The organism is Spirillospora sp. NPDC000708 (assembly GCF_040299565.1).
Taxonomy (GTDB): Bacteria; Actinomycetota; Actinomycetes; order Streptosporangiales; family Streptosporangiaceae; genus Spirillospora.
Map to the genome: position 1 here is coordinate 56,034 of NZ_JBEPCJ010000007.1, position 112,558 is coordinate 168,591.

110 protein-coding genes and 1 riboswitch (1 of these 111 running past the window's edge) are annotated in these 112,558 nt (G+C 73.6%); of the genes, 68 read left to right on the top strand and 42 right to left on the bottom strand.

Annotated features, from left to right (window positions below; translation table 11 throughout):
• Window positions 1–21: 21 nt before the first annotated feature.
• The gene (locus tag ABT299_RS07845; RefSeq protein ID WP_500250147.1) at window positions 22–984 is read left to right on the top strand and encodes an ArsR/SmtB family transcription factor; all 963 of its coding nucleotides are present in this window, start codon (window positions 22–24) and stop codon (window positions 982–984) included.
• A gap of 91 nt (window positions 985–1,075) precedes the next feature.
• Here ABT299_RS07845 and ABT299_RS07850 read toward each other — a convergent pair whose 3' ends face one another.
• Window positions 1,076–1,879, bottom strand: a complete 804-nt coding sequence (locus tag ABT299_RS07850; RefSeq protein ID WP_190861703.1) for a DUF8129 domain-containing protein — start codon at window positions 1,877–1,879, stop codon at window positions 1,076–1,078.
• 245 nt (window positions 1,880–2,124) lie between these two features.
• Between ABT299_RS07850 and ABT299_RS07855 the strand changes: the two genes are divergently transcribed.
• The gene (locus ABT299_RS07855) at window positions 2,125–3,090 is read left to right on the top strand and encodes a 4-hydroxy-3-methylbut-2-enyl diphosphate reductase (protein ID WP_500250148.1); all 966 of its coding nucleotides are present in this window, start codon (window positions 2,125–2,127) and stop codon (window positions 3,088–3,090) included.
• Between the two features lie 12 nt (window positions 3,091–3,102).
• Here ABT299_RS07855 and ABT299_RS07860 read toward each other — a convergent pair whose 3' ends face one another.
• Complete coding sequence (locus tag ABT299_RS07860) at window positions 3,103–3,648, bottom strand: DUF6542 domain-containing protein (protein ID WP_500250149.1); 546 nt, start codon at window positions 3,646–3,648, stop codon at window positions 3,103–3,105.
• A gap of 56 nt (window positions 3,649–3,704) precedes the next feature.
• Complete coding sequence (locus ABT299_RS07865) at window positions 3,705–5,054, bottom strand: DNA recombination protein RmuC (protein ID WP_190861710.1); 1,350 nt, start codon at window positions 5,052–5,054, stop codon at window positions 3,705–3,707.
• A 176-nt stretch (window positions 5,055–5,230) separates the two neighbouring features.
• On the opposite strand from ABT299_RS07865, the gene ychF reads away from it, so the two are divergent.
• The 8 genes from ychF (at window position 5,231) to ABT299_RS07905 (ending at window position 18,392) form a co-directional block, all read left to right on the top strand.
• On the top strand, window positions 5,231–6,322 hold the full coding sequence (gene ychF / locus ABT299_RS07870) for a redox-regulated ATPase YchF (RefSeq protein ID WP_190861712.1): 1,092 nt from the start codon (window positions 5,231–5,233) through the stop codon (window positions 6,320–6,322).
• A gap of 538 nt (window positions 6,323–6,860) precedes the next feature.
• Window positions 6,861–7,904, top strand: coding sequence for a conjugal transfer protein (locus ABT299_RS07875; protein ID WP_190861714.1), 1,044 nt, complete (start codon window positions 6,861–6,863; stop codon window positions 7,902–7,904).
• A 45-nt stretch (window positions 7,905–7,949) separates the two neighbouring features.
• Window positions 7,950–8,240 carry a hypothetical protein gene (locus ABT299_RS07880; protein WP_151547330.1) on the top strand — a complete coding sequence of 97 codons (291 nt, stop codon included), beginning with the start codon at window positions 7,950–7,952 and terminating at the stop codon, window positions 8,238–8,240.
• A 71-nt stretch (window positions 8,241–8,311) separates the two neighbouring features.
• Window positions 8,312–11,548, top strand: a complete 3,237-nt coding sequence (locus ABT299_RS07885; protein ID WP_500250150.1) for a TcpE family conjugal transfer membrane protein — start codon at window positions 8,312–8,314, stop codon at window positions 11,546–11,548.
• A gap of 160 nt (window positions 11,549–11,708) precedes the next feature.
• Entirely contained in the window at window positions 11,709–14,198 is a 2,490-nt protein-coding gene (locus ABT299_RS07890; RefSeq protein WP_190868940.1) for an ATP-binding protein, read from the top strand.
• A complete protein-coding gene (locus tag ABT299_RS07895; protein WP_500250151.1) occupies window positions 14,195–16,696 on the top strand; it encodes a type IV secretion system protein in 2,502 nt (833 codons plus the stop codon). The genes ABT299_RS07890 and ABT299_RS07895 overlap by 4 nt, the downstream gene beginning before the upstream one ends.
• Window positions 16,696–17,334, top strand: a complete 639-nt coding sequence (locus ABT299_RS07900; RefSeq protein WP_190865603.1) for a hypothetical protein — start codon at window positions 16,696–16,698, stop codon at window positions 17,332–17,334. The genes ABT299_RS07895 and ABT299_RS07900 overlap by 1 nt, the downstream gene beginning before the upstream one ends.
• Window positions 17,331–18,392, top strand: coding sequence for a C40 family peptidase (locus ABT299_RS07905; protein ID WP_500199599.1), 1,062 nt, complete (start codon window positions 17,331–17,333; stop codon window positions 18,390–18,392). Before ABT299_RS07900 ends, ABT299_RS07905 begins: the two co-directional genes overlap by 4 nt.
• Window positions 18,393–18,434: 42 nt before the next feature.
• Here ABT299_RS07905 and ABT299_RS07910 read toward each other — a convergent pair whose 3' ends face one another.
• Both ABT299_RS07910 and ABT299_RS07915 read right to left on the bottom strand, forming a co-directional pair.
• Window positions 18,435–18,863 carry a guanyl-specific ribonuclease gene (locus tag ABT299_RS07910; RefSeq protein WP_500250152.1) on the bottom strand — a complete coding sequence of 143 codons (429 nt, stop codon included), beginning with the start codon at window positions 18,861–18,863 and terminating at the stop codon, window positions 18,435–18,437.
• A gap of 106 nt (window positions 18,864–18,969) precedes the next feature.
• Window positions 18,970–19,494, bottom strand: a complete 525-nt coding sequence (locus tag ABT299_RS07915; RefSeq protein WP_387022948.1) for a MarR family winged helix-turn-helix transcriptional regulator — start codon at window positions 19,492–19,494, stop codon at window positions 18,970–18,972.
• Between the two features lie 60 nt (window positions 19,495–19,554).
• On the opposite strand from ABT299_RS07915, the gene ABT299_RS07920 reads away from it, so the two are divergent.
• The 3 genes from ABT299_RS07920 to ABT299_RS07930 are packed head-to-tail and all read left to right on the top strand — an operon-like array spanning window position 19,555 to window position 22,066.
• Window positions 19,555–20,841, top strand: a complete 1,287-nt coding sequence (locus ABT299_RS07920; protein ID WP_500250153.1) for an amidohydrolase family protein — start codon at window positions 19,555–19,557, stop codon at window positions 20,839–20,841.
• 40 nt (window positions 20,842–20,881) lie between these two features.
• Entirely contained in the window at window positions 20,882–21,658 is a 777-nt protein-coding gene (locus ABT299_RS07925; protein WP_347257027.1) for a Mut7-C RNAse domain-containing protein, read from the top strand.
• A gap of 39 nt (window positions 21,659–21,697) precedes the next feature.
• The gene (locus ABT299_RS07930) at window positions 21,698–22,066 is read left to right on the top strand and encodes a (deoxy)nucleoside triphosphate pyrophosphohydrolase (RefSeq protein WP_387022944.1); all 369 of its coding nucleotides are present in this window, start codon (window positions 21,698–21,700) and stop codon (window positions 22,064–22,066) included.
• Window positions 22,067–22,077: 11 nt separating this feature from the next.
• On the opposite strand, the gene ABT299_RS07935 is transcribed toward ABT299_RS07930, so the two are convergent.
• The gene (locus ABT299_RS07935) at window positions 22,078–23,106 is read right to left on the bottom strand and encodes a C40 family peptidase (RefSeq protein ID WP_190865592.1); all 1,029 of its coding nucleotides are present in this window, start codon (window positions 23,104–23,106) and stop codon (window positions 22,078–22,080) included.
• Window positions 23,107–23,112: 6 nt separating this feature from the next.
• Window positions 23,113–23,256, bottom strand: a riboswitch (cyclic di-AMP (ydaO/yuaA leader).
• 190 nt (window positions 23,257–23,446) lie between these two features.
• On the opposite strand from ABT299_RS07935, the gene typA reads away from it, so the two are divergent.
• Window positions 23,447–25,300 carry a translational GTPase TypA gene (gene typA, locus ABT299_RS07940; RefSeq protein ID WP_190865590.1) on the top strand — a complete coding sequence of 618 codons (1,854 nt, stop codon included), beginning with the start codon at window positions 23,447–23,449 and terminating at the stop codon, window positions 25,298–25,300.
• A 96-nt stretch (window positions 25,301–25,396) separates the two neighbouring features.
• On the opposite strand, the gene ABT299_RS07945 is transcribed toward typA, so the two are convergent.
• The 6 genes from ABT299_RS07945 to ABT299_RS07970 all read right to left on the bottom strand — a co-directional run bounded on the left by ABT299_RS07945 (window position 25,397) and on the right by ABT299_RS07970 (window position 33,424).
• Window positions 25,397–26,635, bottom strand: a complete 1,239-nt coding sequence (locus tag ABT299_RS07945; protein ID WP_500250154.1) for an FHA domain-containing protein — start codon at window positions 26,633–26,635, stop codon at window positions 25,397–25,399.
• Entirely contained in the window at window positions 26,623–27,399 is a 777-nt protein-coding gene (locus tag ABT299_RS07950) for a 4Fe-4S single cluster domain-containing protein (RefSeq protein ID WP_500197198.1), read from the bottom strand. The genes ABT299_RS07945 and ABT299_RS07950 overlap by 13 nt, the downstream gene beginning before the upstream one ends.
• Window positions 27,396–29,309 (bottom strand): AAA family ATPase, encoded by a 1,914-nt coding sequence (locus ABT299_RS07955; protein WP_190865583.1) that lies wholly within the window; start codon window positions 29,307–29,309, stop codon window positions 27,396–27,398. The genes ABT299_RS07950 and ABT299_RS07955 overlap by 4 nt, the downstream gene beginning before the upstream one ends.
• 97 nt (window positions 29,310–29,406) lie before the next feature.
• Window positions 29,407–30,534, bottom strand: a complete 1,128-nt coding sequence (locus ABT299_RS07960) for a response regulator receiver protein (protein ID WP_387022935.1) — start codon at window positions 30,532–30,534, stop codon at window positions 29,407–29,409.
• Complete coding sequence (locus ABT299_RS07965; RefSeq protein ID WP_500250155.1) at window positions 30,531–32,921, bottom strand: serine/threonine-protein kinase; 2,391 nt, start codon at window positions 32,919–32,921, stop codon at window positions 30,531–30,533. The genes ABT299_RS07960 and ABT299_RS07965 overlap by 4 nt, the downstream gene beginning before the upstream one ends.
• An 11-nt stretch (window positions 32,922–32,932) precedes the next feature.
• Window positions 32,933–33,424 carry a DUF4282 domain-containing protein gene (locus ABT299_RS07970; protein ID WP_500250156.1) on the bottom strand — a complete coding sequence of 164 codons (492 nt, stop codon included), beginning with the start codon at window positions 33,422–33,424 and terminating at the stop codon, window positions 32,933–32,935.
• 543 nt (window positions 33,425–33,967) lie between these two features.
• Here ABT299_RS07970 and ABT299_RS07975 point away from each other — a divergent pair.
• The 19 genes from ABT299_RS07975 to ABT299_RS08065 all read left to right on the top strand — a co-directional run bounded on the left by ABT299_RS07975 (window position 33,968) and on the right by ABT299_RS08065 (window position 52,773).
• On the top strand, window positions 33,968–34,966 hold the full coding sequence (locus ABT299_RS07975) for a hypothetical protein (protein WP_500250157.1): 999 nt from the start codon (window positions 33,968–33,970) through the stop codon (window positions 34,964–34,966).
• The gene (gene cpaB / locus ABT299_RS07980) at window positions 34,963–35,679 is read left to right on the top strand and encodes a Flp pilus assembly protein CpaB (protein WP_500250158.1); all 717 of its coding nucleotides are present in this window, start codon (window positions 34,963–34,965) and stop codon (window positions 35,677–35,679) included. Before ABT299_RS07975 ends, cpaB begins: the two co-directional genes overlap by 4 nt.
• Before the next feature lie 8 nt (window positions 35,680–35,687).
• Complete coding sequence (locus tag ABT299_RS07985; RefSeq protein ID WP_500250159.1) at window positions 35,688–37,241, top strand: CpaE/TadZ family protein; 1,554 nt, start codon at window positions 35,688–35,690, stop codon at window positions 37,239–37,241.
• A 4-nt stretch (window positions 37,242–37,245) separates the two neighbouring features.
• Complete coding sequence (locus tag ABT299_RS07990) at window positions 37,246–37,629, top strand: TadE/TadG family type IV pilus assembly protein (RefSeq protein ID WP_500250160.1); 384 nt, start codon at window positions 37,246–37,248, stop codon at window positions 37,627–37,629.
• Window positions 37,630–37,633: 4 nt separating this feature from the next.
• Window positions 37,634–38,953: a TadA family conjugal transfer-associated ATPase gene (locus ABT299_RS07995; protein WP_500250161.1), complete on the top strand. Its 1,320-nt coding sequence runs from the start codon at window positions 37,634–37,636 to the stop codon at window positions 38,951–38,953.
• The gene (locus ABT299_RS08000; RefSeq protein WP_190865567.1) at window positions 38,950–39,873 is read left to right on the top strand and encodes a type II secretion system F family protein; all 924 of its coding nucleotides are present in this window, start codon (window positions 38,950–38,952) and stop codon (window positions 39,871–39,873) included. Before ABT299_RS07995 ends, ABT299_RS08000 begins: the two co-directional genes overlap by 4 nt.
• A 9-nt stretch (window positions 39,874–39,882) precedes the next feature.
• Window positions 39,883–40,782, top strand: a complete 900-nt coding sequence (locus tag ABT299_RS08005) for a type II secretion system F family protein (protein WP_190865565.1) — start codon at window positions 39,883–39,885, stop codon at window positions 40,780–40,782.
• Between the two features lie 49 nt (window positions 40,783–40,831).
• Window positions 40,832–42,067, top strand: a complete 1,236-nt coding sequence (locus ABT299_RS08010; protein WP_500250162.1) for a sensor histidine kinase — start codon at window positions 40,832–40,834, stop codon at window positions 42,065–42,067.
• Window positions 42,068–42,757: a response regulator gene (locus tag ABT299_RS08015; protein WP_500250163.1), complete on the top strand. Its 690-nt coding sequence runs from the start codon at window positions 42,068–42,070 to the stop codon at window positions 42,755–42,757.
• A 179-nt stretch (window positions 42,758–42,936) separates the two neighbouring features.
• Window positions 42,937–43,173, top strand: coding sequence for a hypothetical protein (locus ABT299_RS08020; RefSeq protein ID WP_500250164.1), 237 nt, complete (start codon window positions 42,937–42,939; stop codon window positions 43,171–43,173).
• 12 nt (window positions 43,174–43,185) lie between these two features.
• The gene (locus tag ABT299_RS08025) at window positions 43,186–43,464 is read left to right on the top strand and encodes a hypothetical protein (protein WP_500250165.1); all 279 of its coding nucleotides are present in this window, start codon (window positions 43,186–43,188) and stop codon (window positions 43,462–43,464) included.
• Window positions 43,464–44,105, top strand: a complete 642-nt coding sequence (locus ABT299_RS08030; protein ID WP_190865555.1) for a prepilin peptidase — start codon at window positions 43,464–43,466, stop codon at window positions 44,103–44,105. The genes ABT299_RS08025 and ABT299_RS08030 overlap by 1 nt, the downstream gene beginning before the upstream one ends.
• Complete coding sequence (locus tag ABT299_RS08035; protein WP_500250166.1) at window positions 44,102–45,259, top strand: C40 family peptidase; 1,158 nt, start codon at window positions 44,102–44,104, stop codon at window positions 45,257–45,259. Before ABT299_RS08030 ends, ABT299_RS08035 begins: the two co-directional genes overlap by 4 nt.
• A 114-nt stretch (window positions 45,260–45,373) precedes the next feature.
• Window positions 45,374–46,921 (top strand): hypothetical protein, encoded by a 1,548-nt coding sequence (locus ABT299_RS08040; RefSeq protein WP_500250167.1) that lies wholly within the window; start codon window positions 45,374–45,376, stop codon window positions 46,919–46,921.
• Complete coding sequence (locus tag ABT299_RS08045) at window positions 46,900–47,454, top strand: hypothetical protein (protein WP_500250168.1); 555 nt, start codon at window positions 46,900–46,902, stop codon at window positions 47,452–47,454. The genes ABT299_RS08040 and ABT299_RS08045 overlap by 22 nt, the downstream gene beginning before the upstream one ends.
• Complete coding sequence (locus ABT299_RS08050; protein WP_500250169.1) at window positions 47,451–47,906, top strand: DUF3592 domain-containing protein; 456 nt, start codon at window positions 47,451–47,453, stop codon at window positions 47,904–47,906. The genes ABT299_RS08045 and ABT299_RS08050 overlap by 4 nt, the downstream gene beginning before the upstream one ends.
• A 9-nt stretch (window positions 47,907–47,915) precedes the next feature.
• A complete protein-coding gene (locus tag ABT299_RS08055; protein WP_500250170.1) occupies window positions 47,916–48,332 on the top strand; it encodes a hypothetical protein in 417 nt (138 codons plus the stop codon).
• A gap of 2,099 nt (window positions 48,333–50,431) precedes the next feature.
• Entirely contained in the window at window positions 50,432–52,063 is a 1,632-nt protein-coding gene (locus ABT299_RS08060) for a substrate-binding domain-containing protein (RefSeq protein ID WP_500250171.1), read from the top strand.
• A 74-nt stretch (window positions 52,064–52,137) separates the two neighbouring features.
• Entirely contained in the window at window positions 52,138–52,773 is a 636-nt protein-coding gene (locus ABT299_RS08065; protein ID WP_241756308.1) for a prepilin peptidase, read from the top strand.
• 6 nt (window positions 52,774–52,779) lie between these two features.
• On the opposite strand, the gene ABT299_RS08070 is transcribed toward ABT299_RS08065, so the two are convergent.
• Window positions 52,780–54,258 carry an LCP family protein gene (locus ABT299_RS08070; RefSeq protein ID WP_500250172.1) on the bottom strand — a complete coding sequence of 493 codons (1,479 nt, stop codon included), beginning with the start codon at window positions 54,256–54,258 and terminating at the stop codon, window positions 52,780–52,782.
• 181 nt (window positions 54,259–54,439) lie between these two features.
• On the opposite strand from ABT299_RS08070, the gene ABT299_RS08075 reads away from it, so the two are divergent.
• A complete protein-coding gene (locus ABT299_RS08075) occupies window positions 54,440–55,297 on the top strand; it encodes a serine/threonine-protein kinase (RefSeq protein WP_500250173.1) in 858 nt (285 codons plus the stop codon).
• A 120-nt stretch (window positions 55,298–55,417) separates the two neighbouring features.
• On the opposite strand, the gene ABT299_RS08080 is transcribed toward ABT299_RS08075, so the two are convergent.
• Both ABT299_RS08080 and ABT299_RS08085 read right to left on the bottom strand, forming a co-directional pair.
• The gene (locus tag ABT299_RS08080; protein WP_500250174.1) at window positions 55,418–55,993 is read right to left on the bottom strand and encodes an OmpA family protein; all 576 of its coding nucleotides are present in this window, start codon (window positions 55,991–55,993) and stop codon (window positions 55,418–55,420) included.
• Between the two features lie 5 nt (window positions 55,994–55,998).
• A complete protein-coding gene (locus ABT299_RS08085; RefSeq protein ID WP_500250175.1) occupies window positions 55,999–56,574 on the bottom strand; it encodes a hypothetical protein in 576 nt (191 codons plus the stop codon).
• A gap of 132 nt (window positions 56,575–56,706) precedes the next feature.
• On the opposite strand from ABT299_RS08085, the gene ABT299_RS08090 reads away from it, so the two are divergent.
• From ABT299_RS08090 to ABT299_RS08120, 7 genes are all read left to right on the top strand, one after another.
• Window positions 56,707–57,324: a hypothetical protein gene (locus ABT299_RS08090; protein WP_500250176.1), complete on the top strand. Its 618-nt coding sequence runs from the start codon at window positions 56,707–56,709 to the stop codon at window positions 57,322–57,324.
• A gap of 345 nt (window positions 57,325–57,669) precedes the next feature.
• Window positions 57,670–58,500, top strand: a complete 831-nt coding sequence (gene sdhC / locus ABT299_RS08095; RefSeq protein WP_190865531.1) for a succinate dehydrogenase subunit SdhC — start codon at window positions 57,670–57,672, stop codon at window positions 58,498–58,500.
• Between the two features lie 12 nt (window positions 58,501–58,512).
• Window positions 58,513–60,582: a fumarate reductase/succinate dehydrogenase flavoprotein subunit gene (locus tag ABT299_RS08100; protein WP_190865528.1), complete on the top strand. Its 2,070-nt coding sequence runs from the start codon at window positions 58,513–58,515 to the stop codon at window positions 60,580–60,582.
• The gene (locus tag ABT299_RS08105; protein WP_190865526.1) at window positions 60,579–61,349 is read left to right on the top strand and encodes a succinate dehydrogenase/fumarate reductase iron-sulfur subunit; all 771 of its coding nucleotides are present in this window, start codon (window positions 60,579–60,581) and stop codon (window positions 61,347–61,349) included. The genes ABT299_RS08100 and ABT299_RS08105 overlap by 4 nt, the downstream gene beginning before the upstream one ends.
• Window positions 61,350–61,500: 151 nt before the next feature.
• On the top strand, window positions 61,501–61,626 hold the full coding sequence (locus tag ABT299_RS08110; RefSeq protein ID WP_277820181.1) for a hypothetical protein: 126 nt from the start codon (window positions 61,501–61,503) through the stop codon (window positions 61,624–61,626).
• A gap of 85 nt (window positions 61,627–61,711) precedes the next feature.
• Complete coding sequence (locus ABT299_RS08115; protein ID WP_500250177.1) at window positions 61,712–62,443, top strand: Crp/Fnr family transcriptional regulator; 732 nt, start codon at window positions 61,712–61,714, stop codon at window positions 62,441–62,443.
• A gap of 51 nt (window positions 62,444–62,494) precedes the next feature.
• Window positions 62,495–63,484, top strand: a complete 990-nt coding sequence (locus ABT299_RS08120; protein WP_387022890.1) for a LysR family transcriptional regulator — start codon at window positions 62,495–62,497, stop codon at window positions 63,482–63,484.
• A 54-nt stretch (window positions 63,485–63,538) separates the two neighbouring features.
• Here the strand turns inward: ABT299_RS08120 and ABT299_RS08125 are convergent, their stop codons facing one another.
• Window positions 63,539–63,976, bottom strand: coding sequence for a MarR family winged helix-turn-helix transcriptional regulator (locus tag ABT299_RS08125; RefSeq protein ID WP_500250178.1), 438 nt, complete (start codon window positions 63,974–63,976; stop codon window positions 63,539–63,541).
• 91 nt (window positions 63,977–64,067) lie between these two features.
• Between ABT299_RS08125 and ABT299_RS08130 the strand changes: the two genes are divergently transcribed.
• The 3 genes from ABT299_RS08130 to secY all read left to right on the top strand — a co-directional run bounded on the left by ABT299_RS08130 (window position 64,068) and on the right by secY (window position 66,489).
• The gene (locus ABT299_RS08130; RefSeq protein WP_500250179.1) at window positions 64,068–64,508 is read left to right on the top strand and encodes an SgcJ/EcaC family oxidoreductase; all 441 of its coding nucleotides are present in this window, start codon (window positions 64,068–64,070) and stop codon (window positions 64,506–64,508) included.
• A 129-nt stretch (window positions 64,509–64,637) separates the two neighbouring features.
• Window positions 64,638–65,060, top strand: coding sequence for a hypothetical protein (locus tag ABT299_RS08135; RefSeq protein ID WP_500250180.1), 423 nt, complete (start codon window positions 64,638–64,640; stop codon window positions 65,058–65,060).
• Window positions 65,061–65,202: 142 nt separating this feature from the next.
• Window positions 65,203–66,489, top strand: a complete 1,287-nt coding sequence (gene secY, locus ABT299_RS08140; RefSeq protein ID WP_500250181.1) for a preprotein translocase subunit SecY — start codon at window positions 65,203–65,205, stop codon at window positions 66,487–66,489.
• A gap of 99 nt (window positions 66,490–66,588) precedes the next feature.
• Here the strand turns inward: secY and trxA are convergent, their stop codons facing one another.
• Genes trxA through ABT299_RS08155 form a run of 3 tightly spaced genes read right to left on the bottom strand, consistent with a single transcriptional unit; the run spans window position 66,589 to window position 67,734 of the window.
• Complete coding sequence (gene trxA / locus ABT299_RS08145; RefSeq protein WP_433148460.1) at window positions 66,589–66,903, bottom strand: thioredoxin; 315 nt, start codon at window positions 66,901–66,903, stop codon at window positions 66,589–66,591.
• Window positions 66,785–67,279 carry a MerR family transcriptional regulator gene (locus ABT299_RS08150; protein ID WP_387022883.1) on the bottom strand — a complete coding sequence of 165 codons (495 nt, stop codon included), beginning with the start codon at window positions 67,277–67,279 and terminating at the stop codon, window positions 66,785–66,787. Before ABT299_RS08150 ends, trxA begins: the two co-directional genes overlap by 119 nt.
• A gap of 23 nt (window positions 67,280–67,302) precedes the next feature.
• Complete coding sequence (locus ABT299_RS08155; protein WP_387022881.1) at window positions 67,303–67,734, bottom strand: winged helix-turn-helix transcriptional regulator; 432 nt, start codon at window positions 67,732–67,734, stop codon at window positions 67,303–67,305.
• Window positions 67,735–67,835: 101 nt separating this feature from the next.
• Here ABT299_RS08155 and ABT299_RS08160 point away from each other — a divergent pair, with 101 nt between their 5' ends.
• Window positions 67,836–68,756, top strand: a complete 921-nt coding sequence (locus ABT299_RS08160) for an NADP-dependent oxidoreductase (RefSeq protein WP_500250182.1) — start codon at window positions 67,836–67,838, stop codon at window positions 68,754–68,756.
• Here the strand turns inward: ABT299_RS08160 and ABT299_RS08165 are convergent.
• Window positions 68,710–70,539, bottom strand: coding sequence for a bifunctional copper resistance protein CopD/cytochrome c oxidase assembly protein (locus ABT299_RS08165; protein ID WP_500250183.1), 1,830 nt, complete (start codon window positions 70,537–70,539; stop codon window positions 68,710–68,712). The two genes, ABT299_RS08160 and ABT299_RS08165, sit on opposite strands and share 47 nt — an antisense overlap.
• A gap of 57 nt (window positions 70,540–70,596) precedes the next feature.
• Between ABT299_RS08165 and ABT299_RS08170 the strand changes: the two genes are divergently transcribed.
• Both ABT299_RS08170 and ABT299_RS08175 read left to right on the top strand, forming a co-directional pair.
• On the top strand, window positions 70,597–71,799 hold the full coding sequence (locus tag ABT299_RS08170) for an ADP-ribosylglycohydrolase family protein (protein WP_500250184.1): 1,203 nt from the start codon (window positions 70,597–70,599) through the stop codon (window positions 71,797–71,799).
• Window positions 71,796–73,256, top strand: a complete 1,461-nt coding sequence (locus tag ABT299_RS08175) for an SPFH domain-containing protein (RefSeq protein WP_500250185.1) — start codon at window positions 71,796–71,798, stop codon at window positions 73,254–73,256. The genes ABT299_RS08170 and ABT299_RS08175 overlap by 4 nt, the downstream gene beginning before the upstream one ends.
• On the opposite strand, the gene ABT299_RS08180 is transcribed toward ABT299_RS08175, so the two are convergent.
• The 6 genes from ABT299_RS08180 to ABT299_RS08205 are packed head-to-tail and all read right to left on the bottom strand — an operon-like array spanning window position 73,210 to window position 78,306.
• A complete protein-coding gene (locus ABT299_RS08180) occupies window positions 73,210–74,406 on the bottom strand; it encodes a cytochrome P450 (RefSeq protein WP_500200903.1) in 1,197 nt (398 codons plus the stop codon). The two genes, ABT299_RS08175 and ABT299_RS08180, sit on opposite strands and share 47 nt — an antisense overlap.
• Entirely contained in the window at window positions 74,403–75,614 is a 1,212-nt protein-coding gene (locus ABT299_RS08185; protein ID WP_500200904.1) for a cytochrome P450, read from the bottom strand. The genes ABT299_RS08180 and ABT299_RS08185 overlap by 4 nt, the downstream gene beginning before the upstream one ends.
• Window positions 75,611–76,225: a GTP-binding protein gene (locus ABT299_RS08190; protein ID WP_190865493.1), complete on the bottom strand. Its 615-nt coding sequence runs from the start codon at window positions 76,223–76,225 to the stop codon at window positions 75,611–75,613. The genes ABT299_RS08185 and ABT299_RS08190 overlap by 4 nt, the downstream gene beginning before the upstream one ends.
• Window positions 76,203–76,559, bottom strand: coding sequence for a DUF742 domain-containing protein (locus tag ABT299_RS08195; RefSeq protein ID WP_433148485.1), 357 nt, complete (start codon window positions 76,557–76,559; stop codon window positions 76,203–76,205). The genes ABT299_RS08190 and ABT299_RS08195 overlap by 23 nt, the downstream gene beginning before the upstream one ends.
• A complete protein-coding gene (locus tag ABT299_RS08200; RefSeq protein ID WP_241756307.1) occupies window positions 76,556–76,990 on the bottom strand; it encodes a roadblock/LC7 domain-containing protein in 435 nt (144 codons plus the stop codon). Before ABT299_RS08200 ends, ABT299_RS08195 begins: the two co-directional genes overlap by 4 nt.
• Window positions 76,987–78,306: an ATP-binding protein gene (locus ABT299_RS08205; RefSeq protein WP_500250186.1), complete on the bottom strand. Its 1,320-nt coding sequence runs from the start codon at window positions 78,304–78,306 to the stop codon at window positions 76,987–76,989. Before ABT299_RS08205 ends, ABT299_RS08200 begins: the two co-directional genes overlap by 4 nt.
• A 344-nt stretch (window positions 78,307–78,650) precedes the next feature.
• On the opposite strand from ABT299_RS08205, the gene ABT299_RS08210 reads away from it, so the two are divergent.
• Together ABT299_RS08210 and ABT299_RS08215 are read left to right on the top strand one after the other, a co-directional pair.
• Complete coding sequence (locus tag ABT299_RS08210; RefSeq protein WP_500250187.1) at window positions 78,651–79,502, top strand: helix-turn-helix domain-containing protein; 852 nt, start codon at window positions 78,651–78,653, stop codon at window positions 79,500–79,502.
• Between the two features lie 115 nt (window positions 79,503–79,617).
• Entirely contained in the window at window positions 79,618–80,583 is a 966-nt protein-coding gene (locus ABT299_RS08215) for a LysR family transcriptional regulator (RefSeq protein WP_387022864.1), read from the top strand.
• A 99-nt stretch (window positions 80,584–80,682) separates the two neighbouring features.
• Here the strand turns inward: ABT299_RS08215 and ABT299_RS08220 are convergent, their stop codons facing one another.
• The 4 genes from ABT299_RS08220 to ABT299_RS08235 form a co-directional block, all read right to left on the bottom strand.
• Window positions 80,683–81,486: a hypothetical protein gene (locus tag ABT299_RS08220; RefSeq protein WP_500250188.1), complete on the bottom strand. Its 804-nt coding sequence runs from the start codon at window positions 81,484–81,486 to the stop codon at window positions 80,683–80,685.
• A 1-nt stretch (window position 81,487) separates the two neighbouring features.
• Window positions 81,488–82,069, bottom strand: a complete 582-nt coding sequence (locus tag ABT299_RS08225; RefSeq protein WP_500250189.1) for a papain-like cysteine protease family protein — start codon at window positions 82,067–82,069, stop codon at window positions 81,488–81,490.
• A 219-nt stretch (window positions 82,070–82,288) separates the two neighbouring features.
• Complete coding sequence (locus ABT299_RS08230) at window positions 82,289–83,530, bottom strand: sensor histidine kinase (protein ID WP_500250190.1); 1,242 nt, start codon at window positions 83,528–83,530, stop codon at window positions 82,289–82,291.
• On the bottom strand, window positions 83,527–84,183 hold the full coding sequence (locus tag ABT299_RS08235) for a response regulator transcription factor (RefSeq protein WP_190856924.1): 657 nt from the start codon (window positions 84,181–84,183) through the stop codon (window positions 83,527–83,529). Before ABT299_RS08235 ends, ABT299_RS08230 begins: the two co-directional genes overlap by 4 nt.
• Window positions 84,184–84,350: 167 nt before the next feature.
• Here ABT299_RS08235 and ABT299_RS08240 point away from each other — a divergent pair, with 167 nt between their 5' ends.
• From ABT299_RS08240 to ABT299_RS08270, 7 genes are all read left to right on the top strand, one after another.
• A complete protein-coding gene (locus ABT299_RS08240) occupies window positions 84,351–84,863 on the top strand; it encodes a hypothetical protein (protein WP_190856925.1) in 513 nt (170 codons plus the stop codon).
• Entirely contained in the window at window positions 84,860–85,996 is a 1,137-nt protein-coding gene (locus ABT299_RS08245; RefSeq protein WP_500250191.1) for a peptidoglycan-binding protein, read from the top strand. Before ABT299_RS08240 ends, ABT299_RS08245 begins: the two co-directional genes overlap by 4 nt.
• Entirely contained in the window at window positions 85,993–86,691 is a 699-nt protein-coding gene (locus ABT299_RS08250) for an ABC transporter ATP-binding protein (protein WP_190856927.1), read from the top strand. Before ABT299_RS08245 ends, ABT299_RS08250 begins: the two co-directional genes overlap by 4 nt.
• The gene (locus ABT299_RS08255) at window positions 86,688–87,923 is read left to right on the top strand and encodes an ABC transporter permease (protein ID WP_500250192.1); all 1,236 of its coding nucleotides are present in this window, start codon (window positions 86,688–86,690) and stop codon (window positions 87,921–87,923) included. The genes ABT299_RS08250 and ABT299_RS08255 overlap by 4 nt, the downstream gene beginning before the upstream one ends.
• 41 nt (window positions 87,924–87,964) lie before the next feature.
• The gene (locus ABT299_RS08260) at window positions 87,965–88,624 is read left to right on the top strand and encodes a TetR/AcrR family transcriptional regulator (RefSeq protein WP_387022854.1); all 660 of its coding nucleotides are present in this window, start codon (window positions 87,965–87,967) and stop codon (window positions 88,622–88,624) included.
• Complete coding sequence (locus tag ABT299_RS08265; protein ID WP_387022852.1) at window positions 88,621–89,028, top strand: hypothetical protein; 408 nt, start codon at window positions 88,621–88,623, stop codon at window positions 89,026–89,028. The genes ABT299_RS08260 and ABT299_RS08265 overlap by 4 nt, the downstream gene beginning before the upstream one ends.
• 97 nt (window positions 89,029–89,125) lie before the next feature.
• Window positions 89,126–89,494, top strand: coding sequence for a group I truncated hemoglobin (locus ABT299_RS08270; protein ID WP_190856931.1), 369 nt, complete (start codon window positions 89,126–89,128; stop codon window positions 89,492–89,494).
• A 50-nt stretch (window positions 89,495–89,544) separates the two neighbouring features.
• On the opposite strand, the gene ABT299_RS08275 is transcribed toward ABT299_RS08270, so the two are convergent.
• From ABT299_RS08275 to ABT299_RS08285, 3 genes are read right to left on the bottom strand one after another with little or no spacing between them, the layout of a single operon-like run.
• Window positions 89,545–91,347, bottom strand: a complete 1,803-nt coding sequence (locus ABT299_RS08275) for a choline/carnitine O-acyltransferase (protein ID WP_500250193.1) — start codon at window positions 91,345–91,347, stop codon at window positions 89,545–89,547.
• Between the two features lie 54 nt (window positions 91,348–91,401).
• The gene (locus tag ABT299_RS08280; protein ID WP_500250194.1) at window positions 91,402–92,214 is read right to left on the bottom strand and encodes a class I SAM-dependent methyltransferase; all 813 of its coding nucleotides are present in this window, start codon (window positions 92,212–92,214) and stop codon (window positions 91,402–91,404) included.
• A 47-nt stretch (window positions 92,215–92,261) separates the two neighbouring features.
• Window positions 92,262–93,146: a HalD/BesD family halogenase gene (locus tag ABT299_RS08285; RefSeq protein WP_500250195.1), complete on the bottom strand. Its 885-nt coding sequence runs from the start codon at window positions 93,144–93,146 to the stop codon at window positions 92,262–92,264.
• A gap of 264 nt (window positions 93,147–93,410) precedes the next feature.
• Between ABT299_RS08285 and ABT299_RS08290 the strand changes: the two genes are divergently transcribed.
• The 3 genes from ABT299_RS08290 to ABT299_RS08300 are packed head-to-tail and all read left to right on the top strand — an operon-like array spanning window position 93,411 to window position 97,073.
• Entirely contained in the window at window positions 93,411–95,228 is a 1,818-nt protein-coding gene (locus ABT299_RS08290) for a serine/threonine-protein kinase (RefSeq protein ID WP_500250196.1), read from the top strand.
• 28 nt (window positions 95,229–95,256) lie between these two features.
• Window positions 95,257–95,763, top strand: coding sequence for an MSMEG_6728 family protein (locus tag ABT299_RS08295; RefSeq protein ID WP_500250197.1), 507 nt, complete (start codon window positions 95,257–95,259; stop codon window positions 95,761–95,763).
• Window positions 95,764–95,813: 50 nt separating this feature from the next.
• Window positions 95,814–97,073 carry a PP2C family protein-serine/threonine phosphatase gene (locus ABT299_RS08300; RefSeq protein WP_500250198.1) on the top strand — a complete coding sequence of 420 codons (1,260 nt, stop codon included), beginning with the start codon at window positions 95,814–95,816 and terminating at the stop codon, window positions 97,071–97,073.
• Between the two features lie 25 nt (window positions 97,074–97,098).
• Here the strand turns inward: ABT299_RS08300 and ABT299_RS08305 are convergent, their stop codons facing one another.
• Window positions 97,099–98,133: an alpha/beta hydrolase gene (locus ABT299_RS08305; RefSeq protein ID WP_500250199.1), complete on the bottom strand. Its 1,035-nt coding sequence runs from the start codon at window positions 98,131–98,133 to the stop codon at window positions 97,099–97,101.
• Between the two features lie 489 nt (window positions 98,134–98,622).
• Between ABT299_RS08305 and ABT299_RS08310 the strand changes: the two genes are divergently transcribed.
• Window positions 98,623–99,471 (top strand): AfsR/SARP family transcriptional regulator, encoded by an 849-nt coding sequence (locus ABT299_RS08310; protein WP_190856938.1) that lies wholly within the window; start codon window positions 98,623–98,625, stop codon window positions 99,469–99,471.
• A 35-nt stretch (window positions 99,472–99,506) separates the two neighbouring features.
• Here the strand turns inward: ABT299_RS08310 and ABT299_RS08315 are convergent, their stop codons facing one another.
• The 8 genes from ABT299_RS08315 to ABT299_RS08350 form a co-directional block, all read right to left on the bottom strand.
• A complete protein-coding gene (locus tag ABT299_RS08315; protein WP_500250200.1) occupies window positions 99,507–99,965 on the bottom strand; it encodes a S26 family signal peptidase in 459 nt (152 codons plus the stop codon).
• On the bottom strand, window positions 99,962–100,489 hold the full coding sequence (locus tag ABT299_RS08320; protein ID WP_500250201.1) for a MauE/DoxX family redox-associated membrane protein: 528 nt from the start codon (window positions 100,487–100,489) through the stop codon (window positions 99,962–99,964). The genes ABT299_RS08315 and ABT299_RS08320 overlap by 4 nt, the downstream gene beginning before the upstream one ends.
• Window positions 100,474–102,351, bottom strand: a complete 1,878-nt coding sequence (locus tag ABT299_RS08325) for an ABC transporter ATP-binding protein (RefSeq protein WP_500250202.1) — start codon at window positions 102,349–102,351, stop codon at window positions 100,474–100,476. The genes ABT299_RS08320 and ABT299_RS08325 overlap by 16 nt, the downstream gene beginning before the upstream one ends.
• Complete coding sequence (locus ABT299_RS08330; RefSeq protein WP_190856942.1) at window positions 102,348–102,893, bottom strand: TlpA family protein disulfide reductase; 546 nt, start codon at window positions 102,891–102,893, stop codon at window positions 102,348–102,350. The genes ABT299_RS08325 and ABT299_RS08330 overlap by 4 nt, the downstream gene beginning before the upstream one ends.
• 91 nt (window positions 102,894–102,984) lie before the next feature.
• Entirely contained in the window at window positions 102,985–103,170 is a 186-nt protein-coding gene (locus ABT299_RS08335) for a hypothetical protein (protein ID WP_387022828.1), read from the bottom strand.
• Between the two features lie 207 nt (window positions 103,171–103,377).
• Complete coding sequence (locus ABT299_RS08340) at window positions 103,378–104,877, bottom strand: zinc metalloprotease (protein ID WP_500250203.1); 1,500 nt, start codon at window positions 104,875–104,877, stop codon at window positions 103,378–103,380.
• Window positions 104,874–105,170, bottom strand: coding sequence for a hypothetical protein (locus ABT299_RS08345; protein WP_190856945.1), 297 nt, complete (start codon window positions 105,168–105,170; stop codon window positions 104,874–104,876). Before ABT299_RS08345 ends, ABT299_RS08340 begins: the two co-directional genes overlap by 4 nt.
• Window positions 105,171–105,280: 110 nt before the next feature.
• Complete coding sequence (locus ABT299_RS08350) at window positions 105,281–105,568, bottom strand: hypothetical protein (protein WP_190856946.1); 288 nt, start codon at window positions 105,566–105,568, stop codon at window positions 105,281–105,283.
• A 258-nt stretch (window positions 105,569–105,826) separates the two neighbouring features.
• On the opposite strand from ABT299_RS08350, the gene ABT299_RS08355 reads away from it, so the two are divergent.
• The 8 genes from ABT299_RS08355 to ABT299_RS08390 form a co-directional block, all read left to right on the top strand.
• Entirely contained in the window at window positions 105,827–106,363 is a 537-nt protein-coding gene (locus ABT299_RS08355) for a ferritin-like domain-containing protein (protein WP_190856947.1), read from the top strand.
• Between the two features lie 50 nt (window positions 106,364–106,413).
• Window positions 106,414–107,382, top strand: a complete 969-nt coding sequence (locus ABT299_RS08360) for a TIGR03557 family F420-dependent LLM class oxidoreductase (protein ID WP_387022823.1) — start codon at window positions 106,414–106,416, stop codon at window positions 107,380–107,382.
• Between the two features lie 417 nt (window positions 107,383–107,799).
• Window positions 107,800–108,282 carry a PraA/PraB family alkane oxidation protein activator gene (locus ABT299_RS08365; protein ID WP_190856949.1) on the top strand — a complete coding sequence of 161 codons (483 nt, stop codon included), beginning with the start codon at window positions 107,800–107,802 and terminating at the stop codon, window positions 108,280–108,282.
• Window positions 108,283–108,575: 293 nt separating this feature from the next.
• The gene (locus tag ABT299_RS08370; RefSeq protein ID WP_387022821.1) at window positions 108,576–109,841 is read left to right on the top strand and encodes an alpha/beta hydrolase; all 1,266 of its coding nucleotides are present in this window, start codon (window positions 108,576–108,578) and stop codon (window positions 109,839–109,841) included.
• A 64-nt stretch (window positions 109,842–109,905) separates the two neighbouring features.
• On the top strand, window positions 109,906–110,463 hold the full coding sequence (locus tag ABT299_RS08375; RefSeq protein WP_500250204.1) for a hypothetical protein: 558 nt from the start codon (window positions 109,906–109,908) through the stop codon (window positions 110,461–110,463).
• Window positions 110,464–110,588: 125 nt separating this feature from the next.
• A complete protein-coding gene (locus ABT299_RS08380) occupies window positions 110,589–111,383 on the top strand; it encodes a VOC family protein (protein WP_500250205.1) in 795 nt (264 codons plus the stop codon).
• Window positions 111,380–112,180 carry a VOC family protein gene (locus ABT299_RS08385; protein WP_500250206.1) on the top strand — a complete coding sequence of 267 codons (801 nt, stop codon included), beginning with the start codon at window positions 111,380–111,382 and terminating at the stop codon, window positions 112,178–112,180. Before ABT299_RS08380 ends, ABT299_RS08385 begins: the two co-directional genes overlap by 4 nt.
• A gap of 54 nt (window positions 112,181–112,234) precedes the next feature.
• Window positions 112,235–112,558: the 5' portion of an FUSC family protein gene (locus ABT299_RS08390; protein ID WP_500250207.1), read on the top strand. It continues 771 nt past the right edge of the window; the window shows 324 of its 1,095 coding nt (coding positions 1–324); it begins with the start codon at window positions 112,235–112,237; its stop codon lies beyond the right edge, outside the window.

The following is a 112,558-nucleotide window of genomic DNA, read 5'->3' on the forward strand; positions in this document are numbered from 1 at the left end:
ATGGATTTAGGATTCTGCTCAATGTACGAGTTCAGGCTCGGCATCCAGGACCTCGCCGAGACGTCGTTCGGGATGTCACCGCTGTTCGAGCTGGTGTTCAGCCTGCGTCCGCGGGTGTTCCCGGCCAAACACCCCGAGCACCTGCCCTGGGTGCGGGAGACCGCCGCCGCGTACGCCCGGCTCGACACCGCGCTCCTGGACGTCCTGTTCGCACCGCACGGCTGGATCCCCGACTTCCTCACGCCCCGCCCGGCCGGGATCGGCAACGAGATCGCCGACGACCTCGCCGTGCTGCGGGAGACGCCGCCGGACGCCGTCCGGCACGACATCGCCGCCGCGTACCGGCACGTGCCCGTCCCGCCGTTGCTGAGCGGCGATCCGGCGGCCGTCCTCGACCGGATCTGCGCGGCGTTCGAGGCGTACTGGGACGCCTGCGTCGAGCCGTACTGGGCCCGGATGCGGGCCGTCCTGGAGGCCGACCTGGCGCACCGGGCCCGGCGGCTGGCCTTCGGCGGGGCCGCCGCGCTGTTCGCCGAGCTGGACGACCGGATCAGCTGGACGCCGGGCCTCGTCCGGCTCGTCGTCCCCTCCGGGCTCGCGCCCGAACGCGCCGTGGACGTCGCCGGACGCGGGCTCGTCCTCGTCCCGGGCCTGTTCCTGCGCGGCGCGATCACCATGATCGACGAGCAGGGCCCGCCGCTGATCTGCTATCCGGCGCGCGGCCGCGGCGCGATCTGGGACCACACCGCCCCCGAGGGCCCCGCGGCCCTCGCCGCGCTCATCGGCGCGCGCCGCGCGGAACTGCTGGTCATGCTGGCCGCGCCCGCCTCCACCACGGACCTCGCCGCGCGCCTCGGCGTCACGCCGGGCGCCGTCAGCCACCATCTGACCGCCCTGCACGCGGGCGGCCTCCTGAACTGCACGCGCGCCGGACGCTCCGTCCTTTACATGCGCAGCCCACTGGGCGACCAGCTCGTCCGCTGACCCCGCCGGAGGACCGCGGTCACGGGTCCGTACACGCGCCGAGGCCCGTCCGGAACACGGCCGGACGGGCCTCCACGCATGCGCTCCCGGGTCAGTTGAGCCCGTTGAGCTTGGCGATCCGGTTCTCGTACATCTTGATCACTTCGGGGCGGGCGGCGTGCTTGCGCTCGTACTCGCGCAGCAGCTTCACCTGGTCCGCCGACAGCCCCCGCAGCCGCGCGCGCAGCTGCGGCAGCGTGGCGTCGTCGTAGTTCGGCACCGGCAGGCCCTCGGCCGCCCGCTCGGCCTCCGCCGGCGCGGCCGGCCTCAGCTCGGGCTTCGGGTCGAACGGGCCCTCCTCCGCGGCCTTCCCCGCCGGCGGCGCGGGCGTCGGGTCCGCCTCCGGGACGGGGTTCGGAGCCGGCTCGGCCTGCGCCTCCGGCTCCGGACGCGGCTCGGCGGGCTTCGGCTCCGGCGCCGGCTTCGCGACCGGAGCGTCCTGGGCGGGCTTCGGAGCGGGCTTCGCGGCCGGCTTGCCGACGGAGATCTCCCCGTCGGCCGCCCGGCGCTGCGCCGTCCGGACCGTCCCGCGCTCCGCCGCCGGCCTGGCCGGCCGGGTGCGGGTCCGCGGCCGCGGCTCCGGCTCGGGCTCCTCCCCGCCGCGGACCGTCTCCACGACCTTCCCGACGACCTTCTCCGCGGTGTGCCGGACGTCGTCGCGCAGCCGGCCGATCACCGGGCCGACGCCGTCGCCCTCGGTGATCTCCTTGTAGTCGCGGCTCACCCGGTCGCCGAGCAGCAGCGCCCGGCCCACACCGAACATGGCCAGCCGGACGGCGTGCAGCGGGAGATCGCGGACCTGCTCGCCCACCGCGTCCTGGACCTGCTGCTTGAGGCGGCGCGGCGATCTCGTCATGGTCATTCCTCTTCCTGCCGTCCTGTTCACGCACATGCGGCAATCGTCTTCTCGTGTCTCACTCTGCCCCATGGGTGCGAGGAGGGTCACCCCGGGTTAATGGAATTCTGTCCAAAAGCCGCGTGGAGTGGGTCACACAGCGGGCTTCACCAGAGCTTTACCCGTTTCCACGGCGGTCTCCCGCCGCCCGGCGCGCCGGGTCCCGCCGTGCACGGCGCGGGCGGGGCGGCTCGTACGATGGGGGCATGACCGCCAACAGCCAGCGCCGTGTCCTGCTCGCCAAGCCGCGTGGTTACTGCGCGGGCGTCGACCGCGCCGTCCAGACGGTCGAGATCGCCCTGGAGAAGTACGGGGCGCCGATCTACGTCCGCAAGCAGATCGTGCACAACGTCCACGTCGTCAAGACGCTGGAGGAGCGCGGCGCGATCTTCGTGGACGAGACCGAGGAGGTCCCCGAGGGCGCCATCGTGGTGTTCTCCGCGCACGGCGTCGCCCCCGTCGTCCACGACGAGGCCCGCGGCCTGAACCTGCGCACCATCGACGCCACCTGCCCGCTGGTGACCAAGGTCCACAAGGAGGCCGTCCGGTTCGCCGCGCAGGACTACGACATCCTGCTGATCGGCCACGAGGGGCACGAGGAGGTCATCGGCACCACCGGCGAGGCGCCCGACCACATCCACCTCGTCGACGGCCCCGACGACGTCGCCAACATCACCGTCCGCGACCCGGAGAAGGTCGCCTGGCTGTCGCAGACCACCCTGTCGGTGGACGAGACGATCGCCACGGTCGAGAAGCTCCGCGAGCGGTTCCCCAAGCTGACGGACCCGCCGTCCGACGACATCTGCTACGCCACCCAGAACCGGCAGACCGCCGTCAAGGAGATGGCCGCGCGGTCGCAGCTGGTCATCGTGGTCGGCTCCACGAACTCCTCCAACTCCGTCCGGCTGGTCGAGGTCGCCAAGGAGCACGGCGCCGACGACGCCCACTTGGTCGACTACGCCGAGCAGATCGACCCGGCCTGGCTGGAGGGCGTCGACGTCGTCGGCGTCACCAGCGGCGCCTCCGTCCCGGACGAGCTCGTCCAGGGCGTCCTGGCGTGGCTGGCCGAGCGCGGCTTCGACGAGGCGGAGGAGATCGAGTCCGTCGAGGAGCGGATGCGCTTCTCCCTGCCGAAGGAACTCCGCAAGGACCTCCGCGCCACGCCCGTCTAGCCGGCGCCCGGGTCAGTCGACGTCGCCGTGGTGGAGGCGGCGCTCGGCGGTCGTGGTGGGGGAGTCGTCCCACCGGACGGGGTTCTCGTTGTCCTCCTTCTCGAACAACCGGACCCCGACGAGCTTGCCGCGCAGCTCCCGCACGTTCGCCGGCAGCCCCCGGAACATCGTGATCACCAGGACCAGCAGCGTGCCGAAGAACAGCCACGGCGCCGTCGACGCCAGCGACGTCAGCAGCCCGACCGTGAGGGCGCGCAGCAGCGAGCCGTGCCCCAGCGCGTCCACGACCTCCGCGAGGACGGTCGCGAAGAAGAACACCAGCGGCGGGCTCACCGCGATCGTCAGCAGGTCCGCCGGGCGGGTGGCGAACGCGGCGAGCGCGCACGCGATCGCGAAGCCCGCCCCGGCCAGCAGCCCGACGCCGAGCCACCGCGACAGCAGCGCGCACACCAGCGCCGCGCCGAACATGAGCACGACGCCGCCGCGCCCCGTCAGGGTGACGGCGCCCGGCCCGGCGGCGTGCGAGCGGCGCGAGGAGGCGGCGCGCTGACGTCCCACTGGACCCCCTGAGGCCGGCGAGGCGCCGCCGGGCGCGTCGCGTGCCGTCGATGAGCTCATGGCCACCTCTCTCGCCGATCATCCTGATCAGGGATGGCCCGTCCGCCGAAACCTACCGGTTCCGACGCGCCGTCAGGCCGAGGCCGCTCCTCGTCGCCGGGGGCACCGCGACCGGAGAGCCCCCGGTCGTTTGGACGGTCGTCGTGCGCCGTGAGTTCGGCCGCGGACAGAGCGCGTGGGCTCTCCTCCACCGGCTGAGGGCCGTCCAGGGACTCGTCCACGACGCCCAGCTCGTTCAGCTTCCGGGCGCTGACCAGCACGCGCGTCTCCAGCGAGCCCACCGTCCGGTTGTAGGACTTGATCGCGCCGGTGAGCGCCCGGCCCAGCTCGTCCACGTGCTGGCCCATGGTGCCGAGGCGCTCGTACAGCTCCTTGCCGAGCTCGAACACGGCGCGGGCGTTGCGCGACAGCGCGGCCTGCTGCCACGCGTACGACGCCGTCCGCAGCATGGTGATCAGCGTGGTGGGCGTCGCGATGTGGACGCGCCGCCGCATCGCGTACTCCAGCAGGCCGGGATCGCGGTCCAGCGCCGGCGCGAGGAACGCCTCGCCGGGGATGAACAGCACGACGAACTCCGGCGCCGGGCTGAACGCCTGCCAGTACGACTTCGCGGCCAGCCGGTCGACGTGGTCGCGCAGGTGCCGGGCGTGCGCGTCCAGCCGGACGGGGTCGCCGGTCTCGGCGGCCTGCAGGTACGCGGCGAGCGACACCTTGGAGTCGACCACGATGCTCTTGCCGCCGGCCAGCCGCACCACCAGGTCGGGCCGGACCGTCCCGTTCGCCGTGGCCGCGCTCGCCTGCTCGTCGAAGTCGCAGTGATGGGCCATCCCGGCGAGCTCCACGACCCGCCGCAGCTGCAGCTCGCCCCACCGGCCGCGCGCCTCCGGCCGCTGCAGCGCCCGCACGAGCCCCTGCGTCTCCCGCCGCAGCTGGTCGGAGCTCTGCCGGACGAAGTCGACCTGCTTGGCGAGCATCGCGTGCGACTCGCGGCGGCCCGTCTCGACCTCGCGGAGCTGCTCCTCCACCTTCGCGAGCGTGTCCTTCAGCGGCGCCACCAGGTGCTCGACGGCCTGCTGGCGGCGCTGCAGCTCGCCCGCCGCCTCGACCCCCGCCGCCTTCAGCCGCGCGTCCGCCAGCTCCAGGAACCGCTGGTTGCTGGCGTCCAGCGCCTTCGCCGACAGGTTCTCGAAGTGCTCGGCCATCCGCTCCTCGGCGTAGGCGAGCTTCTCCTCCGCCGCCCTGGCCCGCGCGATCAGCGCGCCCTGCCGGCTCGTCGCCAGCGCGTACCCGGCGACGACGCCGAAGACGGCGCCGACGAGAAGTCCGGCGAAGAGCGCGAGGTCCATTACTTCATCGTGACAGCGGACTCGCGAAGCGCGACCGCGACGCGCCGGATCGCCTGCCGGAGCGGACAATCCGTTCACTGTTCGCCAACCGTCCGGCCCGCCGGCCGCCGATGGCTCCGGCCCCGTCCGCCGTCCGGCAGCCCAGGGGGTCGGCGGGGTCCGTAAACTTGACCGCCGTGAGCCTCTCCATCGGAATCGTCGGGCTGCCCAACGTCGGCAAGTCCACCCTCTTCAACGCGCTGACCAAGAACGACGCGCTCGCCGCCAACTACCCGTTCGCGACCATCGAGCCCAACGTCGGCGTCGTCGGGGTGCCCGACCCGCGGCTCGGGGTGCTGGCCGAGCTGTTCGGCTCCCAGAAGATCATCCCGGCGACGATGGAGTTCCTCGACATCGCGGGCATCGTCAAGGGCGCGTCCGAGGGGCAGGGCCTCGGCAACAAGTTCCTCGCCAACATCCGCGAGACCAACGCGATCTGCCAGGTCATCCGCGCGTTCGAGGACCCCGACGTCACCCACGTGGACGGCGACGTCGCGCCGTCCCGGGACATCGAGACGATCAACACCGAGCTGATCCTCGCCGACCTGCAGACGATCGAGAAGGCGCTGCCGCGGCTCGACAAGGAGGCGCGGACCAAGAAGGACAAGGACAAGCTCGCCGTCGTCGACGCCGTCAACGCCGCGCAGAAGCTCCTCGACGACGGCATCACGCTGTTCGCGGGCGCCGAGAAGGCCGGCATCGACCTCGCCCTGCTGCGCGAGCTGCACCTGCTCACCGCCAAGCCGTTCCTCTACGTCTTCAACCTCGACGAGGGCGAGCTGACCGACGAGGCGCTGCGCGGCCGGCTCCGCGACCTGGTCGCGCCCGCCGAGGCGATCTTCCTGGACGCCAAGATCGAGGCGGAGCTGATCGAGCTGCCCGACGACGAGGCGCTCGAACTGCTCCAGGGCATGGGCCAGGAGGAGTCCGGCCTGTCGCAGCTCGTCCGGATCGGGTTCGCCACGCTCGGCCTCCAGACGTACCTGACCGCCGGCCCCAAGGAATCGCGGGCCTGGACGATCCGCAAGGGCGCCACCGCCCCCGAGGCCGCAGGCGTCATCCACACCGACTTCCAGCGCGGCTTCATCAAGGCCGAGATCGTCTCCTTCGACGACCTCACCGAGGCCGGCTCGATGGCCGCCGCCCGCACCGCCGGCAAGGTGCGCATGGAGGGCAAGGAGTACGTGATGCAGGACGGCGACGTCGTCGAGTTCCGCTTCAACGTCTGAGCCGTCCGCGCGCCCCGGCCCGGCGCGTCGCACGCGGGCGTTCGCCGGCGTTCGCGGCTCGCCGCGCCGTCCCGTCAGGCCCCACCCGTCCGGTGGGGCCTGACGCGCGTCCGGGGGCTTGTGTGATTTGCGATACAGGTGTTGCATGTGGGGTCGCGCCCCAGGTCACCGCGTGTTCTGTGACGATATGTCCCGAAGTCGACACTTTGCCGGAATCTCTCGGAAAGAGATTGCGGGCGGAACGGACACCCGGTAACCAAGCAACTGCCGAGTCGCGCCGCTTGCCGGAAACCTGGTCAGGCGCACCGTTCGGAGCCTTGGATAGGGGATCGTCACCGTTTGGCAATCTTCCCCGTTCCTGTTGAGCTGGATTGCATTATCCGCAACCGCGTGCCGGGGGTGTGCTTCGCCGCGATGCGCTGGAACAATTGGCGCTCGTGGTTACTCTGGGCCCGGGGTGGGGTTCGGAAAGGACCACCCGCACAGGACCCAGGCAACAGACCGCGCCGACCGGGGGCGAGGCGCGAGCGGAGGCAGGATGGCTCGCAGGTCGGCCGTAGGACGCGGCCGTGACACGGCCGTGGTCGAGGAGACGGCGGCGCCCGCGGCGCTCGCCGCGTCCGCCGACCCGTGGGACGCGCCCGCGCCCGAACGGCGCCGCGGGCGCTCCGGCGGATCCGGCGACGGCCGGCGCGGCGGCGGCCGCTGGGGCGGCTCCGGCGGCCGATGGTGGGTGTGGGTCGGGCGCGCCGTGCTCTGGGCCCTCATCCTCGTCATCCTCGTCAACGGCATCCGCGCCCCCTTCGAGCGCTTCACCGCCAAGGACGGCGACTCCACCGGAACCGGCGCCACCGCCAAGCCCGGAAAGGGCACCGGATTCCCGAGCAGCGCCGCCGGCGCGTTCGCGCTCCAGTTCGCCAACGTCTACCTGAACTACGACCAGAAGAGCGCGCCCGCCCGCGAAGCCCAATTGCGCACCTTCCTGCCCGACGGCGCCGACGCCCAATTCGGCTGGAACGGCGTCGGCACATTGCAGGTCCAGTCCGTCCAGGTCGCCGGAGTCGACGCCCGCGACGCGCACAACGGCACCGTCACGGTCCTCGCCCGCACCGCCGACAAGTGGCTCCGCCTTTCCGTGCCCGTCTACGCGGCCGACGGCGGCGCGCTCGTCGTCTCCGGACGGCCGGCGCTGCTGCCCCCGCCCACCAAGGCCGCGCTCCCGCAGGGCGGCGTCCAGGACCGCGACACCGCCCTGGAGAACGAACTCCAGCCGTTCCTCGGTACGTTCTTCCAGGCGTACGCGTCCGGCAACCAGGCCGCCCTGTCGCGGTTCTCCGACGGGACGCCGATCGCGGGCCTCGCCGGCTCCGTCAGCTACGTCCAGGTCAAGGAGGTCGTCGCGCCCAAGGGAGCCGCCGACGAGCGGACCGTCACCGCGACCGTGGGCTGGCAGCTGCCCGGCGGCGCGGGCGCCGGCGGCGGCGGCGAACTCGACCAGGCCTACGAGCTCACCGTGGTGAAGAAGGGGACGACCTGGTACGTCAGAGACATCCGCGGCACCACGGAGCCGAACGCATCATGACCGCAACCCCCACGACATCCGCCGTCCCAGAGAGGTGATCAGTCGATGCTGCACCACATCATGGCGTCGATTCCGCACGAGGTCTGGGCGGAACCGCAGAAGAACGACGAACTCAACACCGGCAATCTCGCCGACTGGCTGCGCAACATCTTCGGCCCGCTCTTCCTCGTCATCGTCTCCATTGTGGCGATCTTCTTTCTGTTCACCCGGGAGATCACGCGTTTCGTCCAATTCATCGTGCTCGCGATAGGAATCGGAGTGGTCTTCTACGTGCCGAACATCATCGAGACGACCGCCCGCGCGATCGCCAAGGCGCTCGGGGTGGACGCCACCTGACCACGCGGAGGTCGGCACCACGCGGAGGCCGGCAGGCGGCACCGTGCTCGCGCAGTTAGGGGAGTAGGGGCGTGGATCTACCCACGTACACGAACATATGGCGCATCGAGAAGCGGCTGTACAAGCTGTACGACCTGCGGCTTCCGATGCCGCTGCCGCTGGTCCAGATCGGTGTGTTCCTCGGCGTGTTCGTGCCGTGGATCCTGCTGCTGAGATTCGTCGGGATCCCCTTCAAGTCCCCCTGGCACGTGCTGTACATCGTCCCGCCCGGCGTGCTGACCTGGCTCGCGACCCGGCCCGTCATCGAGGGCAAGCGGCTCACCGAACTGCTGCTCTCCCAGACCCGCTACCTCGCCGAACCGCGCACCTGGTGCCGCCTCACCCCGATCCGCGAGCCCCGCGAGGTCGTCGTCGTCGCCCGCGTCTGGCGCCGCGCCGAGGCGCCCGCCCCGGTCGCCGCCCCCGAGCGCGCCGCGGTCAAGTCCCGCCGCCGGGCCCGCAAGGCCGCCGCCGAACCGGCACCGGCCGCGGCCGCCGCGGCGGCCGTCGTCGCCCCGCCGCCCGCGCCCGTCCCCGCCGCGGCGCCCATGCTCCCGGGCCCGGCCATCGCCGACGGGCCCGTCCCGCTCGCCGACTACGCCGCCCGGTTCGACGTCCCCGCCCCCGCGGCCCCCGTCGCCCCTGCGGCCCCTGCCGCTCCCGCGCCGCCTGCCGCGCCTGCGGCTCCCGCGCCCAAGCCGTGGCGCCGCACCGAACGCGACATCTCCCACGAGGACGATGTCCAGCTCGAACCGCACCTCGGCGAGTTCGAGCGGCCCCCGGCGACGCCCCGGCTGGAGGTCCCCCCGTCCTCGGCCGGTTCCGGGAAGCGCGGCCTCGCGTCCGGCATCCGCCGCCCCGGGGCGTCCGCCGAGATCTGGCCCGCCGTCCCCCCGAGCACCCGCCCGGACACCCCCCAGCAGGCTCCCGCCGCCCCCGCCTCGTTCGGCAGGCCCGTCCCCTTCGCCAAGGCCGAGACCCCCGCCCCGCCCCCGCCCCCTGGTCAAGCGCCCGGCGTCCATCCGGTGCCCCTGCCGTTCGGCGCGGGCGGAGCCGACGGCCCGACCGCCCAGCAGGGCCGTCCCGAGGAGCCGCAGGCCCCCGGCGAAGAGACCCCCGCAACGACGTCGGCCGCCTCAGGCCCCGCAGAAGCGGGTCCGTCGCCCTCCGCGCAGGAGCCGGTGGCCGAGGCAGGCGATCGCCTGGACGACGGCGCCGCCGAGAACGCGCCCGCCGGAAAGGAGACCGGACGCGGCGGCGCGGCCCCTGCGACGGAGCCGCCGGCGCCTGCCGAACCCGCCGAGGCCGAAACCGCCGGCGCCGACGAGCCCGCGCCGCCCGCGCCGGAGACCCGTCACGAGGCCGAGCCTGAGACGCCGGATGCCAAGGCCGACCGCCCCGCGCCCGTCGCCCCTGCCGAGAGTCCGGCCGACGCCGCCGCGAAGCCCGCAGAGGCGGAAGCTGCGGGTGCCGCGCCGGAGCCGGCGGCTCCGGCCGCAGGCGACGCCGAGCGTCCGGCCGCCGCGCAGGAGGCAGAGCGCGGGGACGAAGCCGGTTCGCCGGTCGAGCGTCCTGCGCCCGTTGCCTCCTCCGAGTCTTCTCCGACCCCGGCGGGACGCGACGACGCTGCCGAGCGCCCGGCGGCTGTGGTCGAGCCGATGCGGGGCCGTCGGCGGGGACGCAAGGGCGCCGAGCTGTTCGGCGGCGAGCCCGGTGACAAGAAGGTCGCCGGGTGGAAGGCCGCGTCGCCAAGGAGGGCGCCCGCCCCGCCGCAGCGGCCAGCGCCCCAGCAGCCGGTGCAGCAGCCCGTCCAGCAGCAGCCGCCTGCGGCGCAGGGGCCCACGCGCCCGGATCTGCCCCGGCAGGTTCCACAGCGCGGCGGGCCGGGCGCCCCCGCGCAGCCGCCGGTGGTGCGGCCGCCCGCGCCGACGCGGCCGGACATCCCGATGCAGGGCCGCCCCGCCGCGCCCGCCGCATTCGGCGGTACGCAGGGCGGGCCGTCGGAGGAGAACGAGTGGCGCCCCGCCAAGCAGGAGCGGGACGCCGGTACGCCGCGCCTGGAGGCGCCGCGACCGTGGTCGAAGGGGCTGTCGAAGCCGCTGCGCCCGGCGACCACCGACAACATGCAGTGGCCGCCCGTCCCCGAGCCGGGGAAGGCACCGGAGGCGTACACGGAACTGCCGCCGCAGGGCGTGCCGATCCAGCCGCCGCCCCAGCCGCCCCAGCAGCTTCAACCGCCGCAGCCGCACGTGCCGCAGCCCGCGGAGGAGCAGGCACCGCCGAGGGAGGTGCGGTCGCAGCCGCAGTCGCCGGTCCGGCCGAGGCCGCTGCCGCCGCCCCCGGCGCCGCCCGCGTCCGGGCCCGCGATCACGCCGCCGGGGCCGGAGCACGAGGTCACGACCGGCGGGCTGCGCCGCCTCATCCAGGCCGTCGGCGGCGGGCACGGCGAGGTCGACGCCGAGTACCAGCAGCGGCTCCAGCAGCCGTTCCACGGGACGCGGCACGTCGTGGTGCTCGGGTGCACGGGCGGCGCGGGGCAGACCGTCACCGCGCTGATGCTCGGGCACACGTTCGCGCAGCACAACGGGGAGCCGGTCGTCGCGATCGACGTGAACCCGGGGCCGGGCGCGCTGGCGCGGCGGACGCGGAGCGAGACCAACGAGACGCTGACCTCGCTGATCACGCGCGCCGACCAGGTCGGCAGCCTCACCGCGATGCGCCGCTACACCTCGCAGGCCAAGTCCGGCCTCGACGTCATCGCGGCCGGAAAGAACCCGCTGCAGGCGCTCGACGACCGCGACTACGCGCTGGCGATCCGCACGATCGACAAGTTCTACTCGGTGACGCTGCTCGACACCGCGGCGGCGATCGTCGCGCGGGTCCTGCCGTACGCCGACCAGATCGTGCTGGTCGCGCCGGCCAGCGCCGACGCGCCGCGCGCGGTGGCGATGACGTTCGAGTGGCTGGACGGGCACGGGTACGAGGAGCTCCGGTCCCGCGCCGTCACGGTCATCAACGGGGTGAGCCGCCGCAGCATGGACGACGTCGAGCAGGCGGAGGCGGTCGCCCGGGGGCGTTGCCGTGCCCTCGTGCGCATCCCGTGGGACGATCACCTCAGCATGGACCGCGCGCCCCGCAACGAGCTGAAGTCGTTGCGCGCGCCGACGCGCCGTGCCTATCTTGCCCTCGCCGGTGTGGTCGCCGGCGGGTTCACCGTCGTGCCCGAGCGTTACCAGGAGCTTCAGCAGGAGCAGGAGGCCACCCGATGAGCGCCCCTCGCGGGCACCGAGCCGGCCGGACGGGCGCCAGCGTGGCGGGCGCGCCTGTCGTTGATGTCCGCCCGGATTGTGAACACTCTCCCCGCCAGCCCTTCGCAGCCGCACGCCGATCGGGAGAATCATTGGTCAGGACCAGGGTCGGGAGGACGGCATGAGCAAGGCCAGCCGGCTGGCCGTGCGGTACTTCGACGACCGCGTACTGCTCACCGACAACGCGGCCTGGGCGTACTTCCGGCTGCCCACGGTGTCCTACGAGTTCACCACCGGCGAGGAGCGGGAGGCGCTCGCCACCAACATCACGATCGCGCTCGCCGGGATCCGGATGCAGGACGCCGAGGTGCACCTGCGGATCGCGCACCGCACGTACCCGGCGGCGGAGTGGGCGCTCGCGCTGGACAACACGTCCGACGGCGGCCCCGGGTGGCGGGAGTACCTGGAGGAGACCTACGCCCACGTGTGGGCGAAGGACTTCTGGACGAAGGAGGTCTACCTCGGGGTGCGGCTCGGCCCCCGGGGGATGGGCGCGCACCTGTCCGGCGGGGTGGTGTCGCAGCTCCTCGGGTTCTACAAGCGCAGCGAGAAGGTCCTCGGCGTCAACGACGACGCGATCGACAAGCGGGAGATCGGGCGCTGGACCGACCAGGCCGAGCGGATCGGCCGGGCCCTCGGCGGGTCCGCCCTGTACGCCCGGCACGCGACGTCCACCGAGGTGGCGTGGCTGTTCCAGCACGCGGTGACGGGATCGCTCGCCGACCCGCCGCCGTCGGCGGTGCCGCGCCGGACGTGGGGCAAGGGCGAGATCGAGTCGCTGGTGGAGGGCGCCATCCACAACGGCCGCTCGTACCTGCGGATCGAGCAGCCGAACTTCACCGGCGCGGGCGGCGGCGCGACGGCCGCGTCCTACGTCGCGTACCTGTCGTTCGCCCGCTTCCCCGACATGATGCCGTTCCCCGACGGCGAGCCGTGGTTCCACTACGCCGACGCGCTCCCGTTCCCCGTCGAGATCAGCGCGCGGATGAAGCTGATCCCGCCCGCCAAGGCGTCCAAGGACGTGTCGCGGAAGCTCGCGCACGCCCGCGACATGGACCAGCACATCCGGGAGGCGGGCGCGGAGGCGCCGATCGCGCTCGCTGAGCAGATCGACGCCGCGCGGATGCTGGAGCACGGCATCACCAAGGAGCGGCTGCCGTTCGTGTACGGGTGGCACCGGCTGATCGTGTCCGCGGCCACCGAGGACCTCCTCGCCCAGCGGGTCGACGCGGTCGTCGAGCACTACCGCGACATCGGCATCGACGTCGTCAACTCCACCGGCGACCAGTTCTCGCTGTTCCTGGAGTCGCTGCCCGGCGACCAGATCCGGCTGAACGCCTACGCGCAGCGGCAGCCGCTGCGCACCATCGCGGGCGGGATGCCCGTCGCGACCGTCGACCTCGGCGACCGCACCGACGAGAACGACGAGGGCTGGATCGGCCCCTACATCGGCGAGACGCTCGGCCGGGCCCGGTCGATCGTCCACTTCGACCCGCTCGTCGCCGCGGCCCGCAACCGCCCGACCGCCGTCGCGATCACCGGCGAGCCCGGCGGCGGCAAGACCACCCTCGCGCTGCTGCTCATCTACCAGATGGCGCTGCGCGGCGTCACGATCGCGGCCATCGACCCGAAGGGCGATGCCGAGTCGCTGGTGGAACTGCTGAAGGCGCGCGGCCGCAAGGCGCGGATCCTGCCCCTCGGGTCCGCGGCGCCCGGCCTCCTCGACCCGTTCTCGTTCGGCGACGACCTCGCCACCAAGAAGACCATGGCGACCGAGACGCTCCGGCTGCTGCTGCCGCGCATGTCGGAGGAGCGCGAGTCCGCGATGATCCAGGCGGTCGGCGCCGTCGCCAACGCCGGCCAGCCGTCCCTCGGCCGCGTCGTCGACCACCTGGAGCAGGCCGCCGACCCCGCGTCCAAGAACCTCGGCGCGGTGCTGCGGTCGATGTCGGAGATGCATCTCGCCCGGCTGTGCTTCGACCCGTCCGGCGGCGAGCGCATCGACACCGCCGGCTGGACGACCGTGTTCACCCTCGGCGGCCTCACCCTCCCCGACGTCACGATCTCCCGCGAGGACTACTCCTATGAGCAGCGCCTGTCCGTCGCGCTGATGTACCTGGTGTCGCAGTTCGCGCGGCGGCTGATGCACGGCATCGACCGGAGGCTGCCGAAGGCGATCTTCCTGGACGAGGCGTGGGCGATCACGTCGACGCCCGAGGGCGCCAAGCTGGTGCCCGAGGTGTCGAGGATGGGGCGGTCCCGCAACACCGCGCTGATCCTCGTCTCCCAGAACGCGGGGGACCTGCTGAACGAGCAGGTGACCAACTGCCTGTCGTCGGTGTTCTCCTTCCGCTCAACCGAACGGGTCGAGGTGGGCAACGTGATGTCGCTGCTCGGGGTCGAGTCGTCCGACGAGCACAAGGCCGTGCTGCGCAACCTCGGCAACGGCGAGTGCATCTTCCGCGACCTCGACGGGCGGGCCGGCCGGATCGGCGTCGACCTCATCTCCGAGGAGCTGCGGCGCTGGCTGGACACCAACCCGACCCGGTCCCATCCCGGGCGTTCCGAACTCACCGCGGCGGGGGCCGAGGTCGAGGAGGTCAGCCGATGAGGGGTCCCCGCATCCGGACGGAGCGCCTGCAGCGCTCGCCCGGCGAACGCCTCGACCTGCGCCGAAGCCGCCGCCGCCGGCACCGCCCGCGCAGCCGCCGCTCCGCGGTGCTGCTGCTCATGCTGGCGCTGTTCATGATCAGCCCGGTGTCCCCGGCCTCGGCGTCGATCCCGCTGCCGAGTCCCAACGACTCGTGCCGTCCGGCGGACAACCCGGCGCCGGAGGCGTACGGGTCCGGGACGGACGGGATGATCAAGCCGCCCGGCTACCCCGACGCGAAGCTGCAGAAGACGCCGGGCGACCAGCTCACCTACTACGACCGGTACGGCACGGCCGGGCAGACCTGGTACGCGGTCGACATGGGCTGCTCGGACGCGATGGCGATGATGGGCAACGCGATCGCCAACACGACGTTCACGCTGGTCCGGGCGGTCGACCGGACGACGATCAGCATCTACCAGGCGGCGGCGTCGGAGTCGCTGCTCGGCTGGCTGAAGAGCACCGTCGACGGCGTGATCAGCGGCATGGGCAAGACGTTCAACGCCCGCTACTGGTCGTGGGTGGTCATCCTCGGCGCGATGTGGCTGGCCTGGTGGGGGCTGGTCCGGCGGCGCGCGAGCAAGGTGACCGAGGGCGTCGTCTGGATGGTCGCCGCGATGGTCGCGCTGATCTGGCTGGTCGCGCGGCCCGCGGACTTCACCACCCTCGGCACGAAGGTGTCGTCGGCGACGAGCGCGGCGTTCAACGCGGCGCTGCCGCAGAGCGACACCAAGGGCGGCAGATGCATCCCGCCGCCGGACGGCAAGCCGGACCCGATGGCGTCGGCGAACCTGGACGCCACGACCCGCAACGCGAACGGGCTGTGGGTGGCGTTGGTCTGCAAGCCGTGGCTGCAGGGCGAGTTCGGCACCACCGACCCGAACGCGAAGATCGTCAAGCAGAACGCGGACAAGCTGCTGTCGTCGCAGGCGGTGGACCTGCCGGAGTCGTACGGCACGGAGAAACCCGATCTCGGGCAGAAGGCGGACGACTACAAGAGCGTCGCCAAGACCATCAAGGACGACTATCCCGGGACGTACTCGCTGTTCCAGGGCAAGAGCTGGCAGAACCGGCTGGCGGTGGCGTTCGGCGGGCTGTTCGCGGCGCTGGTCGCCGGCCTGCTGATCATGGTGATCGCGATCGCGCTGATCGTGGTGAAGATCGCGTTCCTGCTGCTGCTGGTGGCGGGGCCGATCTTCCTCGGGATCGGGATCCATCCCGGGATCGGCCGGGTGATCGCGGTCCGCTGGCTGGAGCTGCTGCTGTCGATGCTGCTGAAACAGGCGGCGCTGATCGGCGTGCTGGCGCTGCTGCTGTGGGCGTACGGGCTGATCCTCGGCGAGACGCTGCCGTGGGGGCTGCAGATCCTGCTGATCGCGCTGGTGACGTTCGCGGCGTTCATCTACCGCAAGCCGTTCCAGCACCTGTTCTCGGCGGTCGGCTACTCGGCGGTGGGGTCGCGGGAGAAGAGCGAGGCCCATCTGGACAAGTCGGTCGCGGAGGCGCGCAAGAACACGGCGGCCGTGGCGGGCGCCGTGGTGCCGGGCGCGGCCGGGTACCGGCTGGGCCGCTGGGCGGGCAAGCGGGACGCCGCGGCGGACGCGGCCGGGGCGGGCGCCCTGGCGGACGCGGCCGGTGCGGGCGCCGCGGCGGCCGACCGGCGGACGGGCGTCACCACGGCCGGAGCCGGGGAGGGGCCGTCGCCGGAGGAGGCGCCGGTGCTCGCCGCGAAGCCGCGGACGGGCGGCGTCACCGCGGGGCCGGGACGGTCCCGGCGCGGCGCGCCCCCGCTGAACCTGCCGTCGCGGACGGCGAAGGTCGTCGACGCGCAGGCCGCCAAGGGCGGTTCGGCCGGCGGCGCAGCAGGCGGCGGCGGTGCTGGCGTGGGCGCGATCGTCGCGCGGCCGGGCGGGGTCTCGGGCGGGCGCGGGAGCGGCGGCTCGGCGTCGGGCGGCGGCAAGCCGTCCGGCGGTGCGGGGTCCGGTACCGGTGCGCCGCGTCCGACGTCCTGGTCGGGACGCGGCGGAGGCGGCGGTGTCACCGGCGGCGGTAGCGGCGGCTCGGGCGGCTCCGGCGGTTCGTCCGGCGGCGGCTCGGGTGGCTCCAACGGCGGCTCGGGTGGCGGTTCGGGCAACGGGCGCGGCGGCTGGTTCTCCGGCGGCGGGCGCTCGTCCGGCTCCACCGAGCGCGGCCGCGGCCGCGCGGGCGGCGGGTCCGGAGGCTCGGGCGGCGGCGCGCCAGCGCGCGGGTCCGGCGGGTCGGGCGAGCCGGCGTCGAACGTCCCCCGGCCCCGTGCCGGTGCGGGCGGCGGCGGTGCGGCGCCGTCGAACGGCGGTCCCGGCGGGCGGCAGTCGCCGCCGCCGCTGTGGGGCCGGCGCGGCTCCGAGGAGGGGCCGCCGATCCCGTTCTGGCTGCGTCCGGTCGAGCCCGGTCCGGGCGAGTCCGACCGGGACGAGTGATGAACCTGAACGACCGCCAGCGCAAGCTCCTGTTCGCCGGGCTCGTGGTGGTGCTCGCCGCCATCGGCGTCTACCTGACGGTGGCGGCGCCGGAGCACGACCACGACAAGGCGGACGCGCGCCCGAGCGCGACGGCGACGGCCGGCCCGAGCGGGCCGGCGTCGCCGCCGCCGGGGATCCACAGCACCGTCGACCCGAAGAACTTCGACATCTACCGGCTGCTGCCGTTCTCGCAGCAGGACTTCGCGACGGCCGCCGACCTCGCGCAGCGGTTCGTCGCGGCGTACGGGACGTACCGCTACGACGAGGACCCGACCGCCTACATCGGCCGGATGTCCGGCATGGTCACCGATGACCTGCGCGGCCAGCTGGAGGCGGGCGCGTCCGCGCCGGGGATCCAGGACGAGCGCCGCAAGGAGCAGCTCGTCGCGCAGGGCGGCGCCTCGCTCGACCAGGTCCGCACCATCGAGAACAACTCGATCATCTTCCTGGTGACCGGGAAGCAGCAGCTCACCAAGAACGGGACGGCGAGCAGCGACAGCAAGCAGTACGCGGTGACCGTGTCGCGCGACGGCGGCTCGCTGAAGGTGTACGCGTTCGCGCCCGCCGACGCGGGCCAGGCGGGGGACACCGGATGACCCCGAAACGTGTGCTGGCGGCGTGCGCGCTCGCCGCCGCGGCGGCGCTGTTCGTCGCGCTGATCTTCGTGCCGATCCTGTTCGGCGCGAGCCAGTTCATGTTCGGCGGCAGCGTGAACGGCGGCTGCGTCGACACCTCGGGGGCGGGCGCGCAGCCCGCGGAGGCGGGCGACGCGAAGTCGATCCCGGCGAACTACCTCGACCTCTACAAGAAGGCCGGCAAGGACTACGGCATCCCGTGGAACGTGCTGGCGGGCATCGGCGAGGTCGAGACCGGGCACGGCACGTCCAACGCGCAGGGCGTGCACAGCGGCGAGAACTACGCGGGCGCGGGCGGGCCGATGCAGTTCCTGGACCCGACGTTCAAGTCCTTCGCCGTGGACGGGAACAAGGACGGCAAGAAGGACCGCTACGACCCTGCCGACGCGATCCCGACCGCCGCCGCCTACCTGAAGCACAACGGCGCCCCGCAGCGGATGAAGACCGCGATCTTCCAGTACAACCACTCGTGGGACTACGTGAACATGGTCCTGGCGTGGGCGAAGCGGTACGGCGGCGGCGACTTCAAGGTCGTGCAGTCCAACGGCGTCGACTGCCAGGACAACGAGCTGCCGGCGAACGCGAGCCAGCTCGTCCAGAAGATCATCGCGTTCGCGCTGGCGCAGCGCGGGAAGCCGTACGTGTTCGGCGCGACCGGCCCGGACGCGTGGGACTGCTCCAGCCTGGTGCAGGCGGCCTACCGGGCGGCGGGGCTCGGCATCCCGCGGACCACGTTCGAGCAGTGGCCTTTCGGGCTGAAGGTCGCCAAGGGCAAGGAGCAGCCGGGCGACCTGGTGTTCTTCAACTCGGGTCCGGGGACGTCGGCGGACAATCCCGGCCATGTCGGGATGGTCATCGGCAACGGCAAGATGATCGTCGCGAGCTGCTCGGCGTGCGTGCCCGCGATCGGCGTGAAGCCCTACAAGCGGCCGGACTGGGTGGGCGTGACGCGTCCGCTGGCCAGCCCGCAGCTCAAGGCCAAGGTCGGGCAGCTGGCCGCGCAGCAGCCGGGCGGCTGACCGGGGGCGCCCCGGCCGGCGGCCGGGGCGTCCGGTACGGGATCAGCAGCCGAAGTCGATGTCGTAGAACGTGCTGTAGTGGTCGGGCGTCCAGTACATGCCGTCGTGGCCGAGGTCGTCGGACGTGATGATGCGGCGGGCGCCGCGCGTGGAGCTGCCCGGGGTCTTCACCGTGTACTCGTGGTAGTAGCCCTGCGGTTCCTGCGGCAGCAGCCCTTCGCGGTTCTGGAAGACGGTGCCGTCCTGCGGGTACGGGAACGGGCCGCCCTTGTCGATCAGGGCGATCGTGTCGTCGGCCTGCGACGGCAGCGACGACTCGCAGACGGTGGAGACGGCGGCGGCGGACGGGGCGGGAGCGGCGGCGTAGGTCGCGGGAGCGGTGGCTGCGTGCGCCGCGGGGCCGGTGAGCCCTGCGATGAGCAGGGCGGCCGGGAGGAGCGCGCGGCGGAACCGGTGGCGGGGGGTCGTCATGGGGCGAGTGTCGCCCGGGCCGTCCGCCTCGTCACCGGCGATGCCGTCAATTCAGGAGAAGTTGCCGACCGTGTCATCGGTGATTCGGCACGGATCGGGCGGTTGGTCACCGGAACCGCCGCTTGCCGATCACCAGCAGGATGTCGCGCAGCGCGTCGGCGGCGTCGCGGACCGCCTCGGCGGGCACCCCCGCCATGGCCTCCCTGTGCGCGCGCGCCGAAGCGTCCAATGCCAGCGCCGTGACCCGCAGGCCCTCCGGCGTGAGCTGGACGAACCTGCTGCGGGCATCGCCGGTGTTGGCCTCCCGCTCGACATAGCCGGCCTTCTGTAGCCGCTGCAGCACGTTGCTCGTGCCACCGGAGGTGAGGAACGCCGACCGGGTCAGCTCGCTCGGCCTCAGCCGGTACGGCTTCCCGGCCCTGTTCAGCACCGTCAGCACCTCGAACTCGGCGTAGGTGAGCCCGAGCTCGGCCAGTTCCCCGCGCAGCGCCTGCTGGACGAGCGCCCCGATCCGCGAGGCGCGCTTGCTGACCTCCAGCATCGCGATGACGTCCTCGCCGAGGCCGTCCCGCCGCCAGGCCCCGGCCAGCTCGTCCACCTCGTCACGGCGGCCGCCGTCGTCATCGCGCACAAGCCGAGGATACCTGTCGCCGTATTGCTTTCTTAAAAGCTTCTTTCTAAGCTTTACGTCATGACATCGCTTCTCCTCCGCAACGGCACGGTCATCGACACGGCTCCCGCGCCCACCGTCCTCGGACGCGCGGACGTCCTCGTCGAGGACGGCCGGATCGCCGCCGTCGGCCCCGGCCTGGCAGCGCCCGCCGGCGCCGAGATCCTGGACGCGGCAGGCCGCATCGTGATGCCCGGCTTCGTCGACACCCACCGGCACACCTGGCAGACCGCGATCCGCGCCACCCTCCCCGACAGCACGCTGCCCGCCTACCTGCAGCGCGTCCTCGGCGAGCTGGCGCCGCGCCACCGCCCCGACGACGTCTACACCGCGACCCTCGCCGGCGCCCTGGAGTGCCTCGACTCCGGCATCACGACCGTCGTCGACTGGTCGCACATCATGTTCAGCCCCGACCACACCGACGCCGACATCGCCGCGCTCCGCGCGTCCGGGATCCGCGCCGTGTTCGGCTACTGCTACGGCGGCGGCGACGACCTCGCCGCCCTCGCCGCCGAGACGGCCCGCGTCCGCCGCGAGTACTTCGACGGGCCGCCCGGAGCCGTCTCGATGTGGATGGCCGCGCTCGGCCCCGAGATCGCCGGCGAAGAGCGCGCGCTCGCCGAATGGCGGCTGGCCCGCGACCTCGGCCTGCCCGTCACCGTCCACATGGGCGGCCACGGCGCCGACGGCGCGGCCCGCGGCCTGGCGTTCCTCGAGGACAACGGCCTGATCGACCATCCCGCCATGTACGTGCACGCCAACTTCTACACCGGCGAGGAGTTCAAGAGGATCGCCGCCAACGGCGGCACCGTCTCGGCCACCCCCGGAGTGGAGGCGGCGCTCGGCATCGGCGACCCGGCCACCGGCCGCTCGCACGCCGCGGGCGTCCCGACCGGCCTCGGCTGCGACACCGTCGCCAGCGGGCCGGGCGACATGTTCGGCGTCATGCGCGCGGCGTACTTCCTCGAACGCGCCCGCCCGGACGGCGCCGGCACCTGGTTCACCACCGCCGAGGCCCTCCGCGCCGCGACCCTCGGCGGCGCCGAGACGGCCGGCCTCGCCGACGTCACCGGCTCCCTCACCCCCGGCAAGCAGGCCGACCTGATCGTCCTGCGCACCGACACCCTCGGCATGGCGGCGGCGCACGACCCGATCGCGGCCGTCGTCCTGTCCGCCGAGACGCGGCACGTCGACACGGTCCTCGTCGGCGGCCGCGTGCTGAAGAGCGGGGGAGTCCTCAAGGGCCACGACGTCCCGTCCCTGCTGGACACGCTGCGGGCGGCGGCGGCCCGCATCACCGCCGGATAATCGGGAGGGGATCGTCGGCGCCGCGTGGCATGCTGGCGGCGTGGAGTCCGAGATACGCGTCCGCATCGCCGACGACCTGTTGATGTTCCTGCCCGCCGCACGGCGCGAACCGGTGAGCCGGGTGGCGTGGGACGGGACGTCCACGCTCGGCCACGTCGTGGAGTCGCTCGGGGTGCCGCTCCCCGAGGTCGGCCGGATGACCGTCCGCGGCGAGCCCGTCGAGCCGTCCGCGCGCCCCGCGGCCGGCGACGAGGTGGGCGTGGAGCCCGTGCCGCGGCCCCAGCCCGTCCCGCTGGACCCCGGCCAGGACGCGCCGCGCTTCCTCCTCGACGTCCACCTGGGCACGCTCGCGCGCCGGATGCGGCTGCTCGGCCTCGACACCGCCTACCACAACGACATGGACGACCCGGCCCTGGTCGTCCAGGCGAACGCCGAGCGCCGCGTCCTGCTCACCCAGGACCGGGGCCTGCTGCGGCGCCGGGCGCTCTGGTTCGGCGCCTACGTCCGCGGGTCCCGGCCCGACGACCAGCTCCGCGACCTCCTGGACCGCTTCGCGCCCGTCCTCAGCCCCTGGACGCGCTGCACCGCCTGCAACGGCGTCCTCGTCGCCGTCGACAAGGAGGAGATCGAGCGCGACCTGGAGGCCGGCACCCGCCGCAGCTACGACGTCTACGGTCGGTGCGCCGGCTGCGGCCAGGTGTACTGGCGCGGCGCGCACGGCGACCGCCTTGAGAGGATCGTCGAGGAGGCGACCCGTCAGGTCGGGACCGCCCGCGCCGGAACCGACCGGCCCCGGGCGGCCGTCTCAGACGGGTAGGGACGGAAGGGGCTGGTCACCATCACCGATCTGGTCGTCGTGGGCGCCGCGATCATCCGCGACGGGCGGCTGCTCGCCGCCCAGCGCGCCGAGCCGCCGCACATGGCCGGCGGCTGGGAGCTGCCGGGCGGCAAGGTGGACCCGGGCGAGTCCGACGAGGACGCCGTGGTCCGCGAGTGCCACGAGGAGCTCGCCGTCAAGATCCGCCCGCTCCGCCGCGTCGGCGGCGACTGGCGGCTCAGCGAGCGCGCGCTCCTGCGCGTCTGGACCGCCGAGATCGTCGAAGGCGAGCCGCGGGCCCTCGAACACCTGGCCCTGCGCTGGCTCACCCGCGACGACCTGTACGACGTCGCCTGGCTCCCCGGCGACCGCCCCGTCATCACGGAGCTGGAGCCCGACCTCCGCTGAGGCGGGGTCCGCTAGGAGATGCGGTTCGCGCCGGCGAAGTCGGAGCGGGTGGAGAGCTTGGAGATCTTCACCACGTCGCCGGTCTGCGGCGCCTGGAGGAACTTGCCGTCGCCGACGTAGATGCCCATGTGGTGGAGGTTGCTGCCGAAGTACACCAGGTCGCCGGCGCGCAGCGAGGAGCGGGACACCTTGGTGCCGAGCTGGAAGAGGTCGCCGGTGTAGTGCGGCAGGCCCGGCTTGCCGACCTGGGCGTAGGCCCAGACGACGAGGCCGGAGCAGTCGAAGGAGCTCGGGCCGGCGGCGCCCCAGACGTACGGGCTGCCGAGCTTGGTGAGGGCCTTGCGGGCCATCTTGGCGGGCAGGTCCGAACCCTTGATCGTGGCGGTGAGGCCGGACTTCGGGTCGGTGGTGTGGGTGGTGGTCAGCTTGTCGAGGCGCTTCATGACCTCGTCCACCTTGGCCTTGGCGGCCTTGCGGGCGGCCTGGACCTTCGCCTGGGCCTGCTTGACCTGCTCGGTCCGCTGCTGCGCGGCGCGCTGGGCGGCCTCGGCCTGGTCGACCTGCTTCTGCAGGGCGAGGACGGTGGTGGCCTGGTTCTGCTGGAGGTAGGCCGAGTCGGACAGGCTGTCGGCGCTGCCGCCGGAGCTGAAGATCGCGTCGGGTCCGCCGCTCATGTAGTTGGCGGCGGCCAGCTGGGCGAGCCGCTGGCGGGCGGGCTCGGTCTGCTGCAGCAGCTTCTGCGCGTACGCGGTGGCGGACTTCTCCGCCTTGACCGCGCGGCCGAGGTCGACGCGGGTCTTGTTGAACTGCTCGGTGAGCGTCTCGGCCTCGTCGTTCAGTTCCTTGAGGCTCTGCTTCAGCCCCTTCTCCGTGGTGGGGAGGGGGCTGGGCGTCCCGGTGGCCTGCGGTGCGGCGGCGGGGCCGAAGGGGGTCGCGGCGTGCGCGGCGACGGGGGCGGTGGTGCCGAGGCCGATGACCAGCACTGCGGCGGCGGTGGCGGTCGGCGCGACGCGCCGCCGGGGACGGGGGTCCGGTGCCAAGCCGGTGTCTCCTCTCCTCGCTCGCCTACCGGGTTAGCTGACGGGTTCGGGCCAGGAGTCGCCCTACGACGTGCGTCGATTCACCCCAGGGGGATGGGTCCCCGGTTCGTCCGCGGGTGGGTGCCGCGGGGGATTCGGCGGTCCGGTCGCAGCCCCGGGGGGTGGGGCTCCGGACGACCGGATCTCGGGAAGATTACAAAGGATGGGCAAAGATGGCCAATCGAGGCCCGTGTGAGGCAGGGGACGAGCGGCTCTGAACAGGCGGCGCCGTGCGCCAAGTAGAATGGTGGCAGCCGCGCGTCTGCGGCGACTCCCGAACTCTCACGCAAGGCGAGCCCGCATGCCCATCTCCACGCGCGACGACCTCCGGAACGTCGCGATCGTCGCCCATGTCGACCACGGCAAGACGACGCTGGTCGACGCCATGCTCTGGCAGTCCGGCGCCTTCCGCGAGAACCAGGACGTCGACGACCGCGTCATGGACTCCAACGATCTTGAGCGCGAGAAGGGCATCACCATTCTCGCCAAGAACACGGCCGTCCGGCACAACGGCCTGACCATCAACATCATCGACACGCCCGGCCACGCCGACTTCGGCGGCGAGGTCGAGCGCGGCCTGTCCATGGTGGACGGCGTCGTCCTGCTGGTGGACGCCAGCGAGGGGCCGCTGCCGCAGACCCGGTTCGTGCTGCGCAAGGCGCTCGAGGCGCGGCTGCCGGTGATCCTGGTCGTGAACAAGACCGACCGGCCCGACGCCCGCATCGACGAGGTCGTGGACGAGACGTACGAGCTGTTCATGGACCTCGACGCCGAAGAGGACCAGATCGACTTCCCGATCGTGTACGCCTCGGGGCGCGCCGGGCGGGCGTCGCTGAACAAGCCCGCCGACGGCGGCATGCCCGACAGCGAGGACCTGGAGCCGCTCTTCACGGTCATCACCGAGACGATCCCGGCGCCGTCGTTCGACCCGGACGCGCCGCTGCAGGCGCACGTGACGAACCTGGACGCCTCCAGCTACCTGGGCCGGATCGCGCTGTGCCGCGTGCACGCGGGGACGATCAAGAAGGGCCAGCAGGTCGCGTGGTGCCGGCACGACGGCAGCATCGAGAAGGTGAAGATCACCGAGCTGCTGATGACCGAGGCGCTGACCCGCAAGCCCGCCGACGAGGCGGGGCCGGGCGACATCATCGCGATCGCCGGCATCCCGGAGATCATGATCGGCGACACCATCGCCGACCCGGACGACCCGCGCCCGCTGCCGCTGATCACGGTGGACGAGCCCGCGATCTCCATGACGATCGGCACCAACACCGGTCCGATGGCGGGCCGCGAGAAGGGCACGAAGGTCACCGCCCGGATGGTCAAGGACCGGCTCGACCGCGAACTGGTCGGCAACGTGTCGATCAAGGTGCTGCCGACCGAGCGCCCCGACGCCTGGGAGGTGCAGGGCCGCGGCGAGCTGGCCCTCGCGATCCTGGTGGAGAACATGCGCCGGGAGGGCTACGAGCTGACCGTCGGCAAGCCGCAGGTCGTCACGCGGGAGATCGACGGCAAGAAGCACGAGCCGGTCGAGCGGCTCACCGTCGACATCCCCGAGGAGCACCTCGGCGCGGTCACGCAGCTGATGGCGGTCCGCAAGGGCCGCATGGAGCACATGACCAACCACGGCACCGGCTGGATCCGGATGGAGTTCCTGGTCCCGGCGCGCGGCCTGATCGGGTTCCGCACCGAGTTCATGACCGAGACCCGCGGCACCGGCATGGCGCACCACGTGTTCGAGGGCTACGAGCCCTGGTTCGGCGAGCTGCGCACCCGGCCGTCCGGCTCGCTGGTCGCGGACCGCTCCGGCGCCGCCACCGCGTACGCGATCACGAACCTGCAGGAGCGCGGCACGTTCTTCGTGGGGCCGACCACCGAGGTGTACGAGGGCATGATCGTCGGGGAGAACTCCCGCTCCGACGACATGGACGTCAACATCACCAAGGAGAAGAAGCTCACGAACATGCGCTCCTCCACCGGTGACGAGCTGGAGCGGCTCACCCCGCCGCGGGTCCTGTCGCTGGAGGAGGCCCTCGAGTTCTGCCGCGAGGACGAGTGCGTCGAGGTGACCCCCGCGAACGTCCGCATCCGCAAGGTGGTGCTGGACGCCAAGGAGCGCGAGCGGATGCGCGCCCGCACCAAGCGCGCCGGCTGACGCCGGGACGAGGCGCACAGGACGCGAAAGGAAACGGCCCCGCGGTTCCGAGGAACCGCGGGGCCGTTTCGTTGTCGGTCGTGCCGGCCGGTCGTGCTAGGCGAGCTGGACCGTGCCGGTCACGTCGGCGGCCAGGCGGAGCTGGTCGCCGTCGCGCAGCGGGGCCTCCACGCCGCGGGGGAGCCGCTCGCCGTTGACGAACGTCCCGTTGGTGGAGCCCTCGTCGCGGACCCAGGCCGTCCCGGACGGGTCGAGCCAGACCGTCGAGTGCCGCCGCGACACGTTGTCGTACTGGGTGAACGTGGCGGCCACCGGCGACTGGCCGGCGTCCCGGCCGAGCACCAGGTGCTGGCCGACGGAGACCTTCAGCTCGCCGGTCGGGAACTGGACCCGCAGGACGGGCGTGCCCTTCTGGGGCAGCGGCCGGCCGCACGAGTTGCACTGCGCGGCGCCCGGGTTGGTCAGCACGGCCTCGCAGTACGGGCACATGAACGCCGTGCTGTCGGGCTGCTGCGGGTGCTGGTGCCCCCGCTGCTGGTCGGGCGGCAGCAGGGTCGCCTCGCGGCCGTGCGGCGGCGGGATCGGCGGCTGCTGCTGCGGCGGCGGGCCGTACTGGTGGTCCGCCGGGCCGGGCTGCGGCATGTACTGGTCCGGCTGCTGCTGGTACGGCTGCTCGGGCTGGTACTGCGGTTCCGGCTGCCGGTACTGGTCGGGCGGCGGCTGGTGCTGCTGCGGCGGCGCACCCCACTGGTCCGGCTGCTGCTGTTGCTGCTGCGGCGGCATGGCCCACGGGTCCGCCGGCTGCTGCCCCTGCTGCGGAGCCCCATGCTGCGGCTGGCCGTGCTGCGGCTGCTGCGGCGGCGGGCCCCACTGGTCAGGCTGCTGCTGCGGCGGTGGCCCCCACTGGTCCGGCTGCTGCTGCGGGGGCGGCCCCCACTGGTCCTGCGACGGCTGGCCGTGCTGGGGCGGGAGCCCGCCCTGCTGAGGGGCGCCGTGCTGCGGAGCACCGTGTTGGGGGGCGCCGTGCTGCGGAGGCTGCTGGTAGTCGTGCTGGGGCGGCTGCTGGTACGGCTGGCCTTGCTGCGGCGGGAAGCCGCCGTGCTGGGGAGCGCCGTGCTGCGGAGCACCGTGCTGGGGCGGGCCGCCGTGCTGTGGGGCACCGTGCTGGGGGGCGCCGTGCTGTGGAGCGCCGTGCTGCGGCGGGCCCTGGTCGTACCCGCCCGGACCGGCCCGGTGGCCGCCCCCCGGGCGCGCCAGGTTGGCCCCGCAGCTCAGGCAGAGCAGATCGCCCTGCTGGTACGGCTCGTCACAGACAGGACAGTTCAAGGTCGCCATGACACATCCCCCGAGCGCACGCCGGCGCGTTCGAGCCTCGACGTGAGGTGCTCCATGTCACCCCTTCGCGGGATCCCGATGTAGTACACCCGCCTTCCCTCCGGCCCTTCGTCCACGGACACCTGCACTCGGGGCCCTGCGTGTTCCCTAGTCTTACCGATGCCGGCCGATGCCCCGTACCGCTCCTCCCCCAGCGGGGTGAGCGGGACGGCGCGCTGGTTCGCCGACCCCCTCCAGAGTAGAGAGCCACCTTCCGGGTGTCGCCCCCTCGGGTTGAGCCGATCGACGTACGGCCCCGCCATCACGGCATCGCACAGGTCGAGGATCTCGCGCGACCCCCTGACCCGCGAAAGCCGAGAGTAGACATATCCGCTGTACACCAATATGTCCAATGGCATCGTCTCACGCCGCGCGGCACGCCACGCGCGGATCCCGCGCAGCAGGGCGGCGAGCGCCTCGGGCTGCTGGAACGGCTCCCCGCCGGAGATCGTGATCCCGTCCAGCGGGCCCGGAAGGGACTCCAGCCAGCCGAGAACGGCCTCGACCGGCACGGCCTTGGCCGGGTCCGCCTCCCAGGTGTCGCGGGACAGGCAGCCGTGGCAGTGCAGCGTGCAGCCCTGCGTCCAGATGCCCGCGCGCGTGCCGGGGCCGAGTGTGGTCACCGGATAGTGCGCCTTGGCGAGCAGCAGCGCGGGAGCCTCGTCCGGGGGCTCGCCGGGGGACACGGGCTCGCCGGGGGAGGGGACGGGGGGTCCGGCGGTCACTGGATGTCCAGGTGGACGATGCCGCCCTCGCGCCGGATCCCGTATACGGTGATTCGCTCGTCGGAGCCCAGCTCGCGGTCGAACAGCGCGCGCGCCAGCGGGTTGACGAAGTGCGACTCCAGCGCCATGCCGATGCCCCGGCCGCCCTTGTCGAGCTCGTCGGTGCACCAGTCGCGGAGCGTCTGCAGCGCGTCGTCCCGCACCGTCAGCATGAGCCGGTGCTCGTCGGCGACCCGCTTGCAGATGTTCGCGAACTGCAGGTCGAAGATCTTGTGCGCGGCGTCGCCGGAGATGAAGTCGAACACCACGATGTTGTCGCCGAACCGGTTGAGCAGCTCCGGGCGGTTCAGCACCTCGGTGAAGTGCGCGGCGACCGCGTCCTTGATCCGCTGCTCCACCTCGAAGTAGGACATCCCGGGTGTGATGTTGCGCACCCGGTCGCCCGCGAGCGCCGGGACGGCCTCCAGCATGCCCGGCTCGCGGCCCGGCACGAACATCCCGAGGTTCGAGGTGAAGATCAGGATCGACTCGGAGAAGTGCACGGTGTTGCCGCGCCCGTCGGTGAGCCGCCCGTCCTCCAGGATCTGCAGGAACTTGTCCAGGATCCGCGGATGCGCCTTCTCGATCTCGTCGAACAGGATCACCCGGAACGGGTCCTCCCGGACGGCGTTGGTCAGCTCGCCGCCCGCCTCGTGCCCGACGTACCCGGGCGGCGCCCCGATCAGCCGGTCCCCGGAGCCCTCGGCGGAGAACTCGCTCATGTCGAAGCGCAGGTAGGCCGACTCGTCGCCGAACACCAGCTCGGTGATCGCCTTGGCCAGCTCGGTCTTGCCGGTGCCGGTCGGCCCGGCGAAGAACAGCACGCCGCGCGGCCGGCTGCCGGACCGGGTCGCCTGCGCGCCCGACAGGCCCAGCACCGCCCGCTTGAGGATGTCGAGGGTCTTGGTGACGGCCTGCGGCTGCCCGATCACCCGCTCCGGGACGCGCTTCTCGCCCTCCAGCACCCGGCGCCGCAGGTGCCCGCGGCTCCACGGGTTGTCGAGGACGCCGAGCTTGTACGTGCGGACCGCGTCGGGCAGGTCCGCCAGGTCGACGTTGCGCTCCTTCGCCAGCCGCGTCACCTCGATCATCGACTGGAGGGTGAGCCCGTCGGCCTGCTCGGCGAACGAGTCGCACGCCGCCGCGGCGGCCTCGTCCGCGCCGACGTCGCTCACCCCGAACGCGCGGGCCAGCAGCCGCGCCGTCTCCTGCCGGTCACCGAGGTGCGGGCGCGGGATCGTGATCTCGCGGATCGTGTCGTTGTCGGCGGTCAGCCAGGACGGCAGGTCGCCCGGCCGCTCCACCAGCCACACCACCGGGTTGTACAGCGGCTTCGGCCGCGCCCCGTTCCCCCGGACGGGCCGGGCCGTCCGCGACAGCTTCGCGCAGAACCGGAAGAAGTCCCGCTCGGCCGGCTCCATCTCGGTCGGGGTGCGGGCGATCCGGGACGCCGAGTCGATGACGAACGCGGCGCGCACGTTCTCCTGCGGCCGCGCCACCGCCGCCAGGTGCCGGGTCAGCGCCTCCAGCGACGGCCGCTCGTCCTTGATCTTGCCGAGCACCCGCTCTGCGGCGCGCTCCGCCTCGTCACCGGCCTCGTCGCCCGGCGGCGGGACGATCTCCAGGCCGTCCACCGGGTCGTACACCACCATGAACGACGCGCCGCTGGCGCGCAGCGTCTCCCACAGCAGGGACCGCAGCGGCAGCAGCCGCGCGGGGCCGCCGCCCTCGGCCGGCGGCGCCAGGAAGCTGTCGTACAGGTTGCCCGACAGGACGTACTGGGAGTGCACCGACAGCGTCGCGTCGAGTTCGCGGATGAACGGCGGCCAGCCCTGCAGCCGGCCGCCCAGGGTCGGCGAATCAATGCTCATCTGGCTCGCTCCACTCCGCATGTCCCGAGGGGCGCCGGCCTCCCGCGCCCCGCGGCCCCCATTCTCCGATCACGCGCCGCCGACGGGAGACGGCACGTCACGTGGGACGCTCCCGGCGGCGTTCGCGTTGCCCCGAACGCCCACCAGTCTGCCGTGACGCGCCGCCGACCGGCAGTTCCCGCACCCCGGGATCCACCCGCCAGGACACCTCGGAGCGGATCCCGCCGTCCGCCAGCCGCGCCCGCGCCGCCTCGAACGCCGCGCACCACTCGCGCTCCCGCTCGACGTCGACGCGCCGGTCGTCCTCGCTCTCGGCGGGCCGCTCCCGGACCATCGCCGCCTCGACGCGCGCGGCGCCGTCGACCCGCATCCGCACGCTGTGGTCGGGCCAGGCGCCCTTGGTCAGCACCACCGAGCCGTCCCCGGCGGTCAGCGTCTCGAAACCCGGCTGGACCTCGTAGCCCATGTCCTCGAACGCGGCGGTGATCGAGTCGAGCACGTACCGGCGCTCCGCCTCGGCCTGCTCGGCGGCCTCCCGCTCGGCGGCGCGGCGCCGCGCCAGCTCGCGCGCGTCCTCGGTGCGCCGGTTGGCCTCGCGGATCCGCAGCCGGACCTCGTGCAGGACGCTCTCGGCCTCCTCGGCGGTGCCGACGGCGGCGAGGAGGCGGGCCGCCTCGGCGACCGCGCGGCGCTCGTCCTCGGCGGCGTCGGGCAGCAGCCGCGCCATGATCCTTTCGAGGGTCCGCTGGGTGTCGTCGCCGCCGCGACGGGGCGGCGGGGTCCGGCCGGTGTCGGCGCGGAGGCCCTCGGCCGGTGCGGTGAAGACCTGCGCGGTGACCTGCGCGGCGAGATGCTCCGACAGGCGGCGCTCGGCCTCGTCCAGGAGCCGGTCCGTCGCGGCGCACCAGGCGGTCAGCTCCTGCGCGGACTCCTCGCCGGGCCGCAGCGGCGGCGGCAGCGCCACATCCGCGCCGAGCTTGGCGCGGGTCTCGGCGAGCGCCGCGATGCGCGCGTTGCGCTCGACGACCTCCCGCAGCGCCCGCTCGTGCGTCCGGACCTCGGCGAGCGCGGCCTCCCGCGCCTCCGCCCGTCCCGCGGCGAGCGCGGCCAGCGCCTGCGCGCCGCGACCCGCCGCGTCGCCGCCGCGGCCGAGCACCCGGTTCATGCCCAGGGTCAGCACGACCGCCGCGTCCAGCACGATGTCGGCCTCGACGCCGCTGCTCATGTGGGGGTCCCTCCGGGGTGGCTCGTGCGGGCCTGCTGCCAGCGGTGCATCCGGACACCGGCCGCCACCGCGTGCGCGACGGCTCCGGCGACCATCACCAGCACCCACAGCACGCTCGCGATGGACGTCAGCGCCGCCGCCAGCAGCAGCAGGATCAGCAGCGGCACCGTACCGGCGAGGAGCAGGAACCCGCAGCCCCGCCGGTCATTGCGGCGCGCGGCGCCCGACATCGTGCGCGACGCCCGCGACAGTCCCCGGCCGCCCGCGCCGAGCACCTTCGATATCAGCGACCACGGCCCGTACGGGAGATAGTCGCCGCCCTGCGCGCGCGCCAGAAGCACCTCGGCGCCGCACTGCACGCCCCACGCGATGACCGCCAGGACGGCGAGCGCCGCGAACGGCACGCCGCCGCCCGACGACGCGTGCAGCCCCACCGAGGTCGTCCCGTCGTCGTGCTTCCCGGCGCCGAACAGGCTGCCGACGACCCAGCTGCCCGCCAGCCAGATCGCCAGGATCGGCAGCGACCACACGACCGCCCGCGTCACCGCCGCGCCGCGCCCGGTGAGGCGCTGCCGCTCCCGGTCCGCCCACTGCGCCCGCAGTTCCTCCGAACGACGCGCCGCCGCGTGCCGCTCGCGCGCCCGCGCCTCCGCCTCCACGACGGCCTCCGGCAGCGCGCGCGCGACCGCGAGCAGCCGCAGCGGATCGTCGCCCGCCCCGTCCGCCATCCACGCGAACCACGGCACCGGCTCCGGGACGGCCGCCCGGGCCCGCGCCGCGCCCTCGGCCAGCGACCGGTGCGCCTCCGCGGGCCGGGCCGCCAGCGCGAGCAGCGCCAGCAGCACGGCCGGCGGGTTCCCCGCCTCCGCGTCCGGCAGCCGCGCCGCCAGCCCGGCAGGCGTCGCGTCCTGAGCGCGCAGCCAGCGCGCGAGGTCGTTCCATGCCGCGACGTGCGCGCGCCACTGGCCGTCGATCCCGGCCAGCTCCCCGGCGCCCGCGAAACCCGCCAGGACGCGCAGCAGGCCGTGCTCCCACAGGTCCCGCCCCATCCGGCACGCGAGGCGATGGTCGGGGTGCCGGGGATCGTCCGCGAGGGCGGCGAGCGCGGGCAGGTCCTCGGCGGACGTCCTGCGGCCGAGGTAGTGGGGCGGCAGCGCCGGATCCAGCCACAGGACCAGATGCAGCAGCTTCACGTCCGGCGGCAGAGCCGACGTGAGCGGGCCGTCCACCAGCGCGATGCGGCTGTCGTCCGGCACGCCCGCGAGCCACTCCCGCAGGCTCCGCCACGCCTCGCCGGACTCCCCGCGCCCGAAGAAGTACTGCGCGGCGTCGTCCCAGTTCTCCACCAGCGCGCGCGCCAGGTCCTCGCGCCTCGCGTAGCGGGCGCCGAGGAACGGCAGGCGGACGCCCGGCTGTGCGGCCTCCTCCACGACGTGCGGGGACGCGCCGTCCAGCCACTCGGCGACCTGCTCGCCGGTCCACCTGTGCCGCGGATCGCGCGTCAGCAGTCCCTGGCAGAGCAGCCGCAGCCGCGCGTCCGGCACGTCGTCCGCGCTCACCGGACGCGTCGCCAGATGGTCGACCACCACGGTCTCGCTCATCCCGCGGAACGGCGCCCGGCCCGTCGCGCACTCCCGCACGATCATCCCGAGCGACCACCAGTCCCGGGCCGGGGACACCTGCCCCGACAGCGACTCCGGCGCCGCGTACGCCAGCGTCCGCGACGACGACGCGAACACCACGCTCTCGTCGAGCACCTTGCTCAGCCCGAAGTCGGCGATCGCCAGCCGCAGCGGCTCCGCCTCCAGGACCAGCACGTTCTCCGGCTTCAGGTCGCGGTGGACGATGCCCGCGCGGTGCAGCGCCGCCAGGCCGTCCGCCAGCTGCGCCGCGATCTCCCTGACGGTCCCCTCCGGCAGGGGGCCGTCGATCAGGTTGCGCAGGTTGCCGTCCGGCGCGTACGCGGTGACCTCGTAGTCACGGCCGTCCGCGTGGCCCGTCTCGACGATGCGCAGCACGTGCGGCGAGTCCAGCGACGGCAGCTTCGCCCACACGTCCCGGTCGGCGTGGTACCCGCGGCGGAACACCTTCGCCACGAACCGGTCGCCCCGCTCGTCCCGCACCAGCAGCAGGTCCGACTCCGCGCCCTGCACCGGCAGCTCGGCGACCGCCTCGTATCGCTCCGCCAGCGCCGCGGGAAGGCGCATCAGCGGATCGCCGGCCGCCTGCCCGTCCCGCCGCGTCGCCCCGGGTCCGGACGCCGGCGGCGTGCGCGGCGCGGGCACCCGCTCGTCCCGCCGGGTCGCCCCGGCGTCCCGCCGCGTGTCCCGCGGCCCGCTCCCGCCGGATCCGGCCTCGCCGGACCCGGTCCCGTCGAACTCGCCCACCGCAGCCCCGTCTAGTCCTTGTCCTTGATGATCCGGAGGTACTCGACCTCCTTGAACCTGACGACCATCGCCTCCATGAAGATCCGAGCCAGGATCGCCTCGAAGAACCAGATCACGGGCGAGGCGCAGATGATGACGAGGCCGAGCAGCCAGCCATTGCGCAGGCCCATGACCCAGATCCCGATCACCACGACGAGCAGGGCGGACAGGCTGATCAGCAGCAGCGACAGGACGTAGAAGAGCTTGATGAGCTTCGGCGTGACGAGATGGTTGAAGTTCGCGTCGAACAGCGCGCTGATCAGGCCCTTCTCCTGCGGGCCGCGAGAAGGGGGCTGCCAGCCCTGCGGCTGCTGGTAGGGGCCGGTGCCGTAGGTGCCGGGCGGGCGGGGGCCGGGGACGGGCCCGGGCTGCTGCTGCGGCGGCGGGCCGTACGGTCCCCCGCCGGGGCCGGACGGGGGTCCCGGGGGGCGCGGTGATTGGCCGGGGTCCGATGGGTGCGTCATCGCCGTCGTCTCCAGTCTGGGGCCGCCTATGGGAAGACTCTAGAGCCTGATCCGGGCGTGCGGACGGAACGGGACGCGCGGCTCACCGGGCGTGCCGCGGTTCTTCCGGAGGCGGCCGCTGGGCACGCTGCGGGATTCCGCTGGCACGGGTGGTGACGGGAATGTCGCGAAACGGGGCGGCGGGCGGGCTGGACATGGTATTCGAGTCCATTCTCTGAGACATGGGTCCGAGGGCCCCCTTTCGGCGGCCGCCCCGTGGGGCCAGGGGCTTAGGATCCTTCGCTCACCTGCGGATTTTTCGTTCATTCGATAATTGGTCAAGAAAAGTTCACCTTGCTGGTGCACCGTTCTTGGGATCGGTCCAACCGGATATCGGGTAACTTCTCACGAGTTCGTCAGATTGGCCGTTTCAATTCTTGATCGTGGCGTATTTCGATGGTTATCGTGGCCCGCGGCTCCGGAAATCCGGCGCGGCGCCGTACCGGGCCGTCCGGACGGCCCGGTGGAGGGTGTGGTGAGGCACGTGACCTTTCGGGGCCCCGCGTGACGCTGGTGATGGTCCCCGACGACGTTCCCGGCCTGGGCGTCTTCCGCGGCGTGGCGGCCGAGCGGTTCCGGGCGGGGTTCTCGCCGCTGTCGGAAGAGGGGCTGGAGTTCACCGCCCGGATCGGGAGCACGCTGGCCGAGCGTCCGGCGGTGCTCGCCCTCTACCCGTCGTGGCGGCCGGACGCGGCGGGCCGGCTGCTGCGGTTCGCGCGCGCGTCGCTGGGGACGCGCCGCCTGGCGATCGTTCCGCTCGACCTCCCGCCGCTCGCGCTGTCGCTGGTGGCCGACCAGTTGGCCTTCCTCGCCCCGTACGTCGAGCCAGGGACGCTCGCGACCGTCGCGCCGAGGCTTGCCGGGCTGCTGGTCGCCGGGGCGCGGGTGAACAGCGTCACCCGGCTGGAGCACGTGCCGACGGGCTTCGGCGATCACCTCGCCTCGTACCTGCCCGGCAGCGAGTTCCTGGTCACGGCGGCCCCGTATCCGTCGGTCCTGCGGGCCGGGCCGGACACGGCGCCGGTGACCGGTGACGCGCCGCGGCCCCCGGTGGTCGTGCTGGCCGCCGAGCACGGCGGCAGCGCCGCCTGGATCCGCGACCGGCTGGGGCCGGCGCTCGGCGCGGTGTCGGTGTCGGTGGTCGCCGACCAGCCGCTCGGCGCCGAGTACTGGCGCGCGAAGAGGTACGTCGAGTTCGTCGCGTTCAGCGGGGACAGCAGCGTGCTCCAAGCGCTGCTGCGGGACGCGGTCTGCGAGCCCTGCCCCTGGTGCGGTGCGGCGGTCGGCTCGCCGGTCTGCCCGTTCTGCGAAATGGTCCAGCCCGTCCGGACGCCGCCGCCCGCTGCGGCGCCGGCGCAGGCCGGGCACGCCGCCGCCCCAGGACCGTCCCCCGCGTGGCCGCTTCCGGCGGAGCAGCCACCGCCGGCGCGGCTCGTCAGCGCGCCTCCCTGGGCCGGCGTCCCCGAGTCCCCGTCCCCGTCGTATGCGAACGGAGTCACATGAACCCCCGACAGCGCCGCGGCGTGCTGCTCATGATCCTCGCGGCGGTGGGCGCCGTGACGGTGTTCGTGTCGGTGCTCGGCTATGTCGGCTCGGTGCGCGCCGAGGTCGGCGAGAAGCGGCAGGTGCTGCGGTTGAAGGTCGCCGTCCCCGCGTACGGGCGGCTCGAACCGGGCATGGTCGAGCGCGTCGAGATGCCGGCCAAGTGGTCGCCGGACACGATGCTCACCGACCCGGCGTCCGTCGCGGGCAAGGTCGCGCCGACCGCGCTGGTCGCGGGCGCCTACCTGCAGCAGGGCATGCTGATCGACGCGCCGCTGCTGCAGCCCGGCCAGCGCGAGATCGCCATCATGATCGACGCGGAGACGGGCGTGGCGGGCAAGGTCAAGCCCGGCATGGTCGTCGACATCTACGCGACGTTCCAGCAGCAGTCGCAGCGCGACCAGCGGTCCTGCGCGTCCCGGATCATCCGGCGCGCGCAGGTGATCCAGGTCGGCCGGACGACCCGGCAGCATTCGGGGTCCAACGCGCAGGACGTGAACACGGTCGTGCCGATCACGTTCGCGCTGGCGGCCGACGACAGCGTGAAGCTGACGTACGCGGAGGCGTTCGCGAGCCATGTCCGGCTCGCGCTGATCGGCGGCGACCAGGCCGACGCGGCGAGCGACCCGGTGCGCAAGCTCGGCGCGATCTGCGACATGCCGGCGGCCCGGTGAACGGCCCCGTGACCGGACGGCCCGTCCGGGTGCTGCTGGCCACCGCCGACCGCGCCCTGGCGTCGCTGCTGAACGCGCAGTTCCGCGAGCTCGGCGCGGTCGAGGTCGCCGGGGTGGAGACGAGCACCGGCGACGTGGTGGACGCGGCGGCGGGTGCCCCCGGCCTGGACGTGGTGCTGCTGCACCAGGCGCTCGGGCCGCTGCCGGCGCTCGACCTGATCCGCGAGCTGGGCGTCCGGCATCCGCACCTGCCGGTGGTGCTGATCGCGGAGGAGGCGACGGCGGAGACGTTCGGCGCGGCGATGGCGGCGGGCGCGCGCGGGGTGATCTCGACGGAGCCGACGCTGTCGGAGCTGCAGGGCCGGGTGGAGGCGGCGGCGGAGTGGGCCCGGACGATGCGCCGGCACTTCGACTCGTCCGAGGACGGCCCGCTGCCCGGCCGCGTCGGGACGGTGCTGGCGGTGTGCGGCGCCAAGGGCGGGACGGGCGCGACGACGATCGCGGTGCATCTCGCCGTGGCGGGGGCGACGGCGGGCCGCGGCGTGTGCCTGGTGGACCTGGACCTGCAGAAGGGCGACGCCGCCGGCTACCTGGACGTCGTGCACCGGCGCAGCATCGCCGACCTCGTCGGGGCGGCCGACGACCTGGACGGCCCGACGCTCGCCGAGGCGCTGTTCGTGCACCGCCTCGGCCTGCACCTGCTGCCGGCCCCGGCGGAGGGGGAGCGGGCCGAGGACGTCCCGGCCCGCGCGGCGCGGCAGATCCTCGCCGCGCTGCGGGCCCGCTACCAGGTGGTGATCGTCGACTGCGGTGCCCAGCTGTCGGAGGCGAGCGCGATGGCGGTGGAGCTGGCGGACCGGGTGGTGATCGCGGCGACCCCGGACCTGCCCGCCCTGCGCGGCGCGAAGCGGCTGGTGAAGATGTGGGGGCGGCTGCGCGTCCGCAAGGAGGAGGACGCCGCGGTCCTGCTGAACCGGCACGACCGCCGCAACGAGATCCAGCCGGACCTGGCCGCGAAGATCGTCGGGGTGGGGCTGCTCGGGACGACGGTCCCGGCGGTGTACCGGGCGCTGGAGGATGCGTCGAACACCGGCTCGCCGGAGGCGGTGAAGAGCTCCGACTTCCGCAAGGCGATCAGCGGGCTGGTCCGCGAGACGGGCCTGCTGGACGACCCGGGGGCGCGGGAGGGGACGCACGACCGGGGCGCGGCGTCGGTGGACTTCGCGGCGATCGTCCCGCTGGTCGGGCTGGTGCTGCTGCTCTGCTGGCAGGCGCTGCTGACCGGGCTGACCTCGATGTACGCGAGCCACGCGGCGGACGAGGCGGCGCGGGCGGTGGCGGTGGTCGGCTACGACACGCCGGAGGCGAGGCAGGAGGTGCGGCGGCGCGCCGTGGCGCGGGTGGCGGGCCCGTGGGGCGGTGAGGACGTGCTGCACCTCGGGGTCGAGGACGGGTACGCGAAGGTGACGGTGGACGTCCCGGCGGTCCTGCCGGGCTGGTCGTCGACGTTCGGGCTGACCACCCGCGCCAGGATCGTCGACGAGGGCGCGGGGGACGGGTGACGCCGTGGCCGCCCCCGACACCGTCCGGGCCGCGCGTCCCGCCGCCGACCGCGGGACCGCGTCCGTCGAGTTCGCCGCGCTGCTCCCGATCGTGCTGGCGGTCGTGCTGGTCTGCTTCGAGGCGCTGATGGCGTCCGTGACGGTCGAGCGGGTGGAGAACGCGGCGCGGACCGGCGCCCGCGTGGCGGCCATGCGGCAGGACGCGTCGGCCTGCGTCCCGGCGGCGGCCGCGGCTTTGCCGGGCTGGCTGAACGAGCGGACGCTGCGCGGCGGCGAGGCCGGCGGCGACGGCGTGTCCTGCACCGTGCGGGCGAAGGTGCCGCTGCTGTGGCGCGGCGTCCCGCTCGACTACACCGTGACCCGCACCGTCACGATGCCGGAGGGGTGAGCCGATGGGACTGAGGGACCGCCTGGAGGACGAGCGGCTCCACGGCACCGCCGCGAGCCGCGCCGGGGTGTCGCACTGGCGCCGCCGGCTGCTGGAGGAGGTGAACCTCGACGAGCTGGCGCTGCTCGGGCTGGCGCAGCGGCGGGCCCGGCTGGAGAAGGTCACCGGGCACATCGTCGGCCGCGAGGGGCCGGTGCTGTCGCCGGGGGAGCGCGCCGCGCTGGTCCGCCGGGTCGTGGACGAGGCGCTCGGCCTCGGCGTGCTCGAACCGCTGCTCGCCGACGAGACCGTCACCGAGATCATGGTGAACGGCCCCGACCATGTGTTCGTGGAGCGGGACGGCCGGGTGGAGCGGGTCGACACCGCGTTCGCCAGCGAGGACCAGCTCTACCAGACGATCGACCGGATCGTCGCGCAGGTGAACCGCCGGGTGGACGAGTCGAGCCCGATGGTGGACGCGCGGCTGCCCGGCGGCGAGCGGGTCAACGTGATCATCCCGCCGCTGTCGCTGGTGGGGCCGGTGCTGACGATCCGCCGGTTCCCCCGCTCGTACACGATCGAGGAGCTGGCCGCGCGGGCCAGCCTGGACGCGCCGACGGGGCTGCTGCTGGCCGCGTTCGTCCGGGCCCGGCTGAACCTGGTCATCTCGGGCGGCACCGGGACGGGCAAGACGACGATGCTGAGCGCGCTGTCGGCGTTCATCCCCGGCCACGAGCGGATCGTCACGATCGAGGACTCGGCGGAGCTGCGGCTGCGGCAGGAGCACGTGGTGCCGCTGGAGTCGCGCCCGCCGAACATCGAGGACAAGGGCCGGATCACGATCCGCGACCTGGTCCGCAACGCGCTGCGGATGCGCCCGGACCGGATCATCGTCGGCGAGGTCCGCGGCGGCGAGACCCTCGACATGCTCCAGGCGATGAACACCGGCCACGAGGGCTCGATGGTGACGGTGCACGCCAACTCCACCGAGGACGCGGTGTACCGGCTGCAGACGCTGGCCAGCATGAGCGACGTCAAGCTGCCGTTCGACACGATCCGCGACCAGATCGACAGCGCCGTCGACGTGATCGTGCACCTCGGCCGGGGCCCGGACGGCTCGCGCCGGATCGTGGAGATCGCGGCGGTGGCGACGCGGCGCGGGGAGCGGCTCCGGCTGGAACCGATCATGAACTTCGAGTCGCTGCCGATCGGGCCGGACCGGGTGGTGCGGGGCGAGTTCCGGCACCGCCCGCTGCCCGCGCCGCTGGCGACCCGGCTGTTCCACGCCGGCGAGGGCGTCCCGGCGGTGTTCGGCGTCCGGGCCGACGAGGGGGAGGGGCGATGAGCCTGCCGGTCATCATGCTGCTGATGGCGGTCACGGGGGTCCTGGCCGTCTGGGGGGCGGGGGAGCTCGCCGCGGGCCGGGAGCTGCGCCGCGGCATCACCGTCCGGTCCCGGCTGGACGGGGAGGCGCCGCCGGACGGCCCGCTCGTCCGGCTCGACCGGCGGCTGCGCGGCACCGAGCTCGGCCGGCTGCTGGCCCGCCGGATCGCCGCGGCGGGACTGGCGATGCGCGTCTCCACGTTCCTGCTGGGGATCGTCGCGGGCGGCCTCGCCGCCATCGCGCTGATCGGCCGGCTGCTCGGACCGGTGTTCGGCGTCGCCGCCGCCGTCGCGGTCGGGTTCGTGTTCTTCGGCTACCTGCGGCGGAGGGAGGAGCGGCGCAAGGAGGAGTTCGTCGCGCAGCTCCCGGAGCTGGCGCGGGTGCTGTCCAACGCCGCGCAGGCCGGGCTGTCGCTGCGCACCGCGATCGCGCTGGCCGCCGACGAGCTGGACGACCCGGCCCGCACCGAGCTGCGCCGCGCCGCCGACGGGCTGCGGCTCGGCGAGTCGCTGGAGGCGGTGCTCGGCGACCTCGCGGGCCGGCTGCCGTCCCGGGAGCTCGGCGTGCTGGTCAGCACGCTGCTGGTGTCGGCGCGGTCGGGCGGGTCGCTGGTCACCGCGCTGCGCAGCATCGCCGCGACGCTGGAGGACCGCAAGGAGATCCGCCGCGAGGTGCGCACGATCCTCGGCCAGGCGGTGGTGTCGAACTGGGCGGTCGGGATCCTCGGCGTCGCCGGCATCGCCATGATCAACCAGATCGAGCCGGGGGCGCTGCGCGAGATGAGCACCCATCTCATCGGGCAGCTGATGCTCGCGGCCGGCGCGGGGCTGTTCGTGACCAGCCTGGTGGTCATCCGCCGGATCACCCGGATCGACGTGTGAGGTGACCAGATGATCTTCGTGCTGGCGGGCGGCGCCGGGCTCAGCGTGCTGCTGGGCGCCTGGGGCTTCGTCCTGCTCACCGGCGGGGAGCGGGTGGCGGGGTCGGCGCTCGCCGCGTCCGCCCCGCCGCCCGCCGCGCGGCCGGGAAGGGGCGAGGTGTTCGGGCTGAACCGGCTGGCCGGGCGGATCGGCCGGCCCTTCGGCCGCCCCCTGATGACCGCGCTCGCCCCCTGGCACCGCCGGATCCGCGAGCGGATCGACGCGGCGGGCCGTCCGGGCGGCATGACGGTCGAGTCGTACGCGCGGATCACCGCCGGGTACGCGGTCCTGTTCGGGTCGCTGGGGGTGCTGCTGCTCAGCGCGGGGCAGGTGCCGATGGGGCTGATCTGCCTCGCCGGGATCTTCCAGAACGAGCTGTTCCTGCTCGGCCGCGCCCGCAGCCGCCGCGACGAGATGCAGCGCGGCATGCCCGACTTCCTCGACGTCCTCGCCGTGACGGTGTCGGCGGGCATGGGGTTCCGGCACTCGCTGGCCCGGGTCGTGGAGAGCATGCCGGGGCCGCTGGCGGACGAGTTCACGATCGCGCTGCGGCAGATGGAGCTCGGCACGTCCCGCCGCGAGGCGTTCGAGGACCTGCGGCGCCGCAACCGGTCGGAGATGCTGAGCCAGTTCGTCACGGCCGTGCTGCAGGCCGAGGAGCTGGGCGCGCCGCTCGCCACCGCGCTGATCGACATCGCCACCGACATGCGCCGCGAGTCGGCGCAGTGGGCGCGGCGCAAGGCGCAGCGGACGACACCGCAGGTCACCGCCGTCACCACCGCCCTCACCCTGCCGGCGCTCATCCTCGTCGTGCTGGGCGCGCTCTTCTACAGCTCGGGAGCTGATCTCGGTGCCGTCCTCGGCCACTGACCCCGCCCCCGGCCTGGGCCCCGGCCCGGGTCCCGACCCGGCTCCCGGCTTGGGCCCCGTCTTCGGCCCCGTCCCGGAGGGCGCGGGCGGGTGCGAGGCCACGCGGGCCCGGTCGCGGATCGACGCCGCGTTCCGGCTGCTCATGCAGGTGCGGACGCTGATGGCCGCGATCACGCTGCTCGTCCTCGCGGTGCGCGGGCTGACGGTCGCGACGTTCGTCATGGTGGCGTGCGTCGGGCTGCTGTCCTGGCTGGTCTCCCGGCATGTGGACCGGATCGTCCCGCGGCTGCTCGACCACCCGCTGCTCGTCGCGCTCGACCTGTGCGTGGGGTTCGCGGTGCTGGCGGTGTGCGGGCCGTCCGGGCCGTTCTTCCTGTCGACGGTGGCGACCGCGGCGGCGGCGGGGCTGCTGTACCGGTGGCCGGGCATGCTGATCGTGTCCGTCGTGCAGATCGCCGGGTACTTCGTCACGTTCGCCGTCCCGCACGCCGACGTCGGCACGTTCCAGGCGCTGGCCAGCCAGCCCGCCTACTACCCGCTCGTCGGGTTCGCGGGAGTGGCGCTGCGGCGGCTGTTCGAGGAGCACGCGGCGGCGGAGGACGCGCGGGTCGCCGCCGAGGGCATGGCCGCCGCCGCCGAGGAGCGCGCCCGCCTGGCCAGGGAGATGCACGACTCGCTCGCCAAGACGCTGCGGGGCGTCGCGCTCGCCGCGTCCGCGCTGCCCGCGTGGGTCCGCACCGCGCCCGAGCGCGCCGAGCGGGAGGCGGCCCGGCTGGCGGACGCGGCCGAGACCGCGTCCCGCGAGGCGCGCGGCCTGCTGACCGACCTGCGCGACGCCACCGCCGCCGCGCCGCTGCCCGAAGCGGTGCGCGCCGCCTGCGCCGCCTGGTCGGCCCGGACGGGCGTCACCGTCCACGCCGACGTCGCCGGCGACGCGCGGCTCCCGCAGCGCTCGCGCCACGAGGTGCTCGCCATCCTCGGCGAGGCCCTCGCCAACGTGGAGCGGCACGCGGCCGCCGCGAACGTGACCGTCCGGCTCGCGCGGACGGCGGGCGACGTCGTCCTGACGGTCCGCGACGACGGGCGCGGGTTCCGCACGGCGCCGCTGGACGACCACGCCCGCCGCGGCCGCTACGGCCTGGTCGGCGTCTACGAGCGCGCGGAACGGGCCGGTGGGACGGCGCTCGTCCGCTCGGAGCCGGGCGAGGGCACGACCCTGCTCGTCCGCGTCGCGACGGAGCCGGCCGATTCCGCCGGTGCGGACCGGCCCGCGGAGGTGAGCTGAATGGGCGCGACGCGGGTCCTCGTCGCCGACGACAACGTGGTGGTCCGCTCCGGCCTGGTGTCGCTGCTGGAGGCGCACGGGATCGAGGTCGCGGGCGAGGCGGGCGACGGGCGGCGCGCCGTGGAGCTCACCGCCCGGCTCCGCCCCGACCTGGTGCTGCTGGACGTGCGGATGCCGCTGATGGACGGCGTCGCCGCCGTGGCGGAGATCAGCCCGCTGGCCCCGGTCCTCATGCTGACCTACACCGACGACCCCGGCACCGTGCGGGCGGCGCTCGGCAAGGGCGCGACCGGCTACCTCGTGCACGGCGCGTTCACCGCGGACGAGCTGATCACGGCCGTGCACGACGCGGTCGGCGGCGCGCACCCGCTGTCGCCCGCGGCGGTGTCCGCGCTGGTCGGCGCCGTCCGGGAGGCGTCCGGGACCGCCGAGACCGCCGCGCCCGCCGAGGCCCGCACGCCGCCGGACGCCCCGCACGGCGGGTTCGGCCTGTCGGCGCGGGAGGCGGAGGTCATGCGGCTCATCGTCCAGGGCGCGTCCAACGGCGAGATCGCGGCGCGGCTGTTCCTCGCGGAGAAGACGGTGAAGAACCACGTCAACCGCATCTACGCCAAGCTCGGCGTCACCTCGCGCGGCGCCGCGATCGCCCGCTGGATCGGCACGTCCGGTGATCTGGGGCGGAGCCGGTGACCGGCGCCGGGGACCGGTCCCCGGCCCCTGGGCCCACGCGGCCGGGCCGCCGATTGGGACGGCGGGCCCTGGGAATGGCGCCGCCCGCTCCATATTTTGGTGGTCGTAAAACGGTCGGACGCACGTTCCCGGCCGAAAATACGGCCGACCAGGAAAGGACGCCGATGAACCTTGAATCGGTGCGTGAAAGGGTTCTGGGCGACGATCGCGGAGCCGACGTCTTCGAGTGGGCGGGGATGCTGATCCTGGTGGCCGCCGTCATTGCCGGCCTCTACGGCCTCGGCATCGTCGACACCACGACGAACGGCGTCAAGGGCGCCCTCACCAGCATCTTCTCCGGTGACCCGGGCGGCGGTGGCGGCGGTGGCGGCGACAAGGGCGGCGACAAGACCTGTGTTCTCGGCATCTGCTGGTAAAGGGAATCGATGATGAACGTTCTGCTTCCGGTCGTGGTGCGCGCCCGGTTGTCGATGCGGGCGGGCGCGGAACAGGCCGCGCTCTTCTTCCGGGACCGCGCCGAACGGCTCAAGAACCCCGACGACCGCGGGGCCGACATTTTCGAGTGGGCCGGGATGCTGATCCTGGTGGCCGCGATCATCGCGGGGCTCTACAGCCTCGGGATCGTCGACACGGTCACCAAGGCGGTCCAGGACGCGCTCAAGAAGATCTTCGAGGGCGACCCGGGCGGCGCCAAGGGCGACACCTGATGGGCGAGGCCGCGGCCACCGGAGCGGCGGTCGCGGGAGCGGCCGCCGGGTGGCTGTGCGCCCCGGTCACCGCCGCCTACCGCGGGCCGCTCACGTCCCGCGCCCGAGCCGGGGTCGCGGTGCTGACGGGCGCGGTGCTCGCGGCGCTCGCGGTCCGGCTCGGCGGACGGGCGGACTCCGTGGCGTTCGCCTACCTCGGTGTGGTCGGCGTCCTGCTCGCGGTGATCGACGTCGCGGTGCGGCGGCTGCCGGACCCGCTCACGCTGCCGTCCTACCTCGCGGGGGCGGTCCTGCTGGCGGCCGCCGTCCCGTTCACCGCGCACGGCGCGCTCCGGTTCGCGCACGCCGCGATCGGGATGGCGGTGCTGTGGGCCTTCTACTTCGTCCAGCACCTCCTGCTGCCGCACGCAATGGGCGGCGGCGACGTGAAACTGGCCGGTGTCCTCGGCCTGTACCTCGGTTGGCTCGGCGAGGCGGCATGGGTGACGGGCGTGGTCGCCGGTTTCCTGTACGGCGGCGTGTACGGCGTGACGTGGCTGCTCCTCGGCCGCGCCGGACGCAAGGACGAGTTCCCGTACGGCCCGTTCATGCTGGCCGGCGCGTTGACGGGCATCCTGTTCGGCGGCTGGTTCGCGCGATGAACCGGGCGGGCCGGCGCGGCGACGAGGGCGCGGCCACCTCGGTCCTCGTCGTCGGGATGGCGCTGTGCCTGGTCGCGGCGGTGCTGCTGTTCGGCCGCGTCGCGCAGGCCGGCGACATGCGCAGCCGGGCGCAGCGCGGCGCGGACGCCGCGGCCCTCGGCGCGCTCGAACCGCTCCGGCTGCGGCTGGCGGAGATGGCGCTGTCCGGGACGCCGCCCGCGGGCCTCGGCGCGTGGCTGCTCGCCGACGACGCCCCGCAGAACGCGGCCGAGCGCTACGCCCGCGACAACGGCACGCGCGTCGACGGCAAGGTGCACCTCACCGGGCTGGACGGGACGTACGCGAAGGTCAAGGCCGTTACCGCCGACTGCCAGCTCAAGAAGGACGGCGAGCTCTCCGAGCAGGAGAAGGATGACCTGCGCCACGGCCGCCATCTCTGCACCGACTCCAAGGGGGACAGGGGCATCGGCCGCGTCGGCAACGCCGTCGCGATCGCCCGTCTCGTCGTGCCGGACTGCACCTACGAGTTCTCCCCGGTCCCGCCGGGCGAGTCCGCGCCCGAGGAGCAGCCGACGGCCCCCGCCCGGCTGGTCTGCGACGGCACCGTGGCATGGCCGGGCGGCGACGCGGCGGCCGTCGAGAAGACGTTCAAGCTCCGGCTCGTCGACAAGGAGAGCGACGTCGCCTACAACGGGTTCCCGTACCAGAACATCGGATACGGCGGCGCGATGCCGCCGCCGGGCCCGCTGCCCGCAGGGACCCCGGAGATGATCCGGCGCGCCATCGCCTTCGCCGAGGCGCAACTCGGCACCCCGTATCAATGGGGCGGGACCTGCACGGCGCCGAACCCGAACGTGGTGACCATGGGGAACTGCGACTGCTCGTCCCTCGTGCAAATGGCGTACCGTGCGGCGGGAATCTCGATTCCCCGTGTCACCTATGACCAGTGGAGGTTCGGGCAGGGCATTCCTGCCGGGCAGGAGAAGGCGGGCGACCTGGTGTTCTTCAATATGGGCCCGCGCGGCCCCGAACACGTCGGCATGGTCGTCGATCCCGCCACCCACACGATGATCGAGGCGCCGCACACGGGCGACGTCGTGAAGTTCGCCACCTACGACGGGAACATCGGTTTCCGCCGTCCCTACGCGGGCTGATGAGAAGCCCCGGTAACGGGCAGGGGAACGGCCGGAGAACGGCCCCGTGAATAGGCCCGTATTTGGGTCCTCGGACTCATTCGCGACGGAATCGCGCGTGCGAGCCTGCGAGGCGTGTCCCCCCAGCAGCGCAGCCCGGACCGGCTCGCCGACCGCGGCGCGTCCGTCCCGGAGTACGCCGGGATCCTGGCCCTCGTCGCGGCGGTCTGCGCGTCGCTCTTCGTCCTCGGCGTCCCAGGTCAGACCAGTGACGCGGTGTGCCGGGCGCTGCACCGGATGCACCTCGGCGACGCCTGTGCGGGAGGCGGCGGGAACGGCGGCCGGACCGATCCCGACGAGCCCACCACCGCCTGCACGACGGGCATCGAGACGAAATACCTTGAAGAGACCGTGACGATCCCGACCCGCATCAACGTGCGGACCAACAGCCGCGGCACCGTCCAGCTCACCCGCAAGGTCGGCCCGGACGGGAAGACCAGCTGGGAGGTCACCGATTTCACCTGGGGCGAAGGGGCGGCCGCCAGCCCGGACTTCGACTTCGGATTCGGCAAGTTCGGCATCTGGGGCGGCGGGCAGTTCACCAATGGAACGGTCTACTCGTTCGATGGCGAGAAGGAGGCGAAGACGTTCTTCGACGACCTCGTCGACCACCGCATCGGGAACACCGCGAAATTCGTCGTCCGCACCAATCCCATCACCGGCGGATTCTCCTGGCTCATCGGCAAGACCCCATGGGTCGGCAAGTACTACGACCGCTGGATCGGCGGCAGCGAGCCCGACAGGAAACCGTCCGCCGACTACCAGGAGGGCGGCCCCACCGGCGGATTCAAAGGCGAGCTGAACCTGTGGAAGGTGAAACTGCCGTTCAAGGCGCGCGGCTGGCTGATCGACGGCACCCGCACCGACCACAAGACCGGGCAGCGCACCACCTACTACACCGAGAAGGGCGAAGGGGAGATCGGGGTCCTCGTCGACCTCGGCGACGTCTGGAAGGTGCTGCCCAAGGGCACCCGCGAACGCGCCGCCGCCGGCGCCGCCGACGCGCTCGCCCTCGCGGTCGACGAGATCGGCAAGCGGCTCGGCGGCAAGGGCGTCGAGCTGTCGCCCGCCGAGGTCGAGAAGATCAAGGGGCAGATCCGGCTCAACCCCAACCTCGGCCTGAACGTCAAGCACCGGGGCCAGACCACCTGGGCGTACACCGAGGACAAGGACGGCGACCCGATCAGCCTGACCAAGACCGGCAACTCCCAGAACGTCATCTACTTCCGCGCCGACGGAAAGGCCAAGGGCTCTTTCGAAGGCGACAAGGGCGAGCAGACCGCCGGCAAGCAGTGGATCCTCAGCTCCCAGCGCACCGTCACCGACAAGACCCTCGACTACGCCGACCCGCAGGACCGGCAGGCGTTCGAGGACTACACACGGACCGGCGACGACGGCGCCCTCGACCGCTACTTCGACGGCGGCGGCGGGCGGATGTCCCGGCTGACCTACGACGTCGGCGGCGACACCGGCAAGCTCGACGTCAAGGGCGAGACCGGCGGCAAGAGCAAGTTCGGCGGACTGTTCGAGAGCTCCACCGAGCACCAGATCAACACCCTCACCGGGGCCCAGTACTACAAGCCGGGGGAGGGGTGGGTGCCGTGGAAGCGCTGCCTCGGCTGACCGCCTGCGCCGCCCTCGCCCTCGCCGCGGGCTGCTCCGCGCACCACGACCCGCCGCCCGTCCCGGCGGGCTTCCGCGAGTACCGCACCGACGCCTACACGTTCGCTTATCCGGCCGGCTGGGCCCCGCACGGCGGCACCGACGAGAGCGGCGCGCCGATCCTCGACGTCGACGGCCCGGAACTGCCGTCCGGCGTCGACGACGGCCAGATCCACCTCGGCCGCCGCGACCGTTTCCCCGGCGAACTCGACGGTCAATTGGCCCAGTTCCGCGGCCTCGCCCTGCTGAACGGCTACCGCCTCACCGCCGACCGCCGTACCGCGCTGGACGGCGCCGACGCGCGCCGCGTCGAGGCCCGCTACGCGATCACCTCGGCCGACGGCACCCGCACCCCCATGCGCCTGACCGGCCTCTACGTCCTCACCGAGCGGCGGACCCTGCTCGAATTCATGATCCGTTCTCCCGACGGCGGTACCGCCGCCGCCCGCGTCCCCGCCATCCTCGGGTCGTTCCGGCCGAAGGAAGGACGATGAGACGCCGCGCCGTGGTCCTCGCCATCGCGGCCGCCGCCGCGTGGGCCGCGCTGTACCTCCTTGACCTCGCCCCGGCGGGCCGGGCCGTGCTGCTGGTCGCCGGACCGGTCCTGCTCGTCGCCGCGCCGCTCATCGTCGCCGCGGACGCCGCCGCCCGCCGCCGCACCCCCGCCCGCGCCACCGGCACCGTCCTGGCCTGCGAAGGCGAGGGCGTCGAGCCGTCCGGCTGGGAGTACACGCTGACCGTCCGCTTCACCTCCGCGGACGGCCGCGACCACGTCATCACCGAGTCCGGCCGCCCCCGCCGCCGTCCGTCCGACCGGATGACCGTCCGCTACGACCCCCGCGACCCCGCCCGCGCCCGCCTCGACCTCGGCGCCGCGCCCGCCTGGACGGCCGCCGCCGTGGTCCTGCTCACCGGCGCCGTCGTCACCTGGTTCGCCGCCCGCTGAAGGAGCCCCATGCCCGACCGCCGCCGCGCCGCCACAACGGTACTGCTCACCGCGGCCGCCGCCCTGGCCGTCCTCGCCGCGCTCGCGATCGTCGTGGCGGCCGCCGCCTTCGCCACACCAACCTTCGCGTCCTCGGACGCCTTCTACTGGACGTCCGCCGCCGCAGCGGCCCTCGTCCAGCTCCCCATCGGCTTCCTCGCCGCCCGCCTCACCGCGCCCCGCCTGCGCCGCGCCGGCGTCTCCGGCCCCGTCGCCCTCCCGCTCCTGACGGCCCTCGGCCCGGCCGTCCCCGCCGTCCTCGCCAACCTCCACCCCGTCGAGCACATCACCCCGCCACTGAACGTCCTCGCCCCCCTCTGCCCCCTTGCCGCCGGCACCCTCCTCGGCCTGCGCCGGACCGCCCGCGAAAGCACGTCCCTCTACTGAATTGGGTCCCCGATTGGGCCTCGAGACCCATGTGCCCCGCCCCCACCTCTCGTTTCAATGACGGCACCATGCCTCCTGAAGACGGTGTCGACCTCCCGCCTCTCCCGCTGGACCTCCCGGGCTTCCCACCCCAGCCCCCCGTCGACCCCGCCCCCCAACCAGCCCCGCCCCCAAGCAAGACCGCGCCCGTTGACTCGTCCGCGCCGCCCCCACCGGCGCCCTCCAGCGCCCCGAGCCAGGCCGCGCCCATTGGGCCGCCCACCACGATGCCGTCACCGGACGCGCCCGCACCTTCCCCAACCGCGCCGCCGCCCAGGCCTGGGGCGAGCCCGGCCGCGCCCGCCACCGACCCCGCACCTTCGGTGCCCGAGCCTGCGGTCGAGTCGCCCCCAGCGCCGCCTAGTGGGCCGCCCGCCACCGCGCCGTCGTCGTCCGCCCCCGCGCCGTCGTCGTCCAAGCCTGTCACCGAGGAAAGTCCGCCCGCGCGTGAGTCCAGCCTGGCACCGCCCGTTGAGCCGTCCCCTGCCGTTCCGTCGCCAGACGCGCCCGCGCCGCCACCCGAGCCCGCGCCCGAGTCGAGCCCTGCGGCTCCCGTGCCCACCACTGGCCCCGTGCTTGCCGCGTCCGCCGTCGAGTCGAGCCCGACCCCGCCTGTCGAGCCGTCCGCCATGCCGTCGCCGGACGCGCCCGCGCCTTCCGCGCCCGCGCCTGAAGCGAGCCCGGCGGCTCCCGCGCCACAGGCGCCATCCACTGACCCGAGCTCGGCACCGCCCGTTGGGCCACCCGCCACGGTGCCGTCGTCGGACGCCCCCGAGCCTTCCGGGCCCGAGTTGAGCCAGGCGGCGCCCCTTGGGCCGTCCGCTGAGATGCTCTCGTCGGACGTCCCCTCGCCGCCGCCTGAGCCCGCGCCCGAGCCGAGCCCTGCGGCTCCCATGTCGTTCGCGCCCACCATCAGCCCCGTGCCTTCCGCGTCCGAGTCCGGCGTTGAGTCGAGCCCGGGGCCGCTCGTTGATCCGCCTGCCGTGCCGTCGCCGGACGCGCCCGCGCCTGAAGCGAGGTCGGAGGCTCCCGCGCTACAGGCGCCCACCGGCGACCCCAGTTCGGCCGGGCCCGTTGGGGCGCCCGCCACGGTGCGGTCGCCGGATGCATCTGCGCCTTCCGCGCCCGTTGATCCGTCAGCCAACGTGCCCTTGTCGGACGCGCCCGCGCCGCTGCCTGAGCCCGTGCCCGAGTCGGGCTCGGCGGCTCCCTCGCCGTTCGTGCCCGAGACCGCCGTTGCGTCGAGCCCGGTGCCGTTTGGTGGGCAGTCCGCCGTGTCGGCGTCGGACGCCTCTGCGTCGCCGTCGTCCGAGCACGTCACGGAGTCGAGCCAAGCAGCGCCGGTTGAACCGACGCCCGCCACGTTCGTGCCCGCGCCATGGTCGGCCGCTCCCGCGTCCTCGGCGCCGCCTACGCCTGCTGGCGAACATCCCTCTGCTGTGCCCACCAGCCCGTCTGCCGCAGCCTCTGTCGTTGAGCCGAACCCGGCGGCGCCAAGTGGGTCGCCTGCCGCAGTGCCGTCGTCGGACGCGCCCGCGCCGTCACCCGAGGGCTTCACCGAGTCGAGCCCGGCAGTGCCTAGCGGGCCGTTTGCCACGGGGTCATCGTCGCCCGCGCCGGGATCGGATACTTCTGCGTCCTCGGCGGCGCCTATGTCCGCTGCTGGGCGACCCGCAGCAGTGCCGCCTGGGCCTTCGGCCGCTGCTTCGCCGGACGGCTCGGGGGCGTCCGAAGGTTCGTTTGGTGCCGTGCAGGGTGGGTCGGTGGGCGGCGTGGGTGCGGTGCCGGGGGCAGGCCGCCAGGCGGATGTGCCGTTTTTGGCCGCGCCGACTCCTGGGCCGCAGGTCGCTGCGCCGTTCGGAGGGACGGTTCGGTCCGTGCCGGAGGACGGGCCGTTCGGGCGGGGAAACGGGGGCGTCCCGGTGCAGGGGGCGGTGCCGCCGGCCGGTGTCGTTGTTGGCGGGGGCCCGGCGCCGAATGGGGGGTTCGTGGCGCCGGTGGGCCGCGGGCCGCGGGCGCTTGTTCCGGCGCGCCGGAGGGGTCCGCGCCGTCCTCCGCTGGTGCTGATCGCGGGCGTCGCCGCGTTGCTGGTGGTCGCTGTGCTGTTCGGCGTGAAGTCGTTCGGCGGCGGGGGGTGCGGTGGACGGCTGGCGCTGAGCGTGGCGGCCGATCCGGCGGTGGCGCCCGCGGTGACCGCGCTGGCCGAGAGGTTCAACGACGCGGACCACGAGGTCGGCGGACGGTGCGTGGAGGTGTCCACGAACACGCTGCCGTCGTCGGCGATGGCGCTGGCGCTGGGCGGGGACAGGTCCGCCGCGCAAGCGCGGGCGGACGCCTATGTCCTCGACTCGTCGCTCTGGCTGGAGATCGCGGGACGGACCGCCGAGCGGACGGGAACCGCGCTGCCGCGGCCGATCGGCTCGGTCGCGAGTTCGCCGGTGGTGTTCGCGGTGGCGAGGGACGCGGCGCCGGGCGCGCTGGCGTGGCGGGCGATGGCGCCGGGCGGGAACGCGTCCCTGCGGCTGCTCGCGCCGGAGCAGAGCGCGGCCGGCATGATCTCGCTGCTCATGGCGAGGCAGGCGGCCGGGACGGGGGACAAGGCGATCGCCGGGTTCACCGGGATCCTGCAGTCCGCGCAGAGCGTGGACGGGTCCGCGCAGGGCGAGGCGGCGGCGTTCGACGGGCTGGTGCGGTTCGGCGGCGGGAGCACGCCCGTGCTGGCGGTGCCGGAGCAGACGGTCTGGCGGCACGCGGTGGCGGGCGGCGCGCCCGTCCGGGCGGTGCCGCCGGCGGACGGCACGATGAGCCTGGACTTCCCGTTGGTCGCCGCGCCGGGGAAGAAGGCGGAGGCGGCGCGGCGGTTCCTGGCGGAGGTCCGGTCCCGGACGGGGGCGGGCGCGCTGGCGAAGGCGGGCCTGCGTCCGGCGGGCGGCGGCGCGGCGCCGGCCGTGTCGGCGGTGACGGGGCTGTCGGCGGTGCCCGCGACGGCCGCGGCGGCGCCGGGCGCGGTCAGCGAGGCGCTGGAGATGTGGCGGCGGATGCATCTCGGCACGCGCATGCTCACGGTGATCGACGTGTCCGGGTCGATGCTGGAGCAGGTGCAGGGGACGGCCCGGTCGCGGATGGCGGTGACGACGGGCGAGGTGGAGAAGGGGATGTCCCTGCTGCCCGACTCCGCCGACATGGGGCTGTGGGCGTTCTCGACCGGGATGGACGGACGGCTTCCGTACAAGGAGCTGGTTCCGGTGGGACGGCTCGGCGCGGCGGACGGCGGGCTCACGCATCGCGCCGCGATGCAGCAGGCGCTCGGCCGGATGCGGGCGAAGCCGGACGGGGACACCGGCCTGTTCGACTCGGTGCTCGCTGCCTACCGCAGCGTCAAGGCCGGCTACCGCGGCGACGCGATCAACATCGTGCTGGTGCTGACGGACGGGAGGAACGATTTCGCGGGCGGTCTGTCGGAGCAGGCGCTGCTGGCGCAGTTGAAGGCGGAGTACGACGCGAGCCGGCCGGTGCAGGTCGTCGGGCTGGGTTTCGGGCCGGGCGTCGATCTCGGCGCGCTGCAGCGCATCGCGCAGGCCACGGGGGGCGCCGCGTACCAGATCCGCGACCCGAGGCAGATCCATGAGCTGTTCCAGCGGTCGGCCGCGTTGAAGATCTGCGACGACCCGCGGCAGTGCCCGGTGGGGTGACGGGTCCCGCGCCTTCGCGCGCACCGGCGTGCGGGGGCGGGTTATCGTGCCGGAAGCTCCCTCAGAGTGCCGGAATGGGTCGAGGTGCGATGGTCGCGTTGCTGCTGGTCCCTGCCGGGTTCGTCGTCGGCCTCCTCCTGGCACCGCTGGCGGCGCCGTTCACCGGTGGCGTCCCGTGGACGCGGCGGACGGCCCTGGGGGTCGTCACGGCGGCCGTCTTCGGGCTGGCGGGGTGGCGGGTCGGGGCGCACGCCGTCCTCGGCGCGCTGCTGTACCTCGCGGCGGTCGGCGCTCTGCTGGCGTTCATCGACGTCGAGGTCAGGCGGCTGCCCGACCGGTTCACGCTGCCCTCCTACGGCGCCGTGGCGGCGCTGCTGGCCGTGGCGGCGCCGTTCACCGGCGGCGGGTGGCGGCATTTCGAGCACGCCCTCATCGGGATGGCGGCGATGTTCGCGCTCTACGCGGTGCAGGCGTTCGCGGTGCCGTCGGGGATCGGGCTGGGGGACGTCAAGCTGTCGGGCGTGCTCGGGCTGTGCCTCGGCTGGTTCGGGGCGCGGGCCTGGGTGACCGGGCTGCTGGCCACCTACCTGCTCGGCGGCGTCATCGCCGTCGGCGTGCTGATCGTCCGGCGGACGCGCAAGGGCGAGTTCCCGTTCGGGCCGTCGATGCTGGTCGGGACGCTCGTCGGGGTGCTCGCGGCCGCCGGGTAGCGCGGCTCACGCGCAGGGGTTCTTCTGGCCGGCCTTGACCCCTCCGGTGATCTTGTTGAGCGTCTGCTGGGCGAAGTGCACGCCGTTCCTGCCGAGGACGAGGCGGACGCCGCCGGCGGGGGCGGAGCCGTCGGCGGTGAGGAGCGCGTCGGGGACGTCGCGGGCCAGCGCCGACGCCTGGGCCTCGGCGGACGGGTTGTAGACCAGCCGGCTCTCGGCGGCGGGCGCGGCCTTCTCCGTCCTCTTCGCGACCTTGAAGCCGCGCCTGCCGAGCTGCTCGACGACCCGCTGGACCGTCGCCTTCGGGGCGCCGGCGGCGACGACGGTGACCCCGACCTTGCCCGGCGCCGGCGGGGCCTGCTCGGCGGGAGCGGGCTTCGCCGGCGCGGCGGGGAGGTCGTTGTCGTGCCGGATCGCGTCGAAGAGCGGCGTGGCCTCGGCCTGGTTCCACTGGACGCGGTTGGGGTCGGGGGCGTAGCCCTCGACCGGGACCGTGACGAACCGGACCTTCCCGGCGTCCATTCCTTTGAGGCCGTCCGCGAGCTTCTTCATGGTCGCGAGGTCGAGGCCGTCGTCGGTCGTCAGCGACCTGGTCGCGGCCTTGAGGAACTTGTAGGTCTTCGCCGGGTCGGTGAGCACCGAGCCGCTGGTGGCCTTGTCGACGACGGCCGCCATGAACTTCTGCTGCCGCTGGATGCGTTCGAGGTCGGAGCCGTTGCCGAGGGAGTAGCGGGCCCGCACGTAGCCGAGGGCCTGGGTGCCCTTGACGGTCTGCCTGCCGGCCTTCAGGTGCAGTTCGGCGCGGGGGTCGTCGACGGGCTTGTCGACGCAGATCTCGACGCCGCCGAGCGCGTCCACCATCCGCTTGAAGCCGGAGAAGTCGACCTGCACGAAGTGGTCGATGTGGATGCCGGTGAGGCTCTCCAGGGTCTTCCACGTGCAGGTCGGCCCGGCCAGGGAGAACGCGGAGTTCAGCATGCCGAACTGGGCGGGGACGGTGCCGCCGCCGTCCTTCTCGCACGGGGGGATCTTCACCATCGAGTCGCGGGGGAAGCTGATGCCGACGGCCTGGTCGCGGTTGGGCGACAGGTGCAGCAGGACCGCGGTGTCGGAGCGGGCGCCGGTGACGCCGTCCGCGGCGTATTTGGCGTTGTCGCCCGCGCGGGTGTCGGACCCGAGCAGGAGGATGTTCAGCGACTTGTTGAGCTTCTTCGGCCGGTTCCCGCCGAGTTGCCCGTCGACGTGCTTCTGGTCGATGCCGCCGACGAGGTCGTGGTAGAGCCAGGCCGCTCCGGCCCCGCCGAGCAGGACGACGCCCGCCGCGCCGATCGCGGTCCAGCGCAGGAACCTGCGGCGGCGCGCCCGCGCCGCCAGGGCCCGCGGCGGGGCGTCGCCGTCGGCGTCGGTGTCGTCGTAGGGCGAGGCGGTGCTGTGGGCGGCGGTGTCCCCCGCGAGGTCGTCGCGGCCGGGGTCTTTGTCGCTCATTCGTCCAGTTTCGGGCTGGCCCTGTCCAGGGCGCGTGGTCTGGGAGGTTCGTCAGTCTAGGCAGGGGGCGGAAGTCACGTACGTCTTCTTGTTGGATGCGCGCTACGCCCGATCTGTTGACGTCTCCGGTTGAATTGTGGCTCGGATCCCTTGCGGCCCTGTTTTCCGTACGATCTCGTCCGTGGACGAGGCGTGGGTGGTCGGCGGCCGGTTCACCATGCTCGACCGGATCGGCGCGGGCGGGACGAGCCGGGTGTGGCGGGCCTATGACCGGGCGGAACGGCGGTACTGCGCGGCGAAGCTCGTGCGGAGCGGTGGCCGGACGTCGGTGCTGCGGGCGATCCGCGAGCAGGCGCTGCGGGTGGCGGACCCGCACGTGGTGACCCCCTACGCGTCGTGCATGGCCGGCGAGGACGTGCTGCTGGCGATGGACCTGGTGAGCGGCGGGTCGCTGGAGACGCTGCTCGGCGACTACGGGCGGCTGCCGCCGGAGTACGCCGCCGAGGTGCTGGACCAGGTGCTGGTCGCGCTGAGCCGCATCCACCGGGCCGGGATCGTCCACCGGGACGTGAAGCCGGCGAACCTGCTGCTGGAGCCGAGCCCGGTCGGGGCGCCGCATGTGCGGCTCGCCGACTTCGGGATCGCGCTCGGCGACGACGGCCTGCGCCTCACCACGACGGGTTTCACGGTCGGCACGCCGGGCTACCTGGCGCCGGAGGTGCTCGACTGGAACCGTCCGGGGCCCCGGCAGGACCTGTACGCGGTGGGCATGGTGGGCTGGCGGATGCTCACCGGCGCGGGCGACCCGGAACCGCGCCAGCGGATCGGCGCGCGGCCCGCGGGCGTGCCGCCGATGCTGTGGACCGTGCTGGGCCACCTGTGCGACCCCGATCCGGCGCGCCGCTTCAAGGACGCGGACGCCGCGCGCCGGGCGCTCGCCCCCCACCGCACGGACCTGCGGTTCCCCGCGCTCACCCTCGACGGAGAGCCGCTGCAGATCTTCGACCATCTCGGCCCGCCGCCCGCCCACCCCCGCTGACCGCGACCGAGCGCCGCGCCGCCGAAGGCGCGGGTCGGCGTTCGTCGCCCGCGACCGTGCGCCGCGACCGCCGACGGATCGGGTCGGCGGTCCTCGCCCGCGACCGAGCGCGGGCGAGGGTCACGTCTTGTCGAAGGTGATGTCGACGCGGCGGTTCTTGGCCCGGCCGGACGGGTTGTCCTTGCCGCCCACGAGGTTGGGCGCGATGGGACGCGTCTCGCCGTAGCCCCTGGCCTCGATCCGCAGGGCGGTGCCGCCGAGTGCGCGGACCAGCTCGGCCTTGACGGCATCGGCCCGCTGCTGCGAGAGGTCGAGGTTGTAGGACGGGGAGCCGACCGAGTCGGAGTGGCCGGAGACCTGCACGGCGCCGCGCGCGTCGCGGAGGCGCGGCGCGAGGTCGGCGATGCGGCGGCGGGCGGCGTCGGTGAGCTCGGCCTTGCCGAAGTCGAACAGGACGTCCGCCGAGATGTGCACGGTGACCTGCGAGCCGTTGTCGTCCTCGGTCTCGAGCGGGACGACGGCCCGGGTGAGGTCGATGGCGCGCACCGCGCCGGCCGTGCCGATGGTCTTGACGGAGGCGGCGATGTTCGCGTCGGGGACGACGGGGTCGGTGTCGGCTCCGGCCTGGCCGGGGACCGAGTGGGAGGCTGAGGCGGCCAGCAGCACGGCGGCCGCGACGGCGATCGTCCGGCGCACGCCGCTCACCTCTCGACGGGGACGTCGCGGAACGCCGGCCACGAACCGAGCTGGACGTCGATGCTCTTCACGTTCTCGGGCGGCGCGGCGAACGTGTGGGTCGTCAGGGTGGCCTGGTCGTTGGGCAGGTTGGTCAGGACGTCGTCGCTCTGGAGGTTGTGGCTGGCGGAGTCGGACACGACGACGTAGCGCTTGAGGTTCACCGCGTCGATCAGCGACGCGTCCAGGCCGTGCTCCCCGTTGAGGCGGTAGGGGGTCGGGGTGTTGGCGCTGCCGGTGACGTGCGGGGTCCACTGGAGCGCGAGGGTGGCGAGCCGGCCCTTGACCCGCAGGCCCATGACCGCGATGTCGACCTTGGCGCCGGGCGCCATCGGGCTGTCGAAGGTGGCCTTGGCCACCGGCTTGTCGAAGCGGTCGACGAACGCCTTGCCGGCCGCTCCCTGCACCGCGCCGCCGGGGCCGCGGCCGGAGCCGCCGGAGCCGCCGTCCGAGCCGCCGCCGGACGTGGAGCAGCCGGCCAGCGCACCGGCGAGGAGGAGGGCGGCCGCCGCCGTCGCGGCCGGGCGGTGTGACAGGCGCATGTACTGCCCTTTCCGTTTCGTCGCATATGCAAAGATCGCTCCCCGTGGCACCATGGTGGCGAGGCCATAGTGCGTCATTGCGTCTGAGAATCTAGCGTTTGCAACTGTGAAGAGTCAAGGGGGGCGGCGAAAGTGGGCGTTGCCGCGGAGACGGTCGTGCGGAACCGGGCGCTGCAGACCGAGTGGTACGGCGAGCCGCTGGGCGATCGCGTCCGCCGGCTCCTGGACCGCCTCGGCCTCTCGCAGTCGGCGCTCGCCGGCGTCCTCGGCCTGTCCGCGCCGATGCTCTCCCAGCTGATGTCGGCGCAGCGCGCCAAGATCAGCAACCCGGCCGTCCTGCACCGGCTGCTGGCCGCCGAGGAGCTCGCCGCCGACCCCGGCTTCGGCGCGCTGGGCCCGGCGGAGGTCAAGGAGCGGCTGAAGGCGATCAGTGCCGAGTCGGCTGCGACGACCTCGGGCCTGCGCGCCGCGACCTCCGGCCATGTCCCGGCCGGGGCCGCCCCCGCCGAGGGGGCACCGCAGGGTCCCGGGGTGGCGGACGGCGCGCCCGTCCACGTGGAGCAGCCGGCGCGGCTCGTCCAGGCGCTGCTGCGCGAGGTCGCCTCGGCCGCCGAGATCGAGGCCGCCGCCGCGCTCATCGGCGACCGCTTCCCGGACCTGGCGGAACTGCTCCGCGTGTACGGCAACGGCCGCACGAGCGAGGCCGAGGCCCACTACGCCCGGATCATCCGGGACGCCCGCGGTTACTGAGCGCGTTCACCGGCCGCCCGCGCGCCCCCGGCGGCGCGATGGCCATTCGGTCATGCCGCGGCGCGCTCGTCTCGATTCCGCTGGGCCATAACGACTGGTTATGGGAAGCGGGCGGTGCCGTATCGCCTTTCGGGGGCTAAAGTCTGTGGTCAGGGTCACATGCGGGTCTGGCTGTTATGTATGTCACAGCTCCTGTGGGAAGGCGTAAGGTCGCTTCGCTGGAAGCGCACACGAGGCGTCACCGCGCGCATGCGGGACGGCGCCTCAGGCCGGGCGCGACGGCCGCGCGAGTGCGCTCAGACCGTGGTACGGGGACACGACGACCCGAGCTCAGGAGAGCGATCGATGAGCACTGTGGAGGCGCCGGCCAAGTCGCGCGCCCAGATCAAGGAACGCACGCTCCGCAAGGACAACTGGCGCCTGTATCCGATCACGACGTTCGTGATCTTCACGGCGTGGGTGGTGTACGCGACCGTCAGGGCCTTCTGGGGCGCGGCGTTCTACGTCCCCCAATACCACTACCTGACGCCGTTCTACTCGCCCTGTCTGAACGACATCTGCAACAACGTCACCGTCGACGGCCACACCGGCGACGCCGCCGAGTTCGGCACCTTCCTGCCGGCCGGCACGAGGGGCTTCATCCCCTTCGCCATCATCACGCTGCCGTTCCTGCTGCTGTTCCGGCTGACCTGCTACTACTACCGCAAGGCCTACTACCGCTCGTTCTGGGCGTCGCCGCAGGCCTGCGCGGTGCGCGAGCCGCACGGCAAGTACACGGGCGAGCGCCGCTTCCCCCTCATCGGCCAGAACCTGCACCGCTACTTCTGGATGGCCGCGTTCCTCATCTCCGTCATCAACACCTGGGACGCGATCCGCGCCTTCCACGGCAAGGACGGCGGGTTCGGCATCGGGCTCGGCACCGTCATCCTGGTCGCGAACGTGGTGCTGCTGTGGCTGTACACGCTGTCGTGCCACTCGTGCCGGCACATCGTCGGCGGGCGGCTGAAGAACTTCTCCAAGCATCCCCTCCGGTACCGCATGTGGGGCTGGGTCTCCAAGATCAACCAGAACCACGGGACCTACGCCCTGATCACGCTGGGCTCGCTGGTGGTGGCCGACGCCTACGTCGCGTTCGTGGCCGGCGGCGTCTTCTCCGACCCCCGCATCTTCAACTGAGGCCAAAGGATCATGACTGAGATCGAGAGGCACGCCTACGACGTCGTGGTGATCGGTGCCGGCGGCGCCGGGCTGCGGGCGGCGATCGAGGCCCGCCTCCAGGGCAAGAAGACCGCGATCATCTCCAAGTCGCTGTTCGGCAAGGCGCACACGGTGATGGCGGAGGGCGGCGCCGCCGCCGCGATGGGGAACGTCAACCCCAACGACAACTGGCAGGTGCACTTCCGCGACACCATGCGCGGCGGCAAGTTCATGAACAGCTGGCGGATGGCCGAGCTGCACGCCAAGGAGGCGCCCGAGCGCATCTGGGAGCTGGAGCACTGGGGCGCGCTGTTCGACCGCACCAAGGACGGCAAGATCAGCCAGCGGAACTTCGGCGGGCACGAGTACCCGCGGCTGGCGCACGTCGGCGACCGGACGGGCCTGGAGCTGATCCGCACCGCGCAGCAGAAGATCGTCGCGCTGCAGCAGGAGGACCACGCCGAGCACGGCGACTACGAGGCCCGGCTCAAGGTGTGGGCCGAGACGACCGTGACCCGGCTGCTCAAGGACGGCGACCGGATCTGCGGCGCGTTCGCCTACGTCCGCGAGACCGGGAAGTTCGTGGTGTTCGAGGCGCCCACGGTGGTGCTGGCGACCGGCGGCATCGGCAAGGCGTTCAAGGTCACCTCGAACTCCTGGGAGTACACCGGCGACGGGCACGCGCTGGCGCTGCTCGCCGGCGCGACGCTGCTGAACATGGAGTTCGTGCAGTTCCACCCGACCGGCATGGTCTGGCCCCCCTCGGTGAAGGGCATCCTCGTCACCGAGTCGGTGCGCGGCGACCGCGGCGTCCTCAAGAACTCCGAGGGCCGGCGGTTCATGTTCGACTACGTCCCCGAGGTCTTCAAGAACCAGTACGCCACCACCGAGGAGGAGGGCGACCGCTGGTACGACGACCCCGACAACAACAAGCGGCCCCCGGAGCTGCTGCCACGCGACGAGGTGGCCCGCGCCATCAACTCCGAGGTGAAGGCCGGCCGGGGATCGCCGCACGGCGGCGTGTTCCTCACCGTCGTCGACCGGATGCCGGGCGGCGCCGCGGAGATCGTCCGGCGGCTGCCGTCGATGCACCACCAGTTCAAGGAGCTGGCGGACGTCGACATCACCAAGGAGCCGATGGAGGTCGGCCCGACCTGCCACTACGTGATGGGCGGCGTCGAGGTCGACCCGGACACCGGGGCGGCGAAGGTGCCGGGGCTGTTCGCGGCCGGCGAGGTCTCGGGCGGCATGCACGGCTCGAACCGGCTCGGCGGCAACTCCCTGTCCGACCTGCTGGTCTTCGGCCGCCGGGCCGGGCTCGGCGCGTCGGAGTACATCGACGCCCTTCCTGAGCGCCCCAGCGTCCCGGAGTCGGAGGTCGAGGCGGCGGTCGCGGAGGCGCTCGCGCCGTTCGAGCGGGAGGACGGCGAGAACCCCTACGCCGTGCACGCCGAACTCCAGCAGACGATGAACGACCTGGTCGGCATCATCCGCAAGGAGGCGGAGCTGCAGCAGGCGATCGAGGCGCTTGGCAAGCTCCGCGAGCGGGTCGCCAACGTCGGCGTCACGCCGGTCGCGGTGGGCGACGACGGGCGCGGCTACCACCCGGGCTGGCACCTGTCGCTGGACCTGCGGAACATGATGCTGGTGTCGGAGGCCGTCGCGAAGGCGGCGCTGGAGCGGCAGGAGAGCCGCGGCGGGCACACCCGCGACGACTACCCGCAGATGTCGGCGGAGTGGCGGAAGGTGAACCTGGTCTGCAGCCTCGCCGGCGACCCGTCGTCCCCGCACGTCGAGCTGACGCGCCAGCCGATGGTGCCGATGCGCGAGGACCTGCTGGGGCTGTTCGAGACCGACGAGCTGAAGAAGTACCTCACGGCCGAGGAGCTGCCGGCCGACGTGGCCGCCGAGCCGGTGTCGCCGGAGGCGTCGGCCGAGGCGTCCGAGGGCGCGGCGGCGGCCGAGGGGGCGCCCTCCGCGGACGCGGTCGCGAAGGCGGACGAGGAGACCGATGCGACCGCCGCGGGCGCCGCTGGGGACGACGAGGAGGGCGAGCAGTGAGCTACGAGGCCAAGTTCAAGGTCTGGCGCGGCGACGACGGCGCGGGTGAGCTGACGGACTACACCGTCGAGGTGAACGAGGGCGAGGTCGTCCTCGACATCATCCACCGCCTGCAGGCCACGCAGGCGCCCGACCTCGCCGTCCGGTGGAACTGCAAGGCCGGCAAGTGCGGCTCGTGCTCGGCGGAGATCAACGGCATGCCGCGGCTGATGTGCATGACGCGGATGTCCACCTTCACCGAGGACGAGACGATCACCGTCACCCCGATCCGGACGTTCCCCGTGATCCGCGACCTCGTGACGGACGTGTCGTTCAACTACGAGAAGGCGCGGCAGATCCCCTCGTTCGACCCGGGCGAGGTGAAGCCGGGCGAGTTCCGGATGCAGCAGGAGGACGTCGAGCGCTCGCAGGAGTTCCGCAAGTGCATCGAGTGCTACCTGTGCCAGAACGTCTGCCACGTGATCCGCGACCACGAGGAGAACAAGCCCGAGTTCGCCGGGCCGCGGTTCCTCATGCGGATCGCGGAGCTGGAGATGCACCCGGCCGACCAGGCGGACCGGCGTGAGATCGCGGCGAAGGACCACGGCCTCGGGTTCTGCAACATCACCAAGTGCTGCACCGAGGTGTGCCCCGAGCACATCAAGATCACCGACAACGCGCTGATCCCGATGAAGGAGCGGGTCGTCGGCCGCAAGTACGACCCGGTCGTGTGGCTCGGCACCAAGCTCGGCATCGTCAAGAAGGGGCAGGACACCCCGTCCGCCTGACCGGTGGACGGCGCCCGGGACGGCGGGCGGCGACGGCGGGCGGCGATGCCCCCGGACCGCCGCCCGCCGTTCCGCCGTTCCCCATGAACGCCGTGCTTCCATGAAGGCCGTGCGCCCCCGTGAACGCCCTGCCCATGAACGCCGTGCCTCCATGAACGCCGTGCTCGCCGCCGGGGGCACGGCGCCCCTGTCCACCGTGCCTCCGCGCAAGCCGGACGCGCGCGACCTGCCGGCCGCACACGCCGCGATCAACCCTGGCGCCCGCCCGTCCCGCTGAATAGGGAAGAGTGCACACAACGCGTGACAAATTCGTGATTATCCCCCGGGACTCGCACCGCCGGGTTCCCCTTAGCGTGGTGGGCATGAGCCCCCTCGAACCGGGTTCGTTCCTTGCCGAGCTGACCCCGGAGGAACGCGGCGACCTGGAATCCCGCGGCCGCGTCCGCGAGTTCGCCCGGGGGGACATGCTGTTCGTCGAGGGGGACCGGTCCAGCTGGGTGGCGGTCCTGCTGAGCGGGCGGGTCAAGGCGTTCTCCTACCGCGAGCACGGCGGCGAGGCGCTGCTCGCGGTGCGCGGCCCGGGCGCGCTGCTCGGGGAGGTCGCCGCGATCGACGGGCTGCCCCGCTCCGCCACCGTCGCCGCGCTGGAGCCGGCGCGCGCGCTGGCCGTCACGGCCGAGGAGTTCATGGCGTTCCTCCAGGCGCACGGCCGCGTGTCCATCATCATCATGCGGATGCTGTGCCAGCGCTGGCGCGACGCGGACCGCAAGCGCGTCGAGTTCGGCATGTTCGACGCGACGGGCCGGGTGGCGCAGCGCCTCGTCGAGCTGGCGGAGCGGTTCGGGCAGCCCTACGAGGGCCGCGCGGGCGCGGCCGGGCGGGCCGGCGGCCAGAGCGGGCAGAGCGGGCAGGGCGGCCAGAGCGTCCGGATCACGCTGAACCTGTCCCAGGAGGAGCTGGCCGGGTGGGTCGGCGCGTCGCGGGAGGCGGTCAGCAAGGCGCTGCGGACGCTGCGGCGGCACGGCTGGATCGAGACGGGCCGGCGCCGGCTGATCGTCCACGACCTCCAGGCCCTGCGCCGGCACGCGCGCTAACGGCCAAGGCGGTCGCGGGCGGCGCCGGTGCGGGCCCGTACTCTGTGCAGGATGCAGTTACAGCAGCTCGCCTACTTCGTCGCGGTCGCGGAGGTTCGCCATTTCACGCAGGCCGCGGAGCTCCTGCGGGTGGCGCAGCCGTCGCTGTCCAAGCAGATCCGCGCGCTGGAGACCGAGCTGAACGCGCCCCTCTTCTCTCGCGCGCGCGGGAACATCACCCTGACGCCCGCCGGGGAGGCGCTGCTGCCGCTGGCCAAGCGCATCCTGGCCGACGTCGACACGGCGCGGCTGGAGGTGCAGGAGCTGACCGGGCTGCGCCGCGGACGCGTGCGGCTGGGCGCCACGCCGTCGCTGTGCGCGGGGCTCCTCGCGGACGTGCTGCGCCGCTTCCATGACGCCTATCCCGGCATCCAGCTGCTGGTGGAGGAGGGCGGGTCGCGGGACCTGGTGAAGGAGCTGACCCGCGGGTCGCTCGATCTGGCCCTGGTCATCCTGCCGCTGCACGGCGACCCGCCGCTGGACACCAGCCCGATACTGCGCGAGTACCTGGTGGTGGCCTCCCCTGTGGGCACCGACGACGGCGACGCCAGGGCGGTGCAGATGCCGCGCCGCTCCTACCTCCGCATCGAGGACCTGCGCAACCGTCCGCTGGTGATGTTCCGGTCGGGCTACGACCTGCGCGAGGCGACGATCAGCGCGTGCCGCGCGGCCGGGTTCGAGCCGCGGTTCGCCGTCGAGGGCGGCGAGATGGACGCCGTCCTGCGGTTCGTCGAGGCGGGCCTCGGGGTCGCGGTCGTCCCGAGCATGGTCCTCGCGGGACGTCCGGGCCTGCGCGGGACGCCGCTCGTCCTGGCCGACGAGGAGGCCCGGCGCGGCCACCACGGGACCGGCCTCCTGCGCACGATCGCGCTGGCGCACCGCAAGGACGTCGACCTGACGCACGCGGCCCGCGCCTTCCAGGACCTCCTGATGACGTTCCTCGTGGAGGCGGGCGCGGCGGGCGACCTTCCCGCCGGGGTGGAGAGCCTCGTCCGCGACTGATCCGGCCGCCCTTCGCCCGCTCGACGCGCGGGACGGTCAGCGTCGGCGGGACGGTCAGCGCAGGTCGTCGGCGGCCTCGCGGTAGGCGTCGGCGGCGCGCCGGAAGTAGTCGAAGAGGACGGCGCGCTGCTCGGGCGCGTACCCGCCGATGATCTCGCCGATCCGCTGGCGGGCGGGCGCGAGGACGCGGTCCAGGTCCGCGGGTTCGCCGACGGGCTCGACGATCACCTTGCGGCGGTCGCCGGGGACGGGGACGCGCCGGACGTACCCGGCCTCCTCCAGCCGGTCGATCAGCCGGGTCGTCGGCCCCGTCGTCAGCCCGGTCCGCGCGGACAGCTCGCCCGGTGTCATGGCCCCGGCGAGGTCGAGGATGTTCAGCGCGTACAGGTCGGTGGCGCCGAGCCCGCAGGCGCGGGCGCCGGCGTGCCCGTGCAGCATGACGGCGCTGAGGTAGCGCCGGTAGGTCTCCGATTCCGGCTCGGGCGTTGACATGCGGCCTCCCGCTGCTTAATCTCTTCTTCAAGGAAGAGAAATCTTCAAAGCAGAAACTTCTACAGAGAAGCTACCACGGGAGGGCTCCGCCATGACCGACACCGATGCGATCCGCGCCCTGTTCGAGCAGCTCACCGACGCCTGGGACCACGGTGACGGCGCCGCCTACGGCGCCTGCTTCACCGCCGACGCCACGTACATCACCTACGTCGGCACCCTCTACCGAGGCGCCGAGGAGATCGGCACCGCGCACCAGGCGCTCTTCGACAGCTTCCTGAAGGGCACGAAGCTCGCCTGCGAGATCGTCGACATCCGCATGACGACGCCCGACAGCGCCGTGGTCATCACCCGGGGCGACACGTACAAGAAGGCCCCCGGCAAGCTGAAGAAGCTCCAGACGAACACCGCCGTCCGCGGCGCCGATGGCCGGTGGCGGCTCGCGGCCTTCCAGAACACCCTGCACAAGTCCCTGATGGAGGCCGTCTCCTTCAGGTTCCAGCCCGCCACGAAGCCCGCCGCCGAGCTCGCCTAGAAACCCGCCGCGGGTTCCGCGGCGAACCCGGCCGCATGACCCGCGAACCGCTGATCCGGTTCGGCGCACCGGCCGGCGGCGGCGTTGTACGGTTGCGGGACGGGCGGCGGGCGGCGAGGGGAGGCCGGTGTGGAGCACCGCACCTCCCGGCAGCGGCGCCTGGTGATGCTGCTGGCGGGCTTCTTCGGCTTCGCCATGACGGCCACCCTGTCCGTCGTCCCGAACGCGGCGGCCGTCGAGATCGTCCGGATCGGAACGGCGGCGGCCGCGAGCGGCACGGGCTCGCGGGGCCTCGCGGCCTCGCCCGTCCGGGACCGCCGCTCCACGCCCGCCTGGCCGCGGTTCTCCGCGGCGGACGTCCACCTGTGGAAGCGGCTCGGGTTCGTCTCCGGCGAGAAGGCGGGACAGCACGCGGTCCTGCCGTCGGCCGCTCCCGACCTGGCGCTGCAGCGGGTCCGCGTCGCGGCCGCCCGGTCGCGCACGGTCGTCCCGGCGTCCGTCCGCACCGGCACCGTCCAGGTGCGCGGGCCTCCACTCCGCACGGGTTCCTGACGCTCACCAGTCACCGGCCGCAGTAGTCCTGCGGACGCTGCGGCGTACCCGTACGGAGGCCAGTCATCTTCCGCTTCGCCATGCGGCGAGCGCGCCATGCGCTCGCCCGGTTCACACTGCCCGCGCACCGGCCGGACGCGGCGTGCTGACCGCGCTCGCCCGCGCGTTCCGAACCCCGGAACTGCGCAAGAAACTGCTGTTCACCCTGTTCATCGTCCTCGTGTTCCGGCTGGGGCAGAACCTGCCGCTCCCGAACGTGGACGTGACCGCGCTGAAGTCCGCCGCCGACGCCGCGAAGAAGAGCGACCAGCTGTACGGGTTGCTCGACCTGTTCAGCGGCGGCGCGCTGCTGAAACTGTCGGTCTTCGCGCTCGGCATCTACCCCTACATCACCGCGAGCATCGTCCTGCAGCTGCTGACGGTGGTCGTCCCGAAGCTGGAGGCGCTGAAGAAGGAAGGCCAGTCCGGCACCACGAAGATCACCCAGTACACCCGCTACCTCACCGTCGCGCTGGCGATCCTGCAGGGCGCGAGCGTCGTGGCGATGACGTCCGCCGGGCAGCTCTTCCGGGGCTCGGACGGCATCCTGCACGACAAGGGTGTCTTCCCGATCGCCACGATGGTCGTGTGCATGGTCGCCGGGACGGCCGTCACGATGTGGCTGGGCGAGCTCGTCACCGAGCGGGGCGTCGGCAACGGGATGTCGGTCCTGATCTTCACGCAGGTGGTGGCCGTCTTCCCCGGCCAGCTCTGGGGCATCTACAAGGCGAAGGGCGGGTTCGTCTTCGCCCTCGTCGTCATCGTCGGGCTGGCGATCATGGCCGGCGTCGTCTTCGTCGAGCAGGCGCAGCGGCGCGTCCCGGTGCAGTACGCCAAGCGGATGGTCGGCCGCCGCGTCTACGGCGGCACCTCGACCTACCTCCCGCTGAAGGTCAACCAGGCGGGGATCATCCCCGTCATCTTCGCGTCGTCGCTGCTGTACCTGCCGGTGCTGGCCACCCGGCTGTGGCCGGACGCGGGGTGGCTGCGGCGGGTCCAGCCCTATCTCGACCAGGCGAACCCGTGGCACATGAGCGCGTTCTTCGCGCTCATCGTGTTCTTCACCTACTTCTACGTGGCGATCACCTTCAACCCGGTGGAGGTCGCCGGCAACATGCAGAAGTACGGCGGCTTCGTGCCCGGCATCCGGCCGGGACGCCCGACCGCCGAGTACCTCGACCACGTCCTGACCCGCGTGACCGCGCCCGGCTCGCTCTACCTGGGGCTCGTCGCGCTCATCCCGATGGCGGCGCTGGCGCTCCTGGACGTCGGGGACCAGTTCCCCTTCGGCGGGACGACGATCCTCATCGCGGTCGGGGTCGCCCTGGACACGGTCAAGCAGATCGAGAGCCGCCTCCAGCAGCACAACTACGAAGGGTTCCTCACCTGACCGCGAGCCGCCGCGCGAGTCTCCGCGTGAGCCGCCGCGTGAGCCGCCGCCGGGACGCGCCGTCCCGGCGGCGGGCCGCGCGGCCGCCGGACCGGTGGGTCACAGGTGCGGGGCGAGGGCGGCGAGGAGGTGGCGCTTGGGCTTGGCGCCGACCATCTGGTGGACGACCTCGCCGTCCTTGTAGAGGGTCAGCGTGGGGAAGCCGAGGACGCCGTACCGGGCGGCGATGTCGGGGTTCTCGTCGCCGTTGAGCGAGGCGATGGTGAGCCGGTCGCCGAGTTCGGCGTCGAGCTGCTCAAGGATCGGCGCGATCATCTTGCACGGCGGGCACCAGTCGGCCCAGAAGTCGACCAGGACCGGGCCCGGTGCGTTCAGCACCCGCTCGTCGAAGGTCGCGCTGGTCACCGTGATCATTCGTCGCCTCCTGGGGGACGGTGCAGCCGGGGCAGGCCCGGGCGAGTTGGGCGGCCACGTCGGCACGGCGCCGGACGAGGGTGCGGATCTCGGCGTCGATCTCGGCGAGCTTGCGCCGGTAGACCGCGACCGGCTCGGGGCACGCGTCACCGGTCGCGTGGCCGGAGCGCAGGCAGTCCACGAACGGGCGGGTCTCCTCCAGCGTGAACCCCGCCGCCAGCAGCGACCGGATCTGCGCGACGAGCGGCAGGTCGGACTCGTCGTACTGGCGGTACCCGTTGGGCGCGCGGCGCGCGGTGATCAGCCCCTGCTGCTCGTAGAAGCGCAGCGTGCGGGTGCTGACGCCGGCGCGTTCGGCCAGCTCGCCGATCAGCATCGGAGACCCTCCTTCGGTGGCCGTCAGCGACCGTACGCCTTGACGTGCGCGTCAAGGTCAAGCGGCGCGGGCTCGGGACGGGCGTCGAAGGACTCCCGGGCGGTGAGGACGTCGGGCGCGTGGGCGAGGGCCCAGTCGGCGATGGCGCCGGTCAGGTGGCCGACCTCGGCGCCGAGCGGGGTGAGGCCGTACTCGACGCGCGGCGGGACGGTCGGGTAGACGGTGCGGCTGACCAGGCCGTCGCGTTCGAGGGCGCGCAGGGTCCGGGTGAGCATCTTCTGGGTGATGCCGTCGAGCGTGCGGCGCAGCTCGTTGAAGCGCATCGGCCCGTCAGCGCGGCGCAGGGCGGCGAGCACGTAGAGCGTCCACTTGTTGGCGAGGACCTCGATGACCGTGCGGGACGGGCAGTCGTGGCGGTAGACGAGGGGCCGGCGGTCGTGCGAGGCGGTATCCATAAGGTACCTGGATATCAAACAGGTGCCTTCTTCACAACGGATACCGTTCTCGTCCAGCATGGACGCCGTGCGGTCGGGTGACCGCGGAAGGGGTGCCGGAGATGCGTGCTGTGCGGCAGCGGACGTGGGGCGGTCCGGACGTGCTGGAGGTCGCCGAGGTCCCGCGACCGGACGCGGGACCGGGCGAGGTGCTGGTCAGGGTCGCGGCGGCCGGGGTGAACCCGGCGGACTGGAAGATCCGCTCGGGCGCCGTGCGGAGGTTCGGGGAGCCGCCGTTCACGCTCGGGCTGGACGTCGCGGGCGTGGTCGAGGCCGTCGGCGGCGGCGCGGCCGCGTTCCGGCCGGGCGACGCGGTGTTCGGCAACGCGGTGCCGCCGAACGGGGCGTACGCGGAGTTCGTCGCGGTTCCGCAGGAGCGGCTCGCGCACGTCCCGGACGGGCTGGACCTCGTGCACGCCGCGGCGCTGCCGACCGCCGTGCTGACGGCGTGGCAGCCGCTCGTCCGGGTCGCGGGGGTCGGCGCGGGGCAGCGGGTGCTGGTGCACGCGGCGGCGGGCGGGGTCGGGCACCTGGCCGTGCAGATCGCCAAGGCGCGCGGCGCGCATGTGACGGGCACGGCGCGGGCCGCCAAGCACGCGTTCCTGCGCGGGCTGGGCGCCGACGAACTGGTCGACTACACGGTGGACGACTTCGCCGCGACCGTCCGGGACGTCGACGTGGTCCTGGACCCGATCGCCGGCGACTACGGGCCCCGGTCGCTGCGGACGCTGAAGCCGGGCGGGCTGCTCGTCGACGTGCGCGGCACCGGCCCCGACCGGACGGAGGTGCGGCCGCTGGCGGACGAGCGGGGCCTGCGGTTCGTGGAGTTCGGCTTCACCCCGTCCGGCGCGGACCTGGCCGACGCCGTCCGCGGCGGGGTGCGGGCCGTGGTCGACGAGGTGCTGCCGCTGGACGAGGCGGCGAAGGCGCACGGGCTCAGCGAGACGGGACGGGTGGCGGGGAAGATCGTCCTCGTCGTGTGAGGCGGACCCGCGCCGCGGGACGGAGCCGTGCCGCGGGGCGGAGCCGCCGGACGAGGTGGAACAGCGCGGCGGGCGCGGCGGCGGCCCACAGGATCGCGGCGCCCGCGTGCTGGTCGTCCAGGGGAGCTGCGCCCCAGCGGCGTCCGAGACCTTCGTACCAGCCGCCGCCGAGGACGGTCCCGTCCAGCATGAGGACGATCCCGGCCGCGACCAGCAGCAGCGGCAGGACGAGCGGCACGCGCGCGCTGCTGAAGAACGCGAGGCCGATGCCGAGGAAGCACGCCATGGCCAGCGAGTGCAGCGCATGGTTGGCGAGCGACGCACCGAAGAGAGGCGAGACGTAATACGCGTAGAGGCTCAGCAGGAACAGCACTGAGGACACGACCGGTTCCCTGAGAAACCGCACGCCCCGGCTGTCGAGGACGGCGGCGAGCAGCGAGCCCGCAGGTACGAGCCGTGAGGGACGTCCATACAGGAGCAGTATGGGGGCGACCACTCCGACTAGTACGTGCTGCAAGGCGTGGGCGCTGAACAGGACCATGCTGTAGCGAGCGATGCCGCTGCCCATGGCGAACAGCAGGACGCTCAATCCCGCTGCCCACGCCACGCTACGGCGAACAGGCCAGCTCCCCGCATGCAGCACCCCGATCCCGTACAGGACGGCCCCGGCGAGGACGAGCACCAGGAACAACGGGTCGATCCACCAGTGCGTCAGGTATGCGCCGACGCCGGCGGGACCGGGCAGCGGGAAGCCGAGCCGCAGGGCGACCGCGTCGATGGTGCCGGGCGAGACCTCGGGCGGCGGCGTCCGCGACAGGCCGGTCGCCAGCGCCATCGTCGCGGCCATCGCGACGATCTCCGCCGACCCGAGCCGGACGAACGGCCGGGGCGCCGACGCCAGTACCGGGATCGTGGCGCGGCGGTGCCACCAGCCCATCGCGCCGAGGGCGACGAGCGCGGCGGCCTTCGCCGCCACCAGCGCGCCGTAGCGCGACCCGAGGTGCGGGCCGCCGAGCCGGATCCACGCGTTCACCGCGCCGCTCACTCCGACGACGGTGAACGCGACCAGCGCGAGCCCGCTGTACCGCTCCACGACGCCGGGCAGCCGGTCCCGGATCTCCGGCGCGAGGAGGACGAGCGCCACGAGCCCGCCGGTCCACAGCGACGCGCCCGCGATGTGGGCGGCGAGGCTGTAGACGGCGAGGGCGTGGTGGGATCCGGTCGCGGCGTGGCCGGTGAACAGCGGCGGCATGAGCCCGGCGAGCGCGCCGAGCAGCAGGTATCCGGCCGCGCCGGGGGCGGCGGGCAGCCGGGCCGCCCACCAGAGCGCGGCGGCGGCCGCGAAGACGAGGACCAGTGCCCGGCCCTGCGGCAGGTCGAGGAGGAACGTCCGCAGCATGTCGCCGCTGATGCCGGTGAGCCCGATCCCGAACAGGTCGGAGACGCTGAACGCGGCGAGCGCGAGCGTGCACAGCGCCCAGGCCAGCGCGCTCAGCGACGCGGCCCGCAGGCACCGGCGCGCGGTGTCCGTCGCCGGGACGTACACGGCGGCGGCGAGCAGCCAGCCGACCGTCATGGTTGACGCGGCGTTCACGCCCAGCTTGGCGACGGTGAGGCCGGTCTCGGTCAGCGCGCCGGCCTCCGACAGCCCGGGCGCGGCGGCGGCTCCGAGCGACCCTCCGAGCCGTATGACCAGCGCGAGGACGAGCAGGGACGCCGCGAGCGCCGCCGTCAGGAGGACGGGCCGGTCGATCCCGGGCGCCTGCCGCGGTTGCGTTGCCACGGCGGGAGATACGCGCGGACCGGGGCGGAAGGTTCACCGCGCACTAAAGTGTCCGCCATGCCGCCGCCGTCCGTGCCGCCGCCACCCCCTTCCTCCCCGCCCCCGTCCTTCTCGCCGCCCCCGTCCTTCTCTCCGCCTCCGCCGCCGCGCTTCCCGGCGAACCCCGACCCGGACCGGCTGCACGGGTGCCTGCTCGGCGGCGCGATCGGCGACGCGCTCGGCGCGCCCGTCGAGGGGCTGACGCTCGACCGGATCCGGGCGCGGCACGGCCCGGACGGGGTGACCGGCTTCGTCGACGAGCGCTTCGGCGCCGGCGCGATCACCGACGACACGCAGCTGACGATGTTCACCGCGAACGCGCTGGTCGAGGACTTCCTACGGGCCCGCGAGCGCGGGATCGGCGGCGCCACGATGGGCATGCTCCAGGAGTCGTACCTGAGGTGGCTGAAGGGCCAGGGGGAGGTGTTCCCCGACCAGGGCATGGGCGGCATCTGGCGGTTCCCGCAGCCGGAGCACGCGCTGATGGCGCGCCGCGGGCCGGGCCGCAGCACCATCTCCGCCCTGCTGAAGGCGGCGGAACGGCAGCGGTCGGGGTGGCCGCTCGGCACGGTCGACGAGCCCATCAACGACTCGAAGGGGTGCGGCGGCGTGATGCGGGCGGCGCCCTGCGGCTTCCCGCCGTGGGGAGGGGGCGCCGAGAGCGCGTTCCGCATCGGCCGGGACGCGGCGGCGCTCACGCACGGCCATCCCAGCGGCCACCTCCCGGCGGGCGTCCTCGCCGCGACGGTGTGGGTGCTGGTGCGCGGCGGCGACCTGCCGGAGGCCCTCGACATCGCCCGCGAGCAGCTCGAGACGCAGGACGGGCACGGCGAGACGTCCGCGGCCCTCGACGCCGCCGTGGACCTGGCCCGCCGCGGCGGGCCGCCGTCGCCCGAGCGGCTGGAGGCGCTCGGCGCGGGCTGGACGGGGGAGGAGGCGCTCGCCATCGCCGTCTACGCCGCCCTCGTCCCGATGCCGTCCGAAGGCGAGGCGGCCCGCCGGCTGCTGCTCGCCGTGAACCACTCGGGCGACAGCGACTCCACCGGCGCGATCTGCGGCAATCTCGTCGGCGCGATGCACGGCACCGGGGCCCTCCCGGCTCGCTGGCGGGCGGACGTGGAGGTCGCCGCGGGGATCGAGACGCTGGCCGGAGCCTGCGCCGACGAGTTCGGGCCGACCCCGCCCGTCGACGCCACGGGATACCCGACGAGGAGAAGATGAGCGCCAACGACGGTGGCAACACCTACCTGGAGAAGGTCGTCGCCCAGCAGGCCGTCCTGGAGGACGGCCTGAGGTCGCGCCGCACGGCCCCGCCGCCGCCCGGCGCGGCGCCGCCGCCGGGGCCGCTGGCCAAGCGCGACCGCGCGCTCGGCGCCGCGCCCGCCGCGTCCCCCGAGCACGCCGAGGCGGGCCCGGTCGAGGTGCGGGTCAAGGGGTTCTGGCGCTGGAAGAACGTGCTGGTCCCGCCGAACGCCTTCGTCGTGCACACCCGCCGGGGGCGCGCGGAACCGCTGCACATCGGGCTGGGGGTGTCGTTCCGGTTCAACCCGTCCACGGACTCGTTCCTGGTGGTGCCGGGCGCGACGCAGACCATCCTGATCAACGCCTACTGCATCTGCAGCGAGCTGCAGGGCGTCCTCGTCCAGGGCTACGTCCAGTGGATCATCCAGGACTTCGCGACCGCGTACCGCAAGCTCGACTTCGGCGACGCGCAGGACCCGATGCGGGTGGTGAACCTGCAGCTCCGCGAGCAGGCCGAGGCGGCGATCAAGGACAAGGTCTCCAGCATGGGCGTGCGGGACGTGCTGAGCGACAAGCAGCCGATCATCGAGGAGCTGACCGCGCGGCTGCGCGCCGTCGCCGAGGGCGAGGACCACAGCGACCGGGGGCTCGGGCTGCGGATCGTCACCGTGCAGATCAAGGAGGCGGTGGTCAGCTCGTCGCGGCTGTGGGAGAACCTGCAGAAGCCGTACCGGGCCGAGCAGGGCCGGATCGCGCGGCTGGCGGAGCTGGAGGCGGAGGAGGCCGTCGCGCAGCGGGAGATGGCGGCCGAGCGGGTGAAGGAGACGCAGCGGCTGGAGCACGAGCGGGAGCTGGCGGAGCTGCGGTCGCGCAACGAGGCGCAGCGGTTCGACACCGAGGCCGCCGAGAAGCAGCGCCGGACCCGCCGCGAGCACGACGACGCCCGCGAGGTCGCCGAGCTGGAGACGGAGACGACGCGGCACGCGCTGCGGATGGAGCGCGAGCGGCACGCGGAGGAGGCCGAGACGGGGCGGCTGCGGATCGAGCGCGACCACGAGCTGAACCGGCTGCGGGTCGAGGGCGAGCTGGTGATCCAGGAGACGCGGGCGCGGTCCCAGCACGAGACGGCGCTGCTGGGGCTGGAGCGCGACCGGGCCCGCGCCGCGATGGACAACGAGCAGACGCCCGCCGCGATCCAGGCGCGCCTCATCGCCCGGCTGCCCGACATCCTGGAGCGGCTGCCGAAGCCGGACGAGCTGCGCACCGTGACCGTCAACGGCGCCGACCAGACCAGCCTGGCGGGGCTGCTGACCCAGCTCGCCGCGGTGGTCGGCGCCCTGCGCGCGGCCGCCGGCGAGTCCCCGTCCGCCACGGCCGGGGCGCCGTCTGTCACGGGCGGGGCGCCTCCGGCGGGAAGCGGACGGGCAGCGCGGTGAGCGCCCGGTGGAACGGGCCGGGACGCCATTCCAGCTCGTCCACCGGGACCGCCAGCTCCATGTCGGGGAGCCGGTCGAGGAGCTTCTCGATGGCCACGGACGCGATGAGCCGCGCCTGGCCCTTGGCCGGGCAGGTGTGCGGGCCGGCGCTGAACGCCAGGTGGGCGCGGTTGCCGGCGCGTCCGGCGGCCGCCCGCGACGGGTCGGTGTTGGCGGCGGCGTAGGAGATGACGACCGGCTGGTCCTTCGGCAGCACGCGGCCCCGGAACTCGACGTCCTGCCGCGGATAGGTGATCCCGAAGTTCGCCATCGGCGGGTCCGTCCACAGGATCTCGTCGAGGGCGTCCTCTACGGGCAGGCTGCCGCCGGACAGGTCACCGCCGAACCGGTCGTCCGACAGCAGCAGCCGCATGCCGTTGGCGATGAGGTTCTGCTCCGGCTCGACGCCGCCGCCGAGCAGCGTCACGAGCTGGTGCAGCATCTCCGCGTCGGTCAGCTCGGACGGGTGGGACAGCAGCCACGACGTCACGTCCGCGCCCGGCCTCTCCCGCTTCAGCGCGACGAGCTCCATCGTCGCGCCGCCGAGCATCGCGTTGCTCGCCTCGGCGTCGACGCCGTTGAGGATGCCGCCGAGCCCGGTCAGCATCCGCTCGCCGATGTCCGGCGGGCAGCCGAACAGCTCCAGCACCACCCGCGTCGGCAGCATTCGGGCGTACCCGGCGATCAGCTCGACCTCCCCGTCCCCGGCGAAGCCGTCGATGACGAGGTCGGCGTTGCGCTCGACGTTCTCGCGCAGCGCCGCGGGGTCGACGCGCGCGAGGCCGTCGGTCACCGCGGACCGCAGCCGCGCGTGGGCCGGGCCGTCCGCCGCCTGGCAGTTCTCCCGCCACATCATCACCGGCAGCACCGGGCAGTCCGCGGGCACCCCGGCCTGCCAGCGCCGCGCGTCCTTCGGGAACGTCGCCGGGTCGCGCAGCACCTCCAGCGCCGCGTCGTAGCCGATGACGAGCGTCGCCGGGATCCCCGGCGCCAGCTCGACGGGCGCGAGGTCGCCGTGCTCCCGCATCCGCGCGTAGACGCGTTCGGGCGCCTCCGCGAACTCCGGCCCGTACATGGGCACGCGGTCGGCCGTGACAGGCGCTTCGGTCATTGCGGGGGGAACCTCACCGGCAGGGCGACCAGCGCGCGGTGGAACGGGCCGGGCCGCCATTCCAGCTCCTCGGCGGGGACCGCCAGCTCCATGTCGGGGAGCCGGTCGAGGAGCATCTCGATCGCGGCGGACGCGATGAGGCGCGCGTGCCCCTTGGCCGGGCAGGTGTGCGGGCCCGCGCCGAAGGCCAGGTGGGCGCGGTTGCCCGTCCGGGCGTGCGAGGCGCGGGACGGGTCGGTGTTCGCCGCCGCGTACGAGATCAGCACGGGCTGGTGGGCGGGCAGCCGGTGGCCGTGGAAGTCGAGGTCGTGCCGCGGGAAGGCGGTGTTGTAGTTCGCCAGCGGCGGGTCGGTCCACAGGATCTCGTCGAGGGCGTCCTCGACGGGGAGGCTGCCGCCGGACAGGTCGCCGCCGAACCGGTCGTCCGACAGCAGCAGCCGCATGCCGTTGGCGATGAGGTTCTGCTCCGGCTCGGTACCGGCGCCCAGCAGCAGCACGATCTGCTCGGCCATCTCGTCGTCGTCGAGCTCGGCGGGATGGCTCATCATCCAGGACGTCACGTCCGCGCCGGGGCTCTCCCGCTTCAGCGCGACCAGGTCCCGCGCGGCCTGCCCGAGCATGGCGTTGGCCTGCTCCGGGGAGACGCCGTCGAAGATCCCGCTCATGCCGCGCACGAGCCGGTCCCCGATCTCGGGCGGGCAGCCGAACAGCTCCCGGAACACCAGCAGCGGCAGCACGCGCGCGTACCCGCCGATGAGGTCGGCCTCGCCCGCGCCGGCGAACCCGTCGATCAGCGTCGTCGCGGCGCCCTCGGTGTGCTCGCGCAGCGCGGCGGGGTCCACGCGGTCCAGGCTCTCCTTGATCACCGCGCGCAGGCGCGCGTGCGTGGCGCCGTTGGTGAACAGGGCGTTGGGCCGGCTCATCATCATCGGCAGCACCGGGCACTCCGGTCCCACCGACGCCTCCCACACCGTGCTGCACCGCGGGAAGGTCTCCGCCTCCCGCATGACCTCCAGCGCCGCGTCGTAGCCGATGACGAGCGTCGCGGGGACCCCGGGGGAGATCTCGACGGGCGCGAGCGCGCCGTGCGCGCGCAGCGCGTCGTACACCCGGCGGGGGTCGGCGGCGAACTCCGGCCCGTAGAGCCGTCCGGGTTCCCCGCCGTCGCCGGCGGCGCCGTCCGCGGGGCGGGTCTGGTCGACGGTCACGGGGCCTCCTGGCCGAGCGCGAGCAGGTGGTCGACGAGCGCGATCAGCGCGTGCGTGGAGGACGTCCGCTCCCGCGCGTCGCAGGTGACGAGCGGCGTGGACGGCGCGAGGTCGAGCGCCTCGCGCACCTCCTCGTCGGGGAACTCCGGCGACCCGTCGAACCGGTTCACCGCCACCGCGTACGGCAGCCCCTGCCTCTCCACGATGTCCATGACGGCGAACGACTCCTGCAGCCGCGCGGTGTCCACCAGGATCAGCGCGCCGAGCGCGCCGCGCGCCAGGTCGTTCCAGAGCCGGGTGAAGCGCTTCTGGCCGGGCGCGCCGAACAGGTACAGGACGAGGTCGTCGCTCAGCGTGAGCCGGCCGAAGTCCATCGCGACGGTGGTCGTCGTCTTGTCGCGGACGCCGGCCAGGTCGTCGACGGTGGCGCCGGCCTGCGTCATCCGCTCCTCGGTGCGCAGCGGCCGGATCTCCGACAGCGTCCCGACGTAGGTCGTCTTGCCGACCGCGAAGTGCCCCACGATGAGGATCTTGACGGCGGTCCGGACGGTCTCCCGCAGGTAGGTCCCGCCGCCGGCCACGCCCGTGTCAGAGACTTGCGCGGAGTCCATCGAGCACCTCCTGCAGGAGCCGGGTCCGGGACGTCGGGGCGGCCGGTGCCGGCGCCCGCGTGGTGAGGTGGCCGCTGTCGACCAGGTCGGACAGCAGCACCTTCGTGACCCCGACGGGCAGGGCCAGATGCCCGGCGATCTCCACGACCGACAGCGCGCCGCCCCGGCACAGCTCCACGATCCGCAGCTTCTCCGGGGACAGCCCCCGCCGGGGCAGGTCGCCGGCCGAGATCACCAGCGTGACCAGGTCGAACACATTGCGGGACGGGTGCGCCCGGCCGCCGGTGACCACGTGCGGCCGGACCAGCGCCCGCTCGTCGCGGCGGCGGCTCATGCGACGCTGTCCGCGCCCGGGCGCGGCGGGCTGGTCAGCTCCTTGCCCAGCCGCTGCACCAGTTCCTGGAGCCGGAACGACACCGTCTCCATGTCCACGTGCTGCGTCGCCGACACCGCCAGGTAGGCGCCCGGCCCCGCCGCGACGAGGAACACGTACCCGTCGTCGAACTCGCTGACGGTCTGCCGCCACGTCGTGCCCGCGTCGCCGCAGAACTCGGCGGTGCTGCGGGCCAGCGACTGCAGCCCGGACATGCCGGCCGCCTGCCGTTCCGCCTCGTCCCGCCCGATGCGCTCCGAATGGGCCATCAGCAGCCCGTCGGCCGACAGCAGGATCGCGTACCGCGTCTCCGGCATCCGCAGGGCGTCGTCGAGCATCCACCCGAGCCGGTTCGTGCCGTCGTCCATCGCGCCGTTCCACCCCTCGTTCATGGCCGCAGGTCCTTTCCTTCAACGCTCGGCGGCGGCACCGGAGTGCCGGCGGGCGGCGTGCCCGCGCGGCCGGACCGGGTGCCGCGCTGCCAGGCGCCGAGCCCGGCGGCGGTCTCGCGCGCCGGGCGCACCGGCGCGGCCCAGGCGGCCGGGGCGGGCGCGTCCGGCTCGTCCGGTTCGGGGGCGCGGTCGGCGACCGCGACGCGGCTGCGCTTGGGCAGCCCGTGCTCGGTGGACGGGACGTCCGGCGCGGCCGCGGCCTGCCCGCCCTCGGCGCCGCCGGACGCGGCGGGCCGCGTCCGAGGGCCGTCGGGCACCTCGGTGAGCAGCGAGCTCGGCACGAACACGACGGCGCGCACGCCGCCGTAGGGGGACCGCGAGTCGACCGACACCGAGAACCCGTACCGGGCGGCGAGCACCCCCGCGACGGCGAACCCGACGCGCGGCGGGTCGCCGAGCCGGTGCACGTCCACCGACGTCTCGCCGGACAGCAGCTCGGCGGCGCGCTGGAGCTCCTCGGCGTCCATCGCGACGCCCGCGTCGTCGATGGTGATGGCGACGCCGTTGTGCGCGGTGCGGAAGTTGACCTCGACGGCGGTGTCCGGGCGGGAGTGGCGGGCGGCGTTGTCGAGCAGCTCGGCGAGCGTCAGCACGACCGGCTCGACCGCCCGGCTGGTGATCGCGACGTTCACCGGTCCCTCCAGGTTGATCCGCAGGTAGTCGCGGATCCGGGAGGTCGCGCCGCGCACCACGTCGGTCATCGAGGACGCCGAGCGCTGCTGGCCCGGCCACGACCCGCACAGCACGGCGGTGGCCTGCGCGCGCCGGCCGAGCTGGGCGTTCATGTGGTCGATGCGGAGCAGGCCGTCGAGCACGTCGGGGTCGTCGTGCCGCTCCTGCATCGAGGAGATGGCGAGCTGCTGCTCGTTGGCGAGGCTCTGCACGGCGCGCATCATCGCGCGGAGGGTCGACTTGGCGGACTGGTCGGCCCGCGCCCTGACCCGGTCGGCGGACCCGGCGAACAGGTCCATCACCGTCTGCAGGGACTGGCCGAAGGCGGGCGCCTTGCGGGTGAGGTCGTGCAGGGGGCCGGCGACGCGCATGCCCGGGTTGTGGAGCGAGTCCATCAGCTCGGGCAGCCGGACATCGGCGAGGTGCCGCAGCTCCTTGTCGCGCAGTTCGACGCCGGCCGCGAGGGCGGCGTTCTGGTCGCGGAGCTCGGCGGTCAGCCGCCGCTGGCGCGCCAGCTGGACGGCGGCGGCGACGCCGGCGGCGGCCACGACGACGAGCGCCGCCGCCAACAGGGTTTGCTCCATCGGATCCTCGTGACGCAGGGGGTCGGGCGGGACGAGCCGGCGTCGGACCGTCTCGTGGCCGGTGGGACGGGTGCCGACGGCGCAGGTCGGGGAGGTGACGCGCCGCGGTTTCGTGACCGTAGGCCGGGGCGCGGCGGACGCGCTTGTGCCCGCGCGCAGAGAACTTGCCGCGAGGCGCATGCCACGATCACCGGCAGTCCGATACGCGTTACTTTCCGGCGTGTTCGCCTGATTTGGCGGCGGCGATCGTACTACCCTCGCCTGCGGCGGGCCGCCCTGATCAGCGCGTCCCCGACGCCGGCTCGGCGGCGCCCGCCCGGGTGCGGCACGGCGGAAGGGCAGGGGTGGACGACGGCGCCTACCGGCTCGTCCTGTGCTGGTCGGAGCAGATCGACTGCGTCCGCACCGCCGGCCAGGCGCACCGCGAGCGCGCCGACGGCTACCGCTTCCTGCTGCCGCTCGACGGCGAGCTGACCCTGGTCCAGGACGGCCGGGAGGCGCGGCTGCGCCCCGGCACCGGCGGCCTCGTCACGCTGGCCGAGCCGTTCCGGATCGGCATCGCGTCCGGGCACGGGCCGAGCGCCGTCCGCCCGCAGGACGGGGGCCGCCGCGACGGCTCCGCCAGGGCGTTCGTCATGACGATCCCGGCGCGCGAGATGGACCGCCGGCTGCGCCGCCCGTCGCCGGTCGCCACCGGCCTCGACCTGTCCGCCGGCCTCGGCCGCGTCGTCGCCGACATGGTGCGGGCCGTCGGCGAGGAGCGCCGCGCCCTCAGCGCCGCGCAGTTCGACGCCGCCTGCGACCGGATCACCGAGCTGCTCTGCGTCATCGTCGCCGAGCGGCAGCGGCCCGCCGCGCCCGGCCACCTCGCCGAGGTCGAGGCGGTGGTGCGCCGGTACGTGCGCGAGCACGCCACCGAGCCCGGCCTCACCGGCGCCGCCGTGGCCCAGGACCTCGGCTGGTCGCTGCGCCAGGTGCAGCTCGCCCTCCAGCACGCCGGGACGACGCCGCGCGAGCTGATCCGCGAGGAGCGGCTGCGGCTCGTCCGGGACCGGCTGCGCAACCCGCAGGACCGCGACGTCACCATCACCGACCTCGCGCACGCCGCCGGGTTCTCCTCGGCCAGCGCGCTCAGCACCGCGTTCCGCCGCCGGTTCGGGGTGAGCCCGCGCGAACTCCGCTACGCCGCGCACTGACCCCCGTCCCAGGGCGGCCGGATTGGCACGCATTTCCATTCATCCGCGCGCCCCTCGGGGTTACCATTCCGCTGACTTCGTCGGACGGGGCAGACGCGGGTAGGAGCGTGCGCTCGTGGATCTCGGCCCCCACCACCTGAGGATGATCGAGGCCGTCGCGGCGACCGGCAGCATCAGCAAGGCCGCCGCCCGCCTCGGCCTCACCCAGCCCGCCGTCAGCACGATGCTGCGCCGCGTCGAGGGCCACCTCGGCGTGCAGCTGTTCGTCCGCTCCCCGGAGGGGGTCCTGCCGACGCCGGTCGGCGCGGAGGTCGCGACGCGGGCGCGCGCGGCGCTGGCCTGCATCGACGATCTGAACGCCGCGCTGGCGCATCGCCGCGACCCGGCGTCCGTGCCGTCGCTGCGGGTCGGGGTGCAGGCGTGCCCGGCGCTGACCCGGCTGAGCGACCACCTCGGCGAGCTGTCGGCGTCCGCGCGGCTGCACCTGCGCGTCGACCCGGGCGGCGGCCGCATCCCGGCGCTGCTGGCCTCCGGCGCCCTCGACATCGGGCTGTTCCAGGAGCCGGTCGGGCACGGCCGCCCGGTCAGGGAGGGGCTGCGGCGGCTGGTGCTGGTGGAGCGCGAGCCCGCGCTGGTCGGGATGTCGGCGGCGAGCCCGCTGGCCGCCGGACGCACCGTCGCCCTCGCCGAGCTGGCCGAGCACGACTGGATCGACGACCCGCTGGACGACGGCCCGTGGCCGGCCTACTTCCGCGCCGCCTGCGCCGCCGCCGGGTTCCAGCCGCGCGTGCGGTTCTGGGCGACCGACTGGCAGATCTCCTCGTCGCTCATCCGGTCGGGGCGGGCGATCGGCATCTACCAGCCGACCGCGGGCCCCCGCGACGGCATGGCGTTCCGGCGGCTCACCGGCGACCCGCTCGCCCAGCGCGTCGTGCTGGTCTGGCGCCCCGAGGCCGAGGACGCCGCCCTGCGGCTGCGCGACGTCTTCGCCGACGTCTACATGGAGCTCGTCCGCGCCCAGCGCGTCTACGGCGAGTGGTGGGACGAGCACCCCGAAGCCCACCCCTCCCTCCCCGCCTGACGCGGGTTCGCGGGGCGCGTCCCGCGGACCGCGCAGGACCCGCAGGACACGCCCCGAGGCGCGGGTTCCAGGAGGGGGACGGGAACCCGCGGACGGCGGCTACCGGGGGACGCGCCTGCGATGGGCCGCGACGATGCCGGCCGCCGCGGCCAGCGCGCCGCAGGCGCCGAGCGCCGGCAGGAGGAGGGTCGTGCCTCCGCCGTCGCTCCCCGTTCCCACGCCCGTGCGGGGCGTGTAGCCGCCGAGCCTCCCGGACCGCTGGTAGGACGATCCCGGGAGCTTGTCGGCGTACCGGGCGCGAACCAGGTTCCGGTACGCCGCCACCGCCACGCCGCGTTTCCCTACCGACGTCGTGGCGGTGGAGTTGAGGCCGGTGACCCGGCCGTCCTTGAGCCGGTACCAGGCGTTGATCTGCGGCTCGGTGAACACCGTGCCGCCGCCGGCCCGCGCCGGGTAGGCGGCCTCGTCGGTGCCGGAGATCACGTTCATGACCTTCCAGCCCGCGCCCTGCTTGACCAGCCACATCGTGGCGTGCTGGCCGGTCGCCGAGTGCGCGCCGACCGCGAGGTAGGCGAACGCGGCGACGGACGCGTCCCGCCCCTGCACGAACGCCGGGTTCAGCGTGTAGACGGGGCGGACCGCGCCGTCCAGCGCCGGCGCCTTCGCCGCCTTCGCGGCCTTGCTGACGGCCTGGTCCGTCAACTCGCCCCGCTGGTGCTGGTCGAGGTGGACGAAGAAGGTCGCGAGCCGCTCCCTGGCGGCGGGCGAGGCGGCGACCTTGGCGGCGGCCGCCGTGTCCGCGGGGGACGGGCCGTCGGCCAGCGCCGTCCCGGTGCCCGCGACCATCGTGACGCCGAGGCCGGCGGTCACCGCTCCCGCGGCGAGCTTCGCTGAGGTGCGCATCTCAACCACCGATCCCCGACAGGGCCTGGGCCCATTGGAACTGGTAATTGCTGACGTAACTGCTGTAGGCCATTTCGGAGTACCGCGGGCTGGACGGCCACGGGTCGCCGTAGGAGATGGTCCGGCTGTACGGGTCGTAGCCGTAGATGACCTGCGAGTGCCCGCCGCCGGCGCTCCAGTAGATTCCGGTCTGGACGGGCCGCCGCCCGTCGATCTCGCTTTCCACGCCCTGGAACGAGAGGGGCCCGCTGACGTAGCCGGGGCTCAGGCCGAGCGCCTGGAACGCGCGCTGGTCCCATTGCAGCTGCCCGGCCTGGTTCGGGCAGTAACCGCCCCGCGGGTACCCCCGCGCGAGGTTGCAGAAGTCGTTCTGGCTGACGTTGCCGACGCCGAAGTACTTCGCGATCGTCAGCCCGCTGGCGGCCCAGCACCACTGGTCCTGCTGCTGCACCTGCTGGGTGATCGGGAGTTCGCCGGCCGCGGCGACTCCGGTGCCGGCCGCGGCGGTGAGGGCGCCCGCCGCGGCGGCGGCCCCGCACGCGAGCCGCCACCGTGCCCGGGCGGACCGGGTACGCGTTCTCATTCGCTTCCGCCTTTTCTCCCGGCGTGCCGAAGAGCGCCTCGCGCACGGGGAGCCGTGCAATTCCCTCCGGTGCCGGGGTGGATTCTCCGGACGGAAACTGCCGTGCGCGAGGCCGAAGCAACGCCATCACATTCCCATTTGCGGCGAAAGTGGGGAAATGTCAGTAGGTCATAACGCCGGGATATGCCCCCCGGTGGCGCGGGAATTCGCCGGACCGGGTCAGGCCGGGGCCGCGGGCAGGGTCACGGTGACCTGGAGGCCGCCTTCGGGGCGGGGGCGGGCGGTGACCTCGCCGTCGTGGGCGCGGACGATCGACTGCACGATGGACAGGCCGAGGCCCGCGCCCTTGGCGGTGACGACGCGGTCGGCGTCGAGGCGGCGGAACGGCTCGAACAGGCCCGGCACCTCGTAGGACGGGACGTGCGGGCCGGAGTTGGCGACCTCCAGGACGGCGCGCCCGCCCCGCGTGCCGGACGTGACCCGGACCCAGCCGCCTTCGCCCGTGTTGTGCCGGATGCCGTTCTCGACGAGGTTTTCCACGACGCGTTCGAGCAGAAGCGCGTCGCCGCTGGTCATGGCCTCGGACGGTTCCGTCTTGACGCCGATCCCGGTCTGCTCGGCCTCCGGCGCGGTCCGCGCGGCGACGTGCCCGACCACGTCCGCGAGGTCGACCGGGGCGCGGCGGGTGATCTCGTTCTCCGAGCGGGCGAGCAGCAGCAGCCCGCCGATGAGGCGCTCGTGCCGCGAAGTGATCTGCAGCAGGTCCTCGCCGAGCCGCAGCACGTCCGGGGACGCCGTCTTGCGGTGCATCGCGACCTCGACCAGCGCGCGGCCGAGCGTCAGCGGGGTGCGCAGCTCGTGCGAGGCGTTCGCCACGAAGCGGCGCTGCCCGTCGAACGACCGGTCGAGCCGCTCCACCATCGTGTCGAAGGTGTCGGCCAGCTCCTTGACCTCGTCGTGCGGCCCGTGCAGGGCGATCCGCTCGTGCAGGACGCGGTCGGCGGCGGGCGCGGCGGCGATCCGCCGCGCCGTCTCGGTCACCCGGTGCAGCGGGGTCAGGACGCGGCCGGCGATCAACCAGCCGAACGCCATCGCGGCCCCGCCGACGACCAGCAGCGCGATCGAGCCCTGCGTGACGAGGGACTGCGTCGCGGCGGCGCGCAGCTCGTCGTGCTGCTTGCGGGCCTGTGTCTCCAGGTCGAACGGCGACACCGAGCCGTCCGAGCCCTCCCGGGGGGCCGCGCCCCGCTCCACGACGGTCCGGCCGCCGCCGGAGGCGTCCTTGTCCTGCGTGACGCGGGCGAGGACCTTCGTCCCGGCCCGGTCGACCTGCTGGGTGAACAGCGCGTACGTGGCGCCGAGGAGCACCAGGCCGGCGGCGAGGAACAGGCCGCCGTAGGTCAGCGTGAGGCGGGCGCGCAGCGACACGCGGCGCGGCCGGCCGATCGCGGGGATCTTCACGGGATCCGGTACCCCGCTCCCTTGACGGTCTCGATGACGGGCGGCTCGGCGAGCTTGCGGCGCAGCTTCAGGACGGTCAGCCGGACCGCGCCGGTGAACGGGTCGGCGTGCTCGTCCCACGCCTTCTCCAGCAGCTGCTCGGCGGACACGACCGCGCCGTCCGCGCGCAGCAACTCGGCCAGGACGGCGAACTCCTTGCGCGCCAGCGGGACGTACCGGCCGTCGCGGAACACCTCGCGGCGCGCCGGGTCGAGGGTGATCCCCGCGCGGCACAGCGTCGGCGGCGCGGCGGGCCGGGACCGGCGGCCGAGGGCGAGGACCCGGGCGGCCAGCTCGGCGAACGCGAACGGCTTGGTCAGGTAGTCGTCGGCGCCGAGGCCGAGCCCGGCGACCCGGTCGGTGATCTCGGCGGCGGCGGTCAGCATCAGCACCCGCGCCGCCGCGCCCGCCGTGACCAGCTGCCGGCAGACGTCGTCGCCGTGCACGACGGGCAGGTCCCGGTCCAGCACGACGACGTCGTAGTCGTTGACGCCCGCGCGTTCGAGGGCGGACGCCCCGTCGTGCGCGAGGTCGACGGCGTGCGCCTCGTCCCGCAGCCATTCCGCGATCGCGTCCGCGAGGAGCCGCTCGTCCTCCACCACCAGCACCCGCATGCCGTTCCCTCCGCCAGGTCCAGACCGCCGATGGTGCCGGGCGGTGTGTTTCCTCGCCGTAAGGGCCGTGGCCGGGGCGGGCGGAAACGGTGGGGAAACGTGCGGCCGCGTTGCATCGCTCCTCGTCCGGCCGGAGCACGTCCGGCCGCCGAACGAGGGGACGAGACATGCGACTGCGCACCCAGGGCGCCCTTGCGGCGCTGCCGCTGGTGATGGCGCTCGCGCTGACCGGCTGCGGGTCGAAGGACGGCGGGGACGGCGGGGTGGCGTCGGCGGGCGGCGGCAAGCAGGCCACCGCGTCCAAGAGCGCCGACCCGCAGGGGATGGGGGTGAAGTACGCCCAGTGCATGCGCGAGCACGGCGTTCCGATGGACGACCCGCAGGGCGGGCGCGTGACGCTCAAGCTCGACGGCAGCACGCCGAAGGAGAAGGTCGACAAGGCGCAGGAGGCGTGCCGCCAGTACAACCCGATGGAGAACGGCGCCGCGAAGCCGGATCCGAAAATGCAGGAGCAGGTCGGGAAATTCGCCGAGTGCATGCGCAAGAACGGCGTCGAGGACTTCCCCGACCCGAAGCCGGGCCAGCAGGGGATCATCATGGACAAGAAGCTGTCCGAGGACCCCGATTTCAACAACGCCCAGCAGAAGTGCAAGGACATCATGGCGGGCGGCCCGAAGTGACGGCCCTCGGGGAGCGGGCGCCCGGGGAGCGGGCGCCCGAGGACGACAGGCGCCGCGCGCGGCGGCGCCGTCCCGGCCGGCGGGCCGTCCTCGCGGCGGCGGCCGCGGTGGCCGTCGCGGGCGGTGCGGCCGCCGTCGCGCTGAACACCGGAGGCGATTCCGGCAAGGACCGGGCGACCGCCCTTCCGCCGAACACGACGCAGGTCACGCGGCAGACGCTGAAGGACGAGCAGACCGAGGACGGCTCGCTCGGCTACGGCCCCACCTACACCGCGACGAGCCGGCTCCAGGGCACGCTGACCAAGGTCCCCGAGAGCGGCGACGTCATCAAGCGGGGCCAGGCCCTGTACGAGGTGGACGGCGATCCGGTCGTCCTCATGTACGGGTCGAAACCGGCGTACCGTCCGCTGCGGATCGGCACCGAGGGGGCGGACGTCGAGCGTTTCGAGAAGAACCTGAAAGCGCTCGGCTATGACGGATTCACCGTCGACAAGGAGTACACCGCCGACACCGCCGACGCCGTCGAGAAATGGCAGGACGACCTCGGCCTCGACGAGACCGGAACGGTCGAGCTGGGCCGGGTGGTGTTCGCGCCGGAACCCGTCCGGATCGACAGTCTCCAGGCGAATGCCGGGGACCCGACCGGCCCCGGGGGGAAGGTGCTCACCTACACCGGCACCGACAAGGCCGTCACCGTCGAACTGGACACGACCGACCAGCGGATGGCCCGCAAGGGCGCCGCGGTCGAGGTCACGCTCCCCGACGACACGACGGTGAGCGGGCGGATCGACGAGGTCTCCACGGTGATCAAGCCGGGCGACGGGCAGGGCGCCGACCCGTCCACGAAGGTCGAGGTGATGATCTGGCTGCGGTCGTCGAAGGCGCGCAAGGCCGCGGCGAGGTACGCGCTCGCCGCCGTCGACGTCACCTTCACCGCGGGCGCCCGCAAGGAGGTGCTGACGGTCCCGGTCACCGCGCTGGTCGCGCTGTCGGAGGGCGGGTTCGGCGTCGAGGTCGTGAAGGGCTCGACGTCGTCGTACGTCCCGGTGAAGACCGGGCTGTTCGCCGACGGGCGCGTCGAGGTGTCCGGCGCGGGCGTCGCCGAGGGCACCGTCGTGGGGGTGCCGAAATGATCGAGCTGCGCGAGGTGACCAAGGAGTACCCGGGCGGCGTCCGGGCGCTCGGCGGGGTGTCGCTGCACGTCGGCGCCGGGGAGCTGGTCGCGATCGTCGGGCCGTCGGGGTCGGGCAAGTCGACGATGCTGAACGTGCTCGGCACCCTGGACCGGCCGACGTCGGGGACCGTCCGCATCGACGGGCACGACGTCGGGCGGCTGCCGGACGCGGCGCTGTCGGCGCTGCGGGCCAGCCGGATCGGGTTCGTGTTCCAGCAGTTCCATCTCGCCGCCGGGACCCGCGCGCTGGACAACGTCGCCGACGGGCTCCTGTACTCGGGGCTGCGGCCGGCCGCGCGGCGGCGGCGGGCGGCGGACGCGCTGGAACGGGTCGGGCTCGCGCACCGGATGCACCACGAGCCGCACGAGCTGTCCGGCGGCGAGCGGCAGCGCGTCGCGATCGCGCGGGCCGTCGCGGGGGAGCCCGCGCTGCTGCTGGCGGACGAGCCGACGGGCGCGCTGGACTCGGCGTCCGGCGACGGGGTGATGGCGCTGCTGCGCGGGCTGCACGCGGCCGGCACCACCGTCGTGATCATCACGCACGACCGGGAGATCGCGGCGGGGCTGCCGCGCCGGGTCCGGATGCGCGACGGCCTGGTGGTCGAGGACTCGGCGCTCCCGGCGCGGGCGGAGCCGGCGGAGGCGGCGCGATGACCGCGGGGACACTGCGTCCCGAGCGGCCGGGTCCCGGGCGGCCGCGTCCGGCCCGGCTCGGGCCGGGCGACGTGCTGAAGGTCGGCGCGGTGGGCCTGCGGACGCGGCCGATGCGGGCGTTCCTGTCCGCGCTCGGCATCGCGATCGGGATCGCCGCGATGGTCGCGGTCGTCGGGGTGTCGTCCTCGTCACGCGCCGACCTCGACCGGGCGCTCGCGGCGCTCGGCACCAACCTGCTCACGGTCACGCCCGGGAACACGCTGACCGGCGGGCAGGCCCAGCTCCCGCTGGAGGCCGAGGAGATGGTCGGGCGGATCCGGCCGGTCGAGCAGGTGTCGGCGATCGGGCTGCTGGACGGGGCGAAGGTGTACCGGAACGGGAAGGTTCCGAAGGCGCAGACCAACGGGATCGCCGCCTACGCGGCCCGAACGGACCTGCGCGCCGCGACCGGCGCGCGGCTGCGCAGCGGGGTGTGGCTGACCGCGGCGACGCAGGACTTCCCGGCGGTGGTGCTCGGCTCGTCCGCCGCGGACCGGCTCGGCATCGGGCACGCCGGGACGGACGTCCAGGTGCTGGTCGGCGGCAAGTGGTTCACCGTGGTCGGCATCCTCGAACCGGCGCCGCTCGCGCCGGAGCTGGACGCGGCGGCGCTGGTCGGCTGGCCGGCGGCGCAGGCGCGGCTGGGGTTCGACGGCCACGCGACCACGATCTACACCCGGTCGCGGGACGCGAGCGTCGAGCAGGTCCGGGAGGTGCTCGGCGCGACCGCGAACCCGGAGGCGCCGAACGAGGTGCAGGTGTCGCGGCCGTCGGACGCGCTCGCCGCGAAGAAGGCGGCGGGGGAGGCGTTCACCGGGCTGCTGCTCGGCGTCGGCGCGGTGGCGCTGCTGGTCGGCGGGGTCGGGGTGGCCAACACGATGGTCATCTCGGTGCTGGAGCGCCGCGCGGAGATCGGGCTGCGCCGCTCGCTCGGCGCGACCCGCGGTCAGATCCGCACCCAGTTCCTCGCGGAGTCGCTGCTGCTGTCGGCGCTCGGCGGGCTCGGCGGCGCCGCGATCGGCGCGCTCGTCACCGGCGGCTACGCCGCGTACCAGGGGTGGCCGATCGTGATCCCGGCCTGGGCGGTGCTCGGCGGCGTCGCCGCGACGCTGGTCATCGGGGCGGTCGCGGGCCTCTACCCGGCGATCCGGGCGTCCCGCCTGTCGCCCACGGAGGCGCTGGCGGCGCCCTGAGCGATTGACATAGCGAGCACTATCTGAATATGGTCTGCTATGTGGATAGCGACAGTGATGAGAAACCGAGGCGGCTGACCCGCGCCGAGGCGAAGGCGCGCACCCGGCGGCGCTTGCTGGACGCGGCGGCGCGCACGTTCGCCCGCAAGGGGTACGCGGGGGCGTCGGTCGAGGAGATCGCCGAGGCGGCGGGCTACTCGATCGGCGCCCTGTACTCCAACTTCGGCGGCAAGGAGGAGCTGTTCCTCGAACTGATGGCCGGCGGCGCCAGGGCGCGGGTCGAGCGGGGAAAGCAGACCGTCGAGGCCGTGCAGGCCGGGACCGAGGACCCGGAGACGGCGCTCGGCCGGTTCTTCCTGGAGGCCGCCGACAAGGACGACGACCTGCCCCTCCTGCAGGCCGAGCTGTGGCTCTACGCCATGCGGAACCCGCAGATGAAGGAGGCGCTGGCCGCCGCGCAACGCGAGCCGCAGGCGGCCCTCGCGGAGCTCATGGAGCCGGTGCTCGCGCGCGTCGGCGCCTCCGGCCGGGTCCCCGCCGCCACCGTCGCCACGGTCGCGAGCGCGATGTTCCAGGGCCTGCTGCGGCAGCGCCGCCTCGACCCGGCGAGCGTGCCGGACGACCTGCTCCGCCAGGCGATGCGGTGGCTGTTCGTCGGCATCGCCAACACCCCCGACCCGTCGACCGAGGAGCGGCCGTGACCCGTCAGGACCTCCCCCTGCCCCGCCGCGCCGCCGCCCTGGCCGGCCCCCGGTCGACCAAGCGGGTCTACCGGACGGCTGGCCTGATCATGGGCGCCGTCTGGGCCTGGAACGCGGGCCAGCCCGTGTGGGAGCACGCCCTCAAGTTCGGGCTGCTGCTCTTCGTCGGCGTGCCGCTGCTGCACCTCGTCCAGAAGCGCCGCACGGCGGGACGCCCGCAGGAGGGGCCGCGCCTGTCGCTCGCCCGCGCGGCCGCCGCCAAGGGCGTGCTGCTCGCCGCCGCGCTCCTCGCCTCGTACCTGCTGCGGTCGACGCCCCACGGCGACCTCTACGTCGCCGCCGGCCTGTTCGTCGTCATCGCCGGCCTCGGCCCCCTCGTGCACCGCCACCTCATGACGGGCTGACGCCCTCACCGCGCCTGTGACGCCCCGTGCGCGCTTCGTACCGCAGCGCTAACGGGCCCGCAACGGCGGCGAAAAGGCCGGACGCTGTCCTCGACGCATGAGCATCTACGACTCCATCGGAGGAGAGCCCGCGCTGACCGCCGTGGTCGACGACCTGTACGTCCGCATCCTCGCCGACGACGAGCTGAAGGGCTTCTTCGCCGGGACGAACCTCGCCCGGCTGAAGGGCCGCCAGGTCGAGTTCTTCGGGCAGGCGCTCGGCGGGCCGATGGTCTACGGCGGCGCCTCGATGAAGGACGTCCACCTCGGACGCGGCATCGAGCGCGCCCACTTCGACAAGGTGGCGGGCCACCTCGTGGCCGCGCTCGCCGCCGCGGGCGTCCCGGACGCCACCATCGCCGAGATCGTCGCGGTGGTGGCGCCGCTCGCGGACGACATCGCGAGCGGCGCCGTCCCCGCCGGGTGACCGCGCGCCGGGTGACCGCGCCCCCCCCACGCGCCCCCGGGCGGGGCGCGCTACCCGGCGAGCAGGTCCTGCAGCTCGCGGACGGCTTCGCGGAGCCGGTCGGCGAAGTCGTACATGGCGCCCGCGACCGGCTCCGGCGTGCTCAGGTACAGGTTGAACCGGTCGGGCAGCAGCACGTACGCGACGCCGATGCACTGCTCGCTCGTCGACCCGAACCCGAAGTACCGGATGTTCACCGACGGCGCGGAGCTGGTGCTCAGGTAGTCGTCGCGCATCGTCACCCAGCCGGGCGAGTCGAACAGCGCGAGGTGCTCGGTGACGCCGAGCTCCGCGCCGCGCCGCTTCTGGATCAGCTGCAGCTCCCACAGGTGCTGCTCGGGCGCGCGGCCCGCCTGGCAGTCCTTGGCGCGCCGGACGTGCGCCTCGGCGGCGGCGCGGAACGCGGCGCGGCGGGCGTCGGCGCCCGCGCCCGGGTCGTCCATCGCCGCGACGAACCGCAGCACCTCCGGGGTGACGACCCGCATCGCCTCGGTGCGCCCGTTGCGGTACTGGCGGGTCGCGATCGACTCGTAGGTGGCGCCGGTGAGGCCCTTCGCCCGCTTGTGCGCGAGCTGGTACGCCATCTGGACGAACGCGTCGGGGGAGGTCTTCAGCGCCTTGGCGCGCTCGGAGCCGAAGTCGTCGAACGACACGCAGGTCGTGGCGGTCGCGGCGCCGTAGGCGGCGAACGCGGCGGCCGCGTCCCGGATGTCGGTGCGCAGCGCGTCGTCCAGCGCGAACTCGATCGCCTCGATCGCCGGCAGGCCCTGCGAGCGGGCGCCGGACCGCTGCGCGTGCGCCTCCGCGGACGCGCCGAGCAGCGCGTCCACGAAGCTGAGGATCGTGGTGCCGTCCAGCCCGCAGTGCTCCACGTTGATGCCGGCGGTGCCGTCGGCGAAGACGACCAGGGAGACGGCCTTGTCGAACCAGCGGTTGCCGCTGTCGCCGTGCAGCAGGTTGTCGCACGCCTCCAGGTCGTTTCTCGGCGCGACGTCCTCCAGGCAGACGCAGAACAGCGCGGTCTCGATGTCGTCCAGCGCCCGCGCGTTGGCGGGGCCGGCGGCGAGCAGCGCCTCCCGGCTCGCCGCCCATTCGGCGCGCGCCTTGGTGGTGAGGTGCCCGGCGGACGGCTCCGGCGCGGGCTCCGCCTTCGTGATCGTGCCGAGGCCCGCGACCAGCTCGTCCAGCGTGTGCGGGACGCCGTCCGGGCCGATCACGTCCATCCGGACGATGTTGCCCCGGTAGAACACGACGATGTGCCTGGCCTGCGACGGCCCCGGCCACTCGGCGCTGTAGGGGGCGCGGACGGTGTCCTGCTCGGCGCCCGGGATGCGCGTGGTGGAGAACAGGAACTTGTTCTGCTCCATCGACAGCGGCGCGCCGCGCTGCAGGACCGGCGGGACCCGCTCGTCGTCCAGCAGCAGCTTGTAGTCCAGCGCGCCGGCGATCAGCCCGGCCGCGCGCTCCAGCTGCCGCTCCCCGGTGTCCTGGAACAGGAAGAAGAAGTTCGCGTTCAACGCGATCCGGTCGCGCCGCCCGAGGTAGCGGTACGGCCAGAACGTGTCCAGCCAGCTGCGCACGCCGGGCTCGGCGTCGTAGCGCTCCAGGGCGGCGTGCAGGGCGCGGCCCGGGCCGTCCGGCCGGGCGAACGCCTCCACCGCCGCGCGCGTCTCCGCCAGCTCCGCCTCGGTGAGAAGCGGCGCGCACCACTCCAGGAACCGCTCGCAGGTCTCGTCGAGCGCGGGGAGCGGCACCCGGGGCAGCGCGTCCTCGTTGCCGAAGGTGCGGGCCGACGGTTCAGGGGTGGGGTTCACTTCGTCCCTCGTTCTCCATGCCCGGGCGTTCCGCACGCCCGGGGCCGATGGTGGTCATTCCCCGCGCGGGCGCGACACGTACAGGCCCGCGTAGAGCCAGCCGCCGTCCTCCAGCCCGGACGGGTCGACGCCGGCGTCCGCCAGCGTGTCCAGCACGAGCGCCTGCTCCTCCTCCGTCGCGAACCGCCGCTGCCGGAACAGGCCGTCGCGGCGGACCGTCTCGTACCCCGCCGCCGCCAGCGTGTCGGCGACCGGGTCGAACGGGAACATGCGCAGGATGAAATGCGCCATCCACGGCCGGCGCCCGCCCGCCGCCTCGACGACGCGCGCGATCGTCCGCTCGGTGACGTAACCGAGGCAGCCGGTGGAAATGACGAGATCGGCGCCGGCCAGAAGCGCGGCATGCTCGTCCGTCGGATCGCGGTCCTCGAGATCGGCGTGCACGGCGCCGTCCAGGAAACCGGCGTCGAGCGCATAGGAGAGCGCGTTCTCGGACGCGTCGAGACCGACGAAGCGGACGCGATTCGCAGCTTCACGGGAACGGACCAGCTCACGGTCGCGGGACAGGAGGGCGCCGCGGGTGAGCCGTTCGGCGTCGCGGCCGGCGTAGCGATCGTACAGCTCCGCCATGGTGGCGCCGTATTTCAGCAGCGCCGCGTTGATGCCGTACGAGCAGCCGATGTCCACGACCGTCGGGACCCGCACGCCGCGGGCCTCCCGGTATTCGGCGATGAGCCCGGAGAAGTGCGGCTTCGCCAGTTCGGGGATGTTGTAGTCGAGGCCCCGCAGGGTGCCGAAGTAGGCGCGCGGGTCGGGCTCGGTGTAGATGTGGTCCAGCGAGATCTTTCCGGTCGTGTCGACGCGCACGTCGCGGTCCTTCCTGGAGAAGGCGGATGGGCCGGGCGGTTCTCGCTTCAGTCGAGCAGCGCGTCCACCCGGACGGCGCGTCCCTCCGCCGCCAGGTGCTCGGGCAGCACCCGGCCGAACAGCTGCCGGGTCCGCGCGACGCTGCCGACCACGCCGGGCCGCTCGCTGTAGGCGAGGATCGCGGTGTGCCGCGCGACGTCCCCGCGCACCTCGCTGACCCGGTGCAGGGAGTAGCGCCCCTTGAAGAGCTGCAGGTCACCGGGGCGCAGCACCAGCCGCCGCACCAGGTGCGCGCCCCGGCCGGTGAGGACGTCGCGGACGTCGGCGAAGTTCTCGTCCGCCGCGGACCGGATGTTCGGGCAGTACTCGAAGACGCCGCCGTCCTCGGGAAGCTGCGTCAGCAGGCTCACCGTGAACTCGTTGGTGTCGAAATGCCACGGGTGCTCCATGCCGGGATTCACCACGTTCAGGCAGAGCCCGGACAGCGGGTCGCCCAGCTCGTGGACGCGCGGCAGCCCGAAGCAGGCGGCCACGAACCGCTGGAAAAGCGGGTCGGAATAGAGCCGGTGGACGATCAGGTCGCGCGGGATGAGGTCGCGGGCCACGAACGCGTTCCCGCGCTCGACGGTGATACGGCCGGGGTGGTCGCCGGGCAGCGGCGTGCCGATGTCGATGTTGTAGGCGTTCACCGTTTCGACGTCGTAATGAGCGTCCGGCGCGATGGCGGCGCATTCGGTCCGCAGCCGCTCCTGCAATGCGCCGCGAATGAAGTCCGGAAGCACGCAGCACCCGGAATTCGCCAGCTCCTCCCGGACCCGGGAAACGACGGCGGTCCAGCCCGCGCCGTCCGGTTCGTCCAGCGGATAGAGATCGGTGTCGACCAGTTCCGTTCCTGCCGCCCGGCCGGCGGCCCGAGCCTCCACTGCGCCCATCAAGATCCTTCCACGTGGCGAACCCCATCCGGGTTTTAGCACATTCCCCGTGCACATTCATGGCCGTGTTTTCCCGGCGGCTTTGTCAGAATTCGATAAGCCCGGTCGGTGACCTGTGTCTTCGAACGGTCCACTGCCCGCGCCGGCACACTGTCCGATGTGTCCCATATCACCCCCGGGTCGCGGTCGGCGCGAACCTTCGCCCGGGTGACGGCGTCATCGACGGTTGGGACACTGGTCCACTACTTTTCCCCAGGAGGGCGCATGGCGGACTGGCGGCTGACGGGCTTCGTCGAGGATCGCGAGCTCGGCCGCGGCGCGCAGGGCCGCGTCGTACTGGCCCGGCACGCCGAGACCGGCGCGCCCGTCGCGATCAAGTACCTGACCGGCGCGGACCCGGCGGCCGTCGCGGGGCTGCGCGCCGAGGCGCAGATGCTCGGCCGGCTGACCAGCCCGTACGTGGCGCGGCTCTTCCGCTTCGTGGAGAGCGGCGAGGGCGCCGCGATCGTGATGGAGGCGGTGAACGGCGCGTCGCTGAAGGCGGTGCTGGCCGAGCACGGGCGGCTCGCGCCGGAGGCGGCGCTGACCGTGCTGAAGGGCTCGCTGCTCGGGCTCGCCGCCGCGCACGCCGTCGGCGTCGTCCATCGCGACTACAAGCCCGCGAACGTGGTCGTCCGGCCGGACGGGCTGAGCAAGCTGGTCGACTTCGGCGTGGCCGTGCTGGCCGGGCAGGGTTCGGCCGCCGGGACGCCCGCCTACATGGCGCCCGAGCAGTGGCGCGGGGAGGCCGCCACCCCCGCGACCGACGTGTACGCCGCGACCTGCGTGTTCGTCGAGTGCGTGACCGGGCGGCGGCCGTTCGCGGCCGGCGAGCGCGTCGCGCTGATGAACCAGCACCTGACCGCCGCGGCGGACGTGGCGGACGTCCCCGAGGCGCTGCGCCCGCTCGTGCTGAAGGGGCTGGCGAAGCAGGCCGGGGACCGCCCGCCCGGCGCCGCCGCGTTCGTCGGCCAGCTCGAGTCGGCGGCGGTCGCCGCCTACGGGCCGGACTGGGAGCAGCGGGGCGTCCGGGCCCTCGCGGCGGCCGCCGTCGCGCTGGCGGCCCTGTTCCCGCTGGGCGCTCTCGCGGTCGCCCCGGGCGCCGCCGCCACCGGCGCGGGCGCCGCGGGGACGGCCGGGACGGCAGGGACGGCCGGTACGGCGGGCGCCGCCGGGACGGGCGGCGGCGCGTCCGCCGGAGCGGGATCCGCCGGGGCGGCCGCCGGCAAGGGCTTCCTCGCCACCGCCGCGGGCAAGGGCGCGCTGGCGGCGGCCGGCGCCGCCGTCGTCGCCGCTGCGGCCGGGGGCGCCGTCTACGCGACGAAGGACACGACCAAGAAGCCCCCGAAGGACCATCCCGTCCTGACCCTCGCCGCCCAGAACGAGACGATCCCCGGCGCGTCCATCAAGGTGGACGGCGCGCGGTACGCGACCGTCACCGGACTGCACGACGCGGCCCTCCAGCGCCGCATCAACGCCGAGCTCCGCGCCCCGCTCGACGACCTGATCGCGCTGGCGAAGGAGAGCCGCAAGCAGGTCGCCTGCGGGAGCACCCCGACCACGGTGACCGTCCAGACGCGCCTGGGGCTCAACGGGCCGCGCCTGGTGTCCGTCCGGTACTTCCAGATGTCCGACTGGTGCCAGAAGGCCGACGGAGCGCCCGGCGGCGAGGTCGTCACCATCGACCTGCGCACCGGGCGGCGGCTCGCCGCGGCCGATGTCTTCCGCCCCGGCACGCTGACCGCGCCCGGGACGGGAACGCTCTACTCCCGGCTCGTCCAGCGGGACGGGCGCCCGTGGGCCGACTGCTCCGCGGGCAGGACCTGGAAGCCCGGCGACTTCCAGCCCACCTCGCCCGAGGGGCTGTACCGGGGCGCTCCGCACACCCCGCCGCGCCTGAGCGCCTTCCTCACCCCGTCGGACTTCCAGGTGGCCTGGTTCAACTCCGGCAGCGACGGCTGCGGCAACCTCGACTTCGGCGCCCCCTACGCCAAGGTCCGCGACCTGCTGAAACCCGAGTTCGCCGCGCTCCTGCCGAAGTGACCGGGCGGGCACCGGGTACGGGAGGGAGGTGCAGACGTTCCTGCCGTACCCGGACTTCACCGCCACCGCCCGCGTCCTCGACCCGCGGCGGCTCGGCAAGCAGCGGGTCGAGGCGCTCCAGGTGTTCCGCGCCCTCACCGTCCCCGGATACGGCTGGCAGCGCCACCCCGCGGTGCTCATGTGGACCGGGTACGAGGAGGCCGTCGTCCGCTACGGCCTGGAGATCTGCGCGCGATGGTGCGCGCTCGGCCGCGCCGACACCTGCGCCGCGACGATGACCGCCGAACTCGCCGCCGGAGGAGGCCCCGCGCGGGCGCGCGACCAGGAGGCACTGCACCGCGCCGGCCAGCTGCCGCCCTGGCTCGGCGAGCCCGCGTTCCACCGCAGCCACCGCTCCGCGCTCGTCCGCAAGGACCCGGTCCACTACGGCCCGCTTTTCCCGGGCGTTCCCGACGATCTCCCTTACCTCTGGCCGCGCTCGGACCGCCCGCGCCCGGAGCGTCCCGGGGGTCATACCGGCGCTGATGAGGGGTAGGGCCCTGGCTGGAGGCGGGCCCGGGCGGGGCCCCTAGCCGGAGGTGCGCGATGAACGCCGAAGGACGGCCGGACGGCCGCCCGCGCGGCGAGCGGCTGCTGTGCGACCTGGTGGCCGCCAGCCACGTGATCTCGCTGGAGCAGTTGCCCGGCGTGGTCGCCGAGCATGCCGCGCGCGCCGGCCTCCACGACGTGCGGATCTACGTGGTGGACCTCCAGCAGCAGGTGCTGCGGCTGCTCACCGGCCGGGGCGCCGACGCCGGCCGGGACTCCGGTCCCGAAACGGAGGAGATCCGCGTCGAGGGAACCCTCGCCGGCCGCGCGTACCAGAACGTCGCGAGCGTCGCGGGGCAGTCCGAGCATGACGGCGCCCACCACATCTGGGTACCGGTCCTGGACGGCTCGGAACGGATCGGCGTGATGCGGGTGACGGTCGACCCCGGGGACGAGCAGGCCGAGGCCGACGCCGAGTACCTCGCCGGCCTGGTCGCGCTGCTGATCGTCAGCAAGGGACCGACCAGCGACTCGCTCGCCCGGCTGGTGCGCACCCGCGACATGACCGTCTCCGCGGAGATGCAGTGGCGGCTGCTCCCGCCCATGACGTTCGCCAACGACGCGATGGTGATCGGCGCGGCGCTGGAGCCCGCCTACAAGCTGGGCGGCGACACCTTCGACTACGGCATCGCGGGCGACACCGTCCACCTCGCCGTCTTCGACGCGATGGGACACGACACCTCGGCCGGCATCACCGCGACCCTCGCGGTCGGGGCGCACCGCAACAGCCGGCTGCAGGGCGCGAGCCTGGTGGAGAGCGGCCGCGCCATCGAGGAGGTGCTGATCGAGCAGGACGCGTCGGGCCGCTTCGTCACCGGGGTCCTCGCGGAGCTCGACACCCGCACCGGGATGCTCTCGTGGATCTCGCACGGCCACCCGCCGCCGGTCGTGATCCGCGGCGGCCGCTGGGTGACGACGCTGGCCTGCGAGCCCGGCCACCCGCTGGGCACCGACCTCGGCGTCGAGCCGGCGGTCTGCCGGGAGCAGCTCGAACCCGGCGACCGGCTGCTGCTCTACACCGACGGCATCGTGGAGGCCCGCGACCCGGACAAGGAGGAGTTCGGGCTCGTCCGGTTCGTCGACTTCATCATCCGCCGCAACGCCGACGGGCTGCCGGTCCCCGAGACGCTGCGCCGGCTCGTCCACAGCATCCTCGTGCACCACGCGGGCCGGCTCGACGACGACGCCACCGTCCTGCTGCTGGAGTGGCGCGGCTCGGGCGGCGGCGTGCGCCGTCCCGCCCCCGACGGGGCCTGACCCGCGCCGGGGACGGGGCGTCCGGTCACGACACGCCGAGGGCGCGCATCAGCATCGGGTAGGCGTCGTGGAGGTCCCGCTGCCAGTACGGCCAGGAGTGCTGGCCGTCGAAGAAGCGGGTGGTGACGGGGATGCCGAGGGCGTCCAGCCGGTCGACGAACGCGTGCGAGACGTCGTTCGCCGCCGCCTCGACGGGGTCGGTGAACGGGAGCCCGCCGAGCGATCCGGCCGTGCCGTTGCCGCTGGCCACGTAGAGGCGCACGCCCGCGAGCCGGCCGGCGAGGTCGGTCGGGTTGTGCGCGTGCCAGATCGCGGCCTGCGCGTCGGGCGCGCCCCAGACGCGCCGCCAGTCGGTGCCGGGGCAGGAGAAGGACGGGCCCCAGCCGATCGAGTCGTCGCCCGGCTCGTAGTCGTAGAGGGTGTCGACGTAGCCGCTGAAGGCGGCGGCCGCCGCGAACATTCCGGGGAAGCGGGCCGGGTACAGCATCGCGCCGAGACCGCCCATGGAATTGCCGGCGATGACGCGGCGCCCGTTCGCCCGGTAGCCGTTCTCCAGGATGGCGCGGAGCTCCTTCATGTGGAAGGTCTCCCATTCGGGCGGCCCGCCGTTTCCGTAGTTCCACCAGTCGGAGTAATTGCCGCAGCTTCCGCCTTCCGGCATGACGACGATGACGGGGGAATCGGCGGTGAGTGCGGCGACGTCGGTACCGCGCGTCCAGGCGGTGTAGTCGTCGACGCCGCCGTGCAGCAGCCAGAGGGTCGGCCAGGTGCGGGTGGCGTTCTTCGACCATCCGGAGGGGACGAGGAGGCGCACCTTCTCCTGCGCGCCCATCGCCGGGGACTGGACGGTGAGGTCGATGGTCCGCGGCGCGACGGTCGTCTCCGCGATCACCTTCGCGCCGGTCACGGCGCCGGTCGCGGGACTCGTCGCGGCGGCGGGACGGGCGGCGGGGACGGCCGCGGCGAGCGCGGCGGCCAGGACGAGGGGAAGCAGCAGGGCGAGGGACCCCGGCCCTGCGACGGGGGTGGAGCGTCGGAGCAATGCGGGCCTTCCGGGCATGCCGGCAGGGTGGGCCGGCCGGAAAAGGGGAGCGCCGTTGTACGGCGAATGCGCGCAGCCCGGCGAAGGGCGGGTCGCGCTCCCGCCGGCTGCCTTCGGGCCGTTAGGCGGCCCGGTACCGATGTGCGTTCCGAGATTGGTGGATTCTGCTACTTACTCCGAGTAGGTTCCCGTTTCAGGTACGTTCTACGCGTTGCCCGGGAATCGCGGAGAAGATTGTTTTCCGAACCCGCGTCGCGGCGGACGCCCTTTCGGGCGCCCCGCCGCGTGCCCGGTGGCCGTGCGGTGACCCGCCAGGGGCGTCCGGAGTCCCTGTGCGATGCGGGCGAGCGGAGGACGACGCGCCGCCCGGCGTGCGATGTAACGATTGTGTTTCGGTCGATTGACAGTGAGATAGATCATGAACGTACGCTCATGGGAGCGCTCCCACGATCTCCGTCGACATGTGGCGCCCGGCTCCCGCGGCGGCCGCGAGGCAAGGAGGGCACGATGGGCCTGCGGTTCGACCTGCTCGGACCCGTGCGGGTACGCCAGGGCGACCGGCTGCTCGCGCTCGGCTCCGCCAAGCAGCGCACGCTGCTGACCGCGTTGTTGCTCGAGCCCAACCGGACCGTCTCGCTCGACTTCCTGACCAGCGCGTTATGGGACGAGGCGCCGCCCAAGAGCGCGGTCTCCAACCTGCGCACCTACGCCAACCAGCTGCGGCGCGCGCTCGCCGACTCCGCGCCGCGGCTGATCGCCCGGCGCCCCGGCTACGCGCTGGCCGTCGAGCCGGGCGAGCTCGACAGCGCCCGGTTCCTCCACCTGCTGCGGCTCGGCCGCGCGGACTTGGCGGCCGGTGCGCCCCGCCGCGCCGCCCTCGGGCTGGAAGCGGCGCTCGCACTGTGGCGGGGCAGCGCGGCCGAGGACCTGCCCCGCACGCTCGCCCTCGCGCCCCGGCTGCAGGCGTTGGAGGACCTGCGCGGGTCGGCCGTCGACGCCTACGCCGCGGCCCGGCTCGCGCTCGGCGAGAACGACGCGGTGGCCGCCGAACTGCACGAGCACCTCGCCGCCAATCCCACCCGCGAACGGCTGTGGGCGCATCTGATGCTCGCGCTCTACCGCTGCGGTGACGCGGCCGGCGCGCTGGCCGCCTACGCCCGGGCGCGGGACGTCCTGGTGAACCAGCTCGGCGTCGATCCCGGTCCCCAGCTCGTCGCCCTCCAGCAGGCCGTGCTCAAGCGCGATCCGAAGCTGGACCGGGTCCCGGAGCCCCGGCTCAAGGTGCCCTCCCGATGGCGCACGCGGGGCGTCCACCGCGGCCTTCGCCCCCTGTACTGGCAGACCCGCCAGGCGTGAGACGGCGTGCCCCAGGGCCGGCTAAGGACCGCGCGTCACCGGAGGCGGCGGACGACCACGCCGAGCAGGGCGTCGGCGGGCAGCAGGCCGAAGTGCCGCGAGTCGATGCTCTGCGCGGGGTTGTCGCCCAGGACGGCGAGCCGCCCGTCCGGGACGGCAGCACCCGCGCCCGCCGGGAGCGCCGGGCGCACCGGCGCGGGGACCGGCTCGCCCGGCACGGCGGCGGCGCGCTTGACGATCCAGCGCAGGTCGGCGGGAGCCCTCGGGCCGAACTCCTGCCAGTAGGGGCCCTCCACCACCACGAGCCGGTCCGTGGCGACGCGGGGGAGCCGGGTCCGGCGCACCAGGAGGCGGTCGCCGGGCGCGAGGGTGGGCACCATGCTCGTTCCGTACACCTCGACGACCGTGAAACGCCGCCGCAGGAGCAGCGCGAGCGCGCCTGCGGCGGCGACCACGCAGAGCACGGCGGCGGTGGACCAGCCGAGGGCGCTCATGGCCGGAACAGCTCGATGATGTCGTCGGCCGCCAGGACCAGCAGCGCGGCGAAGCAGCCCGCCGCGACCGCGAAAAGCGCGCCCGTCGCACCCGGAAGGTGGGATCCTCCGGACAGCGTGGCACCGAGCCCCGCCAGCGCGGCGGTGGCCAGCGACAGGTTGCGCACGACCTGGCGCGGGCCCAGCGGAGTGTCGGCGTCGCCGAAGCAGGCGCAGGGCGCCCGGTCGCCGCGCGCGAGCGCGCGGACGATGGCCGCCGTGAACGCCGCCAGGAGCACCGCCGCCAGCGCGAAACCGGCCGCGGCGGTCGCCGGGAGGACGAGCAGCACCACCACCGCGGCCTCGGCGCCGACCACCGCGGCGGCGATCCACCGCGTCCCGGTGGCGGCCACCGGACGCGGTACGAGCCGCGCCGTCGCCGCCGTGAACCGCGCGTAGGCGCCCCTCCCGCGCAGCTTGCCGGCCGCCGACGCCACGAAGACGAGCGCGAGCAGCACCCGCACGGCGGTCACGACTTCGTCCATGACATCTCCTCCTGCCGGTATCCGCCGGCCTGCAGCTCGAACAGCCGCGCGTACTCGCCGCCCTCGGCCATCAGCTCGGCGTGCGTTCCCCGCTCGACGATCCGCCCGTCGCGCAGGACGACCAGGGTGTCGGCGTCGCGCACCGCGCTCAGCCGGTGCGAGATGAGCAGGCTCGTCAGGCCCGCGCGGTGCTCGCGCAGCCGGACGTGGACGTGGTGCTCGGCCTCGGCGTCCAGTCCGGAGCTGGGCTCGTCGAGGATCAGCAGGTCGCGGCCGTCCCGCAGGAACGCGCGGGCCAGAGCGAGCCGCTGCCACTGCCCGCCGGACAGCGGCACCCCGGGTTCGGCGTCGCCGTCCGCGCCGCCGGCGAAGGCCCGCGTCAGCAGCGTGTCGTAGCCGCCCGGCAGTGCCTCGACGAAGGCGCCGGCCCCGGCCCGCTCGGCCGCCGCCCGGACGAGCGTCCGGTCGCCGCGCCGCTCCAGGTCGCCGAGCCCGATGTTGTCGGCGGCGGTGAGCTCGTACTCCATGTAGTCCTGGAACACCACGCCGATGCGGCGGCGCAGCTCGGCCGGGTCCAGATCGCGCAGGTCCACGCCGTCCCACCGGATCGCGCCCCGTTCCGGGTCGTAGAACCGGCACAGCAGCTTCACCAGGGTGCTCTTGCCCGCGCCGTTCAGGCCGACGAGGGCCGTCGCGCGCCCGCGCTCGATGGTGAAGCTCACGCCGCGCAGCGCCCACGGATGCTCGGGGGAGTACCGGAACCAGACCCCGTCGAACTCGATGTGGCCGGTCAGCTGCCCCGGGACGGCGGGCCGTTCGGCGACCGCCAGGTCCGGGCCGGCGGCGGTCACCGCCCGGTAGTGGCCGAACAGCAGCAGCTGCTGGTGGGCGACGGTGAGCTGGGTGACGAGCTGCGCCCCGGCCGCCTGCGCCCCCGCGAGGGCGGCGACCAGCAGGCTGACGTCGCCGACCGTGATACGGCCGCGCCACGCCTCGGCGAGCGCCCAGGCGAGCCCGGCCCCGGCGACGCCGGTGGACAGCACCGCGAGCCCCGCCTGCGTGGCCAGCTCGCGGCGGTCGACGCGGCGGCGCTCGGCGTCGGCGGCGCGCCGTTCGGCGTTCATCAGCGTCCGGAAATGCCCGCCCACACCGAACAGCCGCAGCTCTTTGGCCGCCTTGACCGTGGTGAGCAGCTCCCGGTAGAAGAACTCGCGCCGTTCGGCGGGGCCGATCGCCAGCATCATCGCCGCCCAGCGGCGCGACAGCCGGAACTCGGCGGCCAGGGCGGGGACGGTCGCCAGCACGACGGCCAGGGCGAGCCACGGGCCGACGGACAGCAGCGAGCCGAGGAACCCCGCGAGCGTGATCGTCCCGCTGACGGCGGTGAGCGCGCTGCCGACGACCTTGCCCGGCGCGCCGCCGCCCGCCTGCTGGGCGAGCCGCAGCCGGTCGAGGAAGGCGGGGTCCTCGAACGGGCCGAGACCGACGAACCGCTCGGTCGCCCGGAAGACCCGGTCCTGGGCGAGGAACCCGACCCGCCGTTCGAGCTCCTGCCGCAGGTAGCGGGTGACGTGCTGGGTGAGGCCGGCGGCGGCCCCGGCGAGCACCAGGCCGGCGCCGGCGGCGGCGAGCCGGGCCCCGCCGCCCGCCCCGCCGCCCGGCCGCTCCGTCAGGACGTCGACGGCCAGCTTGGTGAACCAGGCGACGCACACCGGAGCGGCGGCCTGCGCCAGCGTCAGAGCGGTGAGCAGGAGCGTCAGCGTCCGGCCCGCCGACCAGGCCAGCGCGCTGGAGCCCGCGAGGCCGCCGAGCAGCTCCCGCACCCGGCCGGTGCGGGAGGCCGTGCCGCGGCGAGGGGTCATGCCGGGACGGGGGAGCGGTCGGACGGCAGGCCGGTCTCGACCACCCGGCCGGTCTCGTCCAGGACGCAGAACGTGGGGAGCCCGCGGACGGCCAGCGCCTTCGCGATCCCGGTGCGGTGCGGTTCGACGACCACGCGCGCGACGCCGCCGAGCCGGTCGCGGTAGGCGGACGGGTCCTCCCCCTCCCCGGCGGCGATGACGGCGAGGACCCGGTCCCGTCCGCCGGGGAAGGCGGCGGCGTCCGCCAGGAAACCGGGCATCCGCTCGGTGCAGGCGTCGCAGCTCGGGGTGAAGAAGCCGACGAGGGTGCGGCCGGTCAGCGCGTCCCGGCTGACGGGCTCGCCGGCGGTGTCGACCGCGTCGAACGGCGCGGCGACCTCCCCGGCGGGGAGCATCGGCGGGCGTTCGGCTCCGCCGCCGGCGGACGGCCGGGAGATGAGGTCGGCGTGCTCGCGGAGCTTGCGGATCACGCCGAGGGTGAGCGCCAGGTCGAGCAGGCAGACGGCTCCGACCAGGGCGACGAGCGCGGTGAGGAAGGGCATGGGGGACCACCTTTCGCGAGGCGGCGGCCGGGACCGCTGCGGGAGCGCCTCCCGGCCGCCGCTCAACCGATGACGTGCCTGGCCGTGCGGGTCAGCAGACGTAGACGCAGCTGCAGGAGGTGCCGCTGCCGGACAGGTAGCAGCACCTCTTCACCAGGCACTCGATGCCGCAGGGCCCGTCGTTCCAGCACCAGTAGCCGGTGCTGGCCGCGGCGCGCGTCCGCGGGACCAGCCGGGTGAGCATTCGCTCGCCCAGCGCCTCGATCTTTCCGAGCATGGTCGGCTCCTTCCGTTTCGAGGGACGGAGGCGACGCTACGAGCGGGATCGACAAAGCCGATACAGGCTGGATACAGCCGCCGGGCGCGGCCGCGGGCGCGGGCGCGGCGTCCGGGGTGCCCGGCGGTCGGCGCGGCCCTGATCAACAGAAAAAGGCGGAGCGGGCCGCCACATCGGCGGCCCGCTCCGCGCGGTCAGGGGCAGGGGTCAGGCTCCGGGCACCGGCTCGGCGGTCGGCCCGTTCACGTACTTGACGGCCATCCGCACCGCGCCGCGCAGCATCCGGAACAGGATGAGTGCGAGCCCCAGCAGCGGCAGCACCAGCAGTACGATCTGCAGCCCGGAGGCGATCAGCTGCAGCGCGCCGGCGCCGTGCGCCGCCTCGGCGGCCAGGCCCTGGATCTTCCGCCAGTCCATCCGGATCAGCCCGGGGACCTGCGTGGAGATCAGGCCGAGCTGGAACAGCATCACCGGGACGATGACCAGCACCCACATCGTGACGAAGATCTGCGGCCAGCGCTTCAGGTCGTTCAGCCGGGTGTCGGCGCGGCGCAGCAGCAGCGCCCGCCGCAGGATGGGCCCGATGTACTTGAACAGGTCGGGGACCCCGACGAGGTCCGACATGATGTAGTAGCCGTCGAACCGCAGCGTCGGCAGCAGCTGCTGCAGGATCTCGAGGTTGACGTACAGCACGGCGACGAGCAGCGGCTCGAAGCCCGTCTCCACGTACAGCAGCGTCAGCGCGACGACGAAGATGCCGTTGAAGTAGACGCCGGCGAGGTCGGCGCGCAGCCGCCCGAGGCGGCCGAGCCGGTACGACTCGGTGATGTCGGTGTAGAACGCCGGCCAGACCAGGTAGATGCCGCAGCCCATCACGCCGGGGCGGACGCCCCCGTACCGGCAGGCGGCGGCGTGCCCGATCTCGTGGAACGCGCACGACGCCACCCCGAGCGCCATGATCAGCAGGATGCTCACCGGGGCGAGGATGGCGTGCTGCAGCGCCGTGCTCATCGACCGGGTGGCCAGCACCCAGGTCTCGGCGGAGACGACGGCGATCAGCGTGAGCACGAGCACGACCGGCCGGAACAGCCAGGCGAACAGGCCCGCGACGAACCAGGTGACCGACTCGGGGAACACCGCGATCCGGAACCGGAGCCCGAGGAACGGGTCGGCCTTCACCACGGGCGGCGCGGTGCCGTCGCTGTAGGTGGTGACGCCGAGCGGCGCGAGCTTGCGGTCGGCGAGGTAGATGACCTGCTCGCCGGTGAGCCGGGCGCCCGCCTCGCGCGAGACGGCCTCGGCCACCCGGTCCAGCGCCGTCTCGATGTCGGCGGTGCGGGCGAGGTCGCGGTGCTCGTGCAGCGCCTTCGCGACCAGGAACAGCAGCGGCGGCAGCCGGACGAGCTGCCGGTTCGGCAGGCTGACGAGCTGCGGCGGTTCGCGGTAGCCGGAGTTCTTGAACTCGCCGACCAGCTCCACGCCCTCGGCCAGGACCGGCAGGGTGAGGAGCGCGGCGGGCCGCGCCGTCGCCACGGACGTCGCGCCTCCCGCCGCGGCCGGCCCCGCGTCGGCGGGACGAGCGGTGCCCGGCGGTTCCGCGTCCGCCGGGGGCTCCGCGCCCGGCGGGCGTTCCGTGCCCGCCGGGCGCGCGGGGGCGCTCGCGGCCGCTCGTGGCGGGGAGGCGGCCTTCCGGTGCGCTCCGCTCATGCGTTCTGGTGGCCGACCGCGACCGGGACGCAGGTCGTCGTCGTGTAGCCGGACTCGGCGAGCAGGCCGGTGCCGAGGAGGCCGGGCGTGCCGGTCGAGTGCGTGTACTGGCAGGCGTAGGTGACCTCGGAGTCGGCCGCGCCGGACCCGCCGTCGTTGAGGTTGAGGTTCTTGTTGCCGTTGTCGCCGCCGCCCGCGAGCAGGGTCGACAGCACGGCCCGCTCCGGCAGTACCTCGCCCGACAGCCGGTCGAGTTCCGCGTAGCTGAACGTCTGAGGGTTGGTCTGGCTCATCGGTCGCCTTACAGCTCGTCACAGATTTTCCGGAAAAAGGGGGGAAGGGCCGGCGGGAGAACGCCAGCCCTTCCCCTGCGGGCCGGAGCCCGCTAGTGCGTCGTTTCGGATCAGTGACCCGAGACCACCGTGCTGCTGGCGCAGGTGAACGACGAGTTGGGGTTCTCGGAGCTGAGACCCAGCGCGCCGATGAGCCCGCCCTGCGAGTGGGTGATGTTGCTCTGGCAGTTCGGGACGACCGCGGTCGTGCCGCCGTCGTGGCCGCCGCCGTGGTTGAAGTTGAGGTTCTCGTTGTCGTTGTCGCTGCCGCCACCGACGAGAAGGGTGGACAGCACCGCGCGCTCCGGCAGAACCTCGCCGGCCAGCTTGTCCAGCTCGGTGTAGCTGAAGGACTTCATGTGGTTCCTTTTCTTCCTTGTCACGCCCGGATCTCAAGGTGGAGCCCGGATGTCCCTTTCCCACCACAGGTCGTGGCGAGATAGCTCTACGTATAGCACGCGTGACAGAACGTGTCCAAGTAGGGATGTCGTCACCGTGAGTGTCGCGCCGTTACGCGACCCTTCCATCACCTGGCCGTATGGCCGTCTCGCCTTGCAGGCATGGAGATCTGGGGCTGGGTAGGGGAACGGGCATCCGTGCTGACCAGGAGGAGAGGCATGACCGAGAGCAGCTTCAGCATCGACGTGGCGAGGATCCGGGAACGCGCCCGGCAGAAGATGGCCGACGGGCCGGTGACGACCGGCTACAAGCGCAGTCCCGACGAGGTCATCGGCGTCCTCAACGACGTGCTCGCCACCGAGATCGTCTGCTGGATGCGCTACTCGCGGCACGCGATCAGCGCCACCGGAATCGACCGCGCGCAGGTCGCCGCCGAGTTCACCGAGCACGCCGACGAGGAACGCGACCATGCGATGCGCGCCGCGGAGCGGATCAGCCAGCTGGGCGGCGACCCCGACTTCAATCCCGAGACGTTGGCGAAGCGGTCGCACACCACGTACGAGACCTTCGATGACGGCGACCTCAAGGGCATGCTGGAGGAGAACCTGGTCGCCGAGCGGATCGTCATCGAGTCGTACCAGGAGATCATCCGGTGGCTCGGCGACGGGGACGTCACGACCCGCCGCCTCATGGAGGACATCCTCGCCGAGGAGGAGGAGCACGCCGACGACATCATGGACCTCCTCGGCAACTGAATCCGGCGCGTTCCGGCGATTGGGTGCGTTCTCTCGGGTACCGAGCCGTCATGGAATTCGGATACACGCTGCTCTGCGAGCAGACACCGCCCAAACAGCTCGTCACCGACCTCGTCGAGGCGGAGGACGCCGGCTTCGACTACTCCGTCATCTCCGACCACTACTTCCCGTGGCTGGAGGACCAGGGGCATTCGGCCTACGCGTGGTCGGTGCTCGGCGCCCTCGCCCAGGCGACCCACCGCATCCCGCTGATGACGTTCGTGACCTGCCCGATCATGCGGTACCACCCGGCGGTGGTGGCGCAGAAGGCCGCCACGATGGGGGTGCTGTCGGACGGGCGGTTCACCCTCGGCCTGGGCGCGGGCGAGAACCTGAACGAGCACGTCGTCGGGCGCGGCTGGCCGTCGGTGGACGTCCGGCACGAGATGTTCGCCGAGGCCGTCGAGATCATCCGGGCGCTGTTCTCCGGCGACTACGTCAACTACGAGGGGAAGCACTTCCGGGTCGACTCCGCGAAGCTGTGGGACGTGCCGGACCGGCCCGTCCGGATCGGCATGGCCGCGTTCGGCCCGCGCGCCGGGCGGCTGGCCGCGCGGCACGCCGACCTGCTCATCTCCGACCAGCCCGTCGGCGACGTGGTGAGCCTCTTCCACCGCGAGGGCGGCGAGGGCAAGCCCGTCTACGGGCAGATCCCCGTCGCCTACGGGCAGGACTATGAGGAGTGCAAGCAGCGGGCGCACCGCTACTGGAAGTTCTCGGCCCCGGCCTGGAGGGTGATGGCGGAGCTTCCGGGCACGGTCAACTTCGAGGCGGCAGCGAAGACCGTCCGGCCGGACGACGTCGCCGAGTCCGTGCCGTGCGGCGACAACGTGGAGGACTACCTCCAGGCCGTCCAGCAGTGGAAGGACGCGGGGTTCACGCACATCGCGTTCTGCCAGAGCGGGCCCGACCACCAGAAGGACTTCCGCACCTGGGCGGAGGGCGACCTCCTCCCGGCACTGCGGGAACGCTTCGGCTGACCCCTCTCGCGCCCGGGGGCCCCGGTGCGCGTCCGCCGGCGCGGCCGGGCCTCGCGGCGCGGAATGCGATTTGGCTGCCCGAAGACCATCTCGCTGCCGTCCGAATTGCAGCAGGATTCGGTTCCAGTGCCTTTCTGACTCGGCCGGATCCTGCGATGACAGGGGCTGTGGCCTGAGAATCCGAATCGGGGTATTGACGGATTCCCGGTCGCTGTCTACGTTCTCACTAGAACGCGTTCTACCAAGGTGTCCGGTCGCCGATGTCGAGTGGCGCGACGGTTTCCGGGCATCGGGTCCCGACGCCGGGACGCTCCTTTCGCCCACCCGACATGGGCGGAACGGACGTCCGGATCGCGGATCTCCCACCCCATTTCCGGGTGCAGGCGCGACGCCCGCCGTCCCGAAACGAGGACCGCCTTGTCCCGCATCAAGAAGATCGCCGCCATCGCCTCGACCTCCGCCGCCGCCACCGCGATCGCCGTCGCCGCGACCGCCGCCCCCGCCCTGGCGTGGACGGCCGGCCCCTTCACCGCGAACCTCTCCGGAACCATGACGATCAACGCGGGCGTCCCCGCGTCCTGCACCGGTTCCACCCTCGGCGGCACCATCACCACGGCGGGCGCGCTCTCCGTCACCTCCGCGACCATCACGGGCTGCGGCGTCACCGTGACGCCGCAGAACCTCCCGTGGAGCGGCAGCCTGAGCGGCGGCACCGCCACCCTCAGCGGCTTCTCGGTGAGCGCCGTCGGCTGCACCTACGGCGGCACCATCCACGGCACCTACAGCGGGAGCACGTTCCCGGTCACCGTGAGCTTCACCAACCAGACCGTCCAGAAGACGAGCGGCCTCCTGTGCCCGTCGTCCGCGACCCTCACCGCCAAGTACGTCTTCTCCCAGTGACCGGCTGAGAGCCGGCGCCTGACAGTGCGTGAGACCCGGGCGGCCCCGTGCCGTCCGGGTCCTCGGCCGTTCCGGTACTGCGGGAGCGGAGGGTGGCTGGGGGAGGGGCGCGCGGCCGGAAACAACGGACGGCTCGGACTCCGACATTCGGACGAGCCGGAATCCGAGAGAATTATTGTATTTTTTGTCAATACTTGCGGATGTGACTGCCGGGACAGTAGTTTCTTCGGGCGAGTGAGCATAAGGCCGGGGCTGGCGCGCGGTCCGGATCGGCCTGATCGGCTGGGGAGTCCATGAAGAAGCGTACCGACAGGAAGATCGCCATCGCCGGGACGGCGGCGGCGGCAGTGATCCTCCCGGCCGTCATGGTCGGGCTGGCCCAGGCCGGGGTCGGGGTGCCGAAGGGCAAGCCGGAGGCCGCCGGCAACGCGCAGCCGATCCCCTCGTTCGGGCCGCCCACCCAGCCGACGCAGGTCACCGGCTCGCCCTCGCCGAGCGGCTCCCCCTCCGCGAGCAAGCCGATCAAGGTCCCGAACGTGCCGCTGACGCACGGCGGCAACCCGTTCGGCACCGGCGGCTCGCCCGCCTCGAACGACCCCGACAAGAACAAGGGCTCGCACGGCAAGAAGCCGCACCTGCCCCCGGGCATCAGCGACGGCAAGTACCGCAAGGCCCCCGACGGCGCGACCATCACCGCGATCAAGAAGGTGAACGCGCAGGAGTTCGACGTCAGCATCGCCTCCCCGGCGCTCGGCGCGGTCGTGCAGACGCGGGTGTTCGTGCCCAAGGGCTGGAAGGCGAGCGACACCAAGACCTACCCGGTCGTGTACGCCTACCACGGCGGCAACAACAAGTACACGTCCTGGAGCCACGACGGCCACATCGAGAACGTCGCGAAGGCCTGGAACGCGATGGTCGTCATGCCCGAGGGCGGCTCGAACGGCTCGTACACCAACTGGTGGAACGGCGGCAAGGGCGGCATCCCCGAGTGGGAGAGCTTCCACATCTCCGAGGTCATCCCGCTGATGGAGAGCAACTTCCACGCCGGGCCGTCGCGCGCCGCGATGGGCCTGTCGTCCGGCGGGCAGGGCTCCATCACCTACGCCGAGCGCCACCGGGGGTACTTCAAGTACGCCGCCGCCTACAGCGGCCCCCTCAACATCACCGCGCCGGGCATGCCCGCGGTGCTGACCGTGATGAACAAGGAGGCGGGCACCTCGATCTGGGGCGACCCCATCTTCAACCGGTCGAACTGGGAGGCGCACGACGCGGCCGTCAACGTGCGCAACCTCAAGGGCATGGGCGTCTACATCTCGTCCGGCAACGGCAAGCCGGGCCCCTACGACGACCCGAGCACCCCGCCGGGCGCCGCGGGACGCGTCGGCGAGGACCTCGCCGGGCAGATGACGGTCAACTTCGTGAACGCCGCCAAGCGCGCCGGCGTCCCCATCACCTCCCACCTGTACGGCCCGGGCATGCACAACTGGAAGTACTGGCGCCGCGAGGTCAACCTCAGCTGGCCGGCCATGATGGCCGCGATCGGCGCGAAGAAGGTCTGATCCCCGCGGAGCCGGCCGCCGGCGCCCCGTCGGGACGTCCCTGGCCGCGCGGTAGCGTGGCCGCGTGAAGGGGTTGGCGCGGCGCGAGTTCCAGCTCGTGCTGCTGCGCCGGATGGCGGACTACCAGCCCGGTCTCGTCGAGGACGCGGTGCGCGCGCTGGACTCCTCGCGCACCGAGATGCGCGAGGTCAACGCGCGCTGGCAGCGGATCCTGCGGTCCCGGACGTTCCCGCGCGGGCGCCGCCGCTACGAGGCGGTCCTCGGCCCGCCCGCGGACGTCGGCGAGCGGCGCGTCGGCGACGTCGTGTGCGAGGTGGCGTCGTGGCCGCCGTTCCCGCTGTGGCCCGGCCTGCGGTTCGAGATCACGATGGCGCCGGACGGGTCGGTGGCGCGGGAGTGGCTCGTCCGGGAGCCGGGGTCGCCGGTGCCGGAGCTGTGGACCGTCGACGACCTCGCCCCGTGGACGTGCGTGGTCGGCGATCTGGCGGCCCGGTGGGACGGGCTGGCGCACCAGGACGGCGACGCGCCGAGCCGCTGGCACGTCGGCTTCGCCGCGCCGGACGGGTCGTCGTATGTGGCGCACTTTGTGTGGGGCCTGCTGCAGGACGTCGTGAGCGTCTAGACGCTCCCGGTTGGGGCAATTTTGGGCGGTCTTTGGGATATTCCGGAATCGCCGCGTCCGTGACGATGGCACATCCGCCCATAACGTGGTGGCATGTGCGCTCTGAAGGCTGGACTATGCCCGAAGTGAACGGACACGCCCCCGGACGACCGTCCTGGGCGGAACTCGCGAGCCCCGACGCGAAGGCGTCCCGCGAGTTCTACTGCAGCCTGTTCGGATGGTACGTGTACACGCTGACCATCCCGGAGTACGACGACTACGACATCTTCACCCTGGGCGGCGTCCAGGGCCCCGAGGTCGCCGGGATGCAGCGGCTCGCCGACGACGCGCAGCCGCCGTCCTGGTCGGTGTACTTCCGCACCGACGACATCCTCGCCACGGTCGCCGCGGTCAAGGCCGCGGGCGGGCAGGAGCTGGTGCCGCCCATGCGCGTCTCCGACCTCGGCGAGATGGCGCTGTGCGCGGACCCGGAGGGCGCCGACTTCGCGCTCTGGGCGGCGGGCAACCTCAAGGGCGCCGGCGTCGTCGACGAGCCCGGCGCGATGTGCTGGGTGGAACTGGCCTGCCACGACGTCGACGAGGCCCGCCGCTTCTACGGCGACGTCTTCGGCTGGGAGGCGGTCGAGCGCCGGTACCACGCCCCTTACACGAACCTGAAGCTGGACGGCTGGTCGTTCGGCGGCATCGTCGACATCGACGACCTGCGCAGGAACGGGTACGAGGCCGAGCCGCACTGGATCCCGTACATCTGGGTCGAGGACTGCGACGCCATCGCCGCCAGGGCCGGGGAGCTCGGCGGCCGCGTCCTGCTGCCGCCCACCGACATCATGCCGGGCCGCTACTCGGTCCTCGCCGATCCCGCCGGCGCGCGCCTGGCCGTGATCGCGCCCGGCGCCGGCGGCCTGGCGGAGGCTCGATGACGCACTTGCCGGCGAGACCCGCTCCCGGTCGGCCGGGCTGGATCGACCTGGCGAGCCCGCACCCGGAGACCGCCAGGGCCTTCTACTCCGAGCTGTTCGGCTGGTACTCCTACACGCTGAGCGTCCCCGGCTACGGCGACTACACCGTCTTCACGCTCGGGGGCGTCCAGGGGCCGGAGGTCGCGGGGATGCAGCCGCTCGCCGACGACACGCAGCCGCCGTCGTGGACCTGCTACTTCAAGGTGGCGGACCTTCAGACGGCCGTCGACGCGGTGAAGGCCGCGGGCGGGCGGGAGCTGACCCCGCCGACGGACTACGCCGGGATCGGCTCGATGGCGCTGTGCATGGACCCGGAGGGGGCGGACTTCGGCGTCGCGACGCCCGGCAACCTCATCGAGTTCGGCGTCGTCGACCGGCCGCTCACCATGTGCTGGGCGGAGCTCGCGTCCCGCGACACCGGCAGGGCGCGGCGCTTCTACGGCGCGGTGTTCGGCTGGGAGGCGGTGGACCGCGAGTACCACGGCTCCGTCTACACGAACTGGAAGCTGGACGGCCGGTCCGTCGCCGGCATGGTCGCCATGGACCACGGGTGGCCGCCGCACTACCCGGCGCACTGGATCCCGTACTTCTGGGTGGACGACTGCGACGCGGCCGCCGCCCGCGCCGTCGAGCTCGGCGCGACGATCCGCGTCCCGCCCGCCGACGTCCAGCCGGGCCGCTACGCGGCGATGACCGACCCCACGGGCGCCCGCCTCGCCGTCATCACCCCAAGGACCGCCACCGGCCCCGGCTCCTGACCGCCGCGCGCCGCGCCGGTGGTTCGGGGGGCGATCGGTGGGAATCGGAGTGCGGTGCGGATCAGCGGGTTGTGGGGATATGTCCTGCCTTGGGCGGGGTGGCGGTACTGGCGGGAGCGGCTGAAGCTCACCGCGAAGGCGGTCCTCGCGGGGGTGGTCGCGTGGGCGGCGGCGCGGTACGCCGTCGGGCACTCCGAGCCGTACTTCGCGCCGCTCGCCGCGCTGCTCGGCGTGTACCCGTCGGTCGTGCGGTCCGTCCGGGAGAGCCTCGCGTACGGCGCCGGGTTCGTCATCGGCGCCGCGCTCGCGATCCCGGTCGGCCTCTGGATCGGCCCGAACATCGCCGGCATCGCCGTCGTGCTGTTCCTCGCCATGATG

Coding starts and splice junctions, on each gene's coding strand:
- ABT299_RS07845 (WP_500250147.1), top strand. CDS start 22: ATGTACGAGTTCAGGCTCGGCATCCAGGACCTCGCCGAGACGTCGTTC.
- ABT299_RS07850 (WP_190861703.1), bottom strand. CDS start 1,879: ATGACGAGATCGCCGCGCCGCCTCAAGCAGCAGGTCCAGGACGCGGTG.
- ABT299_RS07855 (WP_500250148.1), top strand. CDS start 2,125: ATGACCGCCAACAGCCAGCGCCGTGTCCTGCTCGCCAAGCCGCGTGGT.
- ABT299_RS07865 (WP_190861710.1), bottom strand. CDS start 5,054: ATGGACCTCGCGCTCTTCGCCGGACTTCTCGTCGGCGCCGTCTTCGGC.
- ABT299_RS07875 (WP_190861714.1), top strand. CDS start 6,861: ATGGCTCGCAGGTCGGCCGTAGGACGCGGCCGTGACACGGCCGTGGTC.
- ABT299_RS07880 (WP_151547330.1), top strand. CDS start 7,950: ATGCTGCACCACATCATGGCGTCGATTCCGCACGAGGTCTGGGCGGAA.
- ABT299_RS07890 (WP_190868940.1), top strand. CDS start 11,709: ATGAGCAAGGCCAGCCGGCTGGCCGTGCGGTACTTCGACGACCGCGTA.
- ABT299_RS07895 (WP_500250151.1), top strand. CDS start 14,195: ATGAGGGGTCCCCGCATCCGGACGGAGCGCCTGCAGCGCTCGCCCGGC.
- ABT299_RS07900 (WP_190865603.1), top strand. CDS start 16,696: ATGAACCTGAACGACCGCCAGCGCAAGCTCCTGTTCGCCGGGCTCGTG.
- ABT299_RS07905 (WP_500199599.1), top strand. CDS start 17,331: ATGACCCCGAAACGTGTGCTGGCGGCGTGCGCGCTCGCCGCCGCGGCG.
- ABT299_RS07910 (WP_500250152.1), bottom strand. CDS start 18,863: ATGACGACCCCCCGCCACCGGTTCCGCCGCGCGCTCCTCCCGGCCGCC.
- ABT299_RS07920 (WP_500250153.1), top strand. CDS start 19,555: ATGACATCGCTTCTCCTCCGCAACGGCACGGTCATCGACACGGCTCCC.
- typA (WP_190865590.1), top strand. CDS start 23,447: ATGCCCATCTCCACGCGCGACGACCTCCGGAACGTCGCGATCGTCGCC.
- ABT299_RS07945 (WP_500250154.1), bottom strand. CDS start 26,635: ATGGCGACCTTGAACTGTCCTGTCTGTGACGAGCCGTACCAGCAGGGC.
- ABT299_RS07955 (WP_190865583.1), bottom strand. CDS start 29,309: ATGAGCATTGATTCGCCGACCCTGGGCGGCCGGCTGCAGGGCTGGCCG.
- ABT299_RS07960 (WP_387022935.1), bottom strand. CDS start 30,534: ATGAGCAGCGGCGTCGAGGCCGACATCGTGCTGGACGCGGCGGTCGTG.
- ABT299_RS07970 (WP_500250156.1), bottom strand. CDS start 33,424: ATGACGCACCCATCGGACCCCGGCCAATCACCGCGCCCCCCGGGACCC.
- cpaB (WP_500250158.1), top strand. CDS start 34,963: ATGAACCCCCGACAGCGCCGCGGCGTGCTGCTCATGATCCTCGCGGCG.
- ABT299_RS07995 (WP_500250161.1), top strand. CDS start 37,634: ATGGGACTGAGGGACCGCCTGGAGGACGAGCGGCTCCACGGCACCGCC.
- ABT299_RS08000 (WP_190865567.1), top strand. CDS start 38,950: ATGAGCCTGCCGGTCATCATGCTGCTGATGGCGGTCACGGGGGTCCTG.
- ABT299_RS08005 (WP_190865565.1), top strand. CDS start 39,883: ATGATCTTCGTGCTGGCGGGCGGCGCCGGGCTCAGCGTGCTGCTGGGC.
- ABT299_RS08015 (WP_500250163.1), top strand. CDS start 42,068: ATGGGCGCGACGCGGGTCCTCGTCGCCGACGACAACGTGGTGGTCCGC.
- ABT299_RS08025 (WP_500250165.1), top strand. CDS start 43,186: ATGAACGTTCTGCTTCCGGTCGTGGTGCGCGCCCGGTTGTCGATGCGG.
- ABT299_RS08030 (WP_190865555.1), top strand. CDS start 43,464: ATGGGCGAGGCCGCGGCCACCGGAGCGGCGGTCGCGGGAGCGGCCGCC.
- ABT299_RS08035 (WP_500250166.1), top strand. CDS start 44,102: ATGAACCGGGCGGGCCGGCGCGGCGACGAGGGCGCGGCCACCTCGGTC.
- ABT299_RS08050 (WP_500250169.1), top strand. CDS start 47,451: ATGAGACGCCGCGCCGTGGTCCTCGCCATCGCGGCCGCCGCCGCGTGG.
- ABT299_RS08055 (WP_500250170.1), top strand. CDS start 47,916: ATGCCCGACCGCCGCCGCGCCGCCACAACGGTACTGCTCACCGCGGCC.
- ABT299_RS08065 (WP_241756308.1), top strand. CDS start 52,138: ATGGGTCGAGGTGCGATGGTCGCGTTGCTGCTGGTCCCTGCCGGGTTC.
- ABT299_RS08070 (WP_500250172.1), bottom strand. CDS start 54,258: ATGAGCGACAAAGACCCCGGCCGCGACGACCTCGCGGGGGACACCGCC.
- ABT299_RS08085 (WP_500250175.1), bottom strand. CDS start 56,574: ATGCGCCTGTCACACCGCCCGGCCGCGACGGCGGCGGCCGCCCTCCTC.
- sdhC (WP_190865531.1), top strand. CDS start 57,670: ATGAGCACTGTGGAGGCGCCGGCCAAGTCGCGCGCCCAGATCAAGGAA.
- ABT299_RS08100 (WP_190865528.1), top strand. CDS start 58,513: ATGACTGAGATCGAGAGGCACGCCTACGACGTCGTGGTGATCGGTGCC.
- ABT299_RS08110 (WP_277820181.1), top strand. CDS start 61,501: ATGAACGCCGTGCTCGCCGCCGGGGGCACGGCGCCCCTGTCCACCGTG.
- ABT299_RS08115 (WP_500250177.1), top strand. CDS start 61,712: ATGAGCCCCCTCGAACCGGGTTCGTTCCTTGCCGAGCTGACCCCGGAG.
- ABT299_RS08120 (WP_387022890.1), top strand. CDS start 62,495: ATGCAGTTACAGCAGCTCGCCTACTTCGTCGCGGTCGCGGAGGTTCGC.
- ABT299_RS08125 (WP_500250178.1), bottom strand. CDS start 63,976: ATGTCAACGCCCGAGCCGGAATCGGAGACCTACCGGCGCTACCTCAGC.
- ABT299_RS08130 (WP_500250179.1), top strand. CDS start 64,068: ATGACCGACACCGATGCGATCCGCGCCCTGTTCGAGCAGCTCACCGAC.
- trxA (WP_433148460.1), bottom strand. CDS start 66,903: ATGATCACGGTGACCAGCGCGACCTTCGACGAGCGGGTGCTGAACGCA.
- ABT299_RS08150 (WP_387022883.1), bottom strand. CDS start 67,279: ATGCTGATCGGCGAGCTGGCCGAACGCGCCGGCGTCAGCACCCGCACG.
- ABT299_RS08155 (WP_387022881.1), bottom strand. CDS start 67,734: ATGGATACCGCCTCGCACGACCGCCGGCCCCTCGTCTACCGCCACGAC.
- ABT299_RS08160 (WP_500250182.1), top strand. CDS start 67,836: ATGCGTGCTGTGCGGCAGCGGACGTGGGGCGGTCCGGACGTGCTGGAG.
- ABT299_RS08170 (WP_500250184.1), top strand. CDS start 70,597: ATGCCGCCGCCGTCCGTGCCGCCGCCACCCCCTTCCTCCCCGCCCCCG.
- ABT299_RS08175 (WP_500250185.1), top strand. CDS start 71,796: ATGAGCGCCAACGACGGTGGCAACACCTACCTGGAGAAGGTCGTCGCC.
- ABT299_RS08180 (WP_500200903.1), bottom strand. CDS start 74,406: ATGACCGAAGCGCCTGTCACGGCCGACCGCGTGCCCATGTACGGGCCG.
- ABT299_RS08190 (WP_190865493.1), bottom strand. CDS start 76,225: ATGGACTCCGCGCAAGTCTCTGACACGGGCGTGGCCGGCGGCGGGACC.
- ABT299_RS08195 (WP_433148485.1), bottom strand. CDS start 76,559: ATGAGCCGCCGCCGCGACGAGCGGGCGCTGGTCCGGCCGCACGTGGTC.
- ABT299_RS08200 (WP_241756307.1), bottom strand. CDS start 76,990: ATGAACGAGGGGTGGAACGGCGCGATGGACGACGGCACGAACCGGCTC.
- ABT299_RS08205 (WP_500250186.1), bottom strand. CDS start 78,306: ATGGAGCAAACCCTGTTGGCGGCGGCGCTCGTCGTCGTGGCCGCCGCC.
- ABT299_RS08220 (WP_500250188.1), bottom strand. CDS start 81,486: ATGCGCACCTCAGCGAAGCTCGCCGCGGGAGCGGTGACCGCCGGCCTC.
- ABT299_RS08225 (WP_500250189.1), bottom strand. CDS start 82,069: ATGAGAACGCGTACCCGGTCCGCCCGGGCACGGTGGCGGCTCGCGTGC.
- ABT299_RS08235 (WP_190856924.1), bottom strand. CDS start 84,183: ATGCGGGTGCTGGTGGTGGAGGACGAGCGGCTCCTCGCGGACGCGATC.
- ABT299_RS08240 (WP_190856925.1), top strand. CDS start 84,351: ATGCGACTGCGCACCCAGGGCGCCCTTGCGGCGCTGCCGCTGGTGATG.
- ABT299_RS08250 (WP_190856927.1), top strand. CDS start 85,993: ATGATCGAGCTGCGCGAGGTGACCAAGGAGTACCCGGGCGGCGTCCGG.
- ABT299_RS08255 (WP_500250192.1), top strand. CDS start 86,688: ATGACCGCGGGGACACTGCGTCCCGAGCGGCCGGGTCCCGGGCGGCCG.
- ABT299_RS08270 (WP_190856931.1), top strand. CDS start 89,126: ATGAGCATCTACGACTCCATCGGAGGAGAGCCCGCGCTGACCGCCGTG.
- ABT299_RS08285 (WP_500250195.1), bottom strand. CDS start 93,146: ATGGGCGCAGTGGAGGCTCGGGCCGCCGGCCGGGCGGCAGGAACGGAA.
- ABT299_RS08290 (WP_500250196.1), top strand. CDS start 93,411: ATGGCGGACTGGCGGCTGACGGGCTTCGTCGAGGATCGCGAGCTCGGC.
- ABT299_RS08300 (WP_500250198.1), top strand. CDS start 95,814: ATGAACGCCGAAGGACGGCCGGACGGCCGCCCGCGCGGCGAGCGGCTG.
- ABT299_RS08305 (WP_500250199.1), bottom strand. CDS start 98,133: ATGCCCGGAAGGCCCGCATTGCTCCGACGCTCCACCCCCGTCGCAGGG.
- ABT299_RS08310 (WP_190856938.1), top strand. CDS start 98,623: ATGGGCCTGCGGTTCGACCTGCTCGGACCCGTGCGGGTACGCCAGGGC.
- ABT299_RS08315 (WP_500250200.1), bottom strand. CDS start 99,965: ATGAGCGCCCTCGGCTGGTCCACCGCCGCCGTGCTCTGCGTGGTCGCC.
- ABT299_RS08320 (WP_500250201.1), bottom strand. CDS start 100,489: ATGGACGAAGTCGTGACCGCCGTGCGGGTGCTGCTCGCGCTCGTCTTC.
- ABT299_RS08325 (WP_500250202.1), bottom strand. CDS start 102,351: ATGACCCCTCGCCGCGGCACGGCCTCCCGCACCGGCCGGGTGCGGGAG.
- ABT299_RS08330 (WP_190856942.1), bottom strand. CDS start 102,893: ATGCCCTTCCTCACCGCGCTCGTCGCCCTGGTCGGAGCCGTCTGCCTG.
- ABT299_RS08335 (WP_387022828.1), bottom strand. CDS start 103,170: ATGCTCGGAAAGATCGAGGCGCTGGGCGAGCGAATGCTCACCCGGCTG.
- ABT299_RS08340 (WP_500250203.1), bottom strand. CDS start 104,877: ATGAGCGGAGCGCACCGGAAGGCCGCCTCCCCGCCACGAGCGGCCGCG.
- ABT299_RS08345 (WP_190856945.1), bottom strand. CDS start 105,170: ATGAGCCAGACCAACCCTCAGACGTTCAGCTACGCGGAACTCGACCGG.
- ABT299_RS08350 (WP_190856946.1), bottom strand. CDS start 105,568: ATGAAGTCCTTCAGCTACACCGAGCTGGACAAGCTGGCCGGCGAGGTT.
- ABT299_RS08355 (WP_190856947.1), top strand. CDS start 105,827: ATGACCGAGAGCAGCTTCAGCATCGACGTGGCGAGGATCCGGGAACGC.
- ABT299_RS08360 (WP_387022823.1), top strand. CDS start 106,414: ATGGAATTCGGATACACGCTGCTCTGCGAGCAGACACCGCCCAAACAG.
- ABT299_RS08370 (WP_387022821.1), top strand. CDS start 108,576: ATGAAGAAGCGTACCGACAGGAAGATCGCCATCGCCGGGACGGCGGCG.
- ABT299_RS08385 (WP_500250206.1), top strand. CDS start 111,380: ATGACGCACTTGCCGGCGAGACCCGCTCCCGGTCGGCCGGGCTGGATC.